Raw genomic sequence first — 113448 nt, 5'->3', positions numbered from 1 at the left:
GGTCTCCGGCTGCTCGTCCTGCTGCTCGAGCAGGCGGTCGACCTCGGCTCCGTCGATCGGTCGGTGCGACCCGGTGGACGACAGCGACGCGGGCAGGTCGATGGACCCGGTGAGGATCACCTCGCCCGTCGCGTTCAGGGCGCCCGTCGGGTCGGCCAGGGCTGAGTTCGGCAGGATGATCGCGTTCGTGTCGGTGACCGCGATCCGGCGGGTGCCGGTCGAGTCGTCGTGCACCTCGGCGTCGTTCGAGTCGTGCGCCTGCTGCGACCAGTGTCCGACGGGCGGCTCGAAGGTCGTGGTCAGGGGCTTCGGTTCGGACGGCCGCTGGAAGGCCGCGGGGACCGTCGGCGCGGCAGCCGAGGCGGGCTCCGGGATCGTGACCTCGTTGGTGTCGTCGTCCTCGGGGTCGTCCTCGGGGTCCAGCGAGAGCGGGAACACGGCCGGGGTCGACGCCGCGGGGTCCGCGACCACCGGGAGCGGCGCGACGACAGGGGCCTGCACGTCGACGACCTCGGTCGGTGCGGCTGCGGGATCCGCGTGGTCGACGGACGTCTCGTCGTCGTCAGCCTGGTCGACGTCGGCCGACTCGCCCTCGGCGGACTCGCCCTCGGCGGACTCGCCCTCGGCGGACTCGCCCTCGGCGGGCGGCGACCACGTCGAACGGTGGCGGCGGGGCTCCTCGGCGTGCGCAGCGGCCTCGTCGAGCGGCTCGAGAGCGTCGGGGGAACCGTCGGCCTCCGTCGCCTGGGCGACCGCGGCATCGTCGAGGACGGTCGGGATCTCGGCGCGGGGCCGGTCGTCGTCTCCGGCACGCGGGGCCGATGCGGGCTCGATCGCGTCGACCGAGCCGAGGACGTCCGCGACGGTGCGGTCCGACGACTGGGGCGTGGGGTTCTGGAGCGGGACGGGCAGGACCGCGCCGTCCTGGGCTGCGCGCTGCTGACGGATCTGCCGACGGGTCAGTCCGCCGCTGCCGGGGACGATCTCGGTCGCCGAGGCCGGCGGGAAGGGCGACACGCCGGCGGCGGGGACGGAGGACACCGGGACGGACGGCACCGATGCGGGCGCACTGGTCTGCGTCGGGCCCCCGGGGGCGGGTGCCACGTGCGAGCCGGGCCGACGACGCTCGTCGGTCGGCTCGTCAGGGGCGGCGACGGTCGGCGGCGGCGTGACGGGCTGCGAACCGGCTGCGGCGGCACGCTCCCGCTCGCGCGCCTGGCGCCGCGACAGCGGCGGCTGCGCGTCGGACGAACTCATGCAACGCTCCGATACAGGTGGTGCTTGGAGATGTACTGGACGACCCCGTCGGGGACCAGGTACCAGACGGGGGAACCACGCCTCACCCGGTCACGGCAGTCGGTCGACGAGATGGCCAGTGCGGGGACTTCCAGCAAGCTTACGTCTCGCTCGGGGAGTCCGCTGATGCTCAGGTCGTGTCCCGGACGTGTCACGGCGACGAAGTGCGCGAGGTCCCAGAGGCCATCATGGTCTTTCCAGTCGACAATCTGCTGAACGGCGTCTGCGCCGGAGATGAAGACCAGCTGCGCGTCGGGCCGCTGTTCGTGCAGGTCGCGGAGCGTGTCGACCGTGTACGTGGGTCCGGGGCGGTCGATGTCGACGCGGCTCACCGTGAACATCGGGTTCGAGGCGGTCGCGATGACCGTCATCAGGTACCGGTGCTCGGCATCGGTGACGCCGGACTTCATGTACGGCTGCCCGGTGGGGACGAAGACGACCTCGTCCAGGTCGAACGCCCGGGCGACCTCGGACGCCGCGACGAGGTGACCGTGGTGGATGGGGTCGAACGTCCCGCCCATCACCCCGATGCGCGGCCGTCCGGTGCTCTCGAGCATCGAGTGGCGGATCAGATCTTGGTGTGACCGAACTCGTCGACACCCGTCTCGTGGTGGCGGGTGGCCTCGAACTTCTGGGAGTGGCGGTACGCCACGTCGCGGAAGCTCCAGGTGACGAAGCCCAGGAAGATGAAGAACAGCGCACCGACGAGCGGGAACACGAACGCCGGGGCCCCGGAGGCGTGCTCAGCAGCTTCTGCGAGGAAGGTCATCGTTCGGTGCTCCGTTCGGTGGGGGAAAGACGCCGTTCAGTCTAGCCGCGGATCTGGCCGTTCCCGCGCACGATCCACTTGGTGCTCGTGAGCTCCGGCAGGCCCATCGGACCGCGTGCGTGCAGCTTCTGCGTCGAGATGCCCACCTCGGCACCGAACCCGAACTCTCCGCCGTCGGTGAAGCGGGTCGACGCGTTCACCATCACGACCGCCGAGTCGACCGTCGCCAGGAACCGCTCGGCCGTGTCGACGTCGTTGGTCACGATCGACTCAGTGTGGTGCGTGGACCAGCGCGCGATGTGCGCCATCGCGGCGTCGACGTCCGGCACGACGCGGATCGACAGGTCGAGGTCCATCGACTCGGTCGCCCAGTCCTCGTCGGTGGCGCGGAGGACGCCGGGCACGATCGCCCGGGTGGCGTCGTCGCCGCGGAGCGTGACGCCGGAGGCGCGGAGCCGGTCCGCGAGCACGGGCAGGAGCCGCTCGGCCGCCTGTTCGTGCACGAGCAGGGTCTCGAGCGCGTTGCAGACGCTCGGCCGCTGCACCTTGCTGTTCAGCACGATGTCGACGGCGCGCTGCTCGGGTGCGGACGCGTCGAGGAACACGTGCACGACACCGGCACCGGTCTCGATGACGGGCACCTGCGCCTCGGTGACCACGGTCTGGATGAGCGAGGCACTCCCCCGCGGGATGAGCACGTCGACCAGCCCGCGGGCGCGCATCAGCTCGGTGGCCCCGGCGCGGCCGAACTCGTCGATGGTCTGCACGAGCTCGCGCGGCAGGCCGACCGACTCGACGGCGTCCTGCAGGCGGGCGACCAGCACGGCGTTGGTGCGCTGCGCCGCCGAGCCACCGCGGAGCACCACGGCGTTGCCCGACTTCAGCGCCAACGAAGCGATGTCGACCGTGACGTTCGGGCGTGCCTCGTAGATGGCTCCGACGACGCCGAACGGCACGCGCACCTGGGTGAGCTGCAGGCCGTTCGGCAGCAGCGAGCCCCGGATGTGCTCCCCCACCGGATCGGTGAGCCCGACGACGTGCTCCACCGCGGCGGCCAACGACTCGATGCGTGCGGGGTCGAGTCGGAGGCGGTCGACGAGCCCGGACGACAGCCCGCTCTCCTCGCCCGCGACCAGGTCGCCGTGGTTCGCCGCGACGATCTCGTCGGTCGCGGCGCGGACCCCGGCGGCGATCGCCGTCAGCGCCGCGTCCTTGACGGCCGTCGTCGCGGTCGCCAGCGCCGACGAAGCGGCTCGCGCGGCCACGAGCGTGTCGGTCAGGGTCGGGGCGGGCGCGATCGACGACATGGACCGATTCTAGGTCCGCTCGTCGGCCCGTGACGGGCGTGACGGCGTCTCGCCGGCCGACCGGTCATGACACGTCGCACCACGACCGCCGAGCGGTCGCGCCGCGTCGCCTCGCGCGGACCCCGTCGACTGGTCCCGACCGTTCGACGCAGTCCGTCGGTGATTCGTGACCGTTTGGAGGCCCGGCACCGGTCCCCGGGACCCGCGCCGGGCCTCCAGGCGGTCGCGTTCACCACGCCGACCGGTCACGACACGTCGTCCTGCGCCACGTGAGCGGTCGCAGACCGTCGCTCCGCGGCTCCCGCGCCGACGGTCCCTGACCAGTCGGCGCCGTCCCGACCGCGAGTCGTGACCGTTCCGGGCGCGGTCCGACCTCTGTCAGGAACGCGGGGCGGCGTGGAACCACGTGCCCACGTGCTCACCCGACAGCGCGCGGTCGACGAGCGCCGTGGCGGTCACCAGCACGGACGTGCCGGCCTCGGCCGCGAGCCGCGCGGCGGCGACCTTGGTGCCTGCGCCACCGGTGCCGACGCCGGCCTTGCCGATCGACCCGAAGGTGACGCCGGCGAGCTCGTCGCCGAACGGGACCTCGTCGATGCGCTCGGCACCGGGCTGCTCCGGTGGCTTCGTGTACAGGGCCTCGACGTCGGACAGCAGCACGAGCGCGTCGGCGCCGAGCAGCCGTGCCACCAGGGCAGCGAGCCGGTCGTTGTCACCGAAGCGGATCTCGTGGGTGGCGACCGTGTCGTTCTCGTTCACGATCGGCAGCACCCGCAGGGCGAGCAGCCGGTCGATGGCCCGCTGCGCGTTGACCCGGTGCGTGGGGTTCTGCAGGTCTCCGGCGGTCAGCAGGATCTGCGCCGCGACGACCCGGTGCCGGTCGAGTTCCTTCTGGTACCGGAACATCAGGACGTTCTGGCCGGTGGCCGCAGCGGCCTGCTGCGTGGCGAGGTCGTCGGGGCGACCCTCGAGCCCGAGGAACGGGAAGCCGGTCGCGATCGCGCCGGAGGACACGAGCACGACCTCGGTGCCACGGCCGTACGCGGCGGACAGTGCGTCCACCAACGGGCCGATCTGTCCGGCCGCGTCACCGCTGACCGACGACGAGCCGACCTTGACCACGATCCGCCGCGCACGCGGGATGTCCTCGCGTCGGGAGACGGGTCCGAGGTCGGTGCGGGCGGTCGTGTCGGTCATGCCGCGGTCAGTCCTTCTGGTCGCTGGTCTCGAAGTCGCCGGTCTCGACGCCGGCCTCGACTCCGGTCTCGACGCCGCCGGTCTCGAGGTCGTCGCTGGTGACGACCTCGTCGTTCACCCAGAGGCCGGACACACGCTCCTGCTCGAGCTCCGCGCGGGCGGCGGCCTTGGCGTCCATCCGCTCGAAGTACTCCTCGCGCCGCTCGTTGCGGGTCGGCCGCGAGGTCGCACCGATGCGTGCGTCGGTGCCGCGGGCGCTCGTGATGAGCTCCGCGGTCGAGGTGAGCGTGGGCTCCCAGTCGAAGACCATGCCGCCGTCGCCACCGATCACGACGGTCGAGCCGGCGACCGCTCCGGCCTTGAACAGCCCGTCCTCGACGCCGAGCTTCGCGAGTCGGTCGGCCAGGAAGCCGATCGCCTCTTCGTTCGTGAAGTCGGTCTGCTGGACCCAGCGCTCCGGCTTCGCACCACGGACGCGGTAGAAGCGGTGCTCCTCGCCGCCCTCGGCACGGACCGTGAAGCCCTGGTCGTTGACCGCGCGGGGACGGATGACGATGCGCTCGACGACGGGCTCGGCCGCACGCTTCGCGCGACCCTGCTCGACGACCTCGGCCAGGGCGAACGTGAGTTCCCGCAGGCCCTTGTGCGACGCGGTCGAGATCGGGAAGACGCGGTAGCCACGCCCCACGAGCTCGGCGGTGACGAACTCGGCGAGCTCGGCGGCGTCCGGCACGTCGATCTTGTTGAGCGCGATGAGCTGCGGACGCTCGAGCAGCGGCACCTGGCCCTCGGGGACCGGGTAGCGCTCGAGCTCACCGAGGATCACGTCGAGGTCGCTGATCGGGTCGCGGCCCGGGTCCATGGTCGCGCAGTCGATGACGTGCAGCAGCGCCTCGCAGCGCTCGACGTGGCGCAGGAACTCGAGGCCGAGGCCCTTGCCCTCGGACGCGCCCTCGATCAGACCGGGCACGTCGGCGACGGTGAAGCGGCTCTCGCCCGACTCGACGACACCGAGGTTCGGGGTGAGCGTGGTGAAGGGGTAGTCGGCGATCTTCGGCTTCGCGGCCGAGATCGCGGCGATGAGCGAGGACTTGCCGGCACTCGGGAACCCGACGAGGGCGACGTCAGCGATGGTCTTCAGCTCGAGGCTGATGTCACCGGCCCAGCCCTCGGTGCCGAGGAGCGCGAAGCCAGGGGCCTTGCGCTTGGTGGTGGACAGCGCCGCGTTGCCGAGGCCGCCCTGCCCACCCGGGGCCACGACGACGCGCATGCCGGGCTCGGTCAGGTCGGCGATGACCTCGCCGGCCTCGTCGTACACGACGGTGCCGATCGGCAGCGGCAGTTCCTGGACCTCGCCGCTGACGCCGCTACGGTGGTCGCCCATGCCGGGCTGGCCGTTCTTCGAGGAACGGTGCGGCGAGCGGTGGTAGCCGAGCAGCGTGGTGACCTGCGGGTCGGCCACGAGCACGATGTCGCCGCCGTCACCGCCGTTGCCGCCGTCGGGCCCGGCGAGGGGCTTGAACTTCTCACGGCGGACCGAGACGCAACCGTTGCCGCCCTTCCCCGCGCTGAGGTGCAGGGTCACGCGGTCGACGAAGGTCGCCATGGTTCCACTCCTGGAAGATCGTTGTGCCGACGGGATCCGTCAGCGCGTTGTGCCGACGGGATCCGTCAGCGCGTTGTGCCGACGGCATCCGTCGGCGGGAAAAGCGAAGGAGGGGCGGGCACTCGGCCCGCCCCTCCCGCTGAAGCTGATCGTCGCGACTACGCGTTGACGATGTTGATGACCTTGCGGCCACCCTTGGTGCCGAACTCGACCGAACCGGCCGACAGGGCGAACAGCGTGTCGTCGCCACCGCGACCGACGTTCGCGCCCGGGTGGAAGTGGGTCCCACGCTGGCGGATGATGATCTCGCCTGCGTTGACGACCTCGCCACCGAAGCGCTTCACGCCGAGGCGCTGAGCGTTCGAGTCACGACCGTTGCGAGTGGAACTCGCACCCTTCTTGTGTGCCATGAGCTGACTCCCTTACGCGATCTTGGTGATCTTGACGCGGGTCAGGTCAGCGCGGAAACCCTGGCGCTTCTTGTACCCGGTCTTGTTCTTGAACTTCTGGATGATGACCTTCGGACCGCGCAGGTCGTTGAGCACCTCAGCGGTGACGGTCACGTTGGCGAGCTCGGAAGCCGCCGACGTGATCTTGTCACCGTCCACGAGGAGCACGGGGGCGAGGTCGATGTTGCCGTTGTCGTCCGCCTTGACACGGTCGACGGTCAGGATGGTGCCGACCTCGACCTTTTCCTGACGGCCGCCGGCGCGCACTACTGCGTAAACCACGTGGAAATCCTTACGTAACTCTGCTTGAGGGAAGTCTCGGGTGCCCACTTCTGCACGAGCGGCTCCCGGAAGGCCGGGCCCGATCGGCGACGCAGGCAGAACGGCCCGCTGACACCAGGGGTCGAGAATACTCGATCCCCATGGGTCCGGTCAAACGGCGACACGCGTACGATTGCACGGTGACCGTGTTGATCGACCCACCGACGTGGCCCGCTCACGACACACTGTGGTCGCACCTCGTCAGTGATGAATCCTACGCGGAACTCCACGCGTTCGCTGCACGTGCCGGTGTGCCGCGTCGCGCGTTCGACCACGACCACTACGACGTGCCGCTCGCACGGTACGACGAACTGGTCGCCGCTGGGGCCTCCGCGGTGACCGGTCGGGAGCTCGTGCTGCGGCTGATCCGCAGCGGCCTTCGGGTGGCGCAGCGCGACAAGCGCCCGCACTGACGTGCTGGCCGCGTGCGTCCGGCGCGCACGGTGCGAGGTTCCTGACTCGATGCGGCGCTGACGGCTCGGTGCGGCGCCAAAGGCTCGCACGATGTCTGCGACCTCGCACGGTGCTGACGGGAGGCCCGGCGCACGCCCGCCGCGTTCGTCCCGTCGCACGGTGCGACGCCGGCTCGGGGACGTCTGCGCACCGTGCGAGGTCGCCCACCGCGTGCGAGGTTGGCAGCACGGTGCGGCGCCAGAGGCTCGCACCGTGCCGCGGCCGCAGCACCAGTCGGAGAACCTCGCACGGTGCAGTGACTCGCGAAGACTGCACCGTCCGAGGAACCTCGCACCGTGCGGCGAACGCACGAGTGACGAGCCGCGGTCAGCGGGGCGCTGGACCACCCCAGGGGGCGGCTGGCGGCTGCTGCTGGCCCGGACGGGGCTGTGCGCCGTACTGGCCGCCGTACTGCCCGTGGGGGTCCGGCTGGACCAGACCCTGTCCGTACGGGCGCTGCTGCGGCTGCTGGGACGGCTGCTGCGGCCCCGGCTGCACGGTTGCGGGCGGGACGGCGTCGGCGGGCCGCACCGTGCCCGGCAAGCCGGACGCCGGCGTCGCGTTCCGGTTCCGGCGAGGACGCCCCAGCCAGAGCCACGCAGCGGTCGCACTCGCCAGCAGCATCACCGTGAACGGCACGCCGTTGCGGAGCGGGTTCGTGACGACGTCGATGACCAGGCGGGACCCACCGGAGGTGATCGCGCCGAACGCACCCGTGAAGACCCCGACGAGGGCCAGGGCGATCGTGCCGGCTGCACCGGCGAGCACGGCACGGAGCAAGACGGTCGGCAGCGGACTGCGGCGGGCGATCGGCGTCAGGAACGCCAACGCGAGGAACGCTCCCGCGTAGAACGGGAACGGTGCGAGGAACACCGAGGCGATGAAGCTGCCGACCAGGCTCGCGCCGGTGCCGTAGTGCGCGAACGGGCTGACGACCAGCGACGTCCCGATCAGCCCGACGATGCCGGACACGAACTCGACGAGCACGAGCGACACCACGGCGATGAGCGCCCCGGCAGTGTTGTTCACGGACGCACCCGGCGCGAAGGCCCGGCGTGGGTCGGCGGGCGCACGCGGAGGTCGCGGTGGCGCGTAGGGCACGCCGGCGGCGGGTTGGACGCCGTACGGCGGCTGCCCACCAGGCTGCCCACCAGGCTGCCCACCAAGGTGCCCACCAGGCTGCCCACCAAGGTGCCCACCAGGCTGCCCATCTGACTGTCCACCGGGGTGCGCGCCGTACGGCGGCACGGGACCGCTGGCTCCCCCGGACCCGGGCGGTGCGGGCTGTTGCCAGCCCGCACCGTAGTACCCACGATCCCGCTGCGGGTCACCCGGGTTCGTCACGCTCAGTTCCCCAGGATCACGGAGTCGTCGGTGTCCTCGCCGGACGCACCCTCGGGCGTGGCCGGGGCACTGATGCTCGGCGACGACACCCGGCGGGACCGCGAACGACCCTGACCCGGCTGCTTGGGCTCCGGCAGCGCCTGGAGCACGGAGTCCAACAACGACTCGGCGTCCGGGGCGACCTGGCGGGGCTCGCGCTTCGGGGCTGCGGTGATCGGGATGTCCAGGATCGCGACCGAGCTCTCGGTCGGGGTCACCGTCGCGCTCGAGCTGACGCGGCGGCGCGCCGGGGCCTTGGCCTTCGGTTCGGCGGCAGGCGCCTCGGTGAGCGCCTGCTTCGGCGCAGCCTGCTTCGGCTCGTCGTGCTTCGGCTCGGCCTGCTTCGGCTCGACAGCGACCTCAGGCTCGACCGCGACGGGTGACGACTCGGTGGCCTCGGTCGCGGCAGCGTTCGGCTGCTCACCGCCCCGTCCACCACGGCCGCCACGGCGGCGGCGCTTCGACCCGGTGGGCTGTTCGCCCGCACCGGAGTCGTCGGACGCGGAGGTCGCCACGGGGACGTCGGCCGAAGCGGGAGCCTCGACCGAGGTCGGCGATGCGGGCGAGTCGTCGTGCGGGATCGTCGAGGCGGCGATCCGCGACAGCGCGTTCTTCACGTCGTCGGTGATCTGGTGCGCCGAGGTCGACTGCCCGTTCGACGAGCCGGAACCCGAGCCACCGCCGGAGTTGCCCCCGCCGTTGCCGTGCCCGTTGCCGCCGTTGCCGCCGTTGCCGTTCCCACCGTTGCCGCCAGCACCGCTCCGGGCCTTGCGACGCCCCTTGCTCGGGCCCGGGTCGGCGTTGTTGTCGTTGACCTTCGCGTTGACCTCGTCGAGCGACTCGCGCAGGCCGACACCGATCTTCTTGCGGGTCATCTGCACGAGGCCGAGCGAGGTGACCTCGGCGACCTGGTGCTTCGTGCGGTCACGGCTCAGGCACTCGATCAGGCGACGGAGCACGAGGTCGCGGTTCTCCTCGAGCACCATGTCGATGAAGTCGACGACGATGATGCCGCCGATGTCGCGCAGGCGGAGCTGGCGGACCAGTTCCTCGGCGGCCTCGAGGTTGTTCTTCGTGACGGTCTCCTCGAGGTTGCCCCCGGAGCCGACGAACTTGCCGGTGTTGACGTCGACGACCGTCATGGCCTCGGTGCGGTCGATGACGAGCGAGCCGCCGGAGGGCAGCCAGACCTTGCGGTCGAGCGCCTTGTCGATCTGCTCGTTCAGGCGGTACTCCTCGAAGGAGTCCGGGCCCTCGTACCGCACGACGCGGTCCTTCAGGTCGGGGGCGACGGCCGACAGGTACTCGTCGATGGTGCCGCCGGCGGCCTCGCCGTCGATGATGAGCTTGGTGAAGTCCTCGTTGAAGACGTCGCGCACGATCTTGACGAGCAGGTCGGGCTCCGAGTGCAGCATCACCGGGGCCTGGCCACCGGCGACCTTCTTCTGGATGGCCTCCCACTGGCTGGTCAGGCGCTGCACGTCGCGGGTGAGCTGCTCCTCGGTCGCTCCCTCGGCCGCGGTGCGCACGATGACGCCCGCGTGCTCCGGCAGGACCTCTTTCAGGATCTTCTTGAGGCGCGCGCGCTCGGTGTCGGGCAGCTTGCGCGAGATCCCGTTCATCGAGCCGTTCGGCACGTACACGAGGTAGCGGCCGGGCAGCGAGACCTGGCTGGTAAGGCGGGCGCCCTTGTGGCCGACGGGGTCCTTCGTGACCTGCACCAGCACCTTGTCGCCCGGCTTGAGCGCGGCCTCGATGCGACGGCCGTGGCTGGTGTCGACCGAGTTCCAGTCGACCTCGCCGGCGTAGAGCACGGCGTTGCGGCCGCGACCGATGTCGACGAAGGCGGCCTCCATCGAGGGCAGGACGTTCTGCACCTTGCCGAGGTAGACGTTGCCGATGAGCGACACGTTCTCGGACTTGGTGATGTAGTGCTCGGCGAGGATGCCGTCCTCGAGCACGCCGATCTCGATGGTCGACGAGCTGGAGCGGACGATCATCTGGCGGTCGACGCTCTCGCGGCGAGCGAGGAACTCGTCCTCGCTCACGACCTGGCGGCGACGTCCGGCGTCACGGCCGTCGCGGCGACGCTGCTTCTTCGCCTCGAGCCGGGTCGAGCCCTTGATGCGCTGCGGCTCGGTGATGAGCTCGGGCTCGCGGCGGCGGGGCTCCTGGTGGTCGCGCGGTTCGCGCGGCGCACGGGCTTCGCGGTCGGCGCTGCTCCCCCGACGACGCGAGCGCCGGCGGGATCCGCCCTGCTCGTCGCGGTCGTCGGTGTCGTACCGGTCGTCGCGGTCGAACCGGTCCTCGCGCTCGGAGCGTTCGGATCGGTCGTAGCGGTCGTCACGCTCGTCCTCGTCACGCTCGTACCGCGCGGCGCGGCGCGGCAGCTCCGGCAGGACGGGGGCGTGGAAGATCAGGCTGAGCGTGCTCGTCGCCTTCGGGACGAACGGCTCGGCCGGGGCAGCGGGTTCGCTCGCCTCGGTCGTCGGCTCGGTCTCGGTCGGACGGGAGGCGCCACTCGCCTCCGCCACGTCGACGGCGGTTTCGGTCGGCTCGGCCGTGACCACCGCCAGGTCGCCGGTCAGCGTGCTCACGTCGTCCGGCTCGGCGCTCTGCGCGGGGACGGCCTCGACCGCGACGGAGACCGTCTCGGCCGGTGCCCCTTCCGTCAGCGCGAGGGTCTCGTCGACGGCAGGCACCTGCACGGCACCGCCCTGGCCCTGTTGGCCGGACGACCGGGCGCGGCGACCGCCGAAAAGGCGGGTCCGACGCTTCGGGGCGTTCTCGTCGTTGGTCGTGTTGTCGTTGTTCTGCTCCACCATGGACTGGCGCACTCCTCGGCCCCACTCGCACCCTTGTCGGGCGGCGGGAATTCTCTGGTTGTGGCGGTGGCGTCGACGCCCCGCACTCGCTGTCTTCGTGACCGGTCTGCGTCAACTTCTCGTTGCGTCCGCGGCCGTTCCGGTCCGGGCACCCGGCCCGGGTCGGCTCGGCGTCGGAGTGACGCTGTCCCGACCACGGTGCGCTCTCACCGCACCTGATCGTCCGGGCACTGCCCCGTGGGGCACCGCCCGGAAAGCTCTCTTCGGTCCGCGGTTCCCCGCACGACCTCCGGCCAGTATCGCACGCCGCTCCCGGAAAGGGACGGAACCCGCGTGCGATGATGACGGCGTGAGCACGTCAGCGCCTGCCCCCCGCCGTCCGGTCGCGATGGCCGTCTTCCTCCTGATCACCGGGCTCGTCGGCCTGTACGGGTCGTTCTCCCTGGTCCTCGACGAGTTCAAGAAGTACGCCGACCCCGACACCGTTCTGTCGTGCGACGTGAACCCGTTCATCAGCTGCTCGGACGTGATGGCGAGCTGGCAGGGGCACCTGTTCGGGTTCCCGAACCCGCTGCTCGGCGTGATGGGCTTCGTCGCGCCGATCGCCGTCGCGGTGCTGATGCTCGCGGGGTTCCGGAACGGTTCGCGCTGGTTCTGGATCGCGTTCAACGCTGGCGTGTTCCTGGCCTGGGTGTTCGTGACCTGGCTCTTCACGCAGACCGTGTGGTTCATCGGCGCACTCTGCCCCTGGTGCATGCTCGTGTGGTCGATGACCATCCCGATGTTCTGGGTGTTCACCATCTGGAACGCCGCACAGGGCCGCTTCGGCGCCCGCACCCAGCGGCTCGGCCGGACGCTGCTCCCCTTCTGCTGGGCGTTCCCGCTGGCGAACTACCTGTTCATCATCGTGACGATCATCATCAAGTTCCCGACCATCCTGACGGTCTTCTGATCCGACGCTGCACGTTCTCGATGCGGCGCCGATGACGCTTCGATGACACGTCACCGAATTCCTGGGGGCTTCCCAGCCAGGACGCCCGAGGTGTCCGAGGCCAGCACCTACGCTCGGTGACGATGAGCGACAACGAGAGCAAGAAGGTCCGCCGCGACGCCGCCCGAGAGCGCGCCCGCGAAGCCCGGGTGAAGGAGCAGGCACGTCGACGCCGCAACAGGACGCTGGGCATCAGCGGCATCATCGTCGGCAGCCTGGCCGTCGTCGCCGTGGTCGTCCTGGTGATCGCGAACTCGGTGCAACCCGCCGGTCCCGGTCCGCGGAACATGGCGAGCGACGGCATCCTGCTCACCGGCGAGGGCGGGAAGATCGTGCCCGTCGCGACGAAGGCCACCCCTGCCGGAGGAACCCCGACGGCGACCGAGCAGGACGACTCGGTGGCGAACATCACCGTGTACTCGGACTACATGTGCCCGTACTGCAACCAGTTCGAGACGGCTCAGATGGACCAGATCGAGCAGTGGGTGAAGAACGGCTCGGCGACGCTCGAACTGCACCCGTTCAACCTGCTCGACCGCGTGTCGCTCGGCTCGAAGTACTCCACGCGCTCTGCCGCTGCGGCCGCGTGTGTCGCGGACCACGACCCGGACGCGTTCCTGGCATACAACACCTCGCTCTACGAGAACCAGCCGTCGGAGAGCACCCGAGGTCTGACGAACGACAAGCTCGCGTCGCTGGCGAAGGACGCCGGCGCGACGAACAGCAAGGTCGCCTCGTGCATCACCGGGCAGGACTTCGCCGGCTGGGTCGCCGATGCCACCAACCGGGTCCTGAACGACGCGATCCCGAACTCGTCGCTCGACAAGGTCACGAGCACCCCGACGATCATCGTGAACGGCAAGCAGTTCACCGGCTCCCTGACCGACACGGACGCCTTCGCGTCCTTCGTCGAGCAGAACGGTGGCGCCGCGTAGGTACCCGGCAGCGCAACGACGAAGGCCCCCGCTTCCGGATGGAAGCGGGGGCCTTCGCTCGTGCGGGTGGTGCTACTTCGCCGCGGCGTCGATCGCGGTGATGACCGTGCTGAGGTCGTCGAGGCGCTTGCCGTCGACGACCACCGTCGGCGTCCCGAAGCCGTTCGTGCCCTGCAGCGCCGGGTTCGCCGAGACGGCGCTCGTCGACTTGGTCACCCAGCCCTTGAACTGCTCGGACGACAGGCACTCGGACACGTTCGATCCGGTCGCACCGCCGGCCTTCACGAGCTTCGCGATCTCGGCGTTCGTCAGGCCCTTCGTGCCCTCGGTCGGCTGGTTGTCGAAGAACTGCGTCTGCACGTCGAGGAACTTGTCCGGGGCGTAGTTCGCGACGCACATCGCGGCGTTCGCGGCACGGCTGGCGTAGCGCGAGTTCTGGTAGCTGCGGTCGAGGATCGACACCGGCTGGATCGCCAGTGTGGCGTCACCGGACTTCACCTTCGCCAGGATCTGGTCCGCGTAGGCGGCCTCGAACTGCTTGCAGACCGGGCAGGCCCAGTCCACGTACTCGGTCACCGCGACGGCGCCGCCGGAGTTCGACGTCGGGACCGCGGACGGAGTCCCCGTCGCCGCGACGGCCGGCGTGGTGACCGGGGTGACCTCGCCGCCCTTCGCGGTGAACTGGATCGCGCCGGTGGCCATGTTCTTCGGCCCGGCTGCGGAGACGGCGGGGGCGTTGTTCACGTTCACCACGACGATGGCGATGATCGCCGCGACGGCGATGATCCCGAGGCCGATACCGCCCTGCAGGAACCACTTGTTGCGGCGCTTGCGGGCCTTCTCGGCCGCGGCACGCTCGCGGGCCAGGTCACGCGCGTGGGCGCGACGCTCGTTCTTGGTCGGACGGTCGTTGTTCGTCACGAGTCGTTCCTCCGGCGTCTCAGGCGAACCAGAGCGCGAGCTCGCGCGCCGACGATTCGGTGCTGTCGGATCCGTGCACCAGGTTCTGCTGCACCTTGAGGCCCCAGTCGCGGCCGAGGTCGCCCCGGATGGTGCCGGGCGCGGCGCTGGTCGGGTCGGTGGTGCCCGCGAGCGACCGGAAACCGGCGATGACGCCGTTGCCGGCGACGCGCACGGCGACGACCGGGCCGGACTGCATGAACTCGACGAGCGGCTCGAAGAACGGCTTGCCCTGGTGCTCCTCGTAGTGCGCGTCCAGCAGGTCGCGCGGCGCGGTGAGCATCTTCAGGTCGACGATCTCGTAGCCCTTCGACTCGATGCGGCGGAGGATCTCACCGGTGAGCTGGCGGGCCACGCCGTCGGGCTTGACGAGGACGAGGGTCTCTTCGAGGTCGGACACGCAGTACTCCTAGTGTGTTCGCAGGGTCGAAAGGGGGATGGTCAGTCCTCGCCCATGGCGGCCCGGCGCGCGGCGTTCTGACGGTCGAGCTGACCGCCCTTGACGAAGCAGAAGACCCACAGTGCCAAGAACACCACGGCGACCGCGAACATGAACGGTTCGATGAACCCGGTGGCGAGGATGGCCGCCTGCAGCAGCCACCCGAACCATACACCGGCCCGGTTGCCGGTCAGGCGTGAGGCCAGCGCCAGCACGACCATCGCGCCGATGCCGCCGCCGAACGCCACGGCGGGCGGCAGGGTCCCCTTGCCGAAGGCGACGAGCATCGGGAAGAAGAACATGATCGCCTCGAGCACGAGCGCGATCGACAGCAGGCTCTCCTGCGCCCCGCGGTCGCGTCGCGGCGTGCGGGTGCGCGGCGCACGCCCCGGCCTGGAGGCACGTGGTGCGTTCGTCACTTCGTCTCGCCTTCCCGGTGGACCAGGTCCATGACCGCGCCTACCATCACGATGGAGCCCGCGACGAGCACGAGGGCGTCCTCGGCGTCCGCCTCGTCCGCCAGGTCGCGCGCCTGCTGCAGCGCGGCGGCGAGCGACGGCTCGACGACGACGCGGTCCGCGCCGACCTCGTCCACGACGACCTTCGCGAAGGCATCCGCGTCGAGCGCACGCTCCCCCGGCGGCTGCGTCACGACGAAGGTCTCAACGGTGTCCTTGAGTGCGCGGACGAACCCGCGGGCGTCCTTGTCACCGAGGATCCCGACGACGCCGACGACGTGCTCGGACGGGAACGCCACCGGCAGTGCCTCGGCCAGCGCCTTGGCGCCGTGCGGGTTGTGCGCCGCGTCGACCACGACGGTCGGCTCGGTGGCGATCGGCTGCAGGCGGCCGGGGCTGGTGGCGCCCGCGAGCCCCTCGGACAGGACGTCCTCGTCGAGCGCCTGGCTGCCCCGGCCGAGGAACGACTCGACGGCGGCGATCGCGACGGCGGCGTTGTGCGCCTGGTGCCGCCCGAACAGCGGCAGGAACAGGTCGTCGTAGCGGCCGGCGATCCCCTGCACGGTGATGAGCTGTCCGCCCACGGCCGGCGTCACGTCGACGACCGAGAACCCTCCCTGCAAGCTCGGACTGCCCGCCGCTCCGCGACGGTCAGTGACCGGCTCGAAGGGGCCCATGCCCTCGACGGCCAGGGTGGACTCGGTGAGCTCGGCGGCACGCTCGAGTTCGACGAGCGCCTCGGGGACCTGCTCGCTCGACACCACGGCCGACGACGGCTTGATGATCCCGGACTTGGTGCGGGCGATCTCGGCCACCGTGGCGCCGAGCTGCTTCGCGTGGTCGATGGCGATCGGGGTGAACACCGCGACCTGGCTCTGCACGACGTTGGTGGAGTCCCACTCGCCGCCCATGCCGACCTCGATCACGGCGACGTCGACCGGTGCCTCGGCGAAGCACGCCAGGGCCAGGACGGTCAGCGCCTCGAAGAAGGTGAGCGGGAGCTCGCCCTTGTCGGTGAGCTCCTTGTCGGTCAGTTCGAGGACGGGAGCGATGTCGTCCCAGTTCGAGGTGAACCGGTCCGCCTCGATCGGGGCGCCGTCGATCACGATGCGCTCCCGGATCGACACCAGGTGCGGGCTCGTCATCATCCCGGTGCGCAGTCCGTGGGCACGGATGATGCTCTCGGTCGTGCGGGCGGTGGACGTCTTGCCGTTCGTGCCCGTGATGTGGATCACCGGGTACGCCAGGTGCGGGTCGCCGAGGAGCTCGACGGCGCGACGGGTCGCGGTCAGCCGGTGCTCGGGCGACTGCTCGCCGATCCGGGCGTACAGGGCGGCCTCGACCCGCTTGACCTCGTCGTCGTCACCGCCGTAGGGCACCGCGTCGGCGGGAGCGTCGCCGGACGGGCCCACCGGGATCCGGATGCCGTCCTCGTCGTACTGCTCGTGCTCGTCGTTCTGGTCGTACAGCTCGTCGTCGCTCATGCGCGTGAGACCTCCACGGTCACCTTCGCACCGTCACCGACATCGGTGGTGGCGCCTGCCCCGAGGGGCACGATCTGGACGCTCGTCGCCAGGGTCTCCCCCGCGATGAGCTGCTGGTGGGTGCGCACCGACGCGTCGGCGGCGTCGTCGACCCCGAGGGTCAGGACGATGCGGTCGCTGACGTCGAGGTCGGCGTCGCGTCGGGCCTGCTGGACGGCGCGGACGACGTCGCGGGCGAGCCCCTCGGCCTCGAGCTCGGGCGTCGTGACGGTGTCGAGCACCACGAAGCCGCCCTCGTCGAGGAACGCCACGGCGACCGACGGGTCGGCGACGGTGAGGTCGAGCGTGTACTCGCCCTCGACCAGGTCGATGCCGCCGACGGTGACGCCGGACTCGGTCGCGGTCCAGTCGCCCTTCTTGGCGGCCGGGATCACCTGCTGCACCTGCTTGCCGATCCGGGGGCCGGCGACGCGGGCGTTGACGGTGAGCTTCCGCTCGATGCCGTACTGCGCCAGCGATTCCTCGGCCTGCGGCTCGAGGACGACCCGCTTGACGTTGAGCTCGTCGCGCAGGATGTCGGCGAACGGTTCGACCGCCGCAGGGTCCGGCACCACGAGGGTGAGCGTCGCGAGCGGCAGCCGGACGCGCTTGCCGGTCGCCTTGCGGAGCGCGAGCCCCTTCGAGGCGACGTCGCGCACGCGGTCCATGGCGGCGACGAGGGCGTCGTCGGCGGGGAACTCCTCTGCCGAGGGGAAGTCCTCCAGGTGCACCGAACGACCACCGGTCAGGCCCTTCCAGATCTCCTCGGTGACGAGCGGTGCGAGCGGTGCCGCCACGCGGGTCAGGGTCTCGAGCACCGTGTACAGGGTGTCGAACGCCGCACGGGCGTCGTCCCCCGCCGCGCCGTCGGCTCCGGTCCAGAACTTGTCGCGCGACCGGCGGACGTACCAGTTCGTCAGCACGTCGGCGAAGTCGCGGACGGCCTGGGCCGCGAGGGGGGTGTCGAGCGCGTCGAGGTGGGTCGTGACGTCCGCGACGAGCACCCGGGTCTTCGCGAGCAGGTACCGATCGAGCACGTCGGCGCTGTCCGTGCGCCGCTGCGCCTGGTACCCCGACTCCCCCGACGCGTTCGCGTACAGGGTGAAGAAGTAGTACGTCGACCACAGCGGCAGCATGAACTCGCGGACGCCCTGGCGGATCCCCTCTTCGGTGACGACGAGGTTGCCGCCGCGGATCACCGACGAGGACATCAGGAACCAGCGCATGGCGTCGGCACCGTCGCGGTCGAAGACCTCGGAGACGTCCGGGTAGTTCCGGAGCGACTTCGACATCTTCTGGCCGTCGGAGCCGAGCACAATGCCGTGGCTGATGACGTTCTTGAAGGCCGGTCGGTCGAACAGCGCCGTGGACAGCACGTGCATGACGTAGAACCAGCCGCGGGTCTGCCCGATGTACTCGACGATGAAGTCGGCCGGGCTGTGCGACTCGAACCACTCGCGGTTCTCGAACGGGTAGTGCACCTGTGCGTACGGCATCGACCCGGAGTCGAACCAGACGTCGAACACGTCGGTGATCCGGCGCATCGTCGAGTTGCCGGTGGGGTCGTCGGGGTTCGGGCGCGTCAGGTCGTCGATGAACGGGCGGTGCAGGTCCACCTCGCCGTCGGCGTTCAGCGGCAGACGGCCGAAGTCGCGCTCGATGTCCTCGAGCGAGCCGTACACGTCGGTGCGCGGGTACTCGGGGTCGTCCGACTGCCACACCGGGATCGGCGTGCCGAAGTACCGGTTGCGCGACACCGACCAGTCGATGGCGTTGCCGACCCACTTGCCGAACTGGCCGTCCTTGACGTTGTCCGGCACCCAGTTGATGTCCTGGTTGAGCTGCCCCATGCGGTCGCGGAGCTCGGCGACGCGGACGAACCACGACGACACGGCCTTGTAGATGAGGGGCTTCCGGCACCGCCAGCAGTGCGGGTAGCTGTGCTCGTACGACGCCTGGCGGAGCAGACGGCCGGCATCGCGGACGGCCTTGGTGAGCGGCTTGTTCGCGTCCGACCAGAGCATGCCGGCGACCTCGCCGAACTGCGACGTGAAGACACCGCCCTCGTCGAGGGACAGCACGACGGGGATGCCGGCGGCGGCGCAGACCACCTGGTCGTCGGCGCCGTAGGCGGGGGCCTGGTGCACGATGCCGGTGCCCTCGCCGGTCTCGACGTAGTCGGCGACCAGCACGCGCCACGCGTTCTCGTACCCTTCCTGGTCGGCCAGGTGGTCGAACAGGCGCTCGTACTCGACCCCGTCGAGCTCCGCACCCGTCAGGGTGCGGACGACCGCGGCAGCGGCGTCCTCGGCCGTCTCGTAGCCGAGGTCCTTCGCGTAGGCGGCCACGGTGTCCGAAGCCAACATGTAGCGGACCGAGCCGGCGGTACCACCGTCAGCCGCGCCTCCCGGCCCCGCAGGGAGCACCACGTACGAGACCGCAGGCCCCACCGCCAACGCGGCGTTCGTCGGCAGGGTCCAGGGGGTCGTCGTCCAGGCGAGCGCGCGCACACCGGTCAGGTCGAGCGCGGAAGCGCGGTCGCCCTGCAGCGGGAACGACACCGTGACGGACTGGTCCTGGCGCGTCTTGTAGACGTCGTCGTCCATGCGCAGCTCGTGGTTCGACAACGGCGTCTGGTCGTTCCAGCAGTACGGCAGGACCCGGAAGCCCTCGTACGCCAGGCCCTTGTCCCAGAGCTGCTTCCACGCCCACAGCACGCTCTCCATGAACGTGGTGTCGAGCGTCTTGTAGTCGTCCTCGAAGTCGACCCAGCGCGCCTGGCGGGTGACGTACTGCTGCCACTCGTCGGTGTACTGCAGCACGCTCTTCTTCGCGGCGGCGTTGAACACGTCGATGCCCATGGCGTCGATCTCGTGCTTCTCGGTGATGCCGAGCTGCCGCATCGCCTCGAGCTCGGCGGGCAGCCCGTGGGTGTCCCAGCCGAAGCGGCGGTGCACCTGCTTGCCACGCATGGTCTGGTAGCGCGGGAAGACGTCCTTCGCGTAGCCGGTCAGCAGGTGGCCGTAGTGCGGCAGGCCGTTCGCGAACGGCGGGCCGTCGTAGAAGGTCCACTCGTCGCAGCCCTGGCGCTGGTCGATGGACGCCTGGAACGTGTCGTCGCGCTTCCAGAAGGCGAGGATGCCCTGTTCGACGGCGGGGAAGGACGGCGAGGGACTGACACCTGCTGTGGTGTCGTCTGCAGGACGGTTCAAGGGGTAGCGCACCGGGGGCTCCTGTGGGTCGGTTGATCTCCACGAGGACGGAGCATGCTCCGCGGTACCACCTCGCTTGCCGCGCAGCGTGTGCTGCACGACCGCTCGTCGTCGGGGTGGTGACGGTCCCGAACCCGCCCGGTTCTACTGACGGGCGAGCCCGCGTTCTTCCGGAAGCTCCCCGGTGATGGCCGGATCGACGCCTGTTGCACCCGAGTCTACCCAACGGGAGCATGCTGGAGGAATGCCCTCGTCTGATCAGCAGGACCGCCCGGAGTCCTTGCTCACCGTCGTCATCGCCTTCGGCGCGAACCTGCTCGTCGCGATCGCGAAGTCGATCGCCGCGCTCATCTCCGGATCCGCGTCGATGGTGGCCGAGGCAGCGCACTCGTGGGCGGACACCGGCAACGAGATCTTCCTGCTCGTCGCCGAACGCCGGGGCTCCAGGAAGCGCGACACCGCGCACCCGCTCGGGTACGGCCGCGAGACCTACATCTGGTCGATGTTCGCAGCGTTCGGCCTGTTCACCGCCGGTGCGATCGTGTCGATCTACCACGGCATCTCCGAGCTCGGCGAGACGGGTCCGGCCGAGGACGTCCTGCTGAACTACATCGTGCTCGCGCTGTCGTTCTGCCTCGAGGGCACGAGCTTTCTGCAGGCCTACCGCCAGGCGCACGGTGCCGCGACGAAGCGCAAGGTGCCGGTGCTCCGCCACGTGCTGCAGTCCTCGAACCCGACGCTGCGCGCGGTGTTCGCCGAGGACGCCGCCGCGCTCATCGGTCTGGTCGTCGCGTTCCTCGGGGTGTTCCTGCACCAGATCACCGGCCTGGCGGTCTTCGACGCGATCGGGTCCATCGCGATCGGCGTGCTGCTCGGGGTCGTGGCGATCATCCTCATCGACCGCAACCGCCGGTTCCTGCTCGGGGAGAGCACGTCGCCCGAGCTCGAGAACGCCGTGCTCGTCGAGCTGCTCGGACGCTCGCAGATCGAGCGCGTCACCTACCTGCACCTCGAGTTCGTCGGACCGTCGCGGGTGTACCTCGTCGCGGCCGTCGACCTGACCGGCAACGAGACCGAGGAGCACGTCGCGGTGCGGTTGCGCGACGTCGAGAAGTCGCTCGAGGACAGCCCGTACATCGAGGAGGCGGTGCTGACGCTGAGCTACCCGGGCGACGCCTCGCTGGAGCCGACGAGCGACGAGGTGCCCGAGGTCGTGCGGGACGGGACGGCCTCGGACGTGGCCGCCGGTGGCGCGGGGACGCTGCGCACCGACTGACGCGCGCGGGCGTTCGGCGCGCGGCGGGCGCGGCGGGCGCGGCGAGACGCCGTCGTGTGCGCGAGACGCCGTCGTGTTCGCGCGGCGCCGCCATGTGCGCGAGACGCCGCCGAAAGCGGCGGCGTCTCGCCGGGATGGAGGCGTCGGACCGAGACGCCGGCGTCTCGCCGTGGACGCGACCAGCCATCGGACGGGAGGCACGGCGCCAGCCCGCCCCGCGCCTCCCGTCCGCCATCGGCAACGTCCACCACCGCGCGAGACGCCGCCGTGTGCGCGAGACGCCCCCATGTGCGCGAGACGCCGCCGAAAGTGGAGGCGTCTCGCCGGGATGGAGGCGTCGTGCCGAGACGCCGGCGTCTCGCCCTGGACGCGACCAGCCATCGGACGGGAGGCACGGCGCCAGCCCGCCCCGCGCCTCCCGTCCGCCATCGGCCACGTCCACCACCGCGCGAGACGCCGTCGTGTTTGCGCGGCGCCGCCATGCGCGCGAGACGCCGCCGAAAGTGGAGGCGTCTCGCCGGGATGGAGGCGTCGTGCCGAGACGCCGGCATCTGGGCACGGCAGCAGCGACGGCGGAAGGACGACGGCGTCGTACCGAGACGCCGGCGTCAGCGGGCGTCGAGGCCCGCGACCACCGGGGTCAGGGCCGCGCCGACGTACTCGACGAGCGGGCGGCGCCCCACCCCGTCGGCCACCCACACCCCGAACGCCGCCGCAGCAGCCCCGAGCATCGCGCCGGAGACGGTCTGCGGCCAGAGCGACCCCGGCTGCTCCCCCGTGCGCCCCGCCACGAAGGCGGCGACGGCCCCGTGCTGCGCCATCACCCGGACGGCGACCCCGGCGACGAGCTCGGAGCCGATGCCCATCACCTCGGCCTGGGCGACGGCCCACGGCACCCGCTCGGGATCGTGGGCGCGGGCGGCGGCGAGCAGGGCCTGCTCCACCGCACGCACCGCACTCTGCTCGGTCGAGGTCGCCAGGTACCCCGGCAGCCCGGCGACCGCGGCGTCGAGCTCGAGCCACATCACGTCGGACTTCGCCGTGAAGTAGTTGAAGAAGGTCGCGCGGCTCACCCCGGCCCGCACGGCGATCTGGTCGACCGTGGTGCGTCCGTAGCCCTGCTCCAGGAACAGCTCGGCAGCGGCGTCGGCGAGCACCTCGGCGCTCGAGCGTCGGGGCCGCCCACCACGGCGGATCGGTTCGTCCATGCGCCCCAGTAAACCGCTAGACTCGATCAGCCATGATCTTGGACTCAGTACAGAAAACCGTCGCCGCCGTCGCGAGCGCCACCGCCGTCCTCCTCGTCCTCGCCGCGTGCAGTGGAGCGGGGACGAGCACCACGAGCAGCAAGCCGGTGAGCGGCGGCACCCTGACCTACGCGTCCGGTGACGCCGAGCCCACCTGCCTCGACCCGCACGTCGGCGGAAACTACCCGCAGGCGCTCCTGGCGACGCAGTACATCGAGGAACTCGTCGGGCTCGAGGACGGCAAGCCGACGCCCGAGCTCGCGACGAAGTGGACCACGAACGACGACGGCAAGACCCTCACCTTCACGCTGCGCGACGACGTCACCTTCGCCGACGGCACCCCGTTCGACGCCGCCGCCGTCGTGGCGAACATCGAGCACGTGCAGGACCCGGCCACCGCGTCGAGCACCGGCTACCTCGCGCTGCAGTCGATCACGAAGGCGACGGCCACCGACGACCACACCGTGACGCTCACCCTGAGCCGTCCGGACAGCGCGCTGCTCGAGTCGTTCTCGCAGCCATGGGTCGGCATGGAGTCCCCGAAGGCGCTCGAACGCAAGCAGGCGACGAACTGCGAGTCCCCCGTCGGCACCGGCCCGTTCGAGGTCACCGGCTGGAAGCACGGCGACCGCGTCACCCTGACGAAGAACACCGACTACTGGGGGAAGACGAAGCCGCGCCTGTCCGGCATCACCTGGCGGTTCCTGCCGGACTCGACCTCGCGCTACGCGGCGCTGCAGTCCGGTCAGGTCGACGTCATCGACAACGCGCAGCCCGACCAGCTCAAGGCTGCGTCGGCGAAGGGCGCCATCCGCGACCTCGACGCCCCGCGTCCCGGCGCCTCGAACCGCCTGGAACTGAACTCGGGCCACGGCGTGTTCCGTGACGATGCCGTGCGCAAGGCGTTCATCGCGGGCGCGGAGATCGACCCCGGTCTGCAGTCACTGTTCCTCGGCACGGCGAAGCGCTCGTACTCGGTGCTCTCGAGCGCCGAGCCCCTGGCGTACTCCGAGAAGAGCCGGTTCGAGTACTCGCCGACGACGGCGAAGCAGCTGCTCGACGACGCCGGCTGGAAGGTCGGCTCCGACGGCATCCGCGTCAAGGACGGCCAGCAGCTCACCGTGACGTTCCCGGTGTCGACGAACCAGTCGGTGCCGGCCGAGCGCAGCCTGTTCCAGCAGGTCCAGGCGTCCGAGAAGGCCGTCGGGTTCAAGGTCGTCCTCGACGAACTTGACCTGTCCAGCTGGTACGCGGCCCTGGCGGCGAACGAGTACGACGTCGTCAGCGCCCCATACACGAAGGTCGGCCCGGACGTCCTGCGGATCCTGTACGACAGCGCGAGCATCACGCCGGCCCCGTCGGGGTACTTCGCGAACCTCGCCCAGCTCGACGACCCGGCCCTCGACCGGCTGCTCGAGCAGGCCGCCCGCACCTCCGACGCCAGCGAGCGCGCCGACCTGTACGAGCAGGCGCAGAGGACGATCCTGGCGAGCGACACCGTGCTGCCCCTCTACGACCAGCAGAACCACTTCCTGGTGCGCTCGGCCGTGCACGGCATCCAGACGACCTCGGTGTCCACGCCCTGGTTCGGCACGGCCTGGATCGACCGCTGACGCGGATGCCCTGGGTGTGGTGGGCCGTCCGGCGGCTCGTCGGCGGCATCGGCGTGCTCTGGGCCGTCGCGACGATCGTCTTCGTGGCCATCCGGCTCATCCCCGGCGACCCCGCGCTCGCGATCCTCGGCGGCCCGGGCTCGCAGGCCTCCGCCGAGGCGGTCGCGCAGGTGCGCCACGAGTACGGCCTCGACCAGCCCGTCCTCGTGCAGTACGCGGTGTTCCTCGGACGCCTCGCGACCCTGCAGCTCGGTGACTCCTACGCCTTCCGCACCCCCGTCACGACGCTGCTCGGTCAGCAGCTCCCCGTCACCCTGACCCTGGCGGTCGCCGGGCTCGTCGTCGCGTGGGTGCTGGCGATCGTCGCGGCCTGGTGGTCGACGCAGCGCGGCCGCTTCGCCGCCGGGCTGACCAGTGCGCTGAGCGTCACCGCGAGCGTCATGCCGCACTTCTGGCTCGGCAGCGTGCTCATCGTCGTGTTCGCGAGCGCCCTCGGCTGGGTGCCCGCGGTCAGTGACGGGACGGTGCGCGGTTGGGTGCTGCCGGTGCTGACCGTGGCCGTGCCGGTGGCCGGGTACCTGGCCGAGACCGTGCGCGACGGGGTCGTCGACGCCCAGCGATCCGCATTTGCCCTGGCTGCCCGGGGCCGTGGCGAGACCCGCCTCGGGCTCTTCGCGCGGCACCTGCTCCGGCATGCCGCCCTGCCCGGGATCGCCCTGTCCGCCTGGGCGTTCGGGTCCCTCGTCTCCGGGGCCGTCGTCGTCGAGTCGGTGTTCGCGCTGCCCGGCATCGGTCGCGCGCTGGTGACCGCGGTGACGCAGCGGGACATGCCGCTCGTCGCCGGGATCGCCCTGGTGTCGGCAGCCGCGTACGTCGCGGTGCTCGCCGTCGCGGACCTCGTGGAGCGCGCGGTCGACCCGCGCGCCGGACGCTCGCGTGGTCCGCGAACCGACCGACGCCGTGGAGCCGACCACGAGGCGGCCGCGCGGTGAGCGGCATCGCCGAGCCGAGCCTCCCGGCCGGCCGGTCCACCGACGAACGCCCGGCAGGCGGACGCGGTCCCCGCGCCCTCGGCGTCCCGGGCACCGTCGCTGGCGCCGTGGTCCTGCTCGCCGTCGTCGCGGCGGCCTGGCCTGCCCTGCTCGGCGGCGCGGACCCGCTCGCGGTGCACCCGTCCGAGGCCCTGCTCGCACCGAGCGGCGCCCACCCCTTCGGCACCGATGAATCCGGACGCGACGTCCTGGCCCGCGTCGTCGCCGGCACGCGGGCCTCGCTCGTGGTCGGGGTCGCCGCGACCCTGATCGGCGGCGGTGCCGGGGTGCTGCTCGGCGTGGTCGCCGGGCTCGGAGCCGGCGCCGGACGCGTCGGCCGGCTGCTCGACGCCGTGATCGGCCGCGTCACCGAGGTCGCGTTCGCCCTGCCGCTCCTGCTCGTCGCCCTGGTGGTCATCGCCGTCACCGGCCCCGGCCCGGTCCCCGCCGTGCTCGCCGTCGGCTTCGCCACCGCCCCCGGCTACGCCCGCATCGTCCGTGGCCTGGTCCGCGCCGCACGCTCGTCGCAGGTCGTCGAGACCGCCGTGCTCCTCGGCCGCTCTCCCGCACGCATCGTGGTCCGGCACGTCCTGCCCACCGCGCTCTGGCCCGTCGTCGCCGTCGCCACGCTCGGCGTCGGCCAGGCGATCGTCTGGGCCTCGGCACTGAGCTACCTCGGGGTCGGCACCCCGCCCCCGGCCCCGGAGTGGGGTGCGATGCTCGCCGACGGCCGGACCTACCTGCAGACCGCACCGTGGATGAGCACCTTCCCCGGGCTCGCCATCGTGGTGCTCGCGACCGCCGTCACCGTGCTCGGTCGCGCGGTCCGCCGAACAGGAGTCGTCCGATGACCACCGTCCTCGAGGTCCAGGGCCTGCACGTCGCCATCGCGGGCACGCTGATCGTGCACGACGTCGGCCTGCGGGTCGCCGCCGGCGAGTGCGTCGCCCTGGTCGGCGCCTCCGGCTCCGGCAAGACCGTCACCGCCCGCGCCGCGCTCGGCCTGTCCGCGCCCGGCTCCGCCGTCCGGGCCGACGCCTTCACCGTCGCCGGACTCGACGTCCGGGCGTTCTCCGATCGTCGGTGGCGCCAGGTGCGCGGGTCGCGGGTCGGTTACGTCGGCCAGGAGGCCCTGGGCGCGTTGGACCCGCTGCGTCCGGTCGGGCGCGAGGTCGCCGACAGCCTCCGCCTGCACACCGAGATGGGTGCGGCCGAGCGCGTGGACGCCGTGCGCGATGCCCTGCAGGCGGTGGGCCTCGACCCGGACATCGCGACCGACGGGCGACTCGCCGGCACGCTGTCGGGCGGGATGCGGCAGCGGGCCCTCATCGCCGCGGCCACCATCGGGTCACCGTCACTCGTCGTCGCTGACGAACCCACGACCGCGCTCGACGCCGGGATCGCGGTCACCGTGATGGAGCAGCTCCGGGCCGCGCAGCAGCGCGGGGCGGGGCTGCTCGTGATCACGCACGACCTGGGGCTCGTCGCCGGATGGGCCGACCGGGTGGCCGTCATGCACGAGGGCCGGATCGTCGAGCAGGGCCCGGTCGCCGCGGTGTTCGCCGCGCCGGCCCACCAGGCGACGCAGGCCCTGGTGCGCGCTGCCTCGCACGGTGCGAGGTCCCGCCGGGATGCTGTCGTTCGGTGCGAGGTTCCGGACGTGGTGCGACGAGCCGAGGATCGCACGGAACACGGAACCTCGCACGGAACAGAGGCGACCTCGCACGGTGCGAGGGGGGTACTCGTCGCCGAAGGACTCGCGCGCGACTACGAGGGCGTCCGCGCCGTCGACGACGTGTCGTTCGGGCTCGACCGCGGGCGGGTGCTCGGGGTGATCGGCGCCTCGGGGTCGGGCAAGACCACCCTGGCGCGGATGCTCCTGGGCCTCGAGACGCCCGACGCCGGCACGGTCGCGCTCGACGACGAACCGTGGGCACCGCTCCCCGAGCGCGACCGACGACCCCGGCGCCACCGGGTCTCGGCCGTCGTGCAGGACCCCGGAGCCACGTTCGACGAACGGTGGTCGGTCGAGCGGGTCCTCGCCGACGCGTTCTCGCGGGGTGACGACCGGCGGGCGCGGGGACCGCTCGCCGCCCGGGTCGACCAAGCCCTGCGGCAGGTGGACCTCGACCCGGCGCTCCGGCCGCGGTCGCCGCGCACGCTGTCCGGCGGCCAGCGGCAGCGCCTGGCGATCGCCCGGGCCCTGGCGACCGAACCCGAGGTGATCGTCCTCGACGAGCCGGTGACCGCGCTCGACGCCACCGTGCAGGACGCCGTGCTGACCCTGCTCGAGCGGCTCCGCGACGACACCGGCGTGGCGATGGTGTTCGTCTCGCACGACCTGCGGGCCGTGCGCCGGATGGCCGACGACGTGCTGGTCGTGCACCAGGGCGCGGTCGTCGAACACGGTCCCGCGGCGTCGGTGTTCGCACGCCCGACCCACCCGGTGACCGCGCGCCTGCTGCGGTCCGCCGAGCGGCTGGCCGCGGGCCCCGCAGCCGACTTCACGGGCTGAGCGACAGTTCGCGCGGTGCAACGTCCGCGAACTGTCGCTGGGCGCGTGACGTCACCCACGGCTCTGGACGTGACCGGAGGCCCGGCGCGCGTCCGTGGCGGACGTGCACCGGGCCTCCAGAGCGGGTGTGACCGGGGTCAGGAGTCCGCGGACTCCTTCTTCGGTGCGTCACCGGAGATGATCGGGATCTCGCTGGTCGCGAAGTCCTTCGCCCAGTCGGACTGCGCGAACTCCGAGGTCGGGTCGTTGTAGTCGTCGATCACGCCGGCGACCTCGTCCTCGGAACCGACCGTCGGGCCGGAACCCATGAGCGGGGTGGACGCGGTCTCCTTGGTGAAGTACACCGCGACGAGCCCGATCACCGCGGCGAGCATCAGGTAGAACGCGGGGATGTCCTCGGCCCAGCCGTAGCCGGCGTCCTTCGCGGCGTTGATGAGCGCCGAGGTCGCGAGCGGTGTGGTCCCACCGAACAGCGACACCGAGACGTTGAACGCGATCGCGAGCGCGCCGTAGCGGATGATCGTCGGGAACAGCGCGGGCAGCGTCGACGGCATGGTCGAGGTGAACGTGACGAGCACGACGCCCAGGATGAGCAGGCCGGAGAACACCCCGACGCCCGTGCCGGTCTGGACGAGCTTGAGCGCCGGCCAGGACAGCAGGATGAAGCCGATGCAGCCGGCGGCGAGCACCGGACGACGGCCGAACTTGTCGGACAGGCGGCCGCCGAAGGTGATGACGACCATCATGAGCAGCATCACGACGACGATCAGGATGAGGCCGAACGTGGCGTTCTGGCCGAGGTTCTGCTCGAGGTAGGTCGGCATGTACGACAGCAGCATGTAGTCGGTCACGTTGAAGACCAGGACCAGGCCGATGCAGATGATCAGTGCGCGCCAGTTCTCGGCGAAGAGCTTGAGGAACGGGGTCTTCTGCCCCTCGCGTTCGGCGGCCTGCTCCTGCTGCTTCTGGAAGGCCGGGGTCTCCTCGAGCTTGAGGCGCAGGTACAGCCCGATCAGGCCGAGCGGACCGGCGATGATGAACGGGATGCGCCAGCCCCAGCTGAGCAGGGCGTCCTCGGACAGGCCGAACTGCAGGCCGGTGACGATCGACGCACCGAGCACGTAGCCGGCCAGGGTGCCGAACTCGAGCCACGAACCCATGAACCCGCGGCGCTTGTCCGGCGAGTACTCGGCGATGAAGGTCGCGGCGCCGCCGTACTCACCACCGGTCGAGAAGCCCTGCACGAAGCGAGCCACGAGCAGCAGGACCGGCGCCCAGAAGCCGATCGAGTCGTACGAGGGGATCAGGCCGATCATCAGCGTGCCGGCGGCCATCAGGATCATCGTCAGCGCGAGGACCTTCTGCCGGCCGATCCGGTCACCGATCGGGCCGAAGACGGCGCCACCGATCGGACGGACGATGAACGCGGCGGCGAAGAAGCCGAAGGTCGCGACGATGTTCGCGGCCGGGTCGCCCTGCGGCAGGAAGACCTGCGAGATCGTGACGGTCAGGTACGCGAAGATGCCGAAGTCGAACCACTCCATCGCGTTGCCGAGCGCGGCAGCGGCCACGGCACGCTTGAGCAGCGACTCCTCGACGACGGTGACGTCGTCCTTCGTCAGGTTGCGCCGAGCGCGCTTCGCAGCGCCCTTCGAGCGCAGCGGTCGGTCGCCGTGCGGCTGCGGCCGATCGCCGTGCGGGTGGGGTGCGTCGTTCGGTGCCAAGTCGTTCCTCCGGTGTGCGGTGCGTCCTTCGGGCGTCCGGCGGACGGCAACGGTGCAGTTCCTGCGAACCAACCCGCGCTCGCCGGACAAACTCCGACAGACTACCAGGGTTCCGGCGTGTCCGACAGGACGGTGTGGTAACTGCGCTCGGACCGCTCGTGAGCCGCGTCGGCCCTGCCCGCTACGATTGGGACACCACGCAGCAGGCGTGGACACTCAGGCACCTCATCACGGACTCGGTGCCGCACACACGCACGGAAGGCGCAGCCATGACCAAGCCCATGCCCGAGAAGCCCAGCGTCGACGGACTCGAGCAGGTGTGGGGGCCGGTCTGGGAGCAGGACGGTACCTACCGCTTCGACCGTGACGCCGCCGGCCACCGCGATGCCGTCTACTCGATCGACACCCCGCCGCCGACCGCTTCCGGTTCGCTGCACATCGGGCACGTCTTCTCGTACACGCACACCGACCTCAAGGCGCGGTTCGAGCGCATGCGGGGCAAGCACGTGTTCTACCCGATGGGCTGGGACGACAACGGCCTGCCGACCGAGCGCCGCGTGCAGAACTACTACGGCGTCCGCTGCGACCCGACGCTCCCCTACGACCCCGACTTCACGCCGCCGTTCGAGGGCGGCGACGGCAAGTCGTCGAAGGCCGCCGACCAGCTGCCGATCTCGCGCCGCAACTTCATCGCGCTGTGCGACCAGCTGACCGTGCAGGACGAGCAGCAGTTCGAGGAGCTCTTCCGCACCCTCGGCCTGTCGGTGGACTGGACGCAGTCGTACCGCACCATCGACGACACCTCGCGGGCCAGCGCCCAGCGCGCCTTCCTCCGCAACCTCGAGCGTGGCGAGGCCTACCAGGCCGACGCGCCGACCCTGTGGGACGTCACGTTCCGCACCGCGGTCGCGCAGGCCGAGCTCGAGGACAAGGAGATGCCCGGCGCGTACCACGGCATCGCCTTCCACCGCCCCGACGGCGGCGACGTCGTGATCCAGACGACCCGTCCCGAGCTGCTGCCGGCGTGCGTCGCCCTCGTCGCGCACCCCGACGACGAGCGGTTCCAGGACCTGTTCGGCACCACGGTCCGCTCCCCCCTGTTCGACGTCGAGGTCCCGGTGCTCGCGCACCACCTGGCGCAGAAGGACAAGGGCGCCGGCATCGCGATGGTCTGCACCTTCGGCGACACCACCGACGTGGTGTGGTGGCGCGAGCTGCAGCTGCCGAACCGCGCGATCCTGGGCTTCGACGGCCGCGTGCGCTCCGACGAGCCCGCGTGGATCGAGTCGGCGGCGGGCAAGGCGCTCTACGCCGAGATGGCCGGCAAGACCGTGTTCTCGGCGAAGAAGGTCGTCGTGGACGCCCTGACCGAGTCCGGCGAGCTCGTCGGTGACGTCAAGACGATCAACCACCCGGTCAAGTTCTTCGAGAAGGGCGACAAGCCGCTCGAGATCGTCTCGACCCGCCAGTGGTACATCGTCAACGGTGCCCGCGACGAAGCCCTGAAGACCACACTCCGCGCCCGCGGCGAGGAGATCGCGTTCCACCCGGACTTCATGCGCGTCCGCTACGACAACTGGGTCGGTGGCCTGTCCGGCGACTGGCTCATCTCGCGCCAGCGGTTCTTCGGCGTGCCGATCCCGGTCTGGTACCCGCTCGACGCCGACGGCAATCCGGTGTTCGACCAGCCGATCGTCCCCACCGAGGCGCAGCTGCCGGTCGACCCGTCGTCCGACCCTGCCCCGGGCTACTCCGAGGACCAGCGCGGCGTCGCCGGCGGGTTCCAGGGCGAGCTCGACGTCATGGACACCTGGGCCACGTCGTCGCTCACCCCGCAGCTCGCGGGCAAGTGGGAGACCGACCCGGCGCTCTACGACCTGGTGTACCCGTACGACGTCCGCCCGCAGGCGCAGGACATCATCCGCACGTGGCTGTTCACGACGGTGCTCCGCAGCCAGCTCGAGGCCGACGTCGTGCCCTGGAAGCACGCGAGCATCTCCGGCTTCATCGTCGACCCCGACCGCAAGAAGATGTCGAAGTCGAAGGGCAACGTCGTCACGCCGCTGTCGATCCTCGAGCAGCACGGCGCCGACGCGGTCCGCTACTGGGCGGCCTCGTCCAAGCTCGGCACCGACGCAGCGTTCGACCCGCAGAACCCGAAGCAGATCAAGGTCGGCCGTCGTCTGGCGATCAAGGTGCTGAACGCCGCGAAGTTCGTCTACGGCTTCCCGCTGCCCGAGGGCGCCACGAGCGTGACCGAGGCACTCGACGTCGACATGCTCGCCGAGCTCGGTGCGGTCGTCGAGCAGGCCACCGCCGCGTTCGACGGGTTCGACCACGCTCGTGCGCTCGAGATCACGGAGCGGTTCTTCTGGACCTTCTGCGACGACTACCTCGAGCTCGTGAAGGAGCGTGCCTACGGCACGGCTGCCGACGCGACGCACGAGACCCAGGCGAGCGCGGTCCTGGCGCTGCGCGGCGCGATCGACGTGCTGCTCCGACTGCTGGCACCGTTCCTCCCGTACGCGACGGAAGAGGTGTGGGCCTGGACCCACGACACCAGCGTGCACCGGGCCTCCTGGCCGACCGCGGCCGACCTGCCGACCGACGCGGCCCCCACCGGGCTGCTCGCGGCGGTCGGACAGGCGCTCATCGGGATCCGCGGCGCGAAGACGTCGGCGAAGGCGTCCCAGAAGACGCCCGTCACGCGTGCCGTGGTCGCGGCTCCGGCCGAGACGCGGGCGCTCATCGAGCGCGCGGCGGTCGACCTGGCGGCCGTCGGCCGCATCGAGAACCTTTCGTTCGTCGACGGCGACGAGCTCGCCGTCACCGAGATCGAGCTCGCGGAACAGCAGGCGTGACGTCGGTGGACCGGCCGGGTCGCCTGGGCGATCGGGCCGGTCCACCACCGGACAGGAGGCACGGATGCAGTTGGGCACACGATGGAACGTGGGTGGGGAGCCGCCTGCGCGACTGCCCGAGGCGATGGTCGTCGCCGTGCGCGGGGTCGAGGACGAACTCGCGGCGGAGTCGGTCGACACGGCAGCGTGGGGCTGGACCCTGACGTACCTCGAGGGCAAGCCGATCGTCGAGCTCGACGACGGCACATCGATCCACCTCGACGCGCTCGGGCACGCGCAGGTCACGAACCCCGACGACGCCGCCGAAGAGGACTAGCGCGCCGGTCCCCCGAGTGAGCAGAAGACGTCGAGTGCAGCGGATGCACTCGACGTCTTCTGTTCACTGGGCGGGCGCCTCGACGAGGAAACGCCCGCGTGATCGCCGAGGGATCAGGACTCGGCGAGCCAGGTGAGCAGGACCTCGTTCACCTCGGCGGTGTGCGTGGTGAGCAGGCCGTGCGGGGCGCCCTCGATCTCGACGTACTTCGCGGCCGGCAGGGCCTTGGTGAAGCGGCGGCCGGTGGCGTCGATCGGCAGGATGTTGTCCGCCGTACCGTGCACGATGAGCGCCGGCACGGTGACCTTCGGGATGTCCTGGCGGAAGTCGGTCGGCCAGGTCAGCGGTGCTGCGGCGCTCGCGATCGAGCCGGAGCCGGCGGCGACGTTCCAGGCGTTGCGGACGGCTTCTTCCGAGATGCGCGAGCCGAGGTTCTCCGACAGGTTGAAGAAGTCCTGGTAGAAGTTCGTGAAGTACGCGTAGCGGTCCTTCTTGACGTCGGCGGCGATGCCCTCGAAGAACGACATCGGGCCGGCGCCGTCGGGGTTGTCGTCGGTGATGGCCAGGAAGGGCTCGAGCGAGGCGAGGAACGCGACCTTCGCGATCCGGTCCTGTCCGTGGCGACCGATGTAGCGGGCGATCTCGCCGGTGCCCATCGAGAAGCCGACCAGGATGACGTCACGCAGGTCGAGGGTCTCGAGCACGGTGTGCAGGTCGTCGGCGAAGGTGTCGTAGTCGTAGCCGGTGCTCGGCTGCGAGGACTGCCCGAAGCCGCGGCGGTCGTACGTGATCACGCGGTAGCCGGCCTCGAGGAGCGGCGGGACCTGGCCCTCCCACGAGTTGCCGTCGAGGGGGAAGCCGTGGATCAGCACGATCGGCTGACCGGTCCCCTTGTCCTCGTAGTGGAGTTCGATGTCGACGCTGTTCTCGGTTCCGACGGTGATGGCACCCATGATCGTTCCTTCCCTGGCCTTCGCGGAGAACGTCCGTTCTCCGCCGATGTGCCCTACACTAGAGAACGATCGTTCCCACCGCAAGGCGGGGACGGTGAACACGCAGGGAACGGGGTACGTCATGGCAACCAGCACCATCAGCACCGTCGACGCCGACGTCCGAGCGCACATCGTGGACGTCGCCGACGAGCTGTTCTACGCGCGCGGCATCCAGTCGGTCGGCATGGACGAGATCCGCACCGGCGCCGGCGTCTCACTGAAGAAGCTCTACGCGACCTTCCCCGGCAAGGAGCAGCTGATCGCGGCCGTCCTGTCCGGGCGCCACGACCTCTGGGAGCGCGGCGTGCACGGTGCGGTCGAGGCCGCCACGAGCCCCCGCGACAAGCTGCTCGCCGTCTACGACTTCCTCGAGTCGTGGTTCGGTGACGACACGTTCCGCGGCTGCGGGTTCATCAACGCCTTCGGCGAGCTCGGCGCCACCTCGCCCGCGGTCGCCGAGATCGCCCGCGCGCACAAGGACTCGTTCCAGCGGTTCGTGCAGGAGCTCACCGCCGAGGTCGTCGCCGAGCCGGAGCACGCCGAGGAACTCGCCGCACAACTCGCCCTGCTCGCCGAGGGTGCACAGACCACCGCGGCGATCGCCGGCACCACGGCGCCGGCGGCGCACGCCCGCCGTGCGGCCGAGACGCTGATCGACGCAGCGACGCGCTGACCGAGAACGCGACCACAGGGCGGACGGGAGGCGCGGGGCCAGGCCGCCACGGGCCTCCCGTCCGCCCCGTCGCGGCGCGACGTCCGTAGGGTGGTTGCCATGGCAACCCCGTTCGACGTCCCGAGCACCCTCCCCTACGCCCTGCCGCCCTTCGGCGACGTGCGACTCGAGCACTACCGACCGGCCTTCGAGGCCGGCATGGCCGAGCAGCGCGCCGAGGTCGAGGCCATCGCCACCGATCCACACGCACCGACGGTCGAGAACACGCTCATCGCCCTCGAACGTTCCGGGCAGCTGCTGACCCGTGTCAGCCACGTGTTCTTCACGCTGTCGTCGGCGGACTCGACGCCCGAGCTGCACGACCTCGAGGCCGAGGTCTCCCCGCTCCTCGCCGCCCACCGCGATGCGATCACGCTGGACTCCCGGCTCTACGCCCGCGTGCAGTCGGTGCTCGACGGCGCCGCAGCCGCCGGGCTCGAAGGTGAAGCGCTCCGCCTGGTCGAGCGCACGCACGCCGAGATGACCCTGGCGGGCGCCGGGCTCGACGACGCCGGCAAGGAACGCCTCACCGCGATCAACCAGGAGCTGTCGACGCTCACCACGACGTTCGAGCGCAACCTGCTCGAGGACACCAACGACTCCGCCGTGCACGTGACCGACGAGGCCGAGCTCGAGGGCCTCGACGACGGTGCGAAGTCCGCCGCAGCCGGGTCCGCCGCCGATCGCGGTCTCGACGGGTGGCTCATCACGCTCCCCCTCTACACCGGCCACCCGTGGCTGTCGTCGCTCGCGAACCGCGACCTGCGCGAGCGGATCATGCGGGCCTCGCTCGCCCGCGGTCGTCGCGGCAACCAGTACGACAACCGCGAGGTCCTGCTGCGCATCGTCCGACTCCGTGCCGAGCGCGCCGAACTGCTCGGGTTCCCGAACCACGCCGCCGTCGTCACCGCCGACGAGACCGCGAAGACTCCTGAGGCGGTCGACGGTCTGCTGTCGTCACTCGTCGAGGCCGCCGCGCGGAACGCGGACGACGAACGCGCCGTCCGGTCCCGCACCGTCGGGTTCGACATCGAGTCGTGGGACTGGGCCTACGCCACCGAGATCCTGCGTGGCGAGCAGTTCGCGGCGGACAGCTCCGCGCTCCGTCCGTACTTCGAGGCCGACCGGGTGCTGCACGACGGCGTCTTCCACGCGGCGGGTGCCCTCTACGGCCTGACGTTCACCGAGCGCCCGGACCTGCACGGCTACAACGACGAGGTCCGTGTCTTCGAGGTCACCGGCGAGGACGACGAACCCGTCGGGCTCTACCTGCTCGACCTGTACACCCGCGACGGCAAGCGCGGCGGCGCGTGGATGAACCCCGTCGTCGAGCAGTCCGAGCTGCTCGGCACGCTGCCCGTCGTGGTGAACAACCTCAACGTCGCGAAGCCGGCGGCCGGGTCCCCGACGCTGCTCATCCAGGACGAGGTCGAGACGCTCTTCCACGAGTTCGGGCACGCCCTGCACGGCCTGATCGCCCGGACCACCTACCCGCGGTTCTCCGGCACGAACGTCGAGCGCGACTTCGTCGAGTTCCCGAGCCAGGTGAACGAGATGTGGGTGTCGTGGCCGTCGGTCCTGGCGAACTACGCCAAGCACCACGAGACCGGCGCCCCGCTGCCGCCCGAGCTCGTCCTGGGGCTGAGCGAGTCCGAGGGCTTCAACGAGGGCTTCGGCACGACCGAGTACCTGGCTGCGGCACTGCTCGACCAGGCGTGGCACCGGCTCTCCGCAGCCGAGGCCGCGGCGGTGACGTCCGTCGAGGACTTCGAGCGCTCAGCGTTGGAGGCCGCCGGCATCGCCGTCGAAGCCGTGCCACCGCGGTACTCGTCGACGTACTTCGCGCACACGTTCTCGGGCGGGTACGACGCCGGGTACTACGGCTACATCTGGTCCGAGGTGCTCGACGCCGACACGGTCGAGTGGTTCCGCGAGAACGGTGGGCTGTCGCGTGACGCAGGTCGTCGGTTCGCGTCGCGGTTGTTGGGCGTCGGCGGTTCGAAGGACCCGCTCGAGGCGTACCGCGACTTCCGCGGCCGCGACGCCGAGGTCGGCCCGCTGCTGCGTCGCCGCGGGCTCGAGTAGGCGCGCGGGGGTCGGGCCCGGGCCCGGGCGCTTCGGGGCGTACCGCGTCGAATCGGGCGTACCTGGTCGGAACTTCCGACCAGGTACGCCCGATCTCACCTTCCATCGCGGCCGTCATGGGAAGAACCAGACGACCGCCCCACCACGACGAAGCCCCACACCGATTCGGTGCGGGGCTTCGTCGTGGTGGGGCGGTGCTACGCCGACTTCTCGACGCGCTTCGCCCGCGGCCGGGGCACGATCGTCGGCGCCGCGTTCTCGAGCACGGATTCACGAGTGATGACCACGCGGGCCACGTCGTCGTCGGACGGGACGTCGAACATCACCGGACCGAGCACCTCTTCGAGGATGGCGCGGAGGCCACGAGCGCCGGTCTGACGCAGCACGGCCAGGTCGGCGATCGCCTCGAGCGCGCCCTGGTCGAACTCGAGCTCGACGCCGTCGATCTGGAACATCCGCTGGTACTGCTTGACCAGGGCGTTCTTCGGCTCGGTCAGGATCTGCATGAGTGCCGCCTGGTCGAGCTGCGACACCGTGGTCACGACGGGCAGACGGCCGATGAACTCGGGGATCAGGCCGAACTTGTGCAGGTCTTCCGGCAGGACCTCGGAGTACAGGTCCTGGTGGTCGGTCGCACTGTGCAGCGGTGCCCCGAATCCGATCCCCCGCTTGCCGACGCGCGAGGACACGATGTCCTCGAGCCCGGCGAACGCACCGGCGACGATGAACAGCACGTTCGTCGTGTCGATCTGGATGAACTCCTGGTGCGGGTGCTTGCGGCCGCCCTGCGGCGGGACCGAGGCGACCGTGCCCTCGAGGATCTTGAGCAGCGCCTGCTGCACGCCTTCGCCGGAGACGTCGCGCGTGATCGACGGGTTCTCGGCCTTGCGGGCGATCTTGTCGACCTCGTCGATGTAGATGATGCCGGTCTCGGCGCGCTTGACGTCGTAGTCGGCCGCCTGGATCAGCTTGAGCAGGATGTTCTCGACGTCTTCGCCCACGTAGCCGGCTTCGGTCAGCGCGGTGGCGTCGGCGACGGCGAACGGCACGTTGAGCCGCTTCGCCAGGGTCTGCGCCAGGTAGGTCTTGCCGCAGCCGGTCGGGCCGATGAGCAGGATGTTCGACTTCGCGATCTCGATGTCGTCGCGGTCTTCGGCCGCGGTGATCTGCCCCTGGGCGCGGATGCGCTTGTAGTGGTTGTAGACGGCCACGGCCAGCGCACGCTTCGCCGGGTCCTGCCCGATGACGTACTCCTGCAGGAAGTCGAAGATCTCGCGCGGCTTCGGCAGTTCGAAGTCACCGCTCGAGGTGTCCTCGCCGGCTTCGGCCAGGCGCTCCTCGATGATCTCGTTGCACAGCTCGACGCACTCGTCGCAGATGTAGACACCCGGACCGGCGATCAACTGCTGGACCTGCTTCTGGCTCTTGCCGCAGAAGGAGCACTTGAGGAGGTCCCCGCTCTCTCCGATGCGTGCCATTGCCGTGCCTCCCTGGTTGGACGTGCCGGCCCGCACACTCGCACCGGCCGCTGGTGCACCGCTGCTGGTGGGCACCTCGTCGTGGACACGAGCCTAACCGCAACCGGTGACACCGGCCGCGCGGCCCCGCGGGATTTCGCGCACGCGTTCGCCCAGGGCGTTCGGGCCTGCTACCGTGATCCAGTCTTCTCTACAAGTTGTAGAAACACCCTCGAACCAACCCGCGAAGGAACCCCATGCAGAAGCGTCTCGTCGCCGGCGGCGCCGTCACCCTCGGTGCCGTGGCCGTCATCGTCCTCGGCACCGCCGGCGCGGCCAGCGCGCACGTGTCCGCGACGGCCACGTCGACCGCCGCGAACTCGTACACCACGGCGACCTTCTCGGTCCCGCACGGCTGCGACGGCTCCCCCACCACCAAGCTCGAGTTCCAGGTGCCGGAGTCGGTCATCGAGGTCACGCCGACGGTCAACCCGAACTGGAAGATCTCGAAGACGACCGAGCCGTACACGAGCCCGTCCGCGGCTGCCGACGGTGAGCACGCCGAGGACGCCGCCGAGCGCGTCACGAGCGTTACGTACACGGCGAAGACCCCGCTCCCCGCCGACGAGCGCGACACCTTCGCGCTCTCGTTCTCACTGCCCGACGGCAAGGCCGGCGACCTCGTCGAGTTCCCCGTGCTGCAGACCTGCGAGAAGGGCTCGGTCGAGTGGAACCAGGAGCAGAAGGCCGGCGAGGCCGAGCCCGAGCACCCCGCGCCCTCGGTCACCCTCACCGCCGCCGAGGCCACCGACGACGACGGTGACCCGATCGCGACCGCGACGACCGAGGCCGCCGCCGGCTCGACGGCCCCTGCCGACCCCGACCTGGTCGGACGCTTCCTCGGCCTCGGCGGCCTGGTGCTCGGCGCCGTCGCCCTGGTCGTCGCCGTCGCCGGCACGCGTCGTCGGAGCTCCGCCAAGTGACGCAGCGCGGCTCGCGTCGGACTCGGCTGCGGTCCTCTGCCTGGAGGCTCGTGGCCGGGTCCGCCGCGGCCGTCGCGATCACGGGCGGTGCGGTCCTCGGGCTTGCCGGTCCCGCGAGCGCGCACAACTACCTCGTCGCGTCCACACCGGAGATCGACGGCACGCTCACCGCGCTGCCGAAGGCGTTCGAGATCACCACGAACGACAAGCTGCTCGACATCGGCGACTCCGGTTCGGGCTTCGCGTTCCGGGTCGTGGGGCCGGACGGCAAGTACTACGAGGACGGCTGCGTCGACATCGACGGGCCCTCGATGACCACGCCTGCTGCCCTCGGTGACTCGGGGAAGTACACCGTCGAGTGGCAGATCGTCTCCGCCGACGGCCACACCGTCTCCGACGAGTACGCCTTCACGTGGAAGGCCCCGTCCGGCTTCTCCGCAGCCACGGGCTCGTCGACCCCGCCGACCTGCGCCACCGCGGGCGGTTCGTCGACCGAGGCGGCCACCTCCGGCACGGCCTCGGGCAGCACCGACTCGGCAGCGACTGATGCACTGTGGATCGGCGCCGGCGGCATCGTCCTCGTCGGCGTGGTCGTGGCCCTGTTGCTCGTCCTGCGGCGCCGACCCGCGCCGGAGACGGACGACACCGAGGACTGACACCGCTGAACGACGAAGGCCCCACACCGATCGGTGCGGGGCCTTCGTCGTTCCTGCTGGTGCTACTTGACGAGCGCCGGCAGGTTCTTGCGGCTGGTGAGGACCTGGTCGATCAGGCCGTACTCCACGGCTTCCTGCGCGGACATGATCTTGTCGCGCTCGATGTCGTGGTTGATCTCCGCCGGCGTCTTGTTGGAGTGCTTCGACAGCGTCTCCTCGAGCCAGGTGCGCATGCGGAGGATCTCCGCCGCCTGGATCTCGATGTCCGACGCCTGTCCGCCACCCTGCTGGACAGCGGGCTGGTGGATGAGCACACGGGCGTTCGGCAGGGCCAGGCGCTTGCCCGGGGTGCCGCCGGCGAGGAGCACCGACGCGGCCGATGCAGCCTGACCGAGGCAGACCGTCTGGATCTGCGGACGGATGTACTGCATCGTGTCGTAGATCGCCGTCATCGCGGTGAACGAGCCACCGGGCGAGTTGATGTACATCACGATGTCGCGGTCGGGGTCCATCGACTCGAGCACGAGCAGCTGGGCCATGACGTCGTCGGCCGACGCGTCGTCGACCTGGACACCGAGGAACACGATGCGGTCCTCGAAGAGCTTCGCGTACGGGTCCTGGCGCTTGTAGCCGTAGGCCGTGCGCTCCTCGAAGCTCGGCAGGATGTACCGATCAGAGGGAGCCGGGACGTTCTGCGCGCCACCGAGCATTGGGAGATGCATTCTCGTTTCCTTTTCTTCGGTGGGGATCAGGACTGGGCGTCGGGGTCGGCAGCCGGGGTCGGCGTCGCGCCGTCACCGACGGTGCCACCACCGCCGATGACCTCGGCGGACGAGGCACGCAGGTGGTCGACGAAGCCGTACTCGAGGGCTTCCTGGGCGCTGAACCAGTTGTCGCGGTCGTTGTCCTTGAGGACCTGCTCGATCGACTTGCCGGTCTGCTCGGCGGTGAGCTCCGCCATGCGCTGCTTCATGTCGAGGATGACCTTGGCCTGCGTCTGGATGTCGGCAGCGGTGCCGCCGAACCCGCCGGACGGCTGGTGCAGCAGGACGCGGGCGTTCGGCGTGATGTAACGCTTGCCGGGCGTGCCGGAGGACAGCAGGAACTGTCCCATCGACGCCGCGAGGCCGATGCCCACGGTCACGATGTCGTTCGGGACGAACTGCATCGTGTCGTAGATCGCCATGCCGGCGGTGATCGAGCCACCGGGCGAGTTGATGTAGAGGTAGATGTCCTTCTCAGGGTCCTCGGCGGCGAGCAGCAGCAGCTTGGCTGCGATCTCGTTCGAGTTGTCGTCGCGGACCTCGGAGCCGAGCCACACGATCCGGTCTCTCAGAAGGCGGTCAAAAACACTGGGGTTCAGTGTTGCTTCGGCCATGGAAAAGCTCCCGTTCAGTTGTCGCTTGTTGTCGAACTTATCGGTTGCAACGCACCACTTCGCGTGTGTTCGCCGACAGCAATGCGGTGGTGCGGAAATACGAGACGGGAGGCACGGTGCCAGCTGGCACCGTGCCTCCCGTCAGTCACGCTGGTGGCGTCGAGATCGTTACTCGGCGTCCTCAGCAGGAGCCTGCGCGACGCCCGCCGTGAAGGCGGACAGGTCGACTGCGTCGCCGTTGGTGTCCTTGACGGTCACCTTCGACAGGACGGTCGCGACCGCCTTCGAGCGGGCGACCTCGCCGACCATGCCGGGGATCTGGCCGTTCTGGTCGATGACCTTGATGAACTCGGCCGGCTCCATGCCGTACTGCGCGGCAGCCTGGATGAGGTACTGGGTCAGTTCCTCCTGCGAGACCTGGATCTCTTCCTTCTCGGCGATGGAGTCGAGCAGGATCTGCGAGCGGAAGGCCTTCTCGCTGGACTCGGAGACCTCCTTGCGGTGCTCGTCGTCCTCCAGGCGGCTCTCCTGCTCGAGGTGACGGTGCACCTCGTCCTCGATGAGCTGCGCCGAGATCGGGATGTTGACGTCCTCGATGAGCTTCTCGACGAGCTTGTCGCGAGCCGCGGCGCCCTGACCGAAGGTCTTGGACTTCGCGATCTGGTCCTTCAGGTCGACCTTGAGCTCGTCGATCGTGTCGAACTGGCTGGCGATCTGCGCGAACTCGTCGTCGGCCTCGGGGAGCTCGCGCTCCTTGACGGCGGTGACGGTGACCGCGATCTGGGCGGTCTCGCCCTCGCGGTCGCCACCGACGAGCTTCGACTCGAAGTTCGTCGACTCACCGGCGGTCAGGGACTCGAGCGCCTCGTCGATGCCCTCGAGCAGGTCGCCGGAGCCGATCTCGTAGGAGACGCCGGTGGCCGAGTCGACCTCGTCGTCGCCGATGCTGGCGGTCAGGTCGATCTGCGCGAAGTCGCCGGTCTTCGCCGGACGGTCGACCGTCACGAGCGTGCCGAAGCGGGTGCGCAGGTTCTGCAGCTCTTCTTCGATCTCGTCGTCCGACACCTCGACGGCGTCGACGGTGAGCTCGTAGTCCTCGTACTTCGGCAGGTCGAACTCGGGACGCACATCGACCTCGAAGGTCAGGACGAGGTCGCCCGCGAAGTCGGCCACGTTCGGCAGCTCGGCGACGTCGGCCTCGGCACGGCCGAGGATGCGGAGTTCCTGCTCTTCGACCGCCTGGCGGTAGAAGTTGTCGATGGCGTCACCGACGGCGTGGTTCAGGACCTCGCCACGGCCGACGCGCTGGTCGACGATCGCCGGCGGGACCTTGCCCTTGCGGAAGCCGGGGATGTTGATCTGCTCGGCGATGTGCTTGTACGCGTGGTCGATGCTCGGCTTGAGATCTTCCGGCGTCACGTTCACGGTGAGCTTGACGCGGGTGTCGCTCACCTTGTCGACGGTGCTGGTGGCCACGGGATGTTCTCCTGTTGGTTGACGTTCGTGTGATCGATGGTTCTCGAGGACCTGGTCGGGGCGACAGGAGTTGAACCTGCGACCTCCCGCTCCCAAAGCGGGCGCTCTACCAAGCTGAGCTACGCCCCGTTTGACTGGGCCAGGGTGTCCGCGCGCGCCGAAGGGCGCATGCGACGCCGATGAGTCTAGCGGTCCCCCGGTGCACGGTTCCCGGGAGGAACGTCACTCGTCCGCCGCGGCGCGTCGCAGGCCGGAGCGCCACCGCACGCCGACGACCACCTGCACCCCGAGCGCCGCCACCGCGAGCACGACCCCGGCGACGATCCGCCACCCGTGCAGCAGGGCGTGGACGGGCTGCGATTGCGGGTCACCGAACAGCTCCGGGCGCATCGAGAACACGATCGCTGCGAGGACCACCAGGGCGTACGAGATCACCCGCGACCGCTTGATCCGCCGTGCATCGGCGTCGGTCGGCGGGAGCAGCACACGGGGTGGCATGTCGGTACTCGTTCGTCCGCTACGATGGTCGGGCTGCGACACGTGCGCAGCGCGGGGATGTAGCTCAATGGTAGAGCCCCAGTCTTCCAAACTGGCCACGCGGGTTCGATTCCCGTCATCCCCTCTCTTCTTCCTCTGTCTCCGGTCGCCGCACGGTGCCGTGTTCTCCGGCCCGTGCACTGTTGCCTGCTCCGTGCGAGGTTGTTCCGACGTACCGAGCGATCAACGTCGCACGGAGCGAACACGCGCGCACCGTGCGTCTCAGCACCACCCAGAACTGGGGATGGGACAGCGGAGCCGCCTCCGGGACACTTGAGCGGTCCTCGCCATCCAAGGAGCTCAGTGCCGAACCCCCGCCAGACCACAAGCCCGCGTGCGCCACGTCCCCGTCGTCGGGTACCGATCACCACCTGGGTCGGCATCGTGGGAACCGCCGTCCTCGCACTCGCCGGCTTCGCATCGACCGGAGTCTGGGGGATGCTGATGATGATCGCGCTCGTCGTCCTGCCCACGACGCTCTACGCCGTCGCCTTCCGCCGCTCGACGTGGCTCCGGATCCCGAGGAAGCGCGCTACTGCCGCGATCGGTGCGGGCATCGCTCTCGCCGCGCTGATCGGATCGACCTCCGCCTACGGTGCGACCCACCCGTTGCCGGACGCACCGGCACAGGTCGCCGCCGTGACGGCTCCGAGCGCGACGGTGGCCGCGACGCCGAAGACGTCTCCGACACCGACACGCACGGTGACGCCCACACCGACCCCCACGCCGGTGGTCACGACCAAGGCGGTGACGGAGACCTCACGGATCGCGTTCGGCTCCACGACGGTGCAGAGCTCGACCCTGGCCCAGGGCACGACCTCAGTGACGACGCCCGGGGTCCGCGGTGTCACCACGAAGACGTACCTCGTCACCTACACGGACGGTGTGGAAACCGGCCGCGTTCTCCGGAACGAACGCGTCACGACGCCGCCGGTGACGCAGGTCACCACGGTCGGAACCTACGTTGCCCCCGCGGCTCCTGCCGCCCCGACGTGCACGAACGGCACGTACGTCAACACAGCGGGAGTGACGGTCTGCCGTCCAGAGGTCGCGTCGAGCGCGCCAGCCGGTGCCACGGCGAAGTGCGGCGACGGCACGTACAGCTTCAGCCAGTCCAGGCGAGGGACGTGCTCCTCACACGGCGGCGTCGCCGTCTGGCTCTGACGCTCACCTGCGGGGTGCCAGCGCGCAACCGCGCCGTCGTCAGAGCGCTCCGATCGGCTCTTCTTCGACTTCCTGTCGGAGCATCCGGTACTGCCGCTCCCATCCAGGGGTGCCACGCCCAGCGGCGTGCAGCGCGGTCCGTACTGCCCCGAGCGCACGGTCGAGCGCACCGAACTCGTCGTCCGAGACGACCCCGATCGAGAAGTTGAGGGTGCCGGTCGCGAGGTCGGCGGTCAGGTCCTGATCGTGGACGTCGTCGAGATCGAAGAGCGCGTCCGCGATGACGTCGAAGTCCGCGGTGAGCTCGGCACGGAGGTCGTCCGCTGCCTCGAGCTGCGCTGCGCACTCGACGCGCACGAGGTAGTTCGTCATGAGGTCCTCCTGTCCCAACAGCCCCGTTCTCGCGAGCCGATACTTCAGATGCACAACGTACCAGGGATCCGACGGTGTGAGGTGGACCGTGTGCAGGTGCTCCCCGCACGGGCAGTACGCCTTGTAGTACTTCCGCCCCTTCCACACCGTCGACGGTAGGGAGAACGGCAGCGACAGCGAGGCCCACTGGTGAGCCTTGTGGAAACGCTTTGGGCCAGTCCGTGCTGTGCAGGAGAATCAGGGGCCGTCGAGTTCGAGCGTGATCTGCGGGGCGTCCCCGAGTTCGACCCGAGCACGCTTGCGCTCCACAGCCCGGAGGGGCACGAGGTACCCGCCGTCCTTCGGGAACAACGAGGTCGTCCAGGTCACGGCGCCGATCGTCACCCGGGCGGGGATCACACCCCAGCCGTAGGTCAGCACCGGCGCGAGTTCGTGGATGACCTCGGCGGCGTCCGGCGGCACGACGGCGAAGAAGAACGGCGCCGGGCCGCGCCACTCGATCACCTCACCGCGGAACTCGAGCTCCATGTCGCGATCGTACGGCCGCGCCCCTCGCACGGTGCGAGGTCGGCCGAAGTCCGTGCGAGGTTCCACATTCGGTGCGACGGCCGGGGGCTCGCACCGAGTGCGGAACCTCGCACCAGGCCGAGCCCCCAGCCGCTGCCGTCAGCGAGAACGCGTCAGCGGTACGACGCGGCCTGCCCGTAGAGCTGCTGCGTCATGGCGGAGACGTAGGCGCTCTTGTCGCCTCCCGGCAGGTTGTACGTCATGAAGACGCCGTACCCGTCGGCCTTCGTGCGCTGCGCGAGCGACACCGCCGTCGACTGCGCGGTGTTCTGGATGTCGACCGCCGCCGCAGAGAGCTTCGACTTGCCGAGCCCCGGGATCGACGGCGCCGAGTACGTGCCGTAGTAGGGGTTCCAGGCGTAGTCGAGCTTCGAGCCGATGGTGCTGCTCGACGACGACAGCGAGGACGACGCCGGGCCGATGTCGTAGAACGAGATGAGCTTGCCGGGCATCTGGGCACGCAGTGCGGTGATGAGCCAACCGATGGACTGCTGGTTCGGCTGCGGGGTGCCGTTCGCGCCGTAGTCGGAGTACTCGTCGTCGAGGTCGACGCCGTCGAGTCCGTACTTCGACACGGTGGCGGCGATCTGGGACGCGAAGTCCGACGCCGCGGCCTGGGTCGGGAAGTTGGCGATGCCCGCGCCCTGGTGGTTGCCGAGGACCGACAGCGACACCTTGATGCCCTTCGCCTGCAGCGGCTTGATCTGCGTCGCGGCGTTGTCGAGCGTCGCCTGCACCTTGTCGTTGTTGACCAGGACCGCCTTGGAGCCGTTCCAGTTGATGTTCGCCGCGAAGATGATCGCGACGTCGAACGCGTTCGCCCCGCCGGACAGCGTGTACCGGCCGACGTTCGCGAGCTGGTCGTTGTTGACCTCGACGTAGGCGATGCTCGTCGGCCCGGACTTGGTGGCAGCGGCCGATGCCGGTGCTGCGGTGGCTGCGGACGGCACGAGCGGTGCCGCCACCATCGCGGCGACGGCCGCCACGATCCCGAACTTCATGGACTTCTTCATGACACTCCTCTTCGAGTGATGAACCGGCCGGCGGTCGCCGACCGGGAACCGCCGCCGGGACACCCGAAGTCCCGGCGGCGGGGTCTCAGACGCGCGGGTAACGGAAGGTCCGCACCTCGTACGCGTCGACGGCGAACGACGACGCTTCCGTGTCGGTCAACGGCTCTTCGAGCAGGGTGACCTCGGCAGCCGGTCCGAACGACCCGTCCACCGCGATCCCCCCGGTCCCCCGCCGCCCCACCGGCTCGTACACCCGGACGACCAGGTCGCCGGACCGGTCGTCGGCGAGCTTGACGCTCGACAGCACGACCCCGCCGGACACCCGCACGAGCGGCGCGAACCCGTGCGCCCCGGTGACGGTCCGCGCTCCGGCGTTCATCCGGACGCCGGCCGCCGTGGCCCCGAGCTGGTCGGTGCCGATGACGATCCCGTACCGGTGCGTCTGCACGCCCTGGTCGGTCTCCGGGTCGGGGAACCGCGGTGCGCGCAGCAGCGACAGCCGCACGGTGGTGGTGACGTGCCCGTCGACGGCGTCGCGGGTGGTGTCGAACCCGTGGATCGAGTCGTTCACGAGCGCGACGCCGAACCCCGGTTCGGACACGAGCACGTAGCGGTGCATCGAGGTCTCGAACTTCGCGGCCTCCCACGAGGTGTTCGTGTGCGTCACCCGCTTCTGCGCCCCGAACTGCGTCTCGGCGACGGTGTGCTCGGCGCGGACGTCGAGCGGGAACGCGACCTTGAGGAACTTCTCGGTCTCGTGCCAGTCGGTCGTCTGGTCGAACTCGAGCGTGCGGGAGTCCGGTGCGAGCGTGATCTCCTGCCGCACGGTCGAGTCGCCGAAGGACCGCGACACGACGACTCGGGCGACACCGGCGTCGTCGACCGAGGCTTCGAGCGACGAGACGTCCACCAGGTCCTCGACCCGGTTCCGGTAGTACCGGTCGACGTCCCACGCGTCCCACATGTTCGGGAAGTCCTGGTGCAGCTGCAGCAGGTTCGCGGCCTGCCCGGCGGCGATCGCCTCGCGGCCGCTCGCCAGGTCGACGGCGCTCGTGACGAGGCCCTGGTCGGTGACGGTCACACGAACCAGCTCGTTCGCCAGCACGTACCCGCCGTCCTGCTCGGTCAGCGTGACGGCGGTCGGTTCCGCCACGTCGGTCGCCAGGACGGCGCCCTGCGCGGGTGCGCCGGCCTGGAGGAACGGGGCCGGGTTCACGACGACGGCCGCGTCTCCGGCACCGGCGAGCGCCGAGAGCGCCTGGTCGATGATCGCGGTCAGCGCCGCGGCCGTCTCGGCGTACTTCGCCTCGGCCTCGCGGTGCACCCACGCGATCGAGGTGCCCGGCAGGATGTCGTGGAACTGCTGGAGCAGGACCTGCTGCCACAGGGCGTCGAGCTCGTCGTACGGGTAGGTGAAGTCGGTGCGGGCGGCGGCGGTCGCGGCCCAGAGCTCGGCCTCGATGAGGAGCTGTTCGCACCGGCGATTGCCCTGCTTGGTGCCGTGCTGGCTGGTCAGGGTGGCGCGGTGCAGTTCGAGGTAGAGCTCCCCCACCCACACGGGCGGGTCGGGCAGCTCGGCCTTCGCACGGTCGAAGAACGTGTCGGGGTGCTCCCAGCGGACCTTCGCGCTGCCCTCGAGGTCGGCGAGCCGCGCAGCCGTGCCGGTCATCTCGCGGGTGGTACCACCGCCGCCGTCGCCCCAGCCGACCGGGGCGATCGACCCGGTGGCGAGCCGGTTCTCACGGAACTGGCGGGAGGCCTTGGCGACCTCGCTGCCGGACAGGCGCGAGTTGTAGGTGTCCATCGACGGGAAGTGCGAGAACACTCGCGAGCCGTCGATGCCCTCCCACAGGAACGTGTGGTGCGGGAACTTGTTGACCTGGTTCCACGAGATCTTCTGCGTGAAGAACCACTCGAAGCCCGCGCGGCGCATGAGCTGCGGCATCGCCGGCGAGTACCCGAAGCTGTCCGGCAGCCAGACGCCCTTGGGTCGGATGCCGAACTCGCGCTCGAAGAACCGCTGCCCCTGCGAGAACTGGCGGACGATGCTCTCGCCGGTGGGCATCACGGTGTCGGACTCGACCCACATGCCGCCGATCGGCAGGAACCGGCCGGCCTGGACGGCGGCCGTGACCCGGGCGTACACCTCGGGCCGATGTTCCTTGATCCAGGCGTACTGCTGGGCGCTCGACATGCCGTACAGGAAGTCGTCGGTCTGGTCGATGAGCTCGGTCATCGTCGAGGTGGTTCGAGCGACCTTGCGGATCGTCTCGCGGACGGGCCAGAGCCAGGCGGAGTCGATGTGGGCGTGGCCGATCGCTGAGATGGTGTGCGCGGAGGATTCTGCGGGGGCGGCGAGCACCTCGGCGAGCGCTGCTCGGGCATCGGCAGCCGTTGCGGCGATGTGCTGCAGGTCGAGCCGGTCCAACGCGTCGTCGAGGGCCTGTAGGATCCGCATCCGTCGCGGCCCCTCGGGCAGTTCGGCCTGCAGTTCGAGCAGGACGTCGATGTCGAGCGCGAGCTCGTGCACCTCGGACTCGAAGACGGCGAGGTCCATCCGGCGCGAAGTGTACAGCCGCTTCGACGACGAGGTCTGGATGTCGCCCTCGTGGGTGACCAGGAAGGGGTGGTAGTCGAGCAGGACGGGGTTCGACGCGGCCTCGACGAAGAGCTCGATGGTCTCCCCGCCCACCGCTGCTTCGGTGAGGAGCACCCACTGGTTGCGCGGGTTGATCGACTTCACCGGCGTGCCGTCGGCGAGGTAGACGAGCCCCTCGCACTGGAACCCGGGCATGTTCTTGTCGAAGCCGAGGTCGACGACGGCTTCCACCCGGCGGCCGGCCCACTCGGTCGGCACGGTCCCGATCAGCCGGAACCACGTCGTCCCCCAGGCCGCGCCCCAGGGCGTGCCGACCTCGTACGGCGTGAACTGGAGCGCGAGTCCCTGCGCCGGCGGGATCGGCTCCCCCGGCAGCTCGTGCCATGAGGTCTCGAGCGGCGTCGCGGTGGCGTGCACCGCCGGCGTGATGCGCTCGTCGAGGACCCGGCGGGCCCGTCCGGTGGTGAGGGGGATGTCGTCGTGCATGGGGCCTTCCAGGGTCGGGGCGTGGTCGCGGGTCGGTGCGTGCTCGCCGGTCAGGGCGTGGTCGCGGGGTGTGCGACGCGGATGGCTGTGGCGTCGAGGTCGGCGGGCACGTCGACGCACCGTTCGATGCCACGGGCGGCGAGCATCGCGGTGTCGCTGAGGCGGGAGCGCAGGACGACCTGCGGCCCGCGTCCGTCCGGTTCCGCGGACGCGACCGCGAGCCAGGCGGCGGCGAACCGTCCGCCGGGGGCGCAGTCGGCACGCATGCCGTGTCGGTCCGAGCCGTCGGGCAGTACGTCGTCGAGCACGAGCGCGGTGGCCGGCGGCGCAGCAGCGGTGCCGGTGGTGCCGGACCGTGCGACGGCGGCGAAGGCCTCCCCCGCAGGCTTCACACGGCCGTCGTTCGTGAACAGCCCGAGGTCGTACTCGAGCTCCGGGAAGTCGGCGAGCGACCTGGCGACGTCGTGCGAGCACCACCACGTGACGCCGAGCACGTGCTGTGCGTCGAGCACGTGCCGGATGGTCTGCTCGGTGAACGAGGCGGCGTCCTCCGGAGCGACGACGTTGGTGGGTGCCCCCACCTCTTGCAACCAGTTCGGTCGGGCGGGGTCGCGGTTCCAGGCCGCGGCGAGCTGGAGCAGGTACTCCCCGTGCCGCACCGATCCGGGTCCGAGTGCGCCGTGCAGCGCCGCCGAGCCGTTGAACACCCACGAGTGCGTGACGGTGGCGTCGCCGTGGTCCGCCGCGTGCTCGGGGCCGAAGGGCTGCGCGTCGTCGTACCAGGCCGCGTCGTACTGCGCGACGGTGACCAGCGGCCGTGGACGCGACCCGCTGTCGGACGGGGCCGACGCGGACGAGTCGACCCGGGCCTCCAGGCCGGACGAAGCGGACGAACCGGACGAGCCGGACGCGAGCCCGGAACGCGCCGCCGCGACCATCGCCGCCGCCCACGCGTGCCCCTGCTCCGCCGTGATGTCGTGCGGTGTGGGGTGCGGGGCGTGTGCGAACTGGTTCACCTCGTTGCCGATGGTGATGCCGAGCAGGTTCGGCTTGTCCGCGACCGCTGCGGCGAGCGCCCGGACGTACGCCGCGGTCGATGCGACGACGTCCGGGTCGGTGAACATGTTCCGACGGTGCCAGCTGTCCAGCCACGAGGGCACGAAGTCGAAGCTCGACAGGTGCCCCTGCAGCGCGTCGACGTTGACGTCGAGTCCGAACGAGCCGGCGATGTCCACGACCGTCGCGACGTCCTGCAGCGCCGAGGCCCGGATGAGGGTGCGGTTCGGCTGCACCACCGGCCAGAGCGGGAAGATCCGCACGTGGTCGGCGCCGAGCGAGGCGATCGCCTCGAGGTCCCTGGCGGTGTCCGACGGTGAGAAGTCGAGCCACGAGTGGAACCAGCCCACCGAGGGCGTGTAGTTGACCCCGAAGCGCATCAGCCCTTCACACCGCCCTCTTCGACGCCCTTGAAGAAGAAGCGCTGCAGGACGGCGAAGATCACGGCGATCGGGATGAACGCGATCATGGTGCCGGCGGCGATCATGCGCTGGTCGGTCGCGAACGTGCCCTGCAGGTACTGCAGCCCGACGGTCAGGGTGAGGTTCTCCGGTGACTGCAGCACGATGAGCGGCCACAGGAAGTCGTCCCACGCCCCGATGAACGAGAAGATCGCGATGACCGCGATGGTCCCCTGCACGGCGGGCAGCGAGATGTACCGCAGGCGCTGCATCGCGTTCGCACCGTCCATCACCGCCGCTTGGTCGATCTCCTCGGGGATCTGCCGGAACGCGTTGAACATGAGCAGCACGTTCAGCGCGGCGATCATGCCGGGCAGCGCGACACCGACCAGGTTGTCGGCGAGGCCGAGGTCCTTGACGGTGACGAACTGCGAGATGATCGTCGCCTCGCCGGGCAGGACGAGGGTGGCGAGGAACAGCCCGAGGACGAGCTTGCGGTGCCGCCACTGCAGCCGCGCGAGGGCGAAGCCGGCGAGCGTCGCGAACACGATGTTGCCGAACACGTCGATCGCGGCGACGAGCAGCGAGTTGCCGATGTAGCGCCAGACCGGGATCGCGGCGGCCACCTTGAGGTAGTTCTCGATGGTCGGCTCGGTCGGGATGAACGACGGGTTCGCGGTGTAGATGTCCTCGCCGGCGCCCTTGAGCGAGGTGGACAGCTGCCACAGGAACGGACCGATCGTGATGACGAGGACCACGATGAGCAAGACGTAGCGGACGACCTTCTCGCGGGTGGACATGACACCCCAGACCGCGCGACGGCGCCCGCGGCCGGTCCCGTCGCGTCCGTCTCGTCCGTCGCGTCCGTCGCGTCCGTTCGGCCGGGAGGCCCGCCCCGCGTCGGTGGCGCCGGTCACGTCCGGTGTCGGGCTGGCTGCACCGCGTGCCCCGCCCAGGGCGGGTTCGGTGCTCGTCGTGTTCGTCACTTGTCCGCCTTGCTGTTCATCCGCGCGAGGGCGAGCATCGGGATCAGGGTCACGGCGAAGAGCAGGAGGCTCAGGGCGGACGCGTAGCCGAGGTTGCCGGTGAAGCCGCGGGCGTACTGCTGGATGAGCATGACGAGCGAGTTGTCCTGCCCGCCCGGTCCGCCCGTGCCGTTGGTGAGGATGTAGAGCTCGCTGAACACCCGGAGCGCGGAGACGCACACCAGGATCCCGACGAGCGTCATGGTGCCGCGGACCCCGGGCATGGTGACCGACCAGAACCGTCGCACCGCACCGGCTCCGTCGAGGGCGGCCGCTTCGTGCAGGTCCTTGCCGACGTTCCCGAGGGCCGCGAGGAAGATGATCATGTAGTAGCCGAGGCCCTTCCAGACCGTCAGGCTGATCGCGCTGAGGAGCAGCAGCCACCGGTCGGTCAGGAACGGGACGCTGCCCTGCACGACGCCGAGCGCCTGCGCCATCTCGTTGATGACGCCGCGGTCGTCGAGGATCCAGGTCCAGATGAGTCCGACGACCACGGCCGAGGCGATGACCGGCGTGTAGAACGCCGTGCGGAAGAACGCGATCCCCGGCAGCTTCTGCTGGACGAGCACCGCGATGAGCAGCGGCAGCACCGTCAGCAGGGGCAGGCAGATCGCCATGTAGATGACGCTGTTGAGCAGCGCTTCCCACACCTGCGGGTCGGCGAGCAGGGTCTCGAAGTTCTTGAGCCCGACCCACTGGCTCACGCCACCCAGCGGGCTGGCGTTCGTGAACGACAGACGGACGGTGTTGATCGACGGCCAGAGGCTGAACGCGACGAGCCAGACGAGGGCCGGCAGGACGAGCAGCCAGGGCGTGAACCAGCGGTTGGCGCGCATCAGCCGTTGGCCAGCAGGCTGTTCATCTTGGTCTGCGCCGTCTGCAGGGCCTTCTCGGGTGCGACCTGGCCCTTCATGGCGAGCGCGATCTGCTGGTCGAGGAAGTCCGTCATCGCAGAGTTCGCCTCGACCGGGTTGAGGACCTTCGCGGTCTTCAGGGCTTCGTTCGCCAGCACGCGGGCCTCACCGTTCACGGTGCCGTCGTCCTTCGAGAAGTACGGGTCGGACTGCGACGACGTGGTCGACGGGAAGATGTTGACCTTGTGGGCGAACGCTTCCTGGTTCTTCGCATTCGTCATGAACTTCGCGAACGCTTCGGCCGTGGCGAGGTGCTTCGACTTGGCCGACACCGACAGGCCCTGCACGTAGAGCGGCGGGGTGTCGAGTGCCGGGCTGACGGTGACCTTGCCCTTGAGCGACGGGTTGTTCTTCTCGAAGTCGGCGAGCGAGGTCGCGCCGCCGGTGGTCCAGGCGACCTTCTGCTGCGTGAACAGGGCCGAGTTGCCGAGGTAGTCGCTGTTCAGCACGTTCGAGGGCATGTAGCCGTCCTGGTACGCGTCCTTGTAGCGCTCGATCAGGTCGGCTGCCTTCGACGACTCGGCGAAGGTGAACTTCGTGCCGTCCGCGTTCAACACCTTGACGCCGGCCAGGGTGAAGTCGCCGAGGCCGGGCTTGCGGCTCATCAGGTAGTCCGTCGGGCAGTTCTCGTGCATGGTCTTGGCCTGCGTGAAGAGCTCGTCAGTGGTCTTCGGCGGGTTCTTCGCGTCGAGACCGCACTTCGCGAACATCGTCGCGTTCCAGTAGTCGACGTCGGTGTTGAGGTACCAGGGGTACCCGAACGTGCCGTCCACTCCCTTGTACTCGTACGAGTCCAGCGCGCCGGAGACGTAGGTGCTCGCCAGCTTGGCGTCGTCCTTCGCGACGTCCTGCAGGAACCCGCGCTTCGCGAGCGGCAGGGCGATGTCCGGCGGCAGGTTGATGACGTCGGGCAGTGAGTTCGACGACGCCTGGCTGAGCACCTTGTCGGCGTAGCCGTCGCCGGGCTGGTCCTGCAGCTTGACCTTCGCGTCGGGGTGGGCCTTCTCGAAGTCCGCGATCACCCCGTTCAGGTAGTCCGTGTACGTCGGCGTGAGCGCCCACGTCTGCAGGGTGATCGAGCCGCTGATCGCCCCGCCGCCGTTGTCGGCCGCATTGCCGCCAGCCGAGCAGCCGGTCAGGACGAGTGCCGTGGCGGCGGCTCCTGCGAGCAGCGCTGCGGCGCGGTTCCGCGTCGCACGTGTGGTGGTCCTCATGGCGTCTGACTCCCTCGTCGTCGTGCTGAACCGGTTCAGTTGCTGTCGCAGAACCGTCATGTGGCAGTGACTATGAAGGACTAAAACGCTATAGTCAAGCCCATGGCCGCGAACCGTCGAACGACGATCTCCGACATCGCCGCGCGTGCCGGCGTGTCCGTCAGCGCGGTTTCCTTCGCCCTGAACGACCGCCCCGGCGTGTCCGACGAGACCCGCGAACGCGTGCGCGCGATCGCCCGCGAGCTCGACTGGCAGCCGCACACCGCGGCGCGCGCCCTGGGTGGCGCGAAGGCCGGGTCGATCGGCTTCGTGCTGAACCGGCCGGCCCGCACGCTCGGCACCGAGTCGTTCTTCGGCGACCTGATCTCCGGCATCCAACTCGGGCTCGCCGGCACCCACGTCGGCATGAACCTGCTCGTGGCACGCGACGCGGCCGAAGAGCTCGACACCTACCGCGCGTGGTGGCGCGGGCACCGGGTCGACGGCGTGGTCCTCATCGACCCGCGGCGCGAGGACGAGCGACTCACCCTGCTCGCCGAACTCGGCATGCCCACGGTCGTCGTCGGCTCCCACCCCGCATCCGACGGCGCCGCGCCGAGCGTCTGGATCGACGACGCCGACGCGACCGAGACGGTCCTGCGCTACCTGCACGCACTCGGACACCGCCGCATCGCCCACGTCGCCGGGCGGCCCGAGTTCGAGCACACGGCCATGCGGATGGACCGGGTGCGAGCGTTCGCCGCGGCCGAGGGGCTCGAGGACGCCGTGTCGATCCCGACCGACTACTCAGCCGAGGCCGGCGCGAGTGCGACCCGCACCCTGCTGTCCCGGACCAGCCGACCGACCGCGATCGTCTACGACAACGACGTGCTGGCCGTCGCCGGGCTCGGGGTCGCGAGCGAGATGGGGGTCGACGTGCCGGCCGACGTCTCGATCGTGTCGTTCGACGACTCGGCGATGATCCAGTTGGTCCGGCCGTCCATCACCTCGTTGACCCGCGACACCGTCGAGCTCGGGCAGCGCGCAGCCACACTCCTGCGCGCGCAGATCGACGCCGACGCACCGCTGCCGTCCCGCCCGGGGCCACCGCTGACCCTGAGCGTGCGGGAGTCGACGGCACGCGCGCAGTCCTGATCGCCGCCACCCGACACGCCCAGCAGGCCCCCTGCGTCCGTCCAGTGCACGCGGCGGACTTGACTCTCGTTCGAACACACGTTCGAATACCGTCGTGGGACGGCGTCGCGAGAACCGGTGGCAGCCCCCGGAGCACCCGGAGGTCGAACGTCCGCGCGCCTACACGCTGTCCGAGGACGCCCGCGGACCGGACGTCTGCCATGCCGTCACTCCGGTGCCTGTCTGGGCCTGGGTCCAGTTCCCCACCTTCCACGTGCGGGTGAAGGCCTTCGCGAAGAGCTGGACCCGCGACGCCGTCATGGTCGAGTGGGCCCAGTTCGGGCAGCAGGCCGATGCGTGGGTCTGGCGGTCCGCCGTGAAGCACCGGACCCTGCGTGCCGATCAGCCGGAACACGCGCAGCGGAGTCCGCAGAACGCAGCGCGTTGACTTCCGGGGCCGGTCGGAGGATCGTTCAGCGAACACGGGTTCGGCAAGTAACTCACTGATCGAGACATTCGGTCCGAGTGCCGTCTCGAGAGGAGGCACCATGAAGAACACCGCGGTGCCGTCCTGGGTCGCCCACGTGCTCACCCCACCCGAGGTCATCAGCGCCTACGTCGAGCGTCGCGTCAACGACCCGGCCCTGCTGTCGGGTGAGCGCACGGAACCCACGTACGCCGACTTCCTGCGCGACGAGTAGCCGCCGCCCGTCAGCGACGCCGACGTCGCGACGACACGGTCACGCCGACACTGGCGGCGGTCACGCACACCAGTGCGACCGTCTCGAGGACAGAGAGTCCTTCGCTGAGCACCACCAGTCCGGCGAGGGCGGCGATCGCCGGGCCGAGACTCTGCAGCACGCCGAACACCCGCGTCGGCATCCGGCGCAACGCGAGCATCTCGAGGGCGTACGGCAGCACGCTCGATAGCACGGCCACGGCGCCGAACACCACCAGGAGCACCGGTTCGCGCACCACTCCGTCGACAGCGGACCGCAGCCCGAACGGCAGTGACACGAGCATGGCGACGACCATCGACACCACGAGGCCGTCGACCCCCGGGATCGCCGCACCGACGTGGCGGTTCATCACGATGTAGCCCGCCCAGCACGCCGCGGCCAGCACGGCCCAGACGACGCCGCCGACCTCGGTGACCGCACTCGGGCCGACCCCGAGCAGCACGACACCGACGAGCGCCAGCGCGGCCCAGAGTGCGTCCCGCCAGCGCCGGGTGTGCACCAGGGAGAGGGCGAGCGGTCCGAGGAACTCGATCGTCACCGCGACCCCGATCGGGATGCTCGCGAACGACAGGTAGATGAACACGTTCATCCCGCCGAGGGCCAGCCCGAGGCCGACCGCGCCGAGCCACTGCGCGCGGGTCCAGTGCCGGACGCGGGGGCGGACGACCAGCGCGAGCACCACCGCACCGATGACGAGCCGGAGCGTCGCGGCGCCGACGGCACCGACGTCGTCGAAGTGGGTCTTCGCGATCGCGGCGCCGAGTTGGACGGACACCATCGCGGTGAGGGCGAGCAGCGGGGCCGGGACCCGGGCGGTGCCGCGGGCCCGGGTCATCCGAGGTAGGCGAGCACGGCGAGGACGCGGCGGTGGTCTTCGCCGGTGTCCTCGAGCGCGAGTTTGCCGAAGATGCTCGACACGTGCTTCTCGACGGCGCCGGTCCCGATCACCAAGGCGCGGGCGATGGCGGCGTTCGTGCGGCCCTCGGCCATGAGCCCGAGCACGTCGCGCTCGCGTGGGGTGAGCGCGGCGAGGGGATCGCGGCGGCGGCTCATCAGCTGCGTGACGACCTCCGGGTCGAGCACGGTGCCACCGGCGGCGATCCGTCGCACGGCGTCGTCGATCTCCTCGAGCCGGGTGACGCGGTCCTTGAGCAGGTAGCCGATGCCCGTCGCGCCGGCGGCGAGGACGTCTTCGGCGTAGGTGGCCTCGACGTACTGCGAGAGCAGGAGCACGCCGGTGCGCGGCGCGATGCGTCGGGTCTCCACGGCGCCACGGACACCCTCGTCGGTGAACGTCGGCGGCATCCGGACGTCCATGACGACGACGTCGGGAGCACCCTCGGGGAGCGTGGCGAGGAACGCGCGGGCGTCGGCGTATTGCCCGATGACGTCGATGCCGGCCTCGTCGAGCACGCGGGACAGGCCTTCGCGCAGCAGGACGGCGTCGTCGACGACGACGGCCCGGATGCGTGCTGCATCCGGGCCGTCTGTCATGCCGACCAGCCTAGTGGGAGCGCGGGGGCTCCCGTGCGGTCACGACCGCGGGTTCGCCGTCGTGGGGACGCCGTTCAGCGCGCCGAGCGGGATCCGGGCCGTGGCCTCGGTGGGGCCGCCCTCGGGGCTCGCGACGACCAGGTCGCCGTCGAGTGACCGCATCCGGCCGATCAGTCCCTCGATGCCGTGCCCCTGCTGGGGTCGGGCTCCGCCGCGGCCGTCGTCGGTGACGCTGACCGTCAGGTACCAGAGGCCCGACGCGTCGACCACGAGCCCGAGGTACACCCCGGCGGTCGTGGCCCCGGCGTGCTTCATCGTGTTCGTCAGGAGCTCGCTCACCGTGAAGTACACGTTGCGCTGGATCTCCGTCGCGAGCTCGAGGCCCTCGGGCAGCCGGACGTCGAGGCCGACCGGGATCGGGGTGCGGGCGACGAGTGCCTCGAGGGCCGCCACGAGCCCGCGGTCGAGCAGGATCGGCGGGGCGAAGCCGCGGGACAGCGCACGCAGTTCGTCGAGGGCGTCCTGCGCGTGCTCGGAGGCCTCACCGATGAGCTGCTTCGCCTTCTGCGGGTCCTTGTCGAAGGCCCGCTCGGCGGCGGACAGGTCCATCCGGAGCCGCACCAGACGCTGCTGCGGGCCGTCGTGCAGGTCGCGCTCGATCTGGCGCAGGGTCTGCCCCTCGGCGGTCACGGCGCCGGCACGCGAGGCCTGCAGTCCGGCGACACGCTGCTCGAGCTGCTCCGCGCGGAAGCCACCGAGCAGGCCGAAGTCCACCCAGTAGTGCGCGATGACCGAGCCGCGGGCCCAGAGCGGGAACAGCACGACCGAGGCAGCCATCGACAGCAGCCCGAGGAACCCGAACCCGACGACCGACGTCGTGTCCCACCCGAAGTACTGCGCGCTCATGCCGTTCGCGAACGCCACCAGCGCGACCACGATGGGCCAGGTGAACCCGGCGAACAGCAGGACTCCGGCGCCCACGGTGAAGAGCGCGACGAGCGGGTACACGACGGCCGCGTGCAGCAGCGAGAGCCAGTAGTGCGGGTTGGCGACGGCTGAACCGGTGCGGGTCCACCAGTTCTGCTGCCAGCGCGGCGTCCAGTCGACCGGACGGATCGGTCGCGGGTCGGCCCAGCCGATGCGACGTTTCTCGAACTGTCCGAGCCACCGTGCCACGAACAGCGCGATGAAGAACATCAGCAGCACGAACGGGTTGAACAGGTCACGGAAGCCGCCGCCGAAGATCGCCGCGGGGAACGCGGCGTACAGCGTGCAGAGCAGCACCGCGGTGAGCGCCATGTACCCGAAGTCACGCGGCAGGCGCTTCCACGCCTCGCGGTAGAACGCACCGGCCGTCATGCCGGAACCGGAGCCGTTGCCGCCCGCGCGGCCAGAGCCGTTCTGCGGGGTCGCGCCCCACGACGCCGGCGGCGTCTGCTGGTCGTGCTGTCGCGGGTACTGCGGCATCGGCTTGGTGGCTCCAGGGGGGACGGAGTCGCCCAGCGGGACGGTCTGGGCCTGGTCGGGCGAGGGCGTCACGTCGTCCAGCGGGACGGTTCGCGCCTGGTCGAGGCGGTCGGTGTCGGTCATGACTCCAGCCTCGCGATCCCGAGGCTGTTCCCCCATCCTGCCCCCTCCCCACCCCGGGTGGGGTTATCCCCCCTGTCCACAGGTCGCCGAGCAGCATCCGACCATGTCGATCGGCTCACACCCCGAGCGGTACGACCCTCCTCGCACTGCTTCCTCGTACGACTTCCCGTTCGCGGCCCTGTTCGCCGACACCGGCGTCGTCGTCGGATCGGCGACGCTCGGGCCGCTCGGCCGAGGCCCTCGCACTCCCCCCGGTCGCCACGACGCAGCCTGCGGGCTTCCCGTCGGCGGACGTCGTGCTCGCACTGCGGCACGTCGGTCATCTCGACGGCGGTCGGTGGCACGGCGTGCAGCAGGATGCGCTCGCGCGACTCGTGGTCACGACCGTGCTCCACGACAACCCACCGCCGTTGCTGCGCGACAACAGCCTGGCGAGGGTCCTCGACCGGCTCTTCGACCCTGCGGGCGGACACTCGACCACGGATCTGCTCGACGGCGTCCGCATGTCTCCGCGCACCCTCGAGCGTCGGTGCACCGAGACGACGGGCTGCACACCGGCGCAACTCGGCCGGTGGTTCCGGAGCCTCGCCGTGCGCAGCGCACTCGCCCGAGGTGACCGTCCCGCCGAGATCGCCGAGCGCTTCGGCTTCAGCACCACCGCCTCCATGCGGCGCGCGCTGCAGCGGATCCGCGCGCCGGAGACCGACATCCCTCGGCGGTTCTGACGGTTTTGGTTCACGGATCCCGGGGTTCGCGAACCAGGACCGTCAGCGGCCCAGCCAGAATCTGCTTTCCCCACCGCAGTGGGAGCGCATAGGGTGCGGGTATGCAGAACATCACGGGGGTTCGGGTGGTCTCGGCTGCGGCAGTCGTCGCAGCCGTCGTGTTCGGGGCGAGCGGACTGGTGGGGACGAGCTGGCTCGCGCCGTGGGACCTGCCGGACGGGTTGCTTCTCGTCGCCCTGGCGCTCGCCGGGCTGGCGGGTGCGGTCGTGCTCGTCGCCGCGATCCGCGCTCGGGACCGCCGAGCGCTCGCGTTCGCGGTGTCGGTCGTGGCGTTCGCGCTCCTGTGGCCGGCGCCGGGCTGGGCCACCGAGGTGCTCCTCGTCGTCGCGCAGGGTGCGCTCGTGGCGTTCGGCGTGCTGACGGTCGGCGGAGAACAGGGCGTGCAGCGGGCCTTCGGCTGGGTCGTCACCGTGGCGGCGTCGCTGTGGTTCGTCACGGCGCTCTTGTCGAACACGGGGCTGATCCTGGCGCTGCCGCAAGAGTCACTCGGCATCACGCTCGCCGTTCCGGGGACGCTGCAGACCGTGGCGTACCTGGCGGCGACAGTGCTCGTCTCCGTCCCGCTCCTGCGTCCGGTGGGCCGGGGCGTCAACGCGCTGTGGGCCTCGGCCGAGGTGCGCTGAGCCGGGGAGCGACCCTCAGCCGGCCCGTACGGCCAGGCGTTCGGATCGGCGGACTGCCTGCTCGGCGGGGTCGGGTACCGGTGCTGCCTGGATGAGTCGCCGCGTGTAGGGGTCCTGCGGCGACCGGAGGATGGCGTCGCGCGAGCCCTGTTCGGCGACCTTCCCGCCGTGGAGCACGACGACCCGGTCGCACAGTGTGTCGACCACGGCCAGGTCGTGGGTGACGAACAGGCACGCGAAGCCCAGGCGCTCCTGCAGCTCGCGGAACACGTCGAGCACGCGGGCCTGCACCGAGACGTCGAGCGCACTCGTCGGCTCGTCGGCGATGAGCAGCGCGGGGTCCAGCGCGACGGCCCGGGCGATCGCGACACGTTGCCGTTGCCCGCCGGAGAGCTCGTGCGGGAAGCGTTCGCGGAATCCGCCGTCGAGACCGACGTCGGCGAGCAGCCGGTCCACCCGCTCGTCGATCTGCGCCGACGGCAGGCGCAGGATCTGCCGGAGTGGCTCGGCGACGGTCTGTCCGACCGTGTAGCGCGGGTTCAGCGATCGGAGCGGGTTCTGGAAGACCACGCCGACGTGTCGCCGCATCTCCCGGCGCGCTGCTCGCCGGGCGACCGCGACGTCGGTGCCCTCGACGAGGACGGATCCGGACGTGATCGGCGCGAGCCCGACGGCGGCGCGGCCGATGGTGGTCTTGCCGCTGCCGGACTCCCCCACGAGCCCGACGATCTCACCGCGACCGACCGTGAACGACACGTCGTCGACCGCGCGGAACCGACCGCGCAACGCCCCGCCGTACTCGACCACGAGGTGCCGGACGTCCAGGACGACCGACGGGGGTTCCACGGCGGAGTCGACCCGCGCCTCCTGTCCGACACCGGTGCCCATGCGTGGGACCGCAGCGAGCAGATCGCGGGTGTAGTCGGCGGACGGCGCGGCGAAGACCGCGCGCACGGTGCCCGTCTCGACGACGCGACCGCGGCGCATGACGACCACGCGGTCGGCGATGTCGGCGACGACGCCCATGTCGTGCGTGATGATGAGGATCGCGGTGCCGGTGCGTTCCCGCAGCGCACGCAGGACGTCGAGCACCTCGGCCTGCACCGTGACGTCGAGTGCGGTCGTCGGCTCGTCCGCGATGAGCAGGTCGGGGTCGGCGGCGAGCGCCATCGCGATCATCACGCGCTGCGCCTGTCCGCCGGAGAGCTCGTGCGGGTACTGGCCGAGCCGGCGTTCGGGTTCCGGCACCTCGACGGCACGGAGCAGTTCGAGCGAGCGGCTCCGGACCGCGGCACGGTCGTGCGAGGCGTCGGCGCGTCGGACGGCCTCGGCCAGCTGGAAGCCGACCGTGAACACCGGGTTGAGCGCGGCCGACGGGTCCTGGAAGATCATCGACACGCTGCGACCACGGACGCCGCGCAGGGTGCGCTCGTCGGCGCCGAGCACCTCGAGGTCGCCGAGCCGGATGCTGCCGGAGGAGCGGGCCCCGTCCGGCGCGATCCCCATCGCGGTCATCGCGGTCATGCTCTTGCCGGATCCGGACTCCCCGACGACGGCGACGACCTCGCCGCGGCCGACCGTGAACGAGGCGTCGTCGACCGCGCGGACCTCGGCGCCGTCGACGTCGAAGGTCACGGACAGGTGGTCGACGGTCAGGACGTCGGTCATGGGGTCTCCGAGCGGTCGGTGCGGTCGCGGGCGGCCTTGAACGCCTCCCAGTCCTCGAGCATCTTGTGGTGGTGGCCCTGCAGCCACTGCATGTAGTCGCGGCCGTTGAGCAGGCGCTCGCGGACCTCGGCGTCGACGTCGCCCGCCCCGGTGCGGCCGGCGTTCTCGACGACGTCCAGACCGTGTCCGATGATGTCGCGCTGCCGGTCGAGGTACTTCCGTTCGCCGGCGAGCCAGGAGCCCCAGACGTCGGCCTCGGCACGGAAGTAGTGGCTGCGCTCGCCGGCGACGATGTGGCGCTTCACGAACCCGGAGTCGACGAGCCGTCTGGTGGCCATCGACACCGAACCCGAGCTGGCGCCGAGTGCCCGTTGCAGGTCGGCGGAGGACGAGTGCGGCGCGCGCGTCATCATCAGGTAGCCGAGCACGCGGGCGTCGGTGAGCGCCATGCCCGCACCGTCGTTGAGCATGAGGGCGAACTCCTCGACGAACGCCTGGCGCTCGGGTTCGAGCACGACGTCGTCGTGGCCGACACCGTCGCCCCGACCGTCGACGTCGCTCACGGTGCCAGCCCCGCCGCGACCTCGGGCGACTCGGTCGGGATCGTCCACGGTTCCTCGGTCATCCCGCCACCGGCGCGGATCGACCGGACGGTGCCCTCGGCGTCGCGCGTGAAGGTGATGTCCTCGTCGACCGAACCGAAGCGGTTGCCGTGCGTCATCCGGAGCGTGTCCGCGTCGACGACCTCGAGGCGGGTCGGGGTGTCCATGGGTTCGGGTCCGGAGGGGTCGACCTCGACGAGCCGGTCGCCGATCCGGGCGATGTCGCTGACACCCCACGGGTTGGCGAAGCGGCCGGTGTACGCGTCGGTGTCGACGTCGTCGGGCATGGGGGTGCCGGGTGCGGACGCGTCCGCCGCGGCGTCGAGCATTTGCACGACGGCGGTGGCGATGAGGGTGGCGGGTCCGGCGGCGGCGCTCGTCAGGACGGACACGACGAGGCCGGACGCCGGGTCGAACAGCGACTGCGTGATGTGCCCGGGGAAGCCGCCGGAGTGGCCGCGGATCTCGCGCCCCCCGATGCGGTCGACGATGAACCCGGCGCCGTACCCGCGGGCGGCCGGGTCGTCGGTGGCGCTCCAGGCCTTGCGCTGCGCGAGCCGCTTCGAGTGGTCGTCGAGCAGGCTGCCGGCCCCGATGACGTGCTGCGAGAAGTACTTGACCAGGTCGGAGGCGGTGCCGTGGAACCCCGTCGCTGCGGCCATCGCGTGGGTGTCGACGTGGTCGATGCGCTGCCGGTGCCGTGCGGTGTGGAAGCCGGTGTACCCGACCACGAAGTCGTCGGCGCGGGTCGGGTCCCAGTCCGGTCCTGTGTTCCGCAGGCCCAGTGGCTCGGTGATCGATTCGCGGACGAAGTCGTTGTACGACCGCCCGGAGACCGCGGCGATGACGAGGCCGAGCAGCGAGTAGCCGAGGTTCGAGTAGTTGAACGACGACCCGGTGGGGACCTTCTGCCCGCGGTCGAGCACGAGCGCCAGCAGCTCCTGCTCGTCGGGGAACGGGCGCAGGAGCGACCAGTAGTCGCCGTCGTGGCCGTCGCGGATGACCCCGGCGCCCATCTCCATGAGCTCCCGGATCGTGGCGTCGGCGAGCGGGGAGCCGCCGTCGACCAGGGCGGGGACGTACGTGCCGACGGTGTCGTCGAGCCGGAGCGACCCGCGTTCGGCGAGCTGGAGCAGTGCCGTCGCCGTGAAGGTCTTCGAGTGCGAGGCGATGCGGAACAGGTCGGTGGTGGTCAGGCGGCGCCCGGCCTCGACGTCGGCGTAGCCCCACGCTTCGTCGAACAGCACCTCGCCGCCGAACCCGATGGCGACCTGCACCCCGGGCACCCGCAGCTGCCAGACCTTGTACGACACCCACTCGTGGATGTAGGGCAGGGTCTTCCGGTACGCGGAGAGGGTGTCGGTCACGGTGGTCCTTTCGAGGGGCGGTGGTTCGAGTCTGGCGCGTCGGTCGCGACGGTGCCCGCCGCGACGCGCGTCGGCGCCGACGCCGGTCAGCGCCGACACGCCTCAGCGCCGACGCGGGTCGAGCGCGGCGCGCAGCGTGTCGCCGAGCGCGATGACGGACAACACCGTGACGGCGAGGAACGCCGCAGGTGCGATGAGCATGTGCGGGGCGCGGAGGAACTGCGACGTCGCCGCCGAGAGCTGCAGCCCCCACGAGATCGCCGGGCTCTCGAGCCCGATGCCGAGGTAAGTCAGGGACGACTCGGACACGATGACGCCGCCGACGGTGATGGTGGCGAGCACGAGCAGCGGCGAGATCGACGACGGCAGCACGTACCGGGTCGTGATCCGCCACGTGGACAGCCCCATCGTGCGGGCGGCGAGCACGAACTCGGCGTTCCGCACGCTGCGGACGCTCGACCGCACGAGCCGGGCCATCGTCGGCCACCCGAACAGCGCGAGCACGAGCGACACCGTCAGCACGGACCGCTCCCCCACGCTGTTGAGCACCACGACGGCGCCGAGCAGGAACGGGAACCCGAGGAACACGTCGGTCAGCCGGGCGAGCACGGCGTCCACCCAGCCGCCGACCATGCCGGCGATCGTCCCGACGACGACGGCGACCATGCCCGCGAGCACGGTGGTGAGCACCGCGACGGCGATCGACGACCGGGTGCCGTACACGACGTTGGCGTACACGTCGCAGCCCTGCAGGTCGAAGCCGAACGGGTGGCCGCCGGTCGGGGACGCACCGCTCTGCCCGAGGTCGCACACCCGGGGGTCGCCGTGGCCGAACAGTCCGGCGAACAGCTGCGGGAACGACGCGACGAGCAGCACGACGACCAGGACCGAGGCGGGGACCCAGAACCCCGGGGTGCGGGCCGCGGCCAGCAGGGGTCGTCGTCGGCCGCCGACGACGGGTTCGACGGTGGCGCTGAGCGCTGAGGTGGTCATGCGGCTGCTCCGGTCCGGACGCGGGGGTCGAGGGCGGCGTGCAGCAGGTCGACGAGCACGCTCGTGACGAGGAACACCAGGATGAGGGCGGTCGAGATGCCGACGACGACCGCGCCCTCGTGCGACCGGATCCCCTGGAACAGCAGGTTGCCGACACCGGGCAGGTTGAAGATGCCCTCGATGATCACGGTGCCGCCCATCAGGTACCCGAGGTCGGTGGCCAGGTAGGTGGCGGTGGGGATGAGCGAGTTCCGCATCACGTGCACGCCGACGATCCGACCGGGCGTGAGCCCCTTGGCCCGTGCGGTGCGGACGTAGTCGGCGTCGAGGGTCTCGATCATCGAGGTGCGGGTGAGCCGGGACACCGCGGCGAGGCCGAAGAGCGCGATGACGAACGCCGGCAGGATGTACGCCGTCGGCCAGCCCGCGGTGACGCCGGCGACCGGGAACCAGTGCAGCCGCACCGAGAACACCAGCTGCAGGGCGACCCCGAGGACGAACACGGGGATCGCGCCGACGACGATGGTGCCGACCAGGACCGTCTTGTCGAGGGCGGTGCCGCGCTTCAGGGCGGAGAGCACCCCGAGCCCGATGCCGAGGACGATCTCGAGCGCCCACGCGGTGAGTGCCAGGGTGATCGTGACGGGCCACCGCGAGGCCATCTGCTCGCCGACGGACTGCCCGTTGAAGTCGGTGCCGAAGTCGCCGCGGAACAGTCCACCGAGGTACTGCACGTACTGCAGCCAGAGCGGCTGGTCCAGGTGGTACTCGGCCCGGAGTGTGCGGACGACCGCGTCGCTGAGCGGCCGGTCGCCGCCGAGCGCCCGGATCGGGTCACCCGGCAGCGCGAAGGTCATCGCGTAGATGAGGAACGTCACCCCGAGGAACACGACGGCCAGGCCGCCGAGTCGGCGACCGACGGCGAGCGTCGGACGCATCACGCGCCTCCCGACACGGCCGCCGACACCGGACGGGAGGCGCGGGTCGGGTCCGCCACGTGCGCCGCGCAGGCGAGGATCGCCCCGTACTGCACCCCCACCAGTTTCCGCACCGGGATCGGGTCCGCCTCGGTGGCGGCGTCGGCCTGCCAGTGCGCGTAGCGCTCGGCGAGCCGGTCGCGCAGGCGCCGGAGCGGCGCCGACGCCGTGCCGGCGGTGGTCTCGGCCTCGAACGCGCGGAGCAGCATGCCGCCGTAGCGGAGCCGGAAGCAGCGGACCAGGTCCTCGCAGCCGAAGCGCTCCGCGACGGTGGCCCGCCGGTCGGCCGGCTCGCGGTCGGCCCGGCGGCGGTCGGTGTCCGCCGTGCCGACGAGCATCGGCACGAAGGCCCGCGAGCCCTCGAGGAACGGCGACTCGATCGACAGCATCGGCGACGCCTCGTCGAGCAGCTGCTGGAGTTCCTCGCCCGAGGCGCCGAGCTCGGTGGAGCACCGCCGCAGCAGGTCGGCGTACGGCTCCTCGGTCGGGGTCTGGTCGTCGGCGTCCGGGTGGCTCCAGTACGGCAGTTCGGCCACCATGCACAGCGCCCCGTGCCGCATCGCCCACGCCGCGCTCGAGGCACCGTGGATGTGCTCGCCCGGGTCGACCCCGAGTCCTTCCAGGTAGTCGTACGCCGTCTCGATCCCGTCCATCGCGAACACCGCGGGGGCGAGTTCGCGCAGGAAGGGCGACTCGGGCTCGCCGGTGTCGAGCGGCAGCCCGAGCGCGGCCGGCACCGCGTGCAGGGTGTCGACGACGTCGGGCAGGTCCTCGGACAGGTAGTAGTAGACCCCACCCATCTCACCGTTGTGCAGCGACACCAGCAGGTCCGGCTCGGTGTCGTCGATGAGCCGCATGAACGCGAGCGTCTCCGGCAGCACCTGGTCGAAGTACACCGACTTGTAGCTGTTCGGGAACGTCCACTCCACCTGGCTGTCCGGGGCCGGGCGGTAGAAGTGCCGCGAGTAGAACACCCGGTCGTGCGGGTCGTGGAACCAGGCCTCGTTGAGCCGCATGCCGTCCGGGTCGATCGTCGGGACGATGTGCCAGGTGACGTCGAGCGCACGGGCCTCGTCGTCGGTGAGCATCGTCTCGGCGAGGTGCAGGGCCGTCCACGAGCCGATCGGTTCGTTCGGGTGCACGCCGCCGACCACGACGGCGGCGTGCGACCCGGTTCCGATCCGGTAGGAGTGCAGCGGTTCACCGAGCCGGCTGGTGCCGATCCGGGTGACCGTGACCTGGTCCGGGTGGGACGCTGCGAGCGCGTCGAACCGGGCGTGCAGGTCGTCGACGAGCGGGAAGCCGTCGCGGTCGGGGACCTCGGCCGCCAGGCGGAGGATGGTGCGCTGGTCCATGCGGTGTCCTACTTCACGGCGATCTGCGTGACGACCGGGCTGCCGGCGACCGCGGGGAGCTTCGTGACCTTGTCGCTCGTGACGTACGAGTACTTGTCGAAGAAGGTCGGGACGACGGGGAAGTCCTCGAGCACGGCCTCCTGCGTCTTCGTGTAGTACTCGTTCGCCTCGTCCTGCGAGCCGGCCGAGTCGGCCTTCGCGAGCAGGGCGTCGACGGCGTCGGACTGGTAGTACCCGGTGCAGGGCGAGCAGCCGCCGGCCAGGGTGAACAGGGCGCGGAGGGTGTTCTGCTGGCTGATGTACAGCGCACCCCAGTGGCCGAAGTGCGGGCCGGCGACCTTCTTGTCGGTCAGCTCGGAGTAGTACGAGGCCCAGTCGGTGGTGGCCTTCGCGACGGTGTCGACGCCCAGGTTCTGCCGGATCTGGTTGGCGTACGCCTCGTAGAGCGAGTCGAGGCCGCTGCCGCCGGGGTAGACGAGCGTGATCGTGCCGTCGAAGCCGCCGGACTTCGCCAGGAGCCTCTTGGCCGCCGCGGGGTCGAACTCGCACGCGTCGCCACAGATGCCCTCTTCGGTGCCGGACATCGACGGGGGCGTGAGTGCGGTGGCGGGTTCGTACAGGCCGCCGTAGATGGCCGTGTTCACCTCGTCGCGGTCGATCGACATCGAGATCGCGCGTCGGACGTCCGGGTCGGAGTAGCGGTCGTCCCAGAGCGGGAAGCCGAGGTAGTCGATGCCCGGGGCGTCGAACGAGTGCAGGCGGTCGCCGAAGTCGGCCTTCGCGCTCGTCATCTTGTCGGTCGGCAGGAACAGCACGTCGGCGTTGCCCGCGAGGACGTCGGTGTACGCCGTGTTCATGTCGGAGTAGCTCCGGAACGTGACGTCCTTCGTGGCGGGCTTCGTGCCCTCGTAGTCCTTCCACGCGGTGACGGTGAACTCCTTGTCCGCCTTCCACGCCGACTGCATCTCGTAGGGGCCGTTGCCGATCGGCTTCTTGTCGTACGCCTTCAGGTCGTCGTACGCGGCCGACGGCATCGGGTAGAACGCCGTCTGGGCCTGGCTGAGCTGCAGCGGGAACTGGCTGTCGGCGTGGGTGAGCGTGACCGTGAAGGTGTCCTTGCCGGTGACCTTCAGCCCCGACATCTCCTTCGTCTTCGGGGTGCCCTTCGCGGGGTTGAGGTCGGTGTACCCGACGATCGCGGCGAGCTGCCCGCTGTTCTCCCACGCGTTGGGGCCGTAGGCGACGTGGTTCCATGCCTTCACGTAGCTCTCGGGGGTGACGGCCTCGCCGTTCTGGAACGTCCAGCCGTCCCGGAGCGTGATGGTCCACGTCGTGGCGTCGTCGCTCTCGACGCTCTTCGCGGCGACGTCGTGGAGCTCGCCCTTCGCGTCGGTCTGCGTCAACGGTGCGAACAGGCTCTGCACCTGGTCGAACGCGACGGTCTGCCGTCCGGGCGTCAGGTGGTCGGGCTCCCCGGTGGCGTACACCAGGCTCGAGCCGCCGGCGGAGTCGGCCGAGCCGCCCGCCGAACAGCCGGTCACCACGAGCGCCAGTGTGGCTGCCGTGGCCAGGGCGGCGATGGTCCTGCGTCGCATGGGGTCTCCTCGGGTCGTCGTTGCTGAGTGAAGCTAGGCCCGCAGCAGCACCCGGCACAATGCTTCTTTCAATGAACTCTGAAACTTTTACCTTTCTGAAACACACGCGAAACGACAGGTGTCGCGCTCGACCGGGGCCGTGTGCCACGCTCGGACCATGCGGCACACACCCCACTTCTTGATGACGGACGTCGACGAGGTCAAGCGCCTCGTCGCCGGCAACCCGTGGGCCACGATCGTGTCGCACACCGACGCCGGCATCGTCGCGTCGCACTACCCGTTCCTGCTCGAGACACCAGGGCCGGACGACGACGCCGACGGGATCGTCCTGGTCTCGCACGTCGGCCGCCCCGACGAACTCGCGCACGAGCTCGGCCGCCACGAGGTCCTGATCGTGGTGCAGGGTCCGCACGGCTACGTCTCCCCCGCCTGGTACCCACCGGAGCAGTTCGTGCCGACCTGGAACCACGTCACCGCCCACCTGTGGGGCACGCCCGAGCTGCTGTCCGACGACGAGAACTTCCGGGTGCTCGGCGAACTCGTCGACCACTTCGAACAGGTCATGCCGGAGCCGGTGTCGCTCGAGATCGACGAGGAGACCGCACGCCGGATGGCGAAGGGCACCGTGGGCATCCGCATCCGGATCACCCGGTTCGACGCCCGCGCGAAGCTGTCCCAGAACAAGGCCCCCGAGGTCGTCGACCGCATCATCGCCGGCCTGCGCGGCGACGGTCCCTACGCGTCGCCGGCGCTCGCCGACGAGATGGAGCGCGCACGGTCCGTCGCGTCAGCGGGTGACAGCCGGGAGGCGCGATGACGGAGATCCTGCTCCGCACCGTCCGCAGGGTGGGCACCTCCGGGGCCCCTGCCGACGTCCGCATCGCCGACGGCCTGGTCACCGAGATCGCGCCGGCCGGCACGCTCGACCCCGCCGGCCCCGACACCGAGGTCGTCGAGACCGCCGGCGCGTGGCTCGGCCCCGGCCTGCGCGACCACCACACGCACTTCGACCAGTGGGCACTGGTCCGCCGCCGTGTCGACGTCTCCGGCTGCGACTCTGCGGAGTCGACCGCCGACCTGCTCGCCGCGGTCGCACGGACCGGGGTGCCGGACCGCGTGCTGATCGGACACGGCTACCGCGACGGGTTGTGGCCGACCCCGGCCCGACGCGAGCTGCTCGACCAGGCCGCACCGGGCCTCCCGACCGTCGTCATCAGCGGTGACCTGCACGCGGTCTGGTGCAACGCCCTCGCGCTCGCGCACTTCTCCGCACTCGTCGGCCGTTCGCTCGAGGCAGGCGCGGACGGGATCCTGCGCGAGCAGGACGCGTTCGACGTGACCGGCGCGCTGTCGCAGGTGCCGGACGACCTGCTCGACGGGTACGTCGCCGACGCCGTGGAGGCCGCCGCAGCCCGCGGGGTGACCGGGATCGTCGACCTCGAGATGCGCTTCGGGCTCGACCGCTGGACCCGCCGGATCCACGCCGGCACCGACTCGCTGCGCGTGGCGTCGGGCGTCTACCCGGCCGAACTCGACGCGGCGATCTCCCGAGGGCTCCGCACCGGCGACGTCGTGGACCGTACCAGGGGGCTGCTCACGATGGGGCCCTTCAAGGTCGTCACCGACGGGTCGCTCGGCACCCGGACCGCGGCCATGGCCGACGGCTCGGGCGTGCTCGCGTGGGAGTTCGACGACCTCGTCGCGATCACCCGTCGAGCCGTCGACGCCGGACTCGTCCCCGCGATCCACGCCATCGGCGACCGGGCGAACACCCTCGCGCTCGACGTCTTCGAGGCCGTCGGCGCCCGCGGCACCATCGAGCACGCGCAGCTGCTCGCCGACACGGACGTCGAGCGGTTCGCGCGGCTCGGGGTGGCCGCCTCGGTGCAGCCCGAACACGCCATGGACGACCGCGACATCGCCGACCGGCACTGGGCGGGCCGGACCGACCGGGCGTTCGCGTTCGCGTCGCTCGCCCGCGCCGGTGCCCGGCTGCTGCTCGGGTCGGACGCCCCGGTGGCGCCGCTCGACCCGTGGGTGTCGATGGCTGCGGCTGTGGGACGCGATCGCGACGGCCGCGACCCGTGGCACCCGGCGGAGCGGGTGTCCGCGCTCGCGGCGTGGAGGGGTTCGACGGACGGTCGGGTCGGCGTGGCCGTCGGCGACGTCGCGGACCTGGTGCTCGTGGAGTCCGATCCGCTCGCGGTGTCGTCGTCCGGGCTGCGCGACATGCGGGTGCTCGCGACCGCGATCGCCGGGCGCTTCACGTACTCCGAACTCTGAGCTGCGCTACTTCTGGTCCTTCGGGCACCAGTAGAGCTTGCGGCCCGCCATGTCGGCCATCCGGATCTCGGTGCCGCACACCCGGCAGGGCTCACCCTGGCGGTGGTACACCCAGTGCCGGTCCTTCCGGGAGCGCAGGGCCTTCCTGTGGTCGGCGTCGGACAGGCCGTCCATCGTCATCATCAGGCCGTCGCGGACGCCGTCGTGCAGCAGTTTCGACCAGTCCGCCCACAGCGCCTTCGCCTGCTTGACGGTGATCTCCTTGCCGACCTTGTAGGGGTCGATGCGCTGCCGGAACAGCAACTCGGCGCGGTAGATGTTGCCGATGCCGCTCACCACGGACTGGTCCATGAGCAGCTGTCCGATCGCGACGTTGCGCTTCCGGACGTTGTCGACGAAGGCCTTCTCGGCCTCGGGGCCGTCGTCGTTCATCGGGTCGGGGCCGAGCTTGTCGAGGACGCGCTGCACCTCGGCCGGGGTCTCCACCACGCAGGCCGTCGGGCCGCGCAGGTCGGCGACGGTGTCCTCGGTCAGGATCCGGACCCGCACCTGGCCGACGGGGTCCGGCGGGAAGGACTCGATCGGGTCCTCCGCCTTCTCCTGCTCGGCCATCCGGTAGCGCGCCAGCCGCGGTGCGCCGATCGAGCTGAGCGACTCCTCGCGGTCGTCGTCGTCCGACAGCGCCTCGGCGGTGGAGATCACGCCGGCGAAGTCCCACGCGCCGTAGAGGCCGAGGTGGACGCGCAGGAACAGGTCGCCCTCGAACTCGAGGAACATCTGCTTCGCGACGGCACGTGCGGCGATCAGGCGCTTGCCGTCGATCTGCGCGGCACCGGCGGCGAACCGACCCTGCGGACTGGACACCTCGCAGCGCTTGCCGACGAAGTGCCGGGTGAACTGGTTGGCGATTCGGTGGACGGAGTGACCCTCGGGCATGGGACCTGTCTACTCGGCCGAGCCGTCGATCTGCTTGCCGGCGATGTGCCCCGTCTGCTCGTACTCGGCGAGCTGGGCGATCCGGCGGGCGTGACGCTCCTCGCCCGAGAACGGCTCGGCGATGAAGGTGTCGACGAAGCGGATGACCTCGTCCTCGGTGTGCTGGCGGGCACCGATGGAGATGACGTTGGCGTCGTTGTGCTGGCGCGCGAGCAGGGCGGTGGACTCGTTCCAGACGAGTGCTGCGCGGACGCCTTCGACCTTGTTCGCGGCGATCTGCTCACCGTTGCCGGAACCGCCGAACACGACGCCGAGCGCCTGGAGGCCGGCACGCTGGTCCTGCACCACGGCGTGCGCGGCGTTGATGCAGAACGAGGGGTAGTCGTCGAGCGCGTCGTACTCGGTCGGTCCGTGGTCCACGACCTCGTGCCCGGCTTCCGTCAGGTGGGTGGCGAGGGTGGTGCTGAACTCGAGGCCGGCGTGGTCCGTTCCGAGGTGGATGCGCATGGAACCGATCCTATTCCCGCGGCTACTGCCCCCGGACCACCACGACGACGTAGCGCGTGGCCACGTCGCCCGGGTTCCGGTAGACCACGTCGGCGGGGTCGCCGAGCTCGATCCGATCGCCCGCGGCGAGCCGTGTCGGCTCGCCGCCGACGACGAGCTCGAGCACGCCGTCGACCACCCAGATGCAGTGCCGCAGGAACGCGTACGCGGACGCCGGGTACGCCACTTCGCGGCCGGCCGGGAGGCGCACCTCGGTGACGTCCGCGGGGAACGCGGCGCTCGAGACCGGACGGCGGCGGTACCCGGTGTCGGGATCGGTCCAGGATTCTGCGGTCGCGCCGCGTTGGACGCCACGTGCGTCGTCGGGGTCGGTCGCGCGGGGCACCTCGTGCTCGAGGGCTTCGTCGAGGAGCTGCGAGATCGTCAGGCCGAAGGCGCCGGAGAGCCGGCCGAGGATCGTCGCAGTGGGGCTCGACACCCCGCGCTCGACGCGGTTGATCATGGCGCGGGAGACGCCGGACTCCTCGGCGAGCTCGGTGAGGCTCCACTTGCGTTCGGTGCGGAGGCGCTGGAGACGCTCGCCGAGCGCACGCTGTTCGACTGCGACCGCGTCGTCCGGGGCGGTTGCGTCGTCGATGACCGTTGCGTCATCCGCGATCGGTTCGTCTACGATGTGAGACATGACGACAGCATATGCGACGAATGCGACGGGTCCGGTCGTGGTGCGTGACTGCGAGCCCCGCGACCTCGACGTCGTGCACGCCTTGCACGTCGACGCCGTCCTGCACTCCACCGCCATCTGGCAGGACGAGCCGCACCCTCGCGCGTACTTCGACGGCTGGCTGGCCGGACGGCAGGCCGACGGCTACCCCGTGCTCGTCGCCGAGGTCGACGGCACCGTGGCCGGGTACGCCACGTACTCGCAGTGGCGGCAACCCGACGGGTACCGGATGACCGTCGAGCACAGCGTCTACGTCGTCGAGTCGTTCCGCGGCCGGGGCATCGCCTCGACCCTGATGCGTGCCCTCGTCGAGCGGGCGACCGTAGAGGGCCGGCACGTCATGATGGCGGGGATCTGCAGTACGAACACCGGGTCGATCGCCCTGCACGAGAAGCTCGGGTTCAGCACGGTCGCGGTCGTGCCCGAGGTCGGACGCAAGTTCGACCGCTGGCTGGACCTGACGCTCATGCGCCTGCCGCTCGTCTGACGCAACGGTCGTGGCGGGGGCGAGCCGCGCCTCCCGTCAGTCGGTGGTGTCGAAGATCGGGCCGACCGTCCGCGAGCGCTTGAGCTCGAAGAAGCCGGGGACCTTGGCGACCGCGACGACGCCGTCCCACAGGTCGAGGGCCTCTTGGCCCTTCGGGGCCGGGGAGATGACCGGTCCGAAGAACGCGGTGCCCGCGACGGCGATGACGGGCGTGCCGACGTCCTGTCCGACGCGGTCGATGCCGTCCTGGTGGCTGACGCGCACGGCGGCGTCGACCTCGTCCGTCCAGGCGTACTCGAGCAGGTCGGCGTCGAGGCCGAGTTCCGCGAGCACGGCGGGTACCACCTGGTCGGGGTCCTGCTCCTGGCGGTGGTGGACGTGCTCGCCGAGGGCGTCGTAGAGCGGCTTCACGATGTCCTGGCCGAGCCGGAGCCGCGCCGCCGTGACGATGCGGGGGTAGAGCTGCCCCTTGTGGATGCGCTCGCGGTACTCGTCGGGGATGTCCTGGTCCTCGTTCAGGACGAACAGGCTCATCACCTTCCACGTGACGTCGAGGTCGCGGTGCTCGGCGACCTCGCCCACCCAGCGGCTCGTCATCCAGGCCCAGGGGCAGTTCGGGTCGAACCAGAACTCCACGGTGGTGCGTTCGGTCGGGTGTCCGGTCGTGTGTTCCGTCGTGTTGTCCACAGTCGTCTCGCTCACGCTCCGAGCGTACGCGGCGTCGCTAGGCTGGGGATGACCGTCCCGCCGGTGCACGACGCCGTGCCGGGACTCCCCCTCGCGGACCACGATCGTCCGCGTCCTCAGCGAAGATGGAGCGTTGCGTGCCCGGAGAGAACCTCACCAGAACCGAAGCCCAGGAACGTGCCGGCATCGTCAGCGTGCAGACGTACGACGTCGAGCTCGACCTGACCCGCGGCGCCGAGTCCTTCGGCAGCACCACCCGCGTGCGCTTCACTGCGACGCCCGGTGCCTCCACGTTCATCGACGCGATCACGAAGACCGTGCACTCCGTCACCCTGAACGGCACCGCGCTCGACGTCGCCGCGGTGAACGACGGCGTCCGCATCCAGCTCGACGACCTGCAGGAGCAGAACGAGCTCGTGGTCGTCAGCGACGCGCTGTACACGAACACCGGCGAGGGCCTGCACCGCTTCGTCGACCCCGTGGACGACGAGGTGTACCTGTACTCCCAGTTCGAGGTCCCCGACTCGCGCCGCATGTTCGCGGTGTTCGAGCAGCCCGACCTCAAGGCCCAGTTCTCCTTCACCGTGACGGCGCCGTCACGGTGGCAGGTCGTGTCGAACTCCCCCACGCCCGAGCCGCACGTCGACGGTGAGAACGCGACCTGGGCCTTCCCGCCCACCGCGATCATCTCGAGCTACATCACGGCGCTCATCGCCGGCCCGTACGAGGTCGTCCGCGACGAACTGACGAGCAGCGACGGCCGCACCATCCCGCTCGGCGTCTTCGCGCGCAAGTCGCTCGCCGAGTACCTCGACCCCGAGTACGTGTTCGAGACCACGAAGAAGGGCTTCGCCTACTACGAGGAGAAGTTCGACGTCCCGTACCCGTTCGAGAAGTACGACCAGCTGTTCGTGCCGGAGTTCAACGCCGGCGCGATGGAGAACGCGGGTGCGGTCACCTTCACCGAGACCTACGTCTTCCGGTCGAAGGTCACCGACGCCATCAAGGAGCGCCGGGTCGTCACGATCCTGCACGAGCTCGCCCACATGTGGTTCGGCGACCTCGTCACCATGAAGTGGTGGAACGACCTGTGGCTGAACGAGTCGTTCGCCGAGTGGGCCTCCACGATCGCCACCGCCGAGGCCACCGAGTGGACCGAGGCCTGGACCACGTTCCAGGCGATGGAGAAGTCCTGGGCCTACCGCCAGGACCAGCTCCCCTCGACGCACCCGATCGTCGCGACGATCAACGACCTCGAGGACGTCCAGGTCAACTTCGACGGCATCACGTACGCCAAGGGCGGCTCCGTCCTGAAGCAGCTCGTGGCGTGGGTCGGGATCGACGCGTTCTTCGCCGGCGTCTCGGCGTACTTCAAGAAGCACCACCACTCGAACACCGAGCTGCGCGACCTGCTCGTCGAGCTCGAGGCCACCAGCGGCCGCGACCTGTCCGAGTGGTCGAAGCTCTGGCTCGAGACCGCCGGGGTCAACACGCTCCGTCCGGAGATCGAGGTCGACGCGTCCGGCGCGATCACCTCGTTCGCCGTCCTGCAGGAAGCCCCGGCCGACTACCCGACGCTCCGCCCGCACCGTCTGGCCATCGGCGTCTACTCGTTCACGCAGGACGCGGATGCGCCGTTCGGTGCCGACACCGCATCCTCTGGCGGCAAGCTCGAGCGCGTGCACCGCGTCGAGATCGACGTCGACGGCGCACGCACCGAGGTCCCCGAGCTCGTCGGCGTGCAGCGCGGCGACCTCGTGCTCCTCAACGACGACGACCTGGCCTACGCCAAGATCCGTCTCGACGAGCAGTCCCGCACGACGGCGATCGAGCACCTCGCGGCCATCGCGAACCCGCTCGCCCGCTCGATCGTCTGGGGTGCGATGTGGGACGCCACCCGCGACGCCGAATCGCCCGCGAGCGACTACGTCCGGCTCGCGCTCGGCAACATCGCGACCGAGTCCGAGTCGACGACCATCCGCACGACCCTGTCGCAGCTGCTCCTGACGACGCGCAACTACGTGGCGCCGTCGAAGGTCGACGCCACGGTCCGCACGGTGGGCGACACGCTCTGGCAGCTCGCGGCCTCGGCCGAGGCCGGTTCGGACGCACAGTTCCAGTTCGTGAAGTTCTTCGCGCAGATCGCGTCCACGCCCGAGCACATCGCCACCCTGCAGGGGCTGCGCGACGGTTCGGTCACGCTGCAGGGTCTCGAGATCGACACCGACCTGCGGTGGGAGCTGCTCGAGGGCCTCGTGCTCGCGGGTGCCGCTGCCGGCGCCGAGGTCGACGCCGAACTCGCCGCGGACAAGACCGCGTCGGGTGAGCAGGCGGCTGCCCGCGCCCGCGCGACGATCCCGACCGCCGAGGGCAAGCTCGCCGCGTTCGCGTCGCTCGTGGACTCGTCGGAGCTGCCGAACGCGATCGTGCGGCAGACCACGGTCGGGTTCCAGCACGTGAACAGCCCGGTCGTGCTCGAGGGCCTGGTGCCGAAGTACTTCGAGGTGCTCACCCGCATCTGGGCCGAGCGCAGCTACCACATGGCCGACACCATCGTCTCGGGCCTCTACCCGGCGCCGCTCGCGTCGGCCGAGCTCCGTGACGCCGCCCACGCCTGGCTCGAGGCGCACCCGGAGACCCCGGCGCTGCGTCGCATCGTGTCCGAGAGCGTCGCGGGCACGGAGCGGGCGCTCCGGGTGCAGGCTGCGGACGTCTGAGCCTGCGTCACTGATCGGCGGGGTGTGGCGTTCCTCCAGGGACGCCACACCCCGCCCCTCTAGCATCGACCGGATATGACCTTGGCTGCAGAGACCTCCGATGTCCCGAAGTGGGCATCCAACGCGTTCACCCAGTTCGTCGACGCCTGGCACGTCCCGATCACGATCGTCATCACGATCCTCGTCGCGGTCATCGTCCGCCTGCTCCTGCGCCGGTTGGTGAAGCAGGTCGTGAACCGCGTCGTGACCGGTGTCAAGAAGCGACAGGGCGCGGCGGACACGCAGGCGCTCATCGCGTCGCCGGTGCAGACCGCACGCGTCGTGCAGCGCACCCGGACACTCGGCAGCGTGCTCGAGAACCTCGCGACCGTCATCGTGGTGGTCGTCGCGCTCGCCATCATCATCCCGGTGGCGATCCCGAACGCCGCCGTCGGCATCGTCGGCGGTGCCTCACTCGTCGCCGCCGGCCTCGCCGTGGGCGCCCAGTCCATCGTGAAGGACCTGCTCTCCGGCATCTTCATGATCCTCGAGGACCAGGCCGGCGTCGGGGACGTCGTCGACACCGGACAGGCCACGGGGGTCGTCGAGAACGTCGGGCTGCGCGTCATGCAGGTCCGCGACGTCAACGGGATCCTGTGGTTCGTGCCGAACGGCCAGATCCTGCGCGTCGGCAACCTGTCGCAGGGCTGGTCACGGGTCCTGGTCGACATCACCGTGCCCTACGACACCGACATCGACGCCGTGCAGGACGCCCTGCTGAAGGCCGCCGTCACGATGTCGCAGGAGCCCCGGTGGCGCCAGCGCATCGTCGAGAAGCCGGAGATCTGGGGCCTGCAGTCCGTTTCGGCGGACGGTATGGTCTTCCGCCTCGTCGTCAAGACCCGCGCGTCCGAGCTCGACGTCGTCGGACGCGAACTCCGCACCCGCCTGAAGCGGTCCGTCGACGACCTCGGCATCACGTTGCCCGCGATGGCGATGATCATGCCCGAGGGCTGGGAGAACGCGACCTCGATCAACGGCCTGCGGTCCGTGCGGACCCAGCCGACACCCGCACCGACCGCGACGCGCCGACCCAAGCGCAACCTGCTCGGGCAGCCGATCCGCACCGACGACCAGCACGACGGCGGGAGGGACCCCCGGTGACCGATCCCACACCGCCCAGCAACGGCCTCGGCATCGGCCCCGACCCCGGCGCCGCGCAGCCGATCACGCTCCGGGTCGGCGAGCACGGGGCCTCGGCCACCGGGTCGCTGTTCGACCGCATCGGCGGCGCCCCGACCTTCGACCGGCTCGTCCGCCGCTTCTACGAGGGCGTGCAGCACGACGAGGTCATCTGGCCGATGTACCCGGCCGACGACCTCGAGGGGGCGATCTGGCGCCTGTCGGCCTTCCTGCAGCAGTACTGGGGCGGACCGGGCACCTACAGCGAGCAGCGCGGCCACCCGCGGCTCCGGATGCGGCACAACCCGTTCCGGATCACGTCCGAGGCTCGCGAGCGCTGGCTCCACCACATGCGCGAGGCCGTCGAGTCCCTGCAGCTCGCGCCCCTCGACGAGGCCGAGCTGTGGGCGTACCTCGACCGCGCCGCGCACGCCATGACGAACACGTTCGACTGACGCCCTGGCGCGCGTGCGGCCCCGTCCCCCGCCGCCCGCCGCCCCGCCGCCGTCCAGGTTCCGAAATCTGCACATCTCGGCGGCGCCTCATCCCGTTCGTGGAACCTCGGCGAGCGGCGTGCGGCATGTCGTGACACCTCGACGACCCTGATGCCGACGTGTCGTGGTCCTCAGCGCACGGAGGAGCCGGTGGCGAGGTCCTGGACCAGCGACGACTGCGTCGGCTTCCATCCGAACGCGGAGCGTGCGTGGGCGCCGGAGGCTTCCTGGTGCAGGAGCAGGGCGTCGGCGAAGGCGGCACCGAGTCGCTCGCGCGAGGCCTCGACGCTCTCGGCGACGACCGGAGACCCGTGCGCCCCAGCCTCGGCGAGCTCCCGCACCGTGGGGTTGTCCCCCGTCGCGGCGACGATGTACCCGTCCTGCTCGCCCCGCTCGAGCGCGAGGACGTAGAGGTCACCGAGGTCGTCGACGTGCACCGTGGTCCAGCGCTGCGAACCGTCGCCGACCAGGGTCACCGGCTGCGAGCCGTCGCCGACGAACATCGCCGGGATGCCGGCGCCGCGGCCGTACACGATGCCCGGAGCGACGATCGTCGTGCGGACCTCGCTCGACCGCACCACGGCCTCGTTCGCCGTGCGCCACGACGTCAGCTCCGGCGGGTCGATCGGCGACCGCTCGGAGATGTCCGTCGAGTCGCCGAACGTGAAGATCCCGCCGGTGTGCACGAACGGCTTCGAGGTGCCCTCGTACGCGCGCAGGACCGTGGCGACGAAGTCGGGGTCGACGTCCGGCGCCGATGCGGTGTGCACCACGCCGTCGGACTCGTGCAGCAGGCGCTCGACGACGTCGGTGTCGGTGACGTCGCCGACCACCGCCCGACCACCGGAGTCGCGGACGTGCTGCGCCTTCTCGTCGGAACGGACGAGTGCGGTCACCTCGTGCCCGTGGGCGACGAGGGAGCGGAGGACGGAGGAACCGATGTAGCCGGACGCGCCGGTCAGGAAGACGTGCATGCGGCCAGCCAACCACCGGCGCCGTGCACGACGGTGGCTACGGACTCAGGGTCCAGGCGCGGCGCTTCACGAGCACGTGCCCGCGCGACGTCGTCAGCCGGCTCCACGGACCGGTCTCGAACAGGCGGACCGGATCGTGACCGAGGAACCCGAGGCTCTCACCCGCGAACCCGGCGCCAGCCGGCAGGTGCTCGATCCCGGGAACCGGGCGCCCCCAGACCTCGGAGCGCACCTTGCGGATGATCGCTTCGCCCGCGTTGGTGGGGACGGCGTCGGCGACCTCGGCGATGCCGTCGCGGGTGGCGCGGCGCAGGAGCTCCGGCGACACGTCGGGCAGCGGGACCCAACCGCCGCGCGGTGGGGAGATCGCCGCCCAGGTCACGGTGTGGACCTCGTGCGGGAGTTCAACCTCGATCGGCGTCGCTCGCGTCGGGTCGGCGCCCTCGGCGTGTTCGACGTCCTGTTCTTCGGCCAACAGCCGGAGCCGCTCGAGCAGGGACTGCAGCGGCACGACGGCGTCGATCGTCGCGGGCTCGGTGAGCGAGAACGTGCGGAGCCCGAGCACCGTCGGCAGCTCGTCGAGGAGCCCGAGGGGGTAGAGGATCGCCGTGTAGACCGCGAGGACGCCGGAGTCGGCGATGAAGCGGACGGAGCCGTCCTCGATGCGTGCGGCACGTCCGAGGTACGTGCGGAGGTCCCCGAGGGAGGCGGCGTCGGGAAGCGTGAACGAGGTGCCCATGTCCGATCGATCCTACCGGCGCACCCTGTGTTCGTAGACTGCACCTCGTGAACGGCGAACCCGACTTCCTGCGGACCCTCCGACTCGAGGACACCGGTGCGAGCACCGGTGAGACGATCCTCACCGGTGCGAACCACTGGTCGCCCGGCGGGCGGGTCTTCGGCGGTCAGGTCCTGGCGCAGTGCATCGTCGCCGCCCAGGCCACCATCGAGGGGCGCGACATCCACTCGATGCACGGGTACTTCCTGCGACCCGGTGACATCGACGTCCCCACGACCTTCGGCGTCGAGCGCATCCACGACGGTCGCTCCTTCGCGACCCGGCGGGTGCAGGCGTACCAGCGCGGCGTGCCGATCTTCTCGATGATCGCGTCGTTCCAGGTGCCGGACACCGGCGTCGAGCACCAGGACCCGTTCCCGGTGGACACCCCGTCGCCGGAGTCGCTACCGTCCGCCGCGTCGATCCTGTCCGCGATCGACCATCCGGTCGCCAAGGCGTGGGCCGAGCGCTCGATCGACCTGCGGCACGTCGAGGGCCCGGTGTTCGTCGACGTGCAGGGCGAGCACGTCCCGCACCAGGCGGTCTGGTTCCGGGTGCAGGGTGACCTGCCCGACGACCCGGCCCTGCACCGCGCGGTCCTCGGGTACGCCAGCGACCTGTCGATCCTCGAACCGATCATGCGGCGGCACGGCGTTGCGTGGGGAACGCCCGGCGTGAAGAGCGCGAGCCTCGACCACGCGATGTGGTGGCACCGCGACGGCCGGGCTGACGAGTGGATCCTCTACACCCAGGAGTCACCCAGCGCGCAGGGCGGGCGAGGGCTCGCGTTCGGCCGGATGTTCTCCCGCGACGGACGCCTGCTGGCCACCGTGGCGCAGGAGGGCATGATGCGGGTGCCTACGGGCGGCTGAACTCCACCGGCGCCTCGAGGTACGGCTCGCACGCGGCACGCTCGGCAGCAGTGAGCCGCCGAGGGCGGTTCGTCGCGGCGTCGACCATCACCAGCGCGGTCGTCGCACGGGTGTAGAGCTCGGCAGGCTGCTGCCCGACCGGCGACCAGACCTCGTACGAGACGTCGACGCTGGCACCCCCGAGTCGCCCGATCCACATCTGGATGTCGAGCGGCTGGCGGAGGTACGGGATCGATGCGACGTACTCGAGACGCTGCCCCGCGATCACCGTCATCGTGCCGGAGCCCGGTCGACCGTCGATGATCGGCTCCGGCAGACTGCCGTCGTCCGACAGCTCGCCGGCGTCCGGCCCCCAGAACCCCACGATGCGCGCCTCTTCCAGCAGGCGCAGCATCGCGGAGTTGTTGACGTGACCGTAGGCGTCGATGTCGCTCCACCGCATGCGGATGGGAGCGTGCAGTCTCGCCACGCGGGTCAGTCGCGGGTGAGCTTGCGGTACGTCGCGCGCCCGGGCTTCGCCGCATCAGCACCGAGGCGCTCGATCTTGTTCTCTTCGTACGCCTCGAAGTTGCCCTCGAACCAGTACCAGATCGGCGTGCCGTCCTCGTTGAGCCCCTCCCACGCCAGGATGTGGGTCGCGATGCGGTCGAGGAACCACCGGTCGTGCGTGATGACCACGGCGCAACCGGGGTACTCGAGCAGCGCGTTCTCGAGGCTGCCGAGGGTCTCGACGTCCAGGTCGTTCGTCGGCTCGTCGAGGAGCAGCAGGTTGCCGCCCTGCTTGAGCGTCAGCGCCAGGTTCAGACGGTTGCGCTCACCACCCGACAGGATGCCCGCACGCTTCTGCTGGTCCGGGCCCTTGAACCCGAACTGCGAGACGTACGCGCGGGACGGGATCTCGGTCTTGCCCACCTGGATGTAGTCGAGTCCGTCGGACACGACCTCCCACAGGTTCTTGTTCGGGTCGATGCCGCCGCGGCTCTGGTCGACGTACGAGATGTCGACCGTGTCGCCGATCTTCAGCGTGCCGCCGTCGAGCGGCTCGAGGCCGACGATCGTCTTGAACAGCGTCGTCTTGCCGACACCGTTCGGGCCGATGACGCCGACGATGCCGTTGCGGGGCAGCGTGAAGGACAGGTCGCCGATGATGACGCGCTCACCGAACTGCTTGTGCAGCTTCTCGGCATCGATGACCTGCGAGCCCAGACGCGGACCCACGGGGATCACGATCTCCTCGAAGTCGAGCTTGCGGGTGCGCTCGGCCTCGGTGACCATCTCGTCGTAGCGGGCGAGGCGGGCCTTGGACTTCGCCTGACGGCCCTTGGTGTTGCTCCGGACCCAGTCGAGCTCCGAGGACAGGCGCTTCGCGAGCTTGGCGTCCTTCTTGCCCTGGACCTCGAGTCGCGCACGCTTCTTCTCGAGGTAGGTCGAGTAGTTGCCCTCGTACGGGTAGAGACGGCCGCGGTCGACCTCGGCGATCCACTGGGCAACGTGGTCCAGGAAGTACCGGTCGTGGGTCACGGCGAGGACGGCGCCGTGGTACTGCTGCAGGTGCTGCTCGAGCCACTGCACGCTCTCGGCGTCCAGGTGGTTGGTGGGCTCGTCGAGGAGGAGCAGGTCGGGCTTCTGGAGCAAGAGCTTGCAGAGCGCGACGCGACGCTTCTCACCACCGGACAGGTGCGTGACGAGCTCGTCCCCCGGGGGGCACTGGAGCGCGGCCATGGCCTGCTCGAGCTGCGAGTCGAGGTCCCACGCATCGGCCGCGTCGATGTCTTCCTGCAGCGTGCCCATCTCGGCGAGGAGCGCGTCGAAGTCAGCGTCCGGCTCGGCCATCAGGGCGGAGATCTCGTTGAAGCGGGAGAGCTTCGCGTGGATCTCGCCGACGCCTTCCTGGACGTTCTCGAGCACGGTCTTCGTCTCGTCGAGTTCCGGCTCCTGCATGAGGATGCCGACGGTGAAGCCCGGCGTGAGCTTCGCTTCACCGTTCGACGGCTGGTCGAGACCGGCCATGATCTTCAGGATCGTCGACTTGCCCGCACCGTTCGGTCCGACGACGCCGATCTTGGCGCCGGGGAGGAACGACATCGTGACGTCGTCGAGGATCAGCTTGTCGCCGACCGCCTTGCGGGCGCGGACCATCTGGTAGATGTACTCAGCCATATCGGCCCCAAGTGTAGTGACACCGTCCGTGCACCGCGCGCCCCCTGTCGGATCGCCGCATCACGCACCCGCCCGGAACGGGGTCTGTCGGGATGCGCTCCGACGACGTAAGTTGTGCACGCCAACCACATCGGGGCCCGTCGCTCACCACGACGAGGACCGGATCAGGATCACGGACGGGATGAGAACCATGACCAGGCACTCCACACGACTGCGCCGCCTCGCGCTTCCGTTCGTCGGCGCGATCGCGCTCACCGTCGCGCTCGTGGCGCCAGCGGCCCCGGCGTCCGCCGCCGGCGCCGTCCCGAAGGGCGACCCCTACATGCTCTACACGGCCAGCATCAGCGCGAACGGCACGGGGACGGGCTACTCGTCGTACATCAACGTGCACGACGCCCACAACAACGCGTACTCGTTCGGCATCCAGTCGGACACCGGTTCGCCGCAGAGCAAGGGCAAGCCGCGCTACATCTGGGAGCGCGTGCAGAACGGCAAGTTCTCGTACGGCTACCTCGACCTGGCGCCGAAGAACAAGCTCGTCCCGATCGGCATGCGCTGGTACAAGAACGACGTCGCGACGATGATCGTGAACCACAAGACGATCGGCACCCTGAAGCTCAACCTGGACGGTCGGCTGTTCTTCAACGCCGAGGCGAACGCCCGTCTGAACGGGGACGTCGTGCACTCGACCGTCCAGAACACCCGGATCACCGTCGGCGACCGCAAGGGCCAGACGGGCCTGAACGGCACGTGGAACACCAGCTTCTCGTTCCACGGGCTGAAGGCGACGCAGACCAATGCCCCTCGGATCCAGGGCGCGAGCTTCAAGATCGACGGGCGCGTGTCCGGCCTGCCGCGTGGTGGGAACTGGGACACCGAGCAGGTGTCCGGCATCGCGATGATCGCGCAGAAGTGGTGATCGCCGCGCGCGCCTGAGCAGCATCACGCGGCGTCGGCGCGGGTGTGGTGGTCGACGCTGTCCGACGGTTGCGGGTCGAAGGCGGCTCCGTCCTGCTCGAGCATGCGCTCGGACGGCCCGGCCGGATCCACGTCGTCGACGCCCGGCTCGACGCCCGGCTCGGCGTCGTGCTCGTCGTCGTGCTCGACGCCAGGCAGGCGGCCGTGCTCGTGCTCGTGCTCCCCGCCGTCCGCCGCGGGAGCCGTGCCCGGCGCTCCGTCCCGCACCTCGCCGGTCCGGGGGTCGACGTTCCGGAGCCCGCCGTGGCCGGTGGTCGGGTCGTTGACCTGGCGCGGGACACGGACCCAGTTGCTGATGCCCCACGCCAGGTCGTGCCCGATGCCGTCGGCGTCGATCTCGATGGACGTCCCACCGCGGCCGTCGCGCTCCCAGGTGCGGATCCGGACGCGGCCCGACACGACGATGCGGTCGCCCTTCTTCAGGGACTTGAACACGTTCGACGCCAGGGAGCGGAACGCGGTGACGGTGTACCAGTTGGTCGCTCCGTTGACCCAGGCCGCGCTGGCCCGGTCCCATCGGCGCGAGGGCGAGGCGAGCCGCAGGCTCGTGATGGCGATGCCGGTCTCGGTGACCAGGTGACGGGGTTCCGTGGCGACGATTCCGCAGACGGTGATGATGTCGTTCATGGGTCGATCGTCATCGAGCCCGGGGCTGCGGATGCAGCCCCGGGCTCGATCTGTGGCGTGTGGATCCGATCAGGCGACCTGTGGAGGACGAGTCCCCCGGGCCTCCTGTCCGAACCCGGTCAGTGCGCTCGGAACTCGGGGCGCGCTGCGAGTGGCCCGAGCGCGGCGTGCACCGCGCCCTTCGCCGACTCGAGCGACGGGTAGCGCCCGCCGCTGCGGCCTCGTCCGTAGAGTTCGACCTGGAAACCGTCCGCATCACGGTGGATGCTGCCCACCGCTCCTGCCGGACCGATCGCGACCCAGGTCCCGTTGTTGTTCGTCATCGTTCGACCACCTCCTCGTGGCCCCGACGCCCGAGGATCAGGACGCCAGGATGTACTGACTGTAGGCCTTGCGGACCTTGTTGACCTTGGGCAGCGCCACCGCGAGGCAGTAGCCCTGTCCGGGGTTCTTCGCGAAGAAGTCCTGGTGGTACTCCTCTGCTCGGAAGAACGTCGTGAGCGGCTCGATCGTGGTGACGACGCCGCCGTCCCAGATCTCCGACGCGCGCTGGATCGCCTGCTCGAACAGCTCGCGCTGGGCATCGTCGGCGGGGAACATCGCCGAGCGGTACTGCGTGCCGACGTCGGCGCCCTGCCGGTTCAGCTGCCGCGGGTCGTGCAGCGTGAAGAACACGTCGAGGATGACGTCGGCGGGGATCACCGTCTCGTCGAAGGTCACCGCGACGGCTTCGGCGTGACCGGTCGACCCGGTGCACACCAGCTCGTACGACGGGTTCTCCACCCGGCCGCCGATGTAGCCGGACTCCACGTCCTGCACCCCCTGGAGCGTGCGGTACACGGCGTCGAGACACCAGAAACATCCACCTGCGAGCACGAATGTGGTCATGGGCACGAACCTACCTCCGGGGCCTCCGGACGCTCTCGGAGAGGGGACAACTCCTCCACAATCCGCGCGGCCCGGCAGCCGTCCCCGGTCGACGTCCGAGGCCTCGGCGTGTCGGTGGTCGCCCGTACCGTCGAACCCACAGCGACCAGGAGGCCCACGATGCACACCACGACAGAACCCGTCCTGCGGATCCGCACCGTGCCGCTCGCGCGTTCCCGGGGCGACTACCGCATCCTCGACGTCCGCGACGACCTGAGCCGCGTCACCCGGGCGAACGGCGAAGTGGTCGGCTACGTGGACCGCATCGACGTCGCCGGGGGCACCGCGTACCGCGCGCGCCGCTACGTCGCCACCGAGCGTCGGTTCGTCGAGCTGCCGAACGTGTGGTCAGCCGACGACGCCGTCGACTGCCTCCGCTGGTCATGATGTTCCAGATTGGAATCATCTCGGGTCGGATGTGCGGAACACCGCGCCCCCTCCCCGGAGCCTGACCGTTTCGTGGGTAGGGTGCGCGCATGGACTGGTGGAACGACCTGACCGACTGGACTGCATCGGACTCGGGATGGCGCGTGATCTCGGGCGCCCTGATCCCCTTCGTCGCCATCGTCGTGGCGGGCGTCATCGCGGCGCTCATCGGACGCGGCGCGACCAAGCGGGTCGTGGCGCTGCAGGAGCGCGAGTCGAAGAACGCCGCGGTCGCAGCGATCATCTCCGCGGCGCGCAAGGCAGCTGCCTGGGGAACGCTCGGGCACGACGAACGTCGCTACGCGGACCACCTGGCCGAGGACGCCGACATCCGGCTCCGGCTGCTGCCGGTCCAGGGTTCGCCCCTCGCCGCGAGCTGGGCGCAGCACGAGATCGCCGACATCAAGAAGAACTCGTCGACCTTCAGCTTCCAGGCCGACCAGTCGCTCGCAGAGTTCCGTGACCGGCTGCTCGAGTGGCAGGCACGACCGGGCCGCGCCCGCAAGCTGTTCAAGGCCGACCTCGAGCGGTGGAAGTTCGAGTCGCCGGACCCGGATGCCGACCTGATCAAGCGCCAGCAGGACTGGAACGCCGACCAGAACACCGCACAGCGCGCGCAGACGCCCGCCCCAGCAGCAGCGGCACCCGCCGCAGCGCCCACGCCGACGACGACCTCGTTGCGTCCGGCGCAGCGTCCGGGAGGCACGCCCGCTTCCTCCCCCTCCGCTGCGGCCAACGGCGGGTCGGCCACCGCCGGTGGCGCCCCCGCTGCCGCGGCTCCGGCAGTCGCTCCCACCGCTGGACCCGGGTTCTCGGTGAACCGCGGCACATCGGACGCCAACGCCACCCGCTCCTACGGCGAGAACACCACGCGCGTCTACGGTGACGACGCCGCACCGCCGGTCCGGCCGGCCCTCGGCACGCCCACCGCCCCCGCACGCTCGAACCAGAACCAGAACCAGAACCAGACCCAGACCGAAGCCCCGAGCCCGGCTCCGTCCCCGAGTCCGACCCGCGGCACGGACGACACCGAGGTCGTGGACGACCGCACTGCGTCCGACGACACCGTCACCAAGGCGTTCGGTGACACCGACCGGGTCACCCCGGGCCGCGGCACCGACCGCCCCGCGCCGACAGCCGTCGCGAAGCCGACCTCGGCCGACGCGCACGTGAACCGGGCGCCGTCCAACGACGTCCCGGCGAAGGTCGAGACCCCCGGTACGACGAACACGACGTCGATCCCGACCCGCATCACCCAGGCTCCGGCCGAACCGACCGATGCCAGTGAGACGTCCGAGGCGCTCTACACGCAGCCGATCAGCGCCGCCGAGCTCCGTCGCCGCGCCGCCGACGACGACGAGTAGCGGGCGAGGACACCCGGCACGCAGCAGCACGACCCCGCTCGAACGAGCAACGGGCCGCCATCCGATCGGATGGCGGCCCGTTCGCGTCGTGCCCCCGGCAGGAATCGAACCCGCGGCACGGTGGGTAGAAACCACCTGCTCTATCCACTGAGCTACGGAGGCGAGCGACCCCGATTCTAACCGCGACCCGACCGTGGAGCGGTTCCGGAACGGTTCGGCCCGTGTCTGCCGGGAGTTCGCCTGCGGGACACCCGCGCTTCGTACCGTCCGGGAGATGCACTCCTCTGCCACCGTCCTCGCCGTCGTGCCCGCACGCGCCGGCTCGAAGGGGATCCCGGGCAAGAACCTCCGGACCGTCGGCGGTCGGTCGCTCGTCCGGCGGGCCGTGGAGTCGGCTCGGCTCGCGGCGTCGATCGACGCCGTGGTCGTCACGACCGACGGTGACGCCATCGCCGACGAGGCCCGCGCATCCGGCGCCGACGTGGTCCGACGGCCGGCCGACCTCGCCGGCGACCAGGCGTCATCGGAGTCCGCGCTGCTCCACGTCCTCGACGAACGCGAAGCCGCCGGCACCGCGCCGCCCGAGGTCCTGGTGTTCCTGCAGGCCACCTCACCGTTCATCGACCCCGACGACCTCGACGCGGCCATCGCCCGCGTCCGCGACGGGCACGCCGACGTCGTGTTCGCCGCCACGCCGTCCCACGCGTTCCTGTGGCGGGTCGCGTCCGACGGATCCGCGTCCGACGGGGCAGCGGTCGCCGTGAACCACGATGCGGCCACCCGTCCGCGCCGCCAGGACCGCGCCGCCGAGTACCGCGAGACCGGCGCGTTTTACGTCATGCGGACCGATGGCTTCCGGCAGCACCGGCACCGGTTCCACGGACGCATCGAACTGCGCGTCGTCGACCCCGCGGGTGCGATCGACATCGACGACGAGTCCGACCTGAGCCAGGCGGAAGCACTGGCCGCCGCCCAGGCGGAAGAACTGACCGCCGCCCAGGCGGAAGCACTGGCCACGAACCTCGACCCAACCCCGACGCGGGCAGCCCCCGCACTGAACGGAGCACCATGACCGTCACCATCGGCACGTCCACGATCGGCGCGGGCCACCCCGCCTACCTCATCGGCGAGATCGGCCTCAACCACAACGGTGACGTCGACATCGCCAAGCAGCTCATCGACGTCGCCGCCGACGCCGGACTGCAGGCCGTGAAGTTCCAGAAGCGCACCCCGGCCATCGCCACGCCGGAGCACATGAAGAACACCCCGCGCAGCACCCCGTGGGGCGAGATGACCTACCTGGAGTACCGCTACCGGGTCGAGTTCGACCGTGACCAGTACATCGAGATCGGCGACCACGCGACGCTGCGCGGGCTGGACTGGTTCGCCTCACCGTGGGACGAGCCCTCTGTGGACTTCCTCGAGGACCTCAACGTCGTCGCCTACAAGATCGCCTCGGCGTCGGTGACGGACCTCGGCATGCTCGCCGCGGTCGCCGCGACCGGCAAGCCCGTGATCCTGTCGACGGGCATGTCGACGCTCGAGCAGATCGACCGCGCCGTCGAGACCCTCGGCACCGAGCGCCTCGTCCTGATGCACGCGACGTCGACGTACCCGCTCCCCGCCGAAGAGGCGAACCTGCGGATGATCGACACCCTCGCGCACCGCTACTCGGGAGTGCCGGTCGGCTACTCCGGCCACGAGCCGGGGCTGCAGATCTCGATCGCCGCCGTGGCGCTCGGTGCGACCGCCGTCGAACGCCACATCACGCTCGACCGCACGATGTGGGGCTCGGACCACGCGGCCTCGCTCGAGCCGCACGGCCTGAAGACCCTGGCGCGCGACATCCGCATCATCGAGACCGCCCTCGGCGACGGCGTCAAGCGCATCTTCCCCGGCGAGCGGGCACCGCTGGCCAAGCTGCGCCGCGTCGGCGCGTGAGCGGAGCCCACGTGAGCGGAGGGCGCGTGACCGGAGACCGCGTGAGCGGCCCGGTCGACGGGACCCCCGCCCTGGACGCGCCGGCTGACGGCGGTGCGTCGACCGTCGGACGGGAGGCGCGCCTCCCGTCCGACCCGTCAGCACGCGTCCGACGCGTGGTCGCCCTGGTCGACACCGACTCGTTCGCCAAGTGGGGCGCCCACCTGCTCGCCGCGGCGCCCGCCGGTTGGGACCTCGACCTGCGGACGGTCGCGACCCCGCGCTCGGCCAGCGCGAAGCAGCTGCGCTCGGCGTTCCGGGGCCTCGACGCACGACTCGCGCACCTGCGGACCGCCCCGCCGGTGCCGAAGGACGTCGATGCCATCGTCGAGGAGCTCCGCCAGGACCCGCCCGACGCCGTCCTCGTCTCGTTGATCGGTCCGGTCGCCGAGCTGGTCATCGACGAGGTGCACCGCCGGATCCCGGACCGCCCGGTGCTGGTGTCGGGGCTGCCGGGCATCTCGTTCCCGGCGAAGTGGAAGGGCATCTTCTTCCGCGCGCGGGCCGACCTGTTCGTGCTGCACAGCCACCGCGAGGTGCGCGCGTACGAGGAGATGGCGATCGAGGGCGGTGTCGTGCCGCACTTCGCCCTCGCGACGCTGCCCTTCGCCCGGACCGCGAGCGCGAGCGCCGAGGCGAGCGCCGAGGCCAGCGCCGAGGCCAGCGCAGGCGCGGCGGCCGGCGCGACCGCGCACGGCGGACACGTCCGTGACTCCGTCGTCTTCGCCGCCCAGCCGAGCGTGCCGCTCGATCGGGCCGATCGCGCCCTCGTCGTGCGGTGGCTCGTCGCGACCGCGCAGCGGCACCCGGAGTGGCGCGTGGTCATCAAGACCCGCGCGGCCGCCGGCGAACACCAGACCCACCGCGAGGAGCACCCCTACCCCGAGCTGGTGCCGTCGGACGCCCCCGCGAACCTGGTGGTCGAGAGCGGGCCGATGGCCGAGCACCTCGACCGCGCCGTGGCACTCGTGACGATCAGTTCGACGGCGGTCCTCGAGGCTGCGGCCCGTGGCGTGCCCGCACTGACACTGACGGACTTCGGCACCGGTCGGCACCTGATCAACGAGGTGTTCGTGTCGAGCGGCCTCGAGGGCGACTCGGTCGACCTGGTGGACGGCCGGTTCGGCACGGTCCGTCCGAGCTGGATGCAGGACAACTACTTCCACCCGGCCTCGGACGACGACTGGCACCGCCGACTCACCGAGCTCATGGCACAGCGAGACGCCGGGAAGCTCGTCGACCGGGCACCTGCTCGTCGGAGCCGGGGCGGGGTGCTGCGCCGCGCCTGGGAGCGCAAGAACGCGCTCGGCGGTGCTGACCGTTCGGCGCTGGGCTGGCTCGCGCTCGCCATCGGGGCACCGATCCGGACGGGCAAGCGGCTGGCGCGGAAGGCCAGGGCGCTGGTCGACCCGCCGGAGCCGGTCGTGGTGGCGGCGCCGACGTCGCAACGCGAGGCGGGCGCCCAGCGCGCGGGCGTCGGCACCGCGGAGGCCCCCGTCTCAGAGGGCCTTGGCGATCGCGAGCAGCAGTTGGTCTCGGGTCGGGACGCCGGGTGAACGGAAGACCTCGGCTCCGTCCTCCCGCCGCACGATGATCGTGGGGGTGGACCGGATGCCGAGGTCTTCTGCGTCGTCGGGGTACGACGCCACGTCGCGTTCGGTCACGGCCAGCCCGGGGACGAGCGCCGACGCCTCGGCCGACACCCGGCGGGCGGCGGCACACGGCGCACAGAAGGCGGACGTCCAGAGGTCGAGCTGCATGTGACCGTGCAACGCGGCGACGCGGGGTTCTACTCCCGGTCGAACTCGCCGCTGCGGTCGCCGCGGTCGGCCAGGTCGTCGACGGGGTCGGACTCCCCCGGGGCGTACTCGAAGTCGACGGAGATCTGGTCGACGACGTGTCGGTGTCCGGTGGCGCGGTAGGTGAAGGCCGTCTGCAGGCCCTCGACGTCGGCGAACACCGTGACCTCGTCGTCCAGCGCGTCGCTCGTCGCGGTGCGGGTGTCGGTCGTGCCGTCGAAGGGGCCGCCGTGGAAGATCGCGGTGTACTCGTCGCCTTCGTGGATGGTGATGTCGCTCATGCGTCCCTTCTACCAGGCGGCCCCTGGTGGGGCCTGTTGTGCAATGCATAGCATCGCTATATAGTTCAACTATGGAAACAACGCGCGAGCAGACGATCGAGACGCTCCTCGTCTCCGTCAACCGCCTGATCCGCGGCGCCGTGCAGTCGACGGGCAACACCACGTCGACGGCCGTCTGGCGCACGCTCGGCATCCTCGAGTCCGACGAACCGCTCCGGCTCGGCGAACTCGCGGCAGCCTCGCGCGTGGCGCAGCCCACCATGACCCGGCTCGTCACCGGCATGCTCGCCGACGGCCTCGTCACCCGGAACGTCGATCCCGACGACTCCCGCGGGCAGCTCATCGAGATCACCGATGCGGGTCGCGCTCGCCTCACTGCGTGGCGCGCCACCCTCACCAGCACGGTCGGCCCGTTGTTCGCCGACCTCACCGACGACGACTGGGACGTGCTGCACCACGCGTCGCTCCTCATCGCCCAGCGCACAGCACCCACCAGAACGGAGACCCCCGCGTGAACGCCCACGCACCTGCCGGCCAGTCCGGCTCCATCCTCAAGCAGTCCTCAGCGGTCTGGGCGATCGCGTTCGCGTGCGTCGTCGCCTTCATGGGCATCGGTCTCGTCGACCCGATCCTCCCCGCGATCGCAGGCTCCCTCAAGGCGACCGCGGCGCAGACCGAACTGCTCTTCACGAGCTACCTGGCCGTCACGGGCGTCGCGATGTTCTTCACGAGCTGGGTCTCGAGCCGCATCGGGGCGAAGCGCACCCTGCTCATCGGCCTGGCGCTCATCGTCGTGTTCTCGGTCCTCGCCGCCACGTCGAACAGCGTGTGGAGCATCATCGACTTCCGTGCCGGTTGGGGTCTCGGCAACGCGCTCTTCATCTCCACCGCCCTGGCGACCATCGTCGGAGCGGCGTCGGGCGGAACCGCCTCGGCGATCATCCTGTACGAGGCAGCGCTCGGCCTCGGCATCGCCGTCGGCCCGCTCGTCGGCGGCTTGCTCGGCTCGGTCAGCTGGCGCGGTCCGTTCTTCGGCGTCACCACACTGATGGCCGTCGCGTTCATCGCCATCGTCACGCTGCTGAAGACCGGCAGCCTAGAGAAGCCCACACCCACCAGGCTCTCGGCACCGTTCCGAGCCCTCGGCCGTCCCGCCCTCGCAGCCCTCGCCGCGACCGCGCTGTTCTACAACATCGGCTTCTTCGTCCTGCTCGCCTACACGCCCTTCCCGCTCGGCTTCGGCGCACTCGGCATCGGGTTCACGTTCTTCGGCTGGGGGCTCGGTCTCGCGATCACGTCGGTCTGGGTCGCTCCGATGCTCACCGCTCGGATGCGCCGGACGAGCGTGCTGAAGATCGCACTGCCCCTGTTGGCCCTCGACCTGTTCGCCGCTGCCGTGGTCGTGGACTCGCAGGTCGGCCTCATCATCTGCGTCATCGTCGGCGGTCTCGTGCTCGGTGTGCTCAACACCGTGCTCACCGAGTGCGTCATGGAGGCCACGGACCTGCCCCGCTCGGTCGCCTCGAGCGCGTACTCCGCCGTCCGCTTCATCGGCGGCGCGATCGCTCCGCCCGTCGCCACCCTGCTCGCCGACGCGTACGCGCCCTCCGCCGCGTACGTCTTCGCCGGGTTGTCGGTCGCCGTCGCGTTCGTCGTCGTCCTCTGCACGACGAAGGTGCTGCGCCGCGTGGACGACGGAGCCGAGCCGGAGCGCGTCGAGGCCGAGGCAATCGGCGCCGGCGAGATGTCCTAGCCCCCCGGAGCCCCGCGCACCCTCACCCCGCGCACCCCTCCGCGAGCGGGCGAAATGCCCGGCTGTCACGCGGCGTGGCCCGGGCATTTCGCCCGCTCGCGTCGTGCGCACTGGTGGTGACCGCCTGGAGGCCCGGTGACCGTCCGACGGACCGGCACCGGGCCTCCAGGCGGTCGCCGCCACCGCCCCGCGCGCCGCGCCCCGCAAGTTGCCCGCCTGCTCGCCTGCTCGCTCGTGCGCTCGTACGCTCGCCGCTCGCCGCTCGCCGAGCGGGCGAAATACCCGGGTCGCCAGGCGACGCGACCGCGGCATTCCGCCCGCTCGCGTTCCCGCGGGCGAGCAGGAGCGCGAGCCCGGCCCGGCGTCCGACCGAGCGGGCGAGATACCCGGGTCGCCGCGCGACGCGACCGCGGCATTTCGCCCGCTCGCGTTCCCGCGGGCGATCAAGAGCGCGAGCCCGGCCCGGCGTCCGGCCGAGCGGGCGAAATACCCGGGTCGCCAGGCGACGCGACCGCGGCATTCCGCCCGCTCGCGCTGGGTGGGCTGGGCGCGCTCGTCTGGAGGCACGGCGATCGCCCGGCGGACCGGCGGCGGACCGGCAGGCGGTTGCCGCCATGGCGTGCGGGGCAGCACGCGGGCCGGGAATAGGATCGTGCACATGGCAACCGCGAATGACCGCCTCGTCTGGATCGACTGCGAGATGACCGGCCTCGACCTCGAGGTCGACGAACTCGTCGAGGTGGCCGTCGTCATCACCGACTTCGACCTCGAGCCCGTGCACCCCGGATTCGACATCGTGATCAAGCCGGACCAGTCCGCGCTCGACAACATGAACGAGTTCGTGACGAACATGCACGTCACCTCGGGACTCATCGACGAGATCCCGAACGGCGTCTCCCTCGCCGACGCCGAGTACCAGGTGCTCGAGTACATCCTCGAGCACGTCCCGGCCGAGGGCACCGCGCCCCTGGCCGGCAACACCATCGGCACCGACCGCGCGTTCCTGTCGAAGTACATGCCCCGAGTGGACGGACACCTGCACTACCGCAGCGTCGACGTGTCGAGCATCAAGGAACTCTGCCGGCGCTGGTTCCCCCGCGTGTACTTCAACTCGCCCGAGAAGCACGGCGGACACCGTGCCCTCGCGGACATCCTCGAGTCGATCCGCGAGCTCGAGTACTACCGTCGCGCTGGGTTCGTCGCCGAGCCGGGGCCGACCACGGACGATGTGCGCGCCGTCCAGGCCGAGGTCGTCGAGAAGTGGGAACCCCGCCTGACCCAGTAGTGGTCCGACGGGCCGCTGGCATGTACTACTATTGAGTGGTCGCGCCGGTCCGCCGGTGTGTGCATGGTGGATATAGCTCAGTTGGTAGAGCGCCTGGTTGTGGTCTAGGAGGTCGCGGGTTCGAGACCCGTTATTCACCCCGGTGCTGATGCGAGTCAGCGGAAGGCCCCGGTCCCTCGGACCGGGGCCTTCGTCGTTCCGCCAGGTTGGTCTGCGACGATCGTCTCCGTGATGGAGATGTCCGCCGACGACTTCGAGCAGCTCGTGACCGACGAGCTCGACCTGCTCCCCGACGAGATGGTCGACGGGCTGGACAACGTGGTGTTCGTCGTCGAGGACGAACCGGAGAACGGCGAAGAGCTCTTCGGCGTGTACGACGGCATCGCGGCGACCGAGCGCGGGCAGTACGGCTTCGGCGAACTGCCCGACCGCATCGTGGTGTTCCGGAAGCAGCACCTGGCCGAGTGCGACACCGTCGAGGAGCTCAAGGACGAGGTGCACACGACCCTCGTGCACGAGATCGGGCACTTCTACGGCATCGACGACGAGCGGCTCCACGAGCTCGGCTGGGCGTAGGCCGCCGCACTCGCCGCACCCGCACCCCGCACCCGGCGGGCGGCACCCGAGTTTCGGGCTCAGCGACATTCCTCGGGCCCACGAGCGCGAGAACTGTCGCTCACCGCGAAAACTCGCACCAGCCCGCCCCTCAGAACCGCGTCGGCCCCACCTCGTGGTAGTTCTCCCACGCGTCGACCGGCCCCCGCCCGTGCAGCGCGTACTCCCCCACGAGCCGCTCCTTGTAGACCGCCGGGTTGTGCGACGCCACGACGCGGGCGTTCCGCCAGTGCCGGTCCAGCGCCCGGGTGCGGTCGGCCGCCGAGGCTCCGCCGACCTCGAACAGCTCGGACGCCGACCGGAGCACCCGCGGCCCGATCTCGACCTGCGCCTGGTACACGGCGTTCTCGGCAGCGTCCAGCAGTGCGTGGTCGACCCCGACCCCGGGCTCGTTCGTCGCGACCACCCCGTCGAGCAGCCCCGCGGCAGCGACGACGAGCGATCGAGCGGTGAACGCCCCGGCGGACAACCGACCGAGGACCGCCAGGACCTGCGGGTCATCGCCCGGCCGAGGAGCGTTCGCGTGGATGTACGTCCGGGTCCGCGGCCGCACGAACGCGACGGCGTCGTCGGACACCGCTTGCCCGATCCCGGCCAGGACGGCCAGCAGGTACAGCTGGTAGAAGGCCTGGATGTGCGACAGCGGTGCGTCCCGGTACGCCGACACCACCGAAGGGTCGACCCGCACCCCGTCGAACACGGTGGTGCCCGACGCGGTCAGCCGCTGCCCGAACCCGTCCCAGTCGTCGATGCTCCTCACGCCAGGCGCGGAGGCATCGACGGCGAACGTCACACGTTCCCCTGCGCGGTCCGCCGCCAGGTAGATCCAGTCGGCGTAGAGGGTGCCCGTCGAGTAGAACTTCCGCCCGTCGAGACGGAGGGAATCGCCATCGGGCGTCACGGTCGTCGAGATGTCGGCGAGTGTCGTGCCGGTCCGCTCCGAGGTCGCGTTCCCCACGATCGCCCCGTCGACGATGCGTTGCAGCCACTCGTCCTGCCCGGCCGACGACGGCCGGAGCAGCACGAGCTCGGTGTACCCGAAGTGCCCGCGCCACAGGTGTGCGATGTTCGAGTCCGCGGCCGCCAGGTCCGCCACCAGGTGGATGAGTTCGACCAGGGTCACGCCGAAGCCGCCGCGGTCCTCGGGAACGCGCAGCCGTCCGAACCCCGCGTCGGCGAGCGCCCGGACCTCGGCGTGCGGCAACGGCCGGTCGCCGGGGGTGCCGGAAGCGAGTTCGCGCTCGACCGCGCCCTGTCGGATGGTCGCGAAGACCGGTGCGAAGCGCGCCCGCAGCGTGGCCAGGCGGTCGGCCGGGAGGCTCGGCGTGCGCCCGTCGGTCGTCGTCGCGTCCGTCATGCGGTCACCTCCACGGCACGGGTCGCGTCCACGACACCGCTCGCGCCACCGGTGAACGCGCCGCGCCACTGCCTGGCGGGGTGCGTGTCCGGCAGCTGCGGGTGGCCGAAGAGCTTCTCGCGCAGGGTGCCCTCGCGGTACTCGGACTGCATCAGCCCCCGCTCCTGCAGGGTGGGCGCGATGTGGTCGACGAACTCCTCGTACGAGCCGGGCAGGGTCCAGTTGATGACGTTCACCCCGTCGACGCCGACGCGCTGCCAGTCGGCGAGTTCGTCGGCGATCTGGTCGGGCGTGCCGACGACCCGCGCACGGAGCTTGGCGGACAAACGGGCGAGGTCGGCGATCGTGGGTTCGCGGTCGCCGGCGGCCTCGCGGAGCCACTGCAGGTGCGACTGCCCGGCGTGGGTGCGGACCTCGGACAGCGGGGTGTCCGGGTCGAGGGCCTCGCCGGTGTCCGGGTCGAAGCCGAGGTTCGAGTGCACCAGGAAGCCGTCGGCCGCCAGGTACTCGTCGATCTCCGCCTCCTTGGCCTTCGCCTCGGCCTCGGTGGACCCGGTGACGAAGGTCAGCCCGAGGAAGAAGGCGATGTCGTCCCGCCGACGCCCGGCTGCCTGAGCGAGGTCGCGGGTCTCGCGGATGAGCTGCTCGGTGGCGTCGCGGTTCGAGGTCAGGATGAACTGGGCCTCGGCGTTCCGTGCGGCGAAGGCACGGCCGGCGGGCGAGGAGCCGGCCTGGAACAGCACCGGCGTCCGCTGCGGCGACGGTGCCGACAGGTGCGGCCCCTGCACGTCGTAGCGCTTCCCGTGGTGGTCGATGCGGTGCACCTTGTCGGGGTCGGCGTAGCCGCGCACCGGGTCCTTCAGGACGGCACCGTCCTCCCACGAGCCCTCCCAGAGCTTCGCGCAGACCTCGAGGTACTCCTCGGCCCAGACGTAGCGTTCGTCGTGCTCCTCGAGCCGGTCGGCGCCGAAGTTGCGGGCGGCGCTGTCGAGCGCACTCGTGACGACGTTCCAGCCGATCCGGCCCCGGGTGATGTGGTCGAGGGTGGAGACCTTGCGGGCGAAGTCGAACGGGTGCGACTGGATGACGCTCGACGTGAACGCCAGGCCGAGGTGCTCGGTCGACACGGCGAGCGCGGAGAGCAGCACCGACGGGTCGTTCGAGGGGATCTGCAGTCCCTCGCGCAGGTTGGTCGAGTAGTCGCCGCGCCCCGGTCCGTAGGTGCCGACGACGTCGGCGAAGAACATCGCGTCGAACTTGCCGCGCTCGAGGGTCCGCGCCAGGTCGGTCCAGAGCGTGACGTCGTCGAAGTCGGCCTGGCGGGCGTCCGGGTGCCGCCACAGGCCGTGCTGGATGTGCGACGTCGTGTTCATGACGAAGGCCGCGAAGCGCAGCGGACGGTTCGGTGCATCGCTCATGCACCCCATGTTCCCCGCGGGGCCGGCACGAGGGGCAGTGAGGTGACCCCGCGTTACGCGGGTGGTTCCACCGGACGTCGGAGCCGACCATGCTCCTGAGGCATGCCGACCCCGACCGCTGCTGCCGCGCCTCCCGTCCGCCCCGCCGCACCGACGACGGGCGCGACCCGCCGTCGCGTCGCCCTGGCGTCGTTCGTCGGCACGACCGTGGAGTACTACGACTTCTACCTGTACGCGACCGCCTCTGCACTGGTCTTCGCACCCACCTTCTTCCCGACGGTGACGCCGGCGGTCGGCGTCATCGCGTCGTTCGCGACCTACGGCGTCGGCTTCGTCGCACGCCCGCTCGGCGGGGTGATCGCCGGGCACCTGGGCGACCGGATCGGGCGGAAGAAGCTGCTCGTCGCGTCCCTGGTGCTGATGGGCATCGCGTCGACGCTCATCGGTGTGGTGCCGTCGGCGTCGACCATCGGGGTCGGAGCCGTCGTCGCGCTGGTGTTCCTGCGGCTGCTGCAGGGTGTCGCGGCCGGCGCGGAGTGGGGCGGGTCGGCGCTGCTGTCCGTCGAACACGCGCCCGAACGGCACCGGGGCCTGTTCGGCGCCTTCACGCAGATGGGCTCGGCGGGCGGCATGCTGCTCGCGACCGGCGTCTTCACGCTCGTGCGGACCCTGCTCGGCAACGAGGCCTTCCTGGCATGGGGTTGGCGCCTGCCGTTCCTGTTCTCCGCGGTGATCGTGGCCGTGGGTCTGGTGATCCGGCTCGGCGTGCAGGACGCACCGGTGTTCCAGCAGCTGCGGGCGTCCGGCGGGGTCGAGCGGTTCCCGGTCTGGCAGGCGATCCGGCACCACCCGCGCGCGATCCTGGTGACGGCCGGGCTGCGCCTCGTGCAGCCGGCGCTGTACTCGATCCTGACGACGTACTCGCTGACGTACCTGCTCGCGAAGCGCGGCGAAGCGGGGTCGGCGGCCGGGCTCCAGGCCGTGCTCGTCATCTCCGCGGTGTCGCTCGTGTCGACGCCGTTCTGGGGGTGGCTGTCCGACCGGGTGGGGCGACGGGTGCTCACGATCTGGTCGGCCGTGGGGATCGCCGTGCTCATCTGGCCGTTCTTCGCGTTCCTCGACGCCGGGCCACTCGTGCTGCTGCCGCTCGTGGCGCTGGTCGGGATGTGCGTCTTCCACGACAGCATCTACGGGCCGCAGGCGGCGTGGTTCGCGGAACAGTTCCCGACCGGTCGGCGGTACTCGGGGATGTCGCTCGGGTACCAGATCGGGTCGATCTTCTCGGTGGGGCTCACGCCGCTGCTGGCCGCGGTGTTCGTGGAGCTCGGTGGGGGCTCGCCGTGGATCCTGTGCGGGTACCTCGGGGTGTACGCGGCGCTGAGCATCGTGGCGGCGGTGTTCGCGGTGGATCCGGTCGCGCGGGGGCGGGGTGCCGCGCGGGCGGCGCGGGCGCGGGGTGGGGCGCGTGGGCGGGGTCGAGTTTCGCGGTGAGCGACACTTCTCGCGCTCCCGGGCCCGTGAACTGTCGCGCAGCCCGAGACTCGCGCAGTCCGGGACTCGTGCGGCCGGCCCGTTACGTCCGCAGCACCACGTCGGCCAGGGCAGCCGGGTCCTCGGCGGCGATGAACGCCCGCTCCTGCGCGGCCCACCGATCCCACTCGCGCGCGAACACCTCGCCGTCGCGGCCGATCGCCCGGTCCCACCGCACGGTGTCGTCGGCCTCGAGCCACACCGCGAGCGAGGCCAGCGGCACCGACGCCCGTGACACCGCCCCGCAGCCCTCGATCACGATCGGCCGGTCGGGGTCCACCACGGTCCACTCCGCCGCACGGTCGGCTTTCCAGTCCCACCGGCGGTAGCCGCTCGGTGCGCCGAGGACGTCGCGCGCAACCGCGTCGGAGGCCGCGCGGAGTCCGTCCCACCCCGGGTAGAGGTCGTCGAGGTGCACGACCTGCGCTCCCAGCAGCTGCGCGAGCTGGTCGCCGAGGGTCGTCTTGCCGGTGCCGGAGCGTCCGTCGACGAGCACCACGATCCGCCCGCCGGATGCCGCGGCGGCCCCGGAGGCAGCAACAGCGACGCCCTGTGCCAGCTCCGACGCGTCAGGCACGCCAGGTCCCCGCTCCCACAGCGACTGCGATCGACATCACGCCGATGCCGACGAGCCCCGCGACCATCGCCCCCTCGGGCCCTGCGAACCGCGCGGCCCGCGCCCACGTGCGCCGGCCGGGAGCCCCGAACCCGCGCGACTCCATCGCCACCGCCAGCGTCGTCGCACGCCGCAGCGCGAGCACCAGGAGCGCGAACGCCATCGAGGCCCCGCGTCGCAGCCGTCCGGTGTCGGCCAGTCCCCGCGCACGTCTGGCCATCGCGAGCTGCCGCCAGTCGTCCACCAGCAGCGTCATCATCCGGATGGCGGCGAGCGCACCGAGCACGAACCGCGCCGGCAACCGCAGCACCTGCGCGAGGCCGTCGGCCAGGTCCGTCGGGTCGACGCGGATGAAGAGCGCGACCGCCGGCAACCCCACCGCGAGCACGCGGAGCGCCGTCGCCAGGGCGAGCGTCAGCGACCCGTCGGTGACGTGGGCGAAGCCGAAGTCGAACCACTCCCGTCCCGAGGGTCGTCCGTACAGCGCGATGCTCACCGCCGTCAGCGGCACGGCGATGAGGACCGGCGACACTCGCAGCAGCAGGGTCCGCACCGGCAGCCGCAGGAGCGGCAGCAGGGCGAGTTCGAGTCCGAGGGCGACGGCAGCGGACACGACGTCGAGGCTCAGCACCAGGCACACGCCGAGCGCGAGGACGCCGACGAGCGAGGCCACCGGCTGGACGACGCCGATGCCGCGGCGGGGGCCGGTCGGGGTCGCGTCGGTTGCGGTTGCGGTCGCTGTCGCGTCGCTCGGGGGCGCGTCGGTCATGGTTGCGTCCGTCGCGTCGGTCACGGTCGGTCGGCCTGGAGGCGCGGCTCGGCTCGCCGCCGTCGGCACCGTCTCCGGAGTGGCCACCGTCGCATGCCCCTGGTCGCGTTCCACGCGCCGGGCACCGGCCGCCGTGAGCACGACCTCGTCGGCGTCCAACGCCCGGATCAGGTCGCGGTCGTGCGTGACGGCGACGACGGTGGTGCCGGCGTCCGCGAGTGCTCCGAGGTGCCGGACGACGGCGTCCCACGTGGAGCGGTCCTGCCCGGAGGTCGGTTCGTCGAGCACGACGACCGGGGGGCGCGCCGCGACCACTGCCGCGATCGCGAGCCGACGTTGCTCGCCGCCGGACAGCGTGAACGGGTTCGCGTCGGCCAGGTGCGCGAGGCCGAACTCGGGGAGCAGCACATCGGCCCGATCCGCGGCGTCGGGAGCTCCGAGCGCGCGGGGTCCGGCCTCGACCTCCTCGCGGACGGAGCGGGCCACGAACTGGTGCTCGGGGTCTTGGAAGACGGTGCCGATGCGGGCGGACAGTGCACGGCTCGACCAGGTGTGCGGCGCGGGGTCGAGGCCGGCGGCGAGGTCCGTCGTGGCCGCGAGCTCCCCCGCGACCGGAGGCAGGAGCCCCGCGAGTGTGAGCCCGAGCGTGGACTTGCCGACGCCGTTGGGCCCGGTGACCGCCAGGACCTGCCCGGCCCGGAGTGTCAGGTCGATCCCGCTGCCCACTCGCTGTCGCTTGCCTCGGGCGGTCCCGAGGTCCCGCGCCTCGAGCAACACCGCCGCTCTCGCCCCCGCGCCCGCACCCGCACCCGCACCCGCACCCTCACCGTCGCTCACGCCCGCCCCCTCGCCGCCCGCCCCCTCGCCGAGCGGGCGAAATGCCGCGGTCCCTCCCGAAGACGTCCCGGGCATTTCGCCCGTTCGTCCCGCCCGGCCGTCCGCGAGCGCCCCCTCGTCGGACGTCCCCTCGCCGAGCGGGCGGAATGCCGCGGTCCCTCCCGCGCCCGACCCCGGCATTTCGCCCGCTCGCGCAGGGGCACGCTGACCGCGGGCCGTACCGCGCTCGGGTTCGGCACCGGGCACCCAGACCCCGGCCGCGGTCAGGGCGGCGCCGTGGCGAGCGAGCACCTCGGCAGGCGCGCCGTCCGCGACGACACCGCCGCCGCGCTCGAGCAGCACGAGCCGGTCGACCAGGTCGAGCCAGGTGCCGATGCGGTGCTCCACGACGAGCAGGGTCGCCCCGGTCTCGTCGAGCAGTGCCCGGACGGCGTCGTGCACCTGCGCCACGCCCGCAGGGTCGAGGTTCGCGCAGGGTTCGTCGAGCACGAGGGCGCCCGGCCGCATGGCCAGCACACCGGCGAGCGCCAGTCGTTGCCGTTGTCCGCCGGACAGCATCGCGGTGGAGCGTCCCAGGGGCAGATCGAGCCCGACGACGTCGAGCGCCGACCGCACCCGTTCCCAGATCTCGTCGCGCGGGACGCCGGTGTTCTCGCAGCCGAAGGCCACGTCGTCGCCGATCCGGGACATCACCGTGTGCGCTTCGGGGTCCTGCATGACGAGGCCGACACGCCCGCGGACCGCGCGGGGGTCGGCACCGTCGACGAGGACCGAGCCCTGCGCGGAGGCAGCGGTGTCGTCCGTGGCGTCGGGTTCGTCGGGCAGCACGGCGGCGACCGCTCGGAGCAGTGTCGACTTGCCGGCACCGGACGGGCCGACGATCGCGACCCGCTCCCCCGGTTCGACGATCAGGTCGACGCCACGCACGGCCCACTCGGCACGCTCGGGGTACCGCCACCCCCAGCCGTGGAACGTGATGCGCGCGGGGCGCACGCCGACGACGTCCGGGGACGTCGACGACGGGGCGGACGCCGTCACACCAGTTCGCGCGGCCGGCGTCGGCTGTGCTCGCGTCCGGCCGCGAACGAGGACAGCACACCGGTCCGTGCGAGCGCGCGGACGACCAACCACGAGCCGGCACCCGCGATCACGGCACCCGAGATGATCGCGCAGACGACGTAGACGACCTTGAACGCTGCGTCGAGCCCGGGGTACCAGAGCACGGTGTCGTTGATGCCGAGCGCGAGTCCGGCCGCAGCCCCTGCGAGGACGACGACCGGCAGGCGGTACACGCGGTACAGGAACAGGGCGAGGACGATCTCGGCACCGAGGCCCTGGACGAGCCCGGCCTCGAGCGTCAACCAGCCCCACTGGGTGCCGAAGAGCGCCTCGACCGATGCGGCGACCATCTCACCGTAGAGCGCGGCGCCGGGCTTGCGGACGACGATCGCGACGAGCGGTCCGGCGAGCAACCACACTCCGCCGAACAGGGCCTTCGTGCCCGGGAGGACGAGGTCCATGACGGCGCTGATGGGTTCGTAGCCGAACTCCCACAGCCGGAAGACGACGCCGAGCGCGACGGCGAGCACGCTCGCCACGACGATGTCGACGACCCGCCAGCGCAGCGATCGCCGCGGGGCGGTGGGGACGGTTGATGACGTGCCAGAAGACATGGTGCTGGACTCCTCCCTGCGCCGGCATGATCCGGATCAGGTTCGACGGTCGGAGCGCCACTCGCTCCCTCTCAGCCCGGCGGTCCCGGACTCCCGTGTGTGTCCCAGCAGTCTAGACGTGGTCGCGACCGCGTGTCTGGTCGCGACCACACGACGGACGGGAGGCCCGTGGCGGGTCCGCCACGGGCCTCCCGTCCGGTGTGTCGCTACTTCTTCAGCACGCGCACCAGTTTGCGGAGCACGGTGCCGGTCACCCAGACGAGCGGGATGCTCACGGCGACGAGCGAGATGAGGTTCGGCTCGAACTCCAGGTCCTTGCCGGGGCGACGGATGTACGCGCCGACCGGGATCGACGCGCCGCCGCCACCGCCGCCGCCGTTCTCGTCGTCCCCGCCGCCCCCGAAGCCGAACCAGCCGAGGGACACCGGGATGAGGGTCTGGTCGCCGACTTCGACGGGGTCTCCGTAGTTCGTGGAGACGCCGATCGGGCGTACCTTGTCTGCGATCTGCGTGACGATGTTGGCCATGCGCGCGACGCTACTCGTCCGTTCCTCCACAGGCCGGGCCACGCGCGCACGGGTACACAGCTGGTGCTTGTCTGCGGACGCGGACGGGTGTCACCGATATGTTGGCGCGACCATCACCTGGAGGACCGTTTGCACACCTGGCCCGGCAACCCGTACCCGCTCGGGGCGACCTACGACGGAAGCGGCACGAACTTCGCGCTCTTCAGCGAGGTCGCCGAGCGCGTCGAACTCTGTCTGTTCGACACCGACGGCAACGAAGAGTGCATCCCCCTCGTCGAGGTCGACGCCTACGTCTGGCACGCCTACCTGCCCAACGTCGGCCCCGGTCAGGAGTACGGCTTCCGTGTCCACGGCCCGTACGACCCCGACAGCGGCGCGCGCTGCAACCCGTCGAAGCTCCTGCTCGACCCCTACGCCAAGGCGACGAGCGGCGAGATCGACTGGGACCAGTCGCTCTTCGCGTACACGTTCGGCGACCCGGACTCGACGAACGACGACGACTCCGCCGCGCACATGATGAAGGGCGTCGTCATCAACCCGTTCTTCGACTGGCAGGGCGACCGTGCACCGCGCACGCCCTACGGCGAGACGGTGATCTACGAAGCGCACGTCAAGGGCCTCACCGAGACCCACCCGGACGTTCCGGAAGAGCAGCGCGGCACCTACGCCGGCGTCTCGCACCCGGCGGTCATCGACCACCTCAAGCGCCTGGGAATCACCACCCTCGAGCTCATGCCGGTGCACCAGTTCGTGAACGACTCGACCCTGCAGGACAAGGGGCTGTCGAACTACTGGGGCTACAACACCATCGGCTTCTTCGCGCCGCACTCGCACTACTCGTCGTCGGGCGACCAGGGGCAGCAGGTGCAGGAGTTCAAGACGATGGTGCGCGAACTCCACCGCGCGGGCATCGAGGTCGTGCTCGACGTCGTCTACAACCACACGGCCGAGGGGAACCACCTCGGGCCGACCCTGTCGTTCCGAGGCATCGACAACGCGGCCTACTACCGCCTGGTCGACGACGACAAGAAGTTCTACATGGACTACACGGGCACCGGGAACTCGCTCAACGTCGGGCACCCGCACTCGCTGCAGCTCATCCTCGATTCGCTGCGTTACTGGGTGACCGAGATGCACGTCGACGGCTTCCGCTTCGACCTCGCCTCGGCGCTCGCCCGCGAGTTCTACGAGGTCGACCGGCTGTCGGCGTTCTTCGAGCTCGTGCAGCAGGACCCGATCGTGTCGCAGGTCAAGCTCATCGCCGAACCGTGGGACGTCGGCCCCGGTGGCTACCAGGTCGGCAACTTCCCGCCCCAGTGGTCGGAGTGGAACGGCAAGTACCGCGACACCGTGCGCGACTTCTGGCGTGGCGAGTCGTCCACACTGGGCGAGTTCGCCTCGCGCATCTCCGGATCGGCCGACCTGTACGAGCACGACGGCCGCACCCCCAAGGCCAGCATCAACTTCATCACCGCCCACGACGGCTTCACGCTGTACGACCTCGTCGCCTACAACGAGAAGCACAACGAGGCCAACGGCGAGGACAACAACGACGGCGAGAGCCACAACCGGTCCTGGAACTCCGGTGCCGAAGGCCCGACCGACGACGAGTCCGTCAACGCCCTGCGGCTGCAGCGCCGTCGGAACTTCCTGGCGACCCTGCTCCTCAGCCAGGGCGTGCCGATGATCGCCCACGGTGACGAGCTCGGCCGTTCGCAGTCCGGCAACAACAACGTCTACGCCCAGGACTCCGAGATCAGCTGGATCGACTGGGAGACCGCGGACGACGACCTCGTCCAGTTCACGGCCGACGTCGTGAAGCTCCGCCACGACCACCCGACGTTCCGACGCACCCGGTACTTCAACGGGCGCCCGGTCCGCCGCGGCCAGGACGAGCCCCTGCCCGACGTGGTCTGGCTCACACCTGAAGGCGACGCCATGTCCCCGGAGGACTGGGACTCCGGCTTCGGCAAGAGCGTCGGCATGTACCTGAACGGCGAGGGCATCCGCGGGCGCGACTCCCGCGGCGAGCGCGTCACCGACGTGGCCTTCATCACCTACTTCAACGCTCACGACGACGTCGTGACCTTCACGTTGCCGCCCGAGGAGTACTCCCCCGGGTGGACGGTCCGCATCGACACCGCCGAGCCGGGCGCCCGCGACGAGATCGTCGAAGCGGGCACACCGCTCGACGTCCCCGCCCGGTCGATGATCGTCCTCCGCGCCGAACCGGACCACGAGGTCTCGGTCACCCCGGTCGAGGTCCAGCACCACGACGGCGCACCGGAGCCCCGGTCCCCGCAGGACGCCGTGACCCCGTCGAACCCGGCCGGCTCCACCGCGCCGAGCGGCACCGCACGATGACCGCCGGTGCACCGCAGACCGGCCGTCGCGTCCCGGTCTCCACGTACCGGCTGCAGGTGTCGGCCGACTTCGACCTGGGCGCGGCCCGCGACCTCGTCGACTACGTGCACGACCTCGGAGCCGACTGGCTCTACCTGTCGCCCGTGCTCCAGTCCGAGCCGGGGTCGAACCACGGCTACGACGTCGTCGACCACACCCACGTCGACACCGACCGCGGCGGGGACGACGCACTGCGGGCGCTGGCTGAGGCCGCGCACGCCGTCGGGCTGGGCGTGCTCGTCGACGTCGTCCCGAACCACGTCGGCGTCGCCACCCCAGCGGTCAACCCGTGGTGGTGGTCCCTGCTCGAACACGGAAAGGGCTCCCCCGTGGCGTGGGCGTTCGACGTCGACTGGGCGGCCGGCGACGGCAAGGTGCGAGTACCGGTCCTCGACGACCGGCTGCTCGACGCCGTGTCGCTCGACACCTCCGACGCCGAGCACCCCGTGCTCCGGGTCGGCGACACCGCGTACCCGATCGCGCCGGGCACCGCCCACCCGGGCGACTCGGTCGAGGCCGTGCACGCGCTGCAGCACTACGCGTTCGTGCACTGGAAGCGTGCCGACCACGAGCTCAACTACCGCCGGTTCTTCGCGGTGAACACGCTCGCGGCCATCCGGGTCGAGGAACCCGAGGTCTTCGCGGCCTCGCACGGCGTCATCGGCGGCTGGTTCCGCGACGGCCTAGTCGACGGACTGCGCATCGACCACCCGGACGGACTGTACGACCCCGCCGGCTACCTGCAGGACCTCGCCGAGCTGACCGGCGGCGCGTACACCCTCGTCGAGAAGATCCTCGAACCCGGCGAGGAGCTCCCGAGCTCGTGGCCCGTCGACGGTACGACCGGGTACGATGCCCTCGGCATCCTGGACCGCGTGCTCGTCGACCCCGCGGGCGAAGCAGCGCTCTCCGCTGCTTCGGGAGCGGAACCGGCCGACTGGCAGCAGCTCACGCACGACACCCGTCGCGGGATCGCCGACGGCATCCTCGGCAGCGAGGTCGAACGACTCGCCCGCCTCCTCGCCCCGGTCACCGCCGGAGCGGACGCGATCACGCACGAACGGCTCGTCGACGCGCTCGCCGAGGTCATCGCCTCCTTCGACGTGTACCGCACGTACCTGCCGGAGGGCGCACACCACCTCATCGACGCCCTCGAGCGCGCCGCCGAGGCCCGACCCGACCTCGACGACGTCATCGACCGCATCGCTCCGGCGCTCGTGGACCCGGAGAACGCCGCCGCGGTCCGCCTGCAGCAGACGAGCGGCATGGTGATGGCGAAGGGTGTCGAGGACACTGCGTTCTACCGCACCTCGCGTCTGACGTCCCTGAGCGAGGTCGGCGGTGACCCGAGCGTGTTCGCGGTGTCCGTGGCCGACTTCCACCAGGCGCAGCGCGACCGGCTCGGCAGCTGGCCGCACACCATGACGACGCTCACCACCCACGACACGAAGCGCAGCGAGGACACTCGAGCGCGCATCGCCGTCCTGGCCGAGCTCGGCAGCGAGTGGGCCGACACCCTCGACCGGCTGCAGTCCCTCGTCCCGCTCGAGGACCGCGTGTTCGCCGACCTGCTCTGGCAGGCGATCGTCGGTGCGCGACCCGCGAGTCGTGAGCGGTTGCACGCCTACGCCGAGAAGGCGTCGCGTGAAGCCGGCGACAGCACCACCTGGACCGAGCCGGACACGGCGTTCGAGGAGCGCATGCACGCCCTCGTCGACGCGGCGTTCGACGAGCCCGCGGTGGTGGCCGTGCTCGATGCCCTCGACGAACGGATCGACGCGGCGGGGTGGTCGAACGGGCTGGCACAGAAGCTCGTGCAGCTCACCGCGCCCGGCGTGCCGGACGTCTACCAGGGCACCGAGTTCTGGGACCGTTCCCTCGTCGACCCCGACAACCGCCGAGCCGTGGACTACGCCGAACGGCGCCACGTCCTCGCCGAGATCGACGGCCCGGACGACGACGGCCCCGAGGACCTGCCCACCGTCGGGATCGACGGCGCTGCGAAGCTCCTCGTGACCGCCCGTGCGCTCCGACTCCGCCGCGACCAGCCGGAACTGTTCACGCGGTACCTCGCGCTCGAGGCCACCGGCAGTGCAGCAGACCACGTCGTCGCGTTCGACCGCGGCGGCGCCGTGACGATCGCCACGCGACTGCCGATCGGACTCGACCGGGTCGGCGGCTGGGGGGACACCCTCGTGCACGCCGTCCCCGTCGACCGGGTCGACGTGCTCACCGGTCGGACCTTCCCGGCCAGCCGGGGCATCGCGCTCGCGGAACTGCTCACCACCTACCCGGTCGCGCTGCTCGTGCCCGCCACCACGGTCGGTGCAGCCGGCCACGCCGACACGGTGACCGACGCGTCCGACGCGGGGCGGGCCTCCCGGTCGACAGCCGGAGGCACCGCAGCAGCGACCGAATCCGACGCGCAAGCGGAGATCGACATCCTGGAGGGTCACGCATGACCGCACCCGACCGCTACGCCGTCTGGGCGCCCGAGCCGGACCGGGTCCGCCTGGTCGTCGACGACGTCGAGTACCCGCTGATCCGAGGCGACGACGACTGGTGGTCGACCGACGCGATCATGCCGGTCGTCGGCGCTCGCTACGGGTTCCGTCTCGGCGACGACGACGCGGTCCGTCCGGACCCCCGCAGTCGCTTCCAGCCGGACGGCGTGCACGGCACGTCCGAGGTCGTCGACCCGGCGCGCTTCGCGTGGACCGACGAGTCGTGGACCGGGCGACCGGCCCGTGGCGCCGTGATCTACGAGATGCACGTCGGGACCTACACACCAGAGGGCACGCTCGACGCAGCCGCCCAGAGACTCGACCACCTGGTCGAGCTCGGCGTCGAGTTCGTCGAACTCCTCCCCGTCAACGGTGTGAACGGCGAGTGGAACTGGGGCTACGACGGGGTCGCCTGGTACGCGGTGCACGCCCCGTACGGCGGTCCCGACGCCTACGACCGGTTCGTCGACACGGCGCACTCACTCGGCCTCGGGGTCATCCAGGACGTCGTCTACAACCACCTCGGCCCGAGCGGCAACTACCTGCCGCTGTACGGGCCGTACCTGCTGCAGGGGCTCGGCAACACGTGGGGCGACTCGGTCAACGTCGAGCACCCCGAGGTCCGTCGGTACGTGCTCGACAACGTGCGCATGTGGTTCCGCGACCACCACGTCGACGGGCTCCGGCTCGACGCCGTGCACGCGATCCGCGACACCACCCGACCGCACGTGCTGGCCGAGATGGCCGACGAGACCGACGCGTACGGCGCCTTCGTCGGTCGTCCGCTGTCACTGATCGCCGAGTCGGACCTCAACGACCCGGTGATGTTCCGCCCGCGGGAAGCCGCCGGGTACGGACTCGCCGGACAGTGGTCCGACGACTTCCACCACGCGGTGCACGTGGCGCTGACCGGTGAGACGAACGGCTACTACGCCGACTTCGCGCCGCTGTCGGCGCTCGCGAAGGTGCTCGAGCACGGGTTCTTCCACGACGGCACGTGGTCCTCGTTCCGTGGCGGACGGCACGGGCAGCCGATCGACCGCGGGACCTCCCCCGCGACCGCCCTGGTCGTGACGAACCAGAACCACGACCAGATCGGCAACCGGGCCGCCGGCGACCGCCTCGCTGCGACACTCGACGACGAGGGGCTGGTGATCGCGGCGGCGCTCACCCTGCTCGGTCCGTTCACGCCCATGCTGTTCATGGGCGAGGAGTTCGCCGCGACGACGCCGTGGCAGTTCTTCACGTCGCACCCGGAGCCCGAGCTCGGCAAGGCGACGGCCGACGGCCGCATCCGCGAGTTCGCCCAGCACGGCTGGGACGAGTCCTCCGTGCCGGATCCGCAGGACCCGACGACGTTCACGAACTCGAAGCTCGACTGGGCGGACGTCAGTTCCGAGCGGGGAGCGGCGATCCTGCGCGCCTACCGGGTGCTCGTCGCACTGCGGCGAACCGACCAGGCCTTCGTCGACCACCGGTACGCGGCGAACGCGGTGCGGTTCAGCGAGGACCGACGCTGGCTCGTCCTCACCCGCGGGCTGCTCGGCCCCGACGTCGCGCCGGTGCACATCGTGGTGAACTTCCTCGACGACGCGGCCGAGGTGCCCGTCCCCGGCGCGACCGGCGAAGAGCTCTACCGGTTCGGCGCGGCCGAGGTCGCCACCGACTGCGTGCGGTTCCGCGGGCGGGGTGTGGTCGTGCTGCGCTAGCCCCGGCGTCTGTCGCGCGGGCCGGCCACGGGTGCCCGGTGGCCGGCACCGGTCCACGAAAGCGACAGTGTCCCGCGAACGGTCCGCGGAACACTGTCGCTTCGGCGTCGTGGTTCGACGTCGTGGTTCAGCGTCGTGGTTCAGCGATGACCCGAGCGGCCCAGGTCAGCCGGGGGTCAGGACGCGTGGTCCGCCACGGCGTGCGCGTTCGTCCGCACCGACGGCAGCTTCCGGTGGTCCTTGACCAGGGAACGGGTCTCGCGGATGCGGCGGTCGATGCCCCACTTCGTCACCAGGGCCAGGCTCTCGCGCACGATGTTGCCGCTCATCTTGGAGACGCCGAACTCGCGCTCGGTGAAGGTGATCGGGGTCTCGACGACCCGCAGTCCGGCCTCGAGGGCGCGCCAGCACAGGTCCACCTGGAAGCAGTAGCCCTTCGAGGCGACCCCGGCCAGGTCGATCCGTTCGAACGCCCGTGAGGTGAAGACCCGGAACCCGCCGGTGGCGTCGCGGACCGCGATGCCGAGGGCCAGGCGCGTGTAGAGGTTGCCCCCGCGGGACAGCAGCTCGCGGTACCAGGGCCAGTTCTCGACTTTCCCGCTTGCGATCCACCGGGACCCGAGGACGAGGTCGTTCGTGTCGGCGAGCTCGAGCATCCACGGCAGGTACTCCGGGTGGTGCGAGCCGTCGGCGTCCATCTCGACGAGCTTGTCGTAGCCGTGCTCGAGACCCCAGGCGAATCCCGACAGGTACGCGCCGCCGAGGCCGTCCTTGACCGTGCGGTGCATCACGTGCACCCGGTCGGTCTCGCCGGCGATCGCGTCCGCGATGTCACCGGTGCCGTCGGGCGAGTTGTCGTCGACGACGAGCACGTGGACCGTGTCGTCGGTCGCGGCGAGCGTGCGCTCGACGATGGGACGGACGTTCTCTGCCTCGTCGTAGGTCGGGATGATGACCAGTGTCTCGCTCATGGTGCTCCTCGTGCTCCACATCGAATGTATCGGTCGGTGTTTGGGTCAGTCCGACGAGAGGTCTGCGAACACGATCAGATTGTCCGTGTAGTGCCCGGTGGCGGTGTCGAACACGCCGTCGCAGGTGATCAGTCGGAGCTGTGGGGTCGGGGTGGTGCCGTAGACGTCGCTCGTCGGGAACGCCGACTTGGCGGCGCGCTCCGAGCGGTCCACGGTGAAGGTGCGGGTGGTGCCGTCGGACATCGCGACGTGGATCGCGTCACCGGCGACCAGTTCGTCGAGCCGGAAGAACACCGCGGCGCTCGTGGGGCTGTCGACGTGGCCGGCGATGACGGCCGGGCCGACCTCGCCCGGCACGATGCCGTCGCTGAACCAACCGGCGCTGTCCCAGTCGACGGGCGGGTCGAGTTCGCCCGCGGAGCCGCGGTGCAGGTCCTCCAGCCTCGACTGCACGCCGATCGCGGGGATCGAGACGCTGACCGGGGTCGCGGTGGAACGAGCGTCGGGTGCCGCGGGGTCCTGGAATCCCTCGATGCCCGACCCTGCAGAAGCAGAAGCAGAAGCAGAAGCAGAACTCGACGGCGCCGAACCGGCCCGACCGTCCGGCCCGTCGGTGCCGACGGTCGACGCGAGCGCCACACCGGTGACACCGCCGCCCACGAGCACCGTGGCCAGCACGGCCCCGATCACCACGCCACGACGTCGGAACACCGAACCGCGCCCCGCGGACCGTCGGCCGGTCACGACGCTCCTCCGGCCGTCGTCGCGCAACCGCCGAGCACGTCCGAGGTCAGCATGGTGGCACCGAGTGCCGCCCAGGCGTCCCCGTAGTACGTCGGCGTGGTCGCCGCCGTCCGGTCGGCCCGTTCCAGGTCGTCGGCGACGGCACCGGAGGACCCGGCTGCCGCACCGGAGGACCCCGCGGCGTGCTCGGCCGCCGCCCGAGCGGTGTACGCCAGGGCGTTCGTGTCCCCGGTCACCGCGGTGCCGCCCAGGTCGAGCTGCGACGCGAGCTCAGTCGTCCGCCGCAGGGTCGGGGCGAGCGCTCCGGCGAGGGCGCGGTCGTCGGCGGAGCAGGCCTCGGCGTAGCGGACCGGGGTCCGCATCGCGTCGTAGCCGTACAGCACACGCTGGTCCCCGCCGGTGGCCGGCATCGGGTCCACGGTGCCGTCGGCGTGCACCTGCGACCAGTCGCTCGGCAGCTGAGACTCGTCGAGCACGGCTGCCGTCACGGCACGCGACCCGCGGTCGAGTGCGGTCCAGCGGTCGTCACCCGTGGCCTTCGCGAGCACCGTGAAGGCCGCCGGCGAGGCGTACGAGGCGTTGTACCGGTACGGCTCGGAGTCGGCCCACGGCCCGGGCAGCAGGATCGTGCCGAGGTCCGTCTCCGCCGTCTCGTGCTGCAGGATCGCCGCGGCGATGCGCTTGCCGGCGGCGGTGTACCGGTCCTCGCCCCAGGCGTCACCGGCGAGCACGAGGGCCCGAGCGGCGTCGAGGTCGGCGTCACTCGCGGACTGCTCGTCGGCGACACCGTCGTCGGGCGTCCAGCGCCAGGCGAGCAGGTCGTCGTCGGTCAGCATGTGCGTCTTCGTCCACTTCCAGATGTCGTCGAACCGGTCACGGTCA

The 113448-nt window shown here is 70.8% G+C and carries 104 protein-coding genes, 4 tRNA genes and 1 riboswitch (2 of these 109 running past the window's edge); of the genes, 43 read left to right on the top strand and 65 right to left on the bottom strand.

The genetic code is table 11. From position 1 onward, the window contains the following. The 8 genes from ITJ59_RS06525 to rplU form a co-directional block, all read right to left on the bottom strand. Positions 1-1257 carry the 5' portion of a hypothetical protein gene (locus tag ITJ59_RS06525; protein ID WP_194650274.1) on the bottom strand. The gene continues 189 nt to the left of window position 1, outside the view, so 1257 of the gene's 1446 nt are visible here — the first part of the coding sequence; its start codon is at positions 1255-1257; its stop codon lies off the left edge, out of view. Beyond that, entirely contained in the window at positions 1254-1853 is a 600-nt protein-coding gene (nadD, locus tag ITJ59_RS06520) for a nicotinate-nucleotide adenylyltransferase (RefSeq protein ID WP_111084540.1), read from the bottom strand. Before nadD ends, ITJ59_RS06525 begins: the two co-directional genes overlap by 4 nt. Positions 1854-1864: 11 nt before the next feature. Continuing rightward, positions 1865-2065, bottom strand: a complete 201-nt coding sequence (locus tag ITJ59_RS06515) for a hypothetical protein (RefSeq protein WP_194630072.1) — start codon at positions 2063-2065, stop codon at positions 1865-1867. 41 nt (positions 2066-2106) lie between these two features. Beyond that, positions 2107-3372 (bottom strand): glutamate-5-semialdehyde dehydrogenase, encoded by a 1266-nt coding sequence (locus ITJ59_RS06510; RefSeq protein ID WP_194650273.1) that lies wholly within the window; start codon positions 3370-3372, stop codon positions 2107-2109. A 378-nt stretch (positions 3373-3750) separates the two neighbouring features. Further along, a complete protein-coding gene (gene proB / locus ITJ59_RS06505; protein WP_228511106.1) occupies positions 3751-4569 on the bottom strand; it encodes a glutamate 5-kinase in 819 nt (272 codons plus the stop codon). Between the two features lie 7 nt (positions 4570-4576). Further along, on the bottom strand, positions 4577-6175 hold the full coding sequence (gene obgE / locus ITJ59_RS06500; protein ID WP_228511104.1) for a GTPase ObgE: 1599 nt from the start codon (positions 6173-6175) through the stop codon (positions 4577-4579). A gap of 158 nt (positions 6176-6333) precedes the next feature. Then, positions 6334-6585: a 50S ribosomal protein L27 gene (rpmA, locus tag ITJ59_RS06495; protein ID WP_071257351.1), complete on the bottom strand. Its 252-nt coding sequence runs from the start codon at positions 6583-6585 to the stop codon at positions 6334-6336. Between the two features lie 12 nt (positions 6586-6597). Next, complete coding sequence (gene rplU, locus ITJ59_RS06490) at positions 6598-6906, bottom strand: 50S ribosomal protein L21 (RefSeq protein WP_194650272.1); 309 nt, start codon at positions 6904-6906, stop codon at positions 6598-6600. A gap of 179 nt (positions 6907-7085) precedes the next feature. Between rplU and ITJ59_RS06485 the strand changes: the two genes are divergently transcribed. Continuing rightward, positions 7086-7358: a DUF4031 domain-containing protein gene (locus tag ITJ59_RS06485; protein WP_194650271.1), complete on the top strand. Its 273-nt coding sequence runs from the start codon at positions 7086-7088 to the stop codon at positions 7356-7358. Positions 7359-7725: 367 nt separating this feature from the next. Here ITJ59_RS06485 and ITJ59_RS06480 read toward each other — a convergent pair whose 3' ends face one another. Both ITJ59_RS06480 and ITJ59_RS06475 read right to left on the bottom strand, forming a co-directional pair. After that, positions 7726-8427 carry a hypothetical protein gene (locus tag ITJ59_RS06480; protein ID WP_194650270.1) on the bottom strand — a complete coding sequence of 234 codons (702 nt, stop codon included), beginning with the start codon at positions 8425-8427 and terminating at the stop codon, positions 7726-7728. 317 nt (positions 8428-8744) lie between these two features. Further along, positions 8745-11606 (bottom strand): Rne/Rng family ribonuclease, encoded by a 2862-nt coding sequence (locus ITJ59_RS06475; RefSeq protein WP_194650269.1) that lies wholly within the window; start codon positions 11604-11606, stop codon positions 8745-8747. 349 nt (positions 11607-11955) lie between these two features. Here ITJ59_RS06475 and ITJ59_RS06470 point away from each other — a divergent pair, with 349 nt between their 5' ends. After that, positions 11956-12558: a vitamin K epoxide reductase family protein gene (locus ITJ59_RS06470; protein WP_323749426.1), complete on the top strand. Its 603-nt coding sequence runs from the start codon at positions 11956-11958 to the stop codon at positions 12556-12558. Positions 12559-12680: 122 nt separating this feature from the next. Further along, complete coding sequence (locus ITJ59_RS06465) at positions 12681-13532, top strand: DsbA family protein (protein WP_194650268.1); 852 nt, start codon at positions 12681-12683, stop codon at positions 13530-13532. 72 nt (positions 13533-13604) lie between these two features. Here ITJ59_RS06465 and ITJ59_RS06460 read toward each other — a convergent pair whose 3' ends face one another. The 5 genes from ITJ59_RS06460 to ileS are packed head-to-tail and all read right to left on the bottom strand — an operon-like array spanning position 13605 to position 20136. Next, positions 13605-14453, bottom strand: coding sequence for a DsbA family protein (locus ITJ59_RS06460; protein ID WP_194650267.1), 849 nt, complete (start codon positions 14451-14453; stop codon positions 13605-13607). 19 nt (positions 14454-14472) lie between these two features. Further along, positions 14473-14892: a nucleoside-diphosphate kinase gene (gene ndk, locus ITJ59_RS06455; RefSeq protein ID WP_111084529.1), complete on the bottom strand. Its 420-nt coding sequence runs from the start codon at positions 14890-14892 to the stop codon at positions 14473-14475. Between the two features lie 41 nt (positions 14893-14933). After that, on the bottom strand, positions 14934-15350 hold the full coding sequence (locus ITJ59_RS06450) for a DUF4233 domain-containing protein (RefSeq protein ID WP_194650266.1): 417 nt from the start codon (positions 15348-15350) through the stop codon (positions 14934-14936). After that, on the bottom strand, positions 15347-16873 hold the full coding sequence (locus tag ITJ59_RS06445) for a bifunctional folylpolyglutamate synthase/dihydrofolate synthase (RefSeq protein WP_194650265.1): 1527 nt from the start codon (positions 16871-16873) through the stop codon (positions 15347-15349). Before ITJ59_RS06445 ends, ITJ59_RS06450 begins: the two co-directional genes overlap by 4 nt. Then, entirely contained in the window at positions 16870-20136 is a 3267-nt protein-coding gene (ileS, locus tag ITJ59_RS06440) for an isoleucine--tRNA ligase (protein WP_194650264.1), read from the bottom strand. The genes ITJ59_RS06445 and ileS overlap by 4 nt, the downstream gene beginning before the upstream one ends. Positions 20137-20368: 232 nt before the next feature. On the opposite strand from ileS, the gene ITJ59_RS06435 reads away from it, so the two are divergent. Further along, positions 20369-21400 carry a cation diffusion facilitator family transporter gene (locus tag ITJ59_RS06435; protein WP_194650263.1) on the top strand — a complete coding sequence of 344 codons (1032 nt, stop codon included), beginning with the start codon at positions 20369-20371 and terminating at the stop codon, positions 21398-21400. Between the two features lie 608 nt (positions 21401-22008). On the opposite strand, the gene ITJ59_RS06430 is transcribed toward ITJ59_RS06435, so the two are convergent. Continuing rightward, complete coding sequence (locus ITJ59_RS06430) at positions 22009-22608, bottom strand: TetR family transcriptional regulator (RefSeq protein ID WP_194650262.1); 600 nt, start codon at positions 22606-22608, stop codon at positions 22009-22011. A gap of 32 nt (positions 22609-22640) precedes the next feature. Here ITJ59_RS06430 and ITJ59_RS06425 point away from each other — a divergent pair, with 32 nt between their 5' ends. Genes ITJ59_RS06425 through ITJ59_RS06410 form a run of 4 tightly spaced genes read left to right on the top strand, consistent with a single transcriptional unit; the run spans position 22641 to position 27806 of the window. Then, positions 22641-24260 carry an ABC transporter substrate-binding protein gene (locus tag ITJ59_RS06425; RefSeq protein ID WP_194650261.1) on the top strand — a complete coding sequence of 540 codons (1620 nt, stop codon included), beginning with the start codon at positions 22641-22643 and terminating at the stop codon, positions 24258-24260. A gap of 5 nt (positions 24261-24265) precedes the next feature. Further along, a complete protein-coding gene (locus ITJ59_RS06420; RefSeq protein ID WP_194650260.1) occupies positions 24266-25252 on the top strand; it encodes an ABC transporter permease in 987 nt (328 codons plus the stop codon). Further along, the gene (locus ITJ59_RS06415; protein ID WP_323749425.1) at positions 25249-26142 is read left to right on the top strand and encodes an ABC transporter permease; all 894 of its coding nucleotides are present in this window, start codon (positions 25249-25251) and stop codon (positions 26140-26142) included. Before ITJ59_RS06420 ends, ITJ59_RS06415 begins: the two co-directional genes overlap by 4 nt. After that, positions 26139-27806, top strand: coding sequence for an ATP-binding cassette domain-containing protein (locus tag ITJ59_RS06410; protein ID WP_194650259.1), 1668 nt, complete (start codon positions 26139-26141; stop codon positions 27804-27806). Before ITJ59_RS06415 ends, ITJ59_RS06410 begins: the two co-directional genes overlap by 4 nt. Before the next feature lie 137 nt (positions 27807-27943). Here ITJ59_RS06410 and proP read toward each other — a convergent pair whose 3' ends face one another. Then, entirely contained in the window at positions 27944-29530 is a 1587-nt protein-coding gene (gene proP, locus ITJ59_RS06405; RefSeq protein ID WP_228511102.1) for a glycine betaine/L-proline transporter ProP, read from the bottom strand. 269 nt (positions 29531-29799) lie between these two features. Between proP and valS the strand changes: the two genes are divergently transcribed. Continuing rightward, positions 29800-32391 (top strand): valine--tRNA ligase, encoded by a 2592-nt coding sequence (gene valS / locus ITJ59_RS06400; protein ID WP_228511100.1) that lies wholly within the window; start codon positions 29800-29802, stop codon positions 32389-32391. A gap of 64 nt (positions 32392-32455) precedes the next feature. Next, on the top strand, positions 32456-32707 hold the full coding sequence (locus ITJ59_RS06395) for a hypothetical protein (protein WP_194650258.1): 252 nt from the start codon (positions 32456-32458) through the stop codon (positions 32705-32707). 113 nt (positions 32708-32820) lie between these two features. Here the strand turns inward: ITJ59_RS06395 and ITJ59_RS06390 are convergent, their stop codons facing one another. Beyond that, positions 32821-33660 carry an alpha/beta fold hydrolase gene (locus ITJ59_RS06390; protein WP_194650257.1) on the bottom strand — a complete coding sequence of 280 codons (840 nt, stop codon included), beginning with the start codon at positions 33658-33660 and terminating at the stop codon, positions 32821-32823. 121 nt (positions 33661-33781) lie between these two features. Between ITJ59_RS06390 and ITJ59_RS06385 the strand changes: the two genes are divergently transcribed. Next, positions 33782-34372: a TetR/AcrR family transcriptional regulator gene (locus tag ITJ59_RS06385; RefSeq protein WP_194650256.1), complete on the top strand. Its 591-nt coding sequence runs from the start codon at positions 33782-33784 to the stop codon at positions 34370-34372. Between the two features lie 99 nt (positions 34373-34471). Continuing rightward, complete coding sequence (locus ITJ59_RS06380; RefSeq protein WP_194650255.1) at positions 34472-36496, top strand: M3 family metallopeptidase; 2025 nt, start codon at positions 34472-34474, stop codon at positions 36494-36496. Positions 36497-36693: 197 nt separating this feature from the next. Here ITJ59_RS06380 and clpX read toward each other — a convergent pair whose 3' ends face one another. After that, positions 36694-37974 (bottom strand): ATP-dependent Clp protease ATP-binding subunit ClpX, encoded by a 1281-nt coding sequence (gene clpX / locus ITJ59_RS06375; protein ID WP_017886000.1) that lies wholly within the window; start codon positions 37972-37974, stop codon positions 36694-36696. Between the two features lie 236 nt (positions 37975-38210). Between clpX and ITJ59_RS06370 the strand changes: the two genes are divergently transcribed. Both ITJ59_RS06370 and ITJ59_RS06365 read left to right on the top strand, forming a co-directional pair. Further along, positions 38211-38936 carry a YcnI family protein gene (locus ITJ59_RS06370; RefSeq protein WP_194650254.1) on the top strand — a complete coding sequence of 242 codons (726 nt, stop codon included), beginning with the start codon at positions 38211-38213 and terminating at the stop codon, positions 38934-38936. A 50-nt stretch (positions 38937-38986) separates the two neighbouring features. Beyond that, on the top strand, positions 38987-39592 hold the full coding sequence (locus ITJ59_RS06365; protein WP_323749424.1) for a copper resistance CopC family protein: 606 nt from the start codon (positions 38987-38989) through the stop codon (positions 39590-39592). A gap of 62 nt (positions 39593-39654) precedes the next feature. On the opposite strand, the gene ITJ59_RS06360 is transcribed toward ITJ59_RS06365, so the two are convergent. The 5 genes from ITJ59_RS06360 to ITJ59_RS06340 all read right to left on the bottom strand — a co-directional run bounded on the left by ITJ59_RS06360 (position 39655) and on the right by ITJ59_RS06340 (position 42944). Then, positions 39655-40314 (bottom strand): ATP-dependent Clp protease proteolytic subunit, encoded by a 660-nt coding sequence (locus ITJ59_RS06360; protein ID WP_111075987.1) that lies wholly within the window; start codon positions 40312-40314, stop codon positions 39655-39657. A 26-nt stretch (positions 40315-40340) separates the two neighbouring features. Next, positions 40341-40970 (bottom strand): ATP-dependent Clp protease proteolytic subunit, encoded by a 630-nt coding sequence (locus ITJ59_RS06355; RefSeq protein WP_194650253.1) that lies wholly within the window; start codon positions 40968-40970, stop codon positions 40341-40343. Between the two features lie 168 nt (positions 40971-41138). Beyond that, positions 41139-42446: a trigger factor gene (gene tig / locus ITJ59_RS06350; protein ID WP_194650252.1), complete on the bottom strand. Its 1308-nt coding sequence runs from the start codon at positions 42444-42446 to the stop codon at positions 41139-41141. Between the two features lie 52 nt (positions 42447-42498). Then, positions 42499-42575 (bottom strand) — tRNA-Pro (locus ITJ59_RS06345). Between the two features lie 93 nt (positions 42576-42668). Beyond that, positions 42669-42944 carry a hypothetical protein gene (locus tag ITJ59_RS06340; RefSeq protein ID WP_194650251.1) on the bottom strand — a complete coding sequence of 92 codons (276 nt, stop codon included), beginning with the start codon at positions 42942-42944 and terminating at the stop codon, positions 42669-42671. A 53-nt stretch (positions 42945-42997) separates the two neighbouring features. Between ITJ59_RS06340 and ITJ59_RS06335 the strand changes: the two genes are divergently transcribed. Further along, positions 42998-43068 (top strand) — tRNA-Gly (locus tag ITJ59_RS06335). 299 nt (positions 43069-43367) lie between these two features. Beyond that, on the top strand, positions 43368-44147 hold the full coding sequence (locus ITJ59_RS06330; protein WP_323749423.1) for a DUF3761 domain-containing protein: 780 nt from the start codon (positions 43368-43370) through the stop codon (positions 44145-44147). A 39-nt stretch (positions 44148-44186) separates the two neighbouring features. On the opposite strand, the gene ITJ59_RS06325 is transcribed toward ITJ59_RS06330, so the two are convergent. The 8 genes from ITJ59_RS06325 to ITJ59_RS06290 all read right to left on the bottom strand — a co-directional run bounded on the left by ITJ59_RS06325 (position 44187) and on the right by ITJ59_RS06290 (position 53794). After that, positions 44187-44519 (bottom strand): hypothetical protein, encoded by a 333-nt coding sequence (locus tag ITJ59_RS06325; protein WP_194650250.1) that lies wholly within the window; start codon positions 44517-44519, stop codon positions 44187-44189. Positions 44520-44756: 237 nt separating this feature from the next. After that, positions 44757-45047, bottom strand: coding sequence for a DUF1905 domain-containing protein (locus ITJ59_RS06320; RefSeq protein WP_194650249.1), 291 nt, complete (start codon positions 45045-45047; stop codon positions 44757-44759). Between the two features lie 152 nt (positions 45048-45199). Beyond that, a complete protein-coding gene (locus tag ITJ59_RS06315; RefSeq protein ID WP_194650248.1) occupies positions 45200-46099 on the bottom strand; it encodes an endo-beta-N-acetylglucosaminidase H in 900 nt (299 codons plus the stop codon). An 85-nt stretch (positions 46100-46184) separates the two neighbouring features. Continuing rightward, on the bottom strand, positions 46185-49184 hold the full coding sequence (locus tag ITJ59_RS06310) for an alpha-mannosidase (RefSeq protein WP_194650247.1): 3000 nt from the start codon (positions 49182-49184) through the stop codon (positions 46185-46187). A 50-nt stretch (positions 49185-49234) separates the two neighbouring features. Further along, positions 49235-50620: a glycoside hydrolase 5 family protein gene (locus ITJ59_RS06305; RefSeq protein ID WP_194650246.1), complete on the bottom strand. Its 1386-nt coding sequence runs from the start codon at positions 50618-50620 to the stop codon at positions 49235-49237. Further along, on the bottom strand, positions 50620-51627 hold the full coding sequence (locus ITJ59_RS06300; protein ID WP_323749422.1) for a carbohydrate ABC transporter permease: 1008 nt from the start codon (positions 51625-51627) through the stop codon (positions 50620-50622). The genes ITJ59_RS06305 and ITJ59_RS06300 overlap by 1 nt, the downstream gene beginning before the upstream one ends. Beyond that, complete coding sequence (locus tag ITJ59_RS06295; protein ID WP_194650245.1) at positions 51624-52502, bottom strand: carbohydrate ABC transporter permease; 879 nt, start codon at positions 52500-52502, stop codon at positions 51624-51626. Before ITJ59_RS06295 ends, ITJ59_RS06300 begins: the two co-directional genes overlap by 4 nt. After that, the gene (locus ITJ59_RS06290; RefSeq protein ID WP_194650244.1) at positions 52502-53794 is read right to left on the bottom strand and encodes an ABC transporter substrate-binding protein; all 1293 of its coding nucleotides are present in this window, start codon (positions 53792-53794) and stop codon (positions 52502-52504) included. Before ITJ59_RS06290 ends, ITJ59_RS06295 begins: the two co-directional genes overlap by 1 nt. A 102-nt stretch (positions 53795-53896) precedes the next feature. Here ITJ59_RS06290 and ITJ59_RS06285 point away from each other — a divergent pair, with 102 nt between their 5' ends. The 3 genes from ITJ59_RS06285 to ITJ59_RS06275 all read left to right on the top strand — a co-directional run bounded on the left by ITJ59_RS06285 (position 53897) and on the right by ITJ59_RS06275 (position 55608). Next, positions 53897-54928 (top strand): LacI family DNA-binding transcriptional regulator, encoded by a 1032-nt coding sequence (locus ITJ59_RS06285; protein ID WP_194650243.1) that lies wholly within the window; start codon positions 53897-53899, stop codon positions 54926-54928. Between the two features lie 94 nt (positions 54929-55022). Beyond that, entirely contained in the window at positions 55023-55355 is a 333-nt protein-coding gene (locus ITJ59_RS06280; RefSeq protein WP_194650242.1) for a hypothetical protein, read from the top strand. A 100-nt stretch (positions 55356-55455) separates the two neighbouring features. Beyond that, positions 55456-55608, top strand: coding sequence for a hypothetical protein (locus ITJ59_RS06275; protein ID WP_194650241.1), 153 nt, complete (start codon positions 55456-55458; stop codon positions 55606-55608). A gap of 10 nt (positions 55609-55618) precedes the next feature. On the opposite strand, the gene ITJ59_RS06270 is transcribed toward ITJ59_RS06275, so the two are convergent. Genes ITJ59_RS06270 through ITJ59_RS06260 form a run of 3 tightly spaced genes read right to left on the bottom strand, consistent with a single transcriptional unit; the run spans position 55619 to position 58731 of the window. Then, positions 55619-56482, bottom strand: coding sequence for an EamA family transporter (locus ITJ59_RS06270; RefSeq protein WP_194650240.1), 864 nt, complete (start codon positions 56480-56482; stop codon positions 55619-55621). Further along, entirely contained in the window at positions 56479-57141 is a 663-nt protein-coding gene (locus ITJ59_RS06265) for a response regulator (RefSeq protein ID WP_194650239.1), read from the bottom strand. The genes ITJ59_RS06270 and ITJ59_RS06265 overlap by 4 nt, the downstream gene beginning before the upstream one ends. Before the next feature lie 39 nt (positions 57142-57180). Beyond that, positions 57181-58731, bottom strand: a complete 1551-nt coding sequence (locus tag ITJ59_RS06260; RefSeq protein WP_194650238.1) for a sensor histidine kinase — start codon at positions 58729-58731, stop codon at positions 57181-57183. Between the two features lie 296 nt (positions 58732-59027). On the opposite strand from ITJ59_RS06260, the gene ITJ59_RS06255 reads away from it, so the two are divergent. Next, entirely contained in the window at positions 59028-59456 is a 429-nt protein-coding gene (locus ITJ59_RS06255; protein WP_194650237.1) for a helix-turn-helix domain-containing protein, read from the top strand. 101 nt (positions 59457-59557) lie between these two features. After that, positions 59558-60139: a hypothetical protein gene (locus tag ITJ59_RS06250; RefSeq protein ID WP_194650236.1), complete on the top strand. Its 582-nt coding sequence runs from the start codon at positions 59558-59560 to the stop codon at positions 60137-60139. A 15-nt stretch (positions 60140-60154) separates the two neighbouring features. Here the strand turns inward: ITJ59_RS06250 and ITJ59_RS06245 are convergent, their stop codons facing one another. The 7 genes from ITJ59_RS06245 to ITJ59_RS06215 form a co-directional block, all read right to left on the bottom strand. Further along, positions 60155-61807: a dipeptide ABC transporter ATP-binding protein gene (locus tag ITJ59_RS06245; protein ID WP_194650235.1), complete on the bottom strand. Its 1653-nt coding sequence runs from the start codon at positions 61805-61807 to the stop codon at positions 60155-60157. Further along, positions 61804-62370, bottom strand: coding sequence for a GbsR/MarR family transcriptional regulator (locus ITJ59_RS06240; protein ID WP_194650234.1), 567 nt, complete (start codon positions 62368-62370; stop codon positions 61804-61806). Before ITJ59_RS06240 ends, ITJ59_RS06245 begins: the two co-directional genes overlap by 4 nt. Continuing rightward, positions 62367-63776 (bottom strand): serine hydrolase, encoded by a 1410-nt coding sequence (locus tag ITJ59_RS06235; protein WP_323749421.1) that lies wholly within the window; start codon positions 63774-63776, stop codon positions 62367-62369. Before ITJ59_RS06235 ends, ITJ59_RS06240 begins: the two co-directional genes overlap by 4 nt. Before the next feature lie 102 nt (positions 63777-63878). Next, positions 63879-64769, bottom strand: coding sequence for an ABC transporter permease (locus ITJ59_RS06230; protein WP_194650233.1), 891 nt, complete (start codon positions 64767-64769; stop codon positions 63879-63881). Further along, entirely contained in the window at positions 64766-65707 is a 942-nt protein-coding gene (locus ITJ59_RS06225; RefSeq protein ID WP_194650232.1) for an ABC transporter permease, read from the bottom strand. Before ITJ59_RS06225 ends, ITJ59_RS06230 begins: the two co-directional genes overlap by 4 nt. Next, positions 65707-67101 (bottom strand): M14 family zinc carboxypeptidase, encoded by a 1395-nt coding sequence (locus tag ITJ59_RS06220; protein WP_194650231.1) that lies wholly within the window; start codon positions 67099-67101, stop codon positions 65707-65709. The genes ITJ59_RS06225 and ITJ59_RS06220 overlap by 1 nt, the downstream gene beginning before the upstream one ends. An 8-nt stretch (positions 67102-67109) precedes the next feature. Then, a complete protein-coding gene (locus ITJ59_RS06215) occupies positions 67110-68696 on the bottom strand; it encodes a peptide ABC transporter substrate-binding protein (RefSeq protein ID WP_228511098.1) in 1587 nt (528 codons plus the stop codon). A gap of 157 nt (positions 68697-68853) precedes the next feature. Between ITJ59_RS06215 and ITJ59_RS06210 the strand changes: the two genes are divergently transcribed. Beyond that, entirely contained in the window at positions 68854-69513 is a 660-nt protein-coding gene (locus tag ITJ59_RS06210) for an FMN-binding negative transcriptional regulator (RefSeq protein WP_194650230.1), read from the top strand. After that, positions 69510-70979, top strand: coding sequence for an amidohydrolase (locus ITJ59_RS06205; protein WP_194650229.1), 1470 nt, complete (start codon positions 69510-69512; stop codon positions 70977-70979). The genes ITJ59_RS06210 and ITJ59_RS06205 overlap by 4 nt, the downstream gene beginning before the upstream one ends. Positions 70980-70985: 6 nt before the next feature. Here the strand turns inward: ITJ59_RS06205 and ITJ59_RS06200 are convergent, their stop codons facing one another. The 3 genes from ITJ59_RS06200 to ITJ59_RS06190 are packed head-to-tail and all read right to left on the bottom strand — an operon-like array spanning position 70986 to position 73104. Beyond that, the gene (locus tag ITJ59_RS06200; protein ID WP_194650228.1) at positions 70986-71915 is read right to left on the bottom strand and encodes an Fpg/Nei family DNA glycosylase; all 930 of its coding nucleotides are present in this window, start codon (positions 71913-71915) and stop codon (positions 70986-70988) included. A 9-nt stretch (positions 71916-71924) separates the two neighbouring features. Continuing rightward, a complete protein-coding gene (locus tag ITJ59_RS06195) occupies positions 71925-72422 on the bottom strand; it encodes a ribose-5-phosphate isomerase (RefSeq protein ID WP_194650227.1) in 498 nt (165 codons plus the stop codon). A gap of 22 nt (positions 72423-72444) precedes the next feature. Then, positions 72445-73104, bottom strand: a complete 660-nt coding sequence (locus tag ITJ59_RS06190) for a helix-turn-helix domain-containing protein (protein WP_194650226.1) — start codon at positions 73102-73104, stop codon at positions 72445-72447. Here ITJ59_RS06190 and ITJ59_RS06185 point away from each other — a divergent pair. Then, positions 73103-73630: a GNAT family N-acetyltransferase gene (locus ITJ59_RS06185; protein WP_194650225.1), complete on the top strand. Its 528-nt coding sequence runs from the start codon at positions 73103-73105 to the stop codon at positions 73628-73630. The genes ITJ59_RS06190 and ITJ59_RS06185 overlap by 2 nt on opposite strands. 36 nt (positions 73631-73666) lie before the next feature. Here the strand turns inward: ITJ59_RS06185 and ITJ59_RS06180 are convergent, their stop codons facing one another. Continuing rightward, positions 73667-74332 (bottom strand): DsbA family protein, encoded by a 666-nt coding sequence (locus ITJ59_RS06180; RefSeq protein ID WP_323749420.1) that lies wholly within the window; start codon positions 74330-74332, stop codon positions 73667-73669. Between the two features lie 122 nt (positions 74333-74454). On the opposite strand from ITJ59_RS06180, the gene pepN reads away from it, so the two are divergent. From pepN to ITJ59_RS06165, 3 genes are all read left to right on the top strand, one after another. Beyond that, complete coding sequence (gene pepN / locus ITJ59_RS06175) at positions 74455-77034, top strand: aminopeptidase N (protein ID WP_194650223.1); 2580 nt, start codon at positions 74455-74457, stop codon at positions 77032-77034. 75 nt (positions 77035-77109) lie between these two features. Then, a complete protein-coding gene (locus tag ITJ59_RS06170; protein ID WP_194650222.1) occupies positions 77110-78177 on the top strand; it encodes a mechanosensitive ion channel family protein in 1068 nt (355 codons plus the stop codon). Further along, complete coding sequence (locus tag ITJ59_RS06165) at positions 78174-78650, top strand: globin (protein ID WP_416354855.1); 477 nt, start codon at positions 78174-78176, stop codon at positions 78648-78650. Before ITJ59_RS06170 ends, ITJ59_RS06165 begins: the two co-directional genes overlap by 4 nt. Positions 78651-78820: 170 nt before the next feature. Here ITJ59_RS06165 and ITJ59_RS06160 read toward each other — a convergent pair whose 3' ends face one another. Together ITJ59_RS06160 and ITJ59_RS06155 are read right to left on the bottom strand one after the other, a co-directional pair. Next, entirely contained in the window at positions 78821-79663 is an 843-nt protein-coding gene (locus tag ITJ59_RS06160) for an NAD-dependent epimerase/dehydratase family protein (RefSeq protein ID WP_194650221.1), read from the bottom strand. Positions 79664-79700: 37 nt separating this feature from the next. Then, entirely contained in the window at positions 79701-80402 is a 702-nt protein-coding gene (locus ITJ59_RS06155) for a hypothetical protein (protein WP_194650220.1), read from the bottom strand. Between the two features lie 47 nt (positions 80403-80449). Between ITJ59_RS06155 and ITJ59_RS06150 the strand changes: the two genes are divergently transcribed. Then, positions 80450-81313, top strand: coding sequence for an acyl-CoA thioesterase (locus tag ITJ59_RS06150; RefSeq protein ID WP_194650219.1), 864 nt, complete (start codon positions 80450-80452; stop codon positions 81311-81313). On the opposite strand, the gene ITJ59_RS06145 is transcribed toward ITJ59_RS06150, so the two are convergent. Further along, complete coding sequence (locus tag ITJ59_RS06145) at positions 81300-81755, bottom strand: acyl-CoA thioesterase (RefSeq protein ID WP_194650218.1); 456 nt, start codon at positions 81753-81755, stop codon at positions 81300-81302. The genes ITJ59_RS06150 and ITJ59_RS06145 overlap by 14 nt on opposite strands. Positions 81756-81787: 32 nt before the next feature. After that, complete coding sequence (ettA, locus tag ITJ59_RS06140; RefSeq protein WP_194650217.1) at positions 81788-83473, bottom strand: energy-dependent translational throttle protein EttA; 1686 nt, start codon at positions 83471-83473, stop codon at positions 81788-81790. Positions 83474-83663: 190 nt separating this feature from the next. Here ettA and ITJ59_RS06135 point away from each other — a divergent pair, with 190 nt between their 5' ends. After that, complete coding sequence (locus ITJ59_RS06135; protein WP_194650216.1) at positions 83664-84392, top strand: hypothetical protein; 729 nt, start codon at positions 83664-83666, stop codon at positions 84390-84392. Positions 84393-84415: 23 nt separating this feature from the next. Here the strand turns inward: ITJ59_RS06135 and ITJ59_RS06130 are convergent, their stop codons facing one another. The 3 genes from ITJ59_RS06130 to msrA form a co-directional block, all read right to left on the bottom strand. Next, positions 84416-85078 carry a single-stranded DNA-binding protein gene (locus ITJ59_RS06130; RefSeq protein ID WP_194650215.1) on the bottom strand — a complete coding sequence of 221 codons (663 nt, stop codon included), beginning with the start codon at positions 85076-85078 and terminating at the stop codon, positions 84416-84418. A 119-nt stretch (positions 85079-85197) separates the two neighbouring features. Continuing rightward, on the bottom strand, positions 85198-85401 hold the full coding sequence (locus ITJ59_RS06125) for a methyltransferase (RefSeq protein WP_194650214.1): 204 nt from the start codon (positions 85399-85401) through the stop codon (positions 85198-85200). 37 nt (positions 85402-85438) lie between these two features. Continuing rightward, entirely contained in the window at positions 85439-85966 is a 528-nt protein-coding gene (msrA, locus tag ITJ59_RS06120) for a peptide-methionine (S)-S-oxide reductase MsrA (RefSeq protein ID WP_194650213.1), read from the bottom strand. 159 nt (positions 85967-86125) lie between these two features. Between msrA and ITJ59_RS06115 the strand changes: the two genes are divergently transcribed. After that, complete coding sequence (locus ITJ59_RS06115; protein WP_194650212.1) at positions 86126-86392, top strand: hypothetical protein; 267 nt, start codon at positions 86126-86128, stop codon at positions 86390-86392. Positions 86393-86481: 89 nt separating this feature from the next. After that, entirely contained in the window at positions 86482-87795 is a 1314-nt protein-coding gene (locus ITJ59_RS19360) for a hypothetical protein (protein WP_194650211.1), read from the top strand. Positions 87796-87884: 89 nt separating this feature from the next. Here ITJ59_RS19360 and ITJ59_RS06105 read toward each other — a convergent pair. Beyond that, positions 87885-87957: transfer RNA gene (locus ITJ59_RS06105), tRNA-Arg, on the bottom strand. A gap of 112 nt (positions 87958-88069) precedes the next feature. Between ITJ59_RS06105 and ITJ59_RS06100 the strand changes: the two genes are divergently transcribed. Genes ITJ59_RS06100 through ITJ59_RS06090 form a run of 3 tightly spaced genes read left to right on the top strand, consistent with a single transcriptional unit; the run spans position 88070 to position 91331 of the window. Next, positions 88070-88867, top strand: coding sequence for a cytidylyltransferase domain-containing protein (locus ITJ59_RS06100; protein ID WP_194650210.1), 798 nt, complete (start codon positions 88070-88072; stop codon positions 88865-88867). After that, a complete protein-coding gene (locus ITJ59_RS06095) occupies positions 88864-89736 on the top strand; it encodes an N-acetylneuraminate synthase family protein (RefSeq protein ID WP_194650209.1) in 873 nt (290 codons plus the stop codon). The genes ITJ59_RS06100 and ITJ59_RS06095 overlap by 4 nt, the downstream gene beginning before the upstream one ends. A gap of 26 nt (positions 89737-89762) precedes the next feature. Continuing rightward, entirely contained in the window at positions 89763-91331 is a 1569-nt protein-coding gene (locus ITJ59_RS06090; RefSeq protein WP_194650208.1) for a DUF6716 putative glycosyltransferase, read from the top strand. Here the strand turns inward: ITJ59_RS06090 and ITJ59_RS06085 are convergent. Together ITJ59_RS06085 and ITJ59_RS06080 are read right to left on the bottom strand one after the other, a co-directional pair. Further along, positions 91275-91535, bottom strand: a complete 261-nt coding sequence (locus tag ITJ59_RS06085; RefSeq protein WP_123313641.1) for a thioredoxin family protein — start codon at positions 91533-91535, stop codon at positions 91275-91277. The two genes, ITJ59_RS06090 and ITJ59_RS06085, sit on opposite strands and share 57 nt — an antisense overlap. Before the next feature lie 29 nt (positions 91536-91564). Continuing rightward, on the bottom strand, positions 91565-91855 hold the full coding sequence (locus ITJ59_RS06080) for a hypothetical protein (RefSeq protein ID WP_194650207.1): 291 nt from the start codon (positions 91853-91855) through the stop codon (positions 91565-91567). A gap of 71 nt (positions 91856-91926) precedes the next feature. Here ITJ59_RS06080 and ITJ59_RS06075 point away from each other — a divergent pair, with 71 nt between their 5' ends. From ITJ59_RS06075 to ITJ59_RS06055, 5 genes are all read left to right on the top strand, one after another. Continuing rightward, positions 91927-92370 (top strand): MarR family winged helix-turn-helix transcriptional regulator, encoded by a 444-nt coding sequence (locus ITJ59_RS06075; RefSeq protein WP_194650206.1) that lies wholly within the window; start codon positions 91927-91929, stop codon positions 92368-92370. Continuing rightward, positions 92367-93608 (top strand): MFS transporter, encoded by a 1242-nt coding sequence (locus tag ITJ59_RS06070; protein WP_194650205.1) that lies wholly within the window; start codon positions 92367-92369, stop codon positions 93606-93608. Before ITJ59_RS06075 ends, ITJ59_RS06070 begins: the two co-directional genes overlap by 4 nt. Before the next feature lie 658 nt (positions 93609-94266). Next, on the top strand, positions 94267-94893 hold the full coding sequence (gene orn / locus ITJ59_RS06065; protein ID WP_194650204.1) for an oligoribonuclease: 627 nt from the start codon (positions 94267-94269) through the stop codon (positions 94891-94893). Positions 94894-94959: 66 nt separating this feature from the next. After that, positions 94960-95032 (top strand) — tRNA-His (locus ITJ59_RS06060). 92 nt (positions 95033-95124) lie between these two features. Next, on the top strand, positions 95125-95469 hold the full coding sequence (locus tag ITJ59_RS06055) for a metallopeptidase family protein (protein WP_123341128.1): 345 nt from the start codon (positions 95125-95127) through the stop codon (positions 95467-95469). Between the two features lie 130 nt (positions 95470-95599). On the opposite strand, the gene ITJ59_RS06050 is transcribed toward ITJ59_RS06055, so the two are convergent. After that, a complete protein-coding gene (locus ITJ59_RS06050; RefSeq protein ID WP_194650203.1) occupies positions 95600-96865 on the bottom strand; it encodes an acyl-CoA dehydrogenase family protein in 1266 nt (421 codons plus the stop codon). Next, positions 96862-98283, bottom strand: coding sequence for an LLM class flavin-dependent oxidoreductase (locus tag ITJ59_RS06045; RefSeq protein ID WP_194650202.1), 1422 nt, complete (start codon positions 98281-98283; stop codon positions 96862-96864). The genes ITJ59_RS06050 and ITJ59_RS06045 overlap by 4 nt, the downstream gene beginning before the upstream one ends. 102 nt (positions 98284-98385) lie before the next feature. Between ITJ59_RS06045 and ITJ59_RS06040 the strand changes: the two genes are divergently transcribed. After that, positions 98386-99774, top strand: coding sequence for an MFS transporter (locus ITJ59_RS06040; RefSeq protein WP_228511092.1), 1389 nt, complete (start codon positions 98386-98388; stop codon positions 99772-99774). An 82-nt stretch (positions 99775-99856) separates the two neighbouring features. Here ITJ59_RS06040 and ITJ59_RS06035 read toward each other — a convergent pair whose 3' ends face one another. From ITJ59_RS06035 to ITJ59_RS06020, 4 genes are all read right to left on the bottom strand, one after another. Further along, positions 99857-100390: an ATP-binding protein gene (locus tag ITJ59_RS06035; protein ID WP_323749419.1), complete on the bottom strand. Its 534-nt coding sequence runs from the start codon at positions 100388-100390 to the stop codon at positions 99857-99859. Beyond that, positions 100383-103073 carry an ATP-binding cassette domain-containing protein gene (locus tag ITJ59_RS19775; RefSeq protein WP_194650201.1) on the bottom strand — a complete coding sequence of 897 codons (2691 nt, stop codon included), beginning with the start codon at positions 103071-103073 and terminating at the stop codon, positions 100383-100385. The genes ITJ59_RS06035 and ITJ59_RS19775 overlap by 8 nt, the downstream gene beginning before the upstream one ends. Beyond that, positions 103070-103708, bottom strand: a complete 639-nt coding sequence (locus ITJ59_RS06025) for an ECF transporter S component (protein ID WP_194650200.1) — start codon at positions 103706-103708, stop codon at positions 103070-103072. Before ITJ59_RS06025 ends, ITJ59_RS19775 begins: the two co-directional genes overlap by 4 nt. Continuing rightward, positions 103704-103815: riboswitch (TPP riboswitch) on the bottom strand. Its footprint overlaps the gene before it by 5 nt. 99 nt (positions 103816-103914) lie before the next feature. Beyond that, positions 103915-104235 (bottom strand): hypothetical protein, encoded by a 321-nt coding sequence (locus tag ITJ59_RS06020; protein ID WP_111086838.1) that lies wholly within the window; start codon positions 104233-104235, stop codon positions 103915-103917. Between the two features lie 129 nt (positions 104236-104364). Between ITJ59_RS06020 and glgX the strand changes: the two genes are divergently transcribed. From glgX to treZ, 3 genes are read left to right on the top strand one after another with little or no spacing between them, the layout of a single operon-like run. After that, positions 104365-106599 carry a glycogen debranching protein GlgX gene (gene glgX, locus ITJ59_RS06015; protein WP_194650199.1) on the top strand — a complete coding sequence of 745 codons (2235 nt, stop codon included), beginning with the start codon at positions 104365-104367 and terminating at the stop codon, positions 106597-106599. After that, positions 106596-109100, top strand: a complete 2505-nt coding sequence (gene treY, locus ITJ59_RS06010) for a malto-oligosyltrehalose synthase (protein WP_194650198.1) — start codon at positions 106596-106598, stop codon at positions 109098-109100. Before glgX ends, treY begins: the two co-directional genes overlap by 4 nt. Continuing rightward, the gene (gene treZ / locus ITJ59_RS06005; protein ID WP_194650197.1) at positions 109097-110851 is read left to right on the top strand and encodes a malto-oligosyltrehalose trehalohydrolase; all 1755 of its coding nucleotides are present in this window, start codon (positions 109097-109099) and stop codon (positions 110849-110851) included. Before treY ends, treZ begins: the two co-directional genes overlap by 4 nt. A 176-nt stretch (positions 110852-111027) precedes the next feature. Here the strand turns inward: treZ and ITJ59_RS06000 are convergent, their stop codons facing one another. The 3 genes in view from ITJ59_RS06000 to ITJ59_RS05990 are tightly spaced (at most 45 nt apart) and all read right to left on the bottom strand, a layout consistent with a single transcriptional unit that may run on beyond the window. After that, positions 111028-111822 carry a polyprenol monophosphomannose synthase gene (locus ITJ59_RS06000; protein ID WP_228511091.1) on the bottom strand — a complete coding sequence of 265 codons (795 nt, stop codon included), beginning with the start codon at positions 111820-111822 and terminating at the stop codon, positions 111028-111030. A gap of 45 nt (positions 111823-111867) precedes the next feature. Further along, the gene (locus ITJ59_RS05995; RefSeq protein WP_194650195.1) at positions 111868-112566 is read right to left on the bottom strand and encodes a class F sortase; all 699 of its coding nucleotides are present in this window, start codon (positions 112564-112566) and stop codon (positions 111868-111870) included. Beyond that, on the bottom strand, positions 112563-113448 hold the 3' portion of the coding sequence (locus tag ITJ59_RS05990; RefSeq protein WP_194650194.1) for a glycosyl hydrolase family 8. It continues 290 nt past the right edge of the window; only the last 886 of its 1176 coding nucleotides appear in the window; its start codon lies beyond the right edge, outside the window; it ends in the stop codon at positions 112563-112565. The genes ITJ59_RS05995 and ITJ59_RS05990 overlap by 4 nt, the downstream gene beginning before the upstream one ends.

The sequence above is a fragment of the Curtobacterium sp. VKM Ac-1393 genome (assembly GCF_015350995.1).
Taxonomy (GTDB): domain Bacteria; phylum Actinomycetota; class Actinomycetes; order Actinomycetales; family Microbacteriaceae; genus Curtobacterium.
This window is presented reverse-complemented; position numbering and strand designations above follow the sequence as displayed.

Coding starts and splice junctions, on each gene's coding strand:
- nadD (WP_111084540.1), bottom strand. CDS start 1,853: ATGCTCGAGAGCACCGGACGGCCGCGCATCGGGGTGATGGGCGGGACG.
- ITJ59_RS06515 (WP_194630072.1), bottom strand. CDS start 2,065: ATGACCTTCCTCGCAGAAGCTGCTGAGCACGCCTCCGGGGCCCCGGCG.
- ITJ59_RS06510 (WP_194650273.1), bottom strand. CDS start 3,372: ATGTCGTCGATCGCGCCCGCCCCGACCCTGACCGACACGCTCGTGGCC.
- proB (WP_228511106.1), bottom strand. CDS start 4,569: ATGACCGACACGACCGCCCGCACCGACCTCGGACCCGTCTCCCGACGC.
- obgE (WP_228511104.1), bottom strand. CDS start 6,175: ATGGCGACCTTCGTCGACCGCGTGACCCTGCACCTCAGCGCGGGGAAG.
- rpmA (WP_071257351.1), bottom strand. CDS start 6,585: ATGGCACACAAGAAGGGTGCGAGTTCCACTCGCAACGGTCGTGACTCG.
- ITJ59_RS06475 (WP_194650269.1), bottom strand. CDS start 11,606: ATGGTGGAGCAGAACAACGACAACACGACCAACGACGAGAACGCCCCG.
- ITJ59_RS06465 (WP_194650268.1), top strand. CDS start 12,681: ATGAGCGACAACGAGAGCAAGAAGGTCCGCCGCGACGCCGCCCGAGAG.
- ITJ59_RS06445 (WP_194650265.1), bottom strand. CDS start 16,873: ATGAGCGACGACGAGCTGTACGACCAGAACGACGAGCACGAGCAGTAC.
- ITJ59_RS06435 (WP_194650263.1), top strand. CDS start 20,369: ATGCCCTCGTCTGATCAGCAGGACCGCCCGGAGTCCTTGCTCACCGTC.
- ITJ59_RS06430 (WP_194650262.1), bottom strand. CDS start 22,608: ATGGACGAACCGATCCGCCGTGGTGGGCGGCCCCGACGCTCGAGCGCC.
- ITJ59_RS06425 (WP_194650261.1), top strand. CDS start 22,641: ATGATCTTGGACTCAGTACAGAAAACCGTCGCCGCCGTCGCGAGCGCC.
- ITJ59_RS06420 (WP_194650260.1), top strand. CDS start 24,266: ATGCCCTGGGTGTGGTGGGCCGTCCGGCGGCTCGTCGGCGGCATCGGC.
- ITJ59_RS06410 (WP_194650259.1), top strand. CDS start 26,139: ATGACCACCGTCCTCGAGGTCCAGGGCCTGCACGTCGCCATCGCGGGC.
- valS (WP_228511100.1), top strand. CDS start 29,800: ATGACCAAGCCCATGCCCGAGAAGCCCAGCGTCGACGGACTCGAGCAG.
- ITJ59_RS06395 (WP_194650258.1), top strand. CDS start 32,456: ATGCAGTTGGGCACACGATGGAACGTGGGTGGGGAGCCGCCTGCGCGA.
- ITJ59_RS06390 (WP_194650257.1), bottom strand. CDS start 33,660: ATGGGTGCCATCACCGTCGGAACCGAGAACAGCGTCGACATCGAACTC.
- ITJ59_RS06385 (WP_194650256.1), top strand. CDS start 33,782: ATGGCAACCAGCACCATCAGCACCGTCGACGCCGACGTCCGAGCGCAC.
- ITJ59_RS06380 (WP_194650255.1), top strand. CDS start 34,472: ATGGCAACCCCGTTCGACGTCCCGAGCACCCTCCCCTACGCCCTGCCG.
- clpX (WP_017886000.1), bottom strand. CDS start 37,974: ATGGCACGCATCGGAGAGAGCGGGGACCTCCTCAAGTGCTCCTTCTGC.
- ITJ59_RS06370 (WP_194650254.1), top strand. CDS start 38,211: ATGCAGAAGCGTCTCGTCGCCGGCGGCGCCGTCACCCTCGGTGCCGTG.
- ITJ59_RS06360 (WP_111075987.1), bottom strand. CDS start 40,314: ATGCATCTCCCAATGCTCGGTGGCGCGCAGAACGTCCCGGCTCCCTCT.
- ITJ59_RS06355 (WP_194650253.1), bottom strand. CDS start 40,970: ATGGCCGAAGCAACACTGAACCCCAGTGTTTTTGACCGCCTTCTGAGA.
- ITJ59_RS06340 (WP_194650251.1), bottom strand. CDS start 42,944: ATGCCACCCCGTGTGCTGCTCCCGCCGACCGACGCCGATGCACGGCGG.
- ITJ59_RS06325 (WP_194650250.1), bottom strand. CDS start 44,519: ATGACGAACTACCTCGTGCGCGTCGAGTGCGCAGCGCAGCTCGAGGCA.
- ITJ59_RS06320 (WP_194650249.1), bottom strand. CDS start 45,047: ATGGAGCTCGAGTTCCGCGGTGAGGTGATCGAGTGGCGCGGCCCGGCG.
- ITJ59_RS06315 (WP_194650248.1), bottom strand. CDS start 46,099: ATGAAGAAGTCCATGAAGTTCGGGATCGTGGCGGCCGTCGCCGCGATG.
- ITJ59_RS06310 (WP_194650247.1), bottom strand. CDS start 49,184: ATGCACGACGACATCCCCCTCACCACCGGACGGGCCCGCCGGGTCCTC.
- ITJ59_RS06305 (WP_194650246.1), bottom strand. CDS start 50,620: ATGCGCTTCGGGGTCAACTACACGCCCTCGGTGGGCTGGTTCCACTCG.
- ITJ59_RS06295 (WP_194650245.1), bottom strand. CDS start 52,502: ATGCGCGCCAACCGCTGGTTCACGCCCTGGCTGCTCGTCCTGCCGGCC.
- ITJ59_RS06290 (WP_194650244.1), bottom strand. CDS start 53,794: ATGAGGACCACCACACGTGCGACGCGGAACCGCGCCGCAGCGCTGCTC.
- ITJ59_RS06285 (WP_194650243.1), top strand. CDS start 53,897: ATGGCCGCGAACCGTCGAACGACGATCTCCGACATCGCCGCGCGTGCC.
- ITJ59_RS06275 (WP_194650241.1), top strand. CDS start 55,456: ATGAAGAACACCGCGGTGCCGTCCTGGGTCGCCCACGTGCTCACCCCA.
- ITJ59_RS06270 (WP_194650240.1), bottom strand. CDS start 56,482: ATGACCCGGGCCCGCGGCACCGCCCGGGTCCCGGCCCCGCTGCTCGCC.
- ITJ59_RS06265 (WP_194650239.1), bottom strand. CDS start 57,141: ATGACAGACGGCCCGGATGCAGCACGCATCCGGGCCGTCGTCGTCGAC.
- ITJ59_RS06260 (WP_194650238.1), bottom strand. CDS start 58,731: ATGACCGACACCGACCGCCTCGACCAGGCGCGAACCGTCCCGCTGGAC.
- ITJ59_RS06250 (WP_194650236.1), top strand. CDS start 59,558: ATGCAGAACATCACGGGGGTTCGGGTGGTCTCGGCTGCGGCAGTCGTC.
- ITJ59_RS06245 (WP_194650235.1), bottom strand. CDS start 61,807: ATGACCGACGTCCTGACCGTCGACCACCTGTCCGTGACCTTCGACGTC.
- ITJ59_RS06230 (WP_194650233.1), bottom strand. CDS start 64,769: ATGACCACCTCAGCGCTCAGCGCCACCGTCGAACCCGTCGTCGGCGGC.
- ITJ59_RS06225 (WP_194650232.1), bottom strand. CDS start 65,707: ATGCGTCCGACGCTCGCCGTCGGTCGCCGACTCGGCGGCCTGGCCGTC.
- ITJ59_RS06220 (WP_194650231.1), bottom strand. CDS start 67,101: ATGGACCAGCGCACCATCCTCCGCCTGGCGGCCGAGGTCCCCGACCGC.
- ITJ59_RS06215 (WP_228511098.1), bottom strand. CDS start 68,696: ATGCGACGCAGGACCATCGCCGCCCTGGCCACGGCAGCCACACTGGCG.
- ITJ59_RS06210 (WP_194650230.1), top strand. CDS start 68,854: ATGCGGCACACACCCCACTTCTTGATGACGGACGTCGACGAGGTCAAG.
- ITJ59_RS06205 (WP_194650229.1), top strand. CDS start 69,510: ATGACGGAGATCCTGCTCCGCACCGTCCGCAGGGTGGGCACCTCCGGG.
- ITJ59_RS06200 (WP_194650228.1), bottom strand. CDS start 71,915: ATGCCCGAGGGTCACTCCGTCCACCGAATCGCCAACCAGTTCACCCGG.
- ITJ59_RS06195 (WP_194650227.1), bottom strand. CDS start 72,422: ATGCGCATCCACCTCGGAACGGACCACGCCGGCCTCGAGTTCAGCACC.
- ITJ59_RS06185 (WP_194650225.1), top strand. CDS start 73,103: ATGACGACAGCATATGCGACGAATGCGACGGGTCCGGTCGTGGTGCGT.
- ITJ59_RS06190 (WP_194650226.1), bottom strand. CDS start 73,104: ATGTCTCACATCGTAGACGAACCGATCGCGGATGACGCAACGGTCATC.
- ITJ59_RS06170 (WP_194650222.1), top strand. CDS start 77,110: ATGACCTTGGCTGCAGAGACCTCCGATGTCCCGAAGTGGGCATCCAAC.
- ITJ59_RS06160 (WP_194650221.1), bottom strand. CDS start 79,663: ATGCACGTCTTCCTGACCGGCGCGTCCGGCTACATCGGTTCCTCCGTC.
- ITJ59_RS06155 (WP_194650220.1), bottom strand. CDS start 80,402: ATGGGCACCTCGTTCACGCTTCCCGACGCCGCCTCCCTCGGGGACCTC.
- ITJ59_RS06145 (WP_194650218.1), bottom strand. CDS start 81,755: ATGCGGTGGAGCGACATCGACGCCTACGGTCACGTCAACAACTCCGCG.
- ettA (WP_194650217.1), bottom strand. CDS start 83,473: ATGGCTGAGTACATCTACCAGATGGTCCGCGCCCGCAAGGCGGTCGGC.
- ITJ59_RS06135 (WP_194650216.1), top strand. CDS start 83,664: ATGACCAGGCACTCCACACGACTGCGCCGCCTCGCGCTTCCGTTCGTC.
- ITJ59_RS06130 (WP_194650215.1), bottom strand. CDS start 85,078: ATGAACGACATCATCACCGTCTGCGGAATCGTCGCCACGGAACCCCGT.
- ITJ59_RS06125 (WP_194650214.1), bottom strand. CDS start 85,401: ATGACGAACAACAACGGGACCTGGGTCGCGATCGGTCCGGCAGGAGCG.
- msrA (WP_194650213.1), bottom strand. CDS start 85,966: ATGACCACATTCGTGCTCGCAGGTGGATGTTTCTGGTGTCTCGACGCC.
- ITJ59_RS06115 (WP_194650212.1), top strand. CDS start 86,126: ATGCACACCACGACAGAACCCGTCCTGCGGATCCGCACCGTGCCGCTC.
- ITJ59_RS19360 (WP_194650211.1), top strand. CDS start 86,482: ATGGACTGGTGGAACGACCTGACCGACTGGACTGCATCGGACTCGGGA.
- ITJ59_RS06100 (WP_194650210.1), top strand. CDS start 88,070: ATGCACTCCTCTGCCACCGTCCTCGCCGTCGTGCCCGCACGCGCCGGC.
- ITJ59_RS06095 (WP_194650209.1), top strand. CDS start 88,864: ATGACCGTCACCATCGGCACGTCCACGATCGGCGCGGGCCACCCCGCC.
- ITJ59_RS06085 (WP_123313641.1), bottom strand. CDS start 91,535: ATGCAGCTCGACCTCTGGACGTCCGCCTTCTGTGCGCCGTGTGCCGCC.
- ITJ59_RS06080 (WP_194650207.1), bottom strand. CDS start 91,855: ATGAGCGACATCACCATCCACGAAGGCGACGAGTACACCGCGATCTTC.
- ITJ59_RS06075 (WP_194650206.1), top strand. CDS start 91,927: ATGGAAACAACGCGCGAGCAGACGATCGAGACGCTCCTCGTCTCCGTC.
- orn (WP_194650204.1), top strand. CDS start 94,267: ATGGCAACCGCGAATGACCGCCTCGTCTGGATCGACTGCGAGATGACC.
- ITJ59_RS06055 (WP_123341128.1), top strand. CDS start 95,125: ATGGAGATGTCCGCCGACGACTTCGAGCAGCTCGTGACCGACGAGCTC.
- ITJ59_RS06050 (WP_194650203.1), bottom strand. CDS start 96,865: ATGACGGACGCGACGACGACCGACGGGCGCACGCCGAGCCTCCCGGCC.
- ITJ59_RS06045 (WP_194650202.1), bottom strand. CDS start 98,283: ATGAGCGATGCACCGAACCGTCCGCTGCGCTTCGCGGCCTTCGTCATG.
- ITJ59_RS06040 (WP_228511092.1), top strand. CDS start 98,386: ATGCCGACCCCGACCGCTGCTGCCGCGCCTCCCGTCCGCCCCGCCGCA.
- ITJ59_RS06025 (WP_194650200.1), bottom strand. CDS start 103,708: ATGTCTTCTGGCACGTCATCAACCGTCCCCACCGCCCCGCGGCGATCG.
- ITJ59_RS06020 (WP_111086838.1), bottom strand. CDS start 104,235: ATGGCCAACATCGTCACGCAGATCGCAGACAAGGTACGCCCGATCGGC.
- treY (WP_194650198.1), top strand. CDS start 106,596: ATGACCGCCGGTGCACCGCAGACCGGCCGTCGCGTCCCGGTCTCCACG.
- treZ (WP_194650197.1), top strand. CDS start 109,097: ATGACCGCACCCGACCGCTACGCCGTCTGGGCGCCCGAGCCGGACCGG.
- ITJ59_RS06000 (WP_228511091.1), bottom strand. CDS start 111,822: ATGAGCGAGACACTGGTCATCATCCCGACCTACGACGAGGCAGAGAAC.